The sequence below is a fragment of the Kribbella aluminosa genome, from assembly GCF_017876295.1.
GTDB lineage: Bacteria > Actinomycetota > Actinomycetes > Propionibacteriales > Kribbellaceae > Kribbella > Kribbella aluminosa.
The window spans coordinates 958,446-1,071,303 of record NZ_JAGINT010000002.1; the positions used below are offsets into that span (position 1 = coordinate 958,446).

The 112,858-nt window shown below is 69.1% G+C and carries 115 protein-coding genes, 2 tRNA genes, 1 other RNA gene and 4 pseudogenes (1 of these 122 running past the window's edge); 68 read left to right on the forward strand and 54 right to left on the reverse strand.

All coding sequences use genetic code 11. The features are described 5' to 3' along the window. Positions 1–830: 830 nt before the first annotated feature. Positions 831–1,325 (reverse strand): DUF8814 domain-containing protein, encoded by a 495-nt coding sequence (locus JOF29_RS43560; RefSeq protein WP_245359455.1) that lies wholly within the window; start codon positions 1,323–1,325, stop codon positions 831–833. Further along, a complete protein-coding gene (locus JOF29_RS43565) occupies positions 1,264–2,043 on the reverse strand; it encodes a DUF8814 domain-containing protein (protein ID WP_245359457.1) in 780 nt (259 codons plus the stop codon). The genes JOF29_RS43560 and JOF29_RS43565 overlap by 62 nt, the downstream gene beginning before the upstream one ends. A 169-nt stretch (positions 2,044–2,212) precedes the next feature. Between JOF29_RS43565 and JOF29_RS26005 the strand changes: the two genes are divergently transcribed. Further along, positions 2,213–2,728, forward strand: a complete 516-nt coding sequence (locus JOF29_RS26005; RefSeq protein ID WP_209697072.1) for a SigE family RNA polymerase sigma factor — start codon at positions 2,213–2,215, stop codon at positions 2,726–2,728. Next, positions 2,728–3,795 carry a hypothetical protein gene (locus JOF29_RS26010; RefSeq protein WP_209697073.1) on the forward strand — a complete coding sequence of 356 codons (1,068 nt, stop codon included), beginning with the start codon at positions 2,728–2,730 and terminating at the stop codon, positions 3,793–3,795. Before JOF29_RS26005 ends, JOF29_RS26010 begins: the two co-directional genes overlap by 1 nt. A gap of 38 nt (positions 3,796–3,833) precedes the next feature. Here the strand turns inward: JOF29_RS26010 and JOF29_RS26015 are convergent, their stop codons facing one another. Beyond that, the gene (locus tag JOF29_RS26015) at positions 3,834–4,337 is read right to left on the reverse strand and encodes a DinB family protein (protein WP_209697074.1); all 504 of its coding nucleotides are present in this window, start codon (positions 4,335–4,337) and stop codon (positions 3,834–3,836) included. Beyond that, positions 4,334–5,128 (reverse strand): helix-turn-helix domain-containing protein, encoded by a 795-nt coding sequence (locus JOF29_RS26020; protein ID WP_209697075.1) that lies wholly within the window; start codon positions 5,126–5,128, stop codon positions 4,334–4,336. The genes JOF29_RS26015 and JOF29_RS26020 overlap by 4 nt, the downstream gene beginning before the upstream one ends. A 113-nt stretch (positions 5,129–5,241) precedes the next feature. Between JOF29_RS26020 and JOF29_RS26025 the strand changes: the two genes are divergently transcribed. Together JOF29_RS26025 and JOF29_RS26030 are read left to right on the forward strand one after the other, a co-directional pair. Next, entirely contained in the window at positions 5,242–5,604 is a 363-nt protein-coding gene (locus JOF29_RS26025; protein ID WP_209697076.1) for a nuclear transport factor 2 family protein, read from the forward strand. 240 nt (positions 5,605–5,844) lie between these two features. Beyond that, the gene (locus JOF29_RS26030; RefSeq protein ID WP_209697077.1) at positions 5,845–6,582 is read left to right on the forward strand and encodes a phytanoyl-CoA dioxygenase family protein; all 738 of its coding nucleotides are present in this window, start codon (positions 5,845–5,847) and stop codon (positions 6,580–6,582) included. Here the strand turns inward: JOF29_RS26030 and JOF29_RS44735 are convergent. Both JOF29_RS44735 and JOF29_RS46075 read right to left on the reverse strand, forming a co-directional pair. Next, the gene (locus tag JOF29_RS44735; RefSeq protein ID WP_209697078.1) at positions 6,563–7,066 is read right to left on the reverse strand and encodes an aminoglycoside phosphotransferase family protein; all 504 of its coding nucleotides are present in this window, start codon (positions 7,064–7,066) and stop codon (positions 6,563–6,565) included. The genes JOF29_RS26030 and JOF29_RS44735 overlap by 20 nt on opposite strands. Positions 7,067–7,157: 91 nt before the next feature. Beyond that, positions 7,158–7,421: pseudogene (locus tag JOF29_RS46075) on the reverse strand (aminoglycoside phosphotransferase family protein); the annotation flags it as partial. 88 nt (positions 7,422–7,509) lie between these two features. On the opposite strand from JOF29_RS46075, the gene JOF29_RS26045 reads away from it, so the two are divergent. Both JOF29_RS26045 and JOF29_RS26050 read left to right on the forward strand, forming a co-directional pair. Then, positions 7,510–8,301: a methyltransferase domain-containing protein gene (locus JOF29_RS26045; protein ID WP_245359459.1), complete on the forward strand. Its 792-nt coding sequence runs from the start codon at positions 7,510–7,512 to the stop codon at positions 8,299–8,301. Positions 8,302–8,707: 406 nt separating this feature from the next. Continuing rightward, positions 8,708–9,460: a hypothetical protein gene (locus JOF29_RS26050; RefSeq protein ID WP_209697079.1), complete on the forward strand. Its 753-nt coding sequence runs from the start codon at positions 8,708–8,710 to the stop codon at positions 9,458–9,460. Between the two features lie 316 nt (positions 9,461–9,776). On the opposite strand, the gene JOF29_RS26055 is transcribed toward JOF29_RS26050, so the two are convergent. The 3 genes from JOF29_RS26055 to JOF29_RS26065 all read right to left on the reverse strand — a co-directional run bounded on the left by JOF29_RS26055 (position 9,777) and on the right by JOF29_RS26065 (position 11,760). Then, positions 9,777–10,100: a hypothetical protein gene (locus tag JOF29_RS26055; RefSeq protein ID WP_209697080.1), complete on the reverse strand. Its 324-nt coding sequence runs from the start codon at positions 10,098–10,100 to the stop codon at positions 9,777–9,779. Beyond that, positions 10,097–10,279 (reverse strand): hypothetical protein, encoded by a 183-nt coding sequence (locus JOF29_RS26060; RefSeq protein ID WP_209697081.1) that lies wholly within the window; start codon positions 10,277–10,279, stop codon positions 10,097–10,099. Before JOF29_RS26060 ends, JOF29_RS26055 begins: the two co-directional genes overlap by 4 nt. A gap of 299 nt (positions 10,280–10,578) precedes the next feature. Beyond that, positions 10,579–11,760 carry an MFS transporter gene (locus JOF29_RS26065; protein WP_209697082.1) on the reverse strand — a complete coding sequence of 394 codons (1,182 nt, stop codon included), beginning with the start codon at positions 11,758–11,760 and terminating at the stop codon, positions 10,579–10,581. A gap of 62 nt (positions 11,761–11,822) precedes the next feature. Between JOF29_RS26065 and JOF29_RS26070 the strand changes: the two genes are divergently transcribed. From JOF29_RS26070 to JOF29_RS26085, 4 genes are all read left to right on the forward strand, one after another. After that, a complete protein-coding gene (locus tag JOF29_RS26070; protein WP_209697083.1) occupies positions 11,823–12,242 on the forward strand; it encodes a helix-turn-helix domain-containing protein in 420 nt (139 codons plus the stop codon). Between the two features lie 32 nt (positions 12,243–12,274). Continuing rightward, entirely contained in the window at positions 12,275–13,051 is a 777-nt protein-coding gene (locus JOF29_RS26075) for a GNAT family N-acetyltransferase (protein ID WP_209697084.1), read from the forward strand. A 71-nt stretch (positions 13,052–13,122) separates the two neighbouring features. After that, a complete protein-coding gene (locus JOF29_RS26080; RefSeq protein WP_307863689.1) occupies positions 13,123–13,641 on the forward strand; it encodes a SigE family RNA polymerase sigma factor in 519 nt (172 codons plus the stop codon). 11 nt (positions 13,642–13,652) lie between these two features. Beyond that, positions 13,653–14,666 carry a hypothetical protein gene (locus JOF29_RS26085; protein WP_209697086.1) on the forward strand — a complete coding sequence of 338 codons (1,014 nt, stop codon included), beginning with the start codon at positions 13,653–13,655 and terminating at the stop codon, positions 14,664–14,666. Here the strand turns inward: JOF29_RS26085 and JOF29_RS26090 are convergent. Then, positions 14,663–15,232 carry a TetR/AcrR family transcriptional regulator gene (locus JOF29_RS26090; RefSeq protein WP_209697087.1) on the reverse strand — a complete coding sequence of 190 codons (570 nt, stop codon included), beginning with the start codon at positions 15,230–15,232 and terminating at the stop codon, positions 14,663–14,665. The genes JOF29_RS26085 and JOF29_RS26090 overlap by 4 nt on opposite strands. 19 nt (positions 15,233–15,251) lie before the next feature. On the opposite strand from JOF29_RS26090, the gene JOF29_RS26095 reads away from it, so the two are divergent. Continuing rightward, positions 15,252–15,650, forward strand: a complete 399-nt coding sequence (locus JOF29_RS26095; RefSeq protein WP_245359461.1) for a nuclear transport factor 2 family protein — start codon at positions 15,252–15,254, stop codon at positions 15,648–15,650. Further along, positions 15,647–15,847 (forward strand): heavy-metal-associated domain-containing protein, encoded by a 201-nt coding sequence (locus JOF29_RS26100; protein WP_307863690.1) that lies wholly within the window; start codon positions 15,647–15,649, stop codon positions 15,845–15,847. The genes JOF29_RS26095 and JOF29_RS26100 overlap by 4 nt, the downstream gene beginning before the upstream one ends. A 129-nt stretch (positions 15,848–15,976) precedes the next feature. Here the strand turns inward: JOF29_RS26100 and JOF29_RS26105 are convergent, their stop codons facing one another. Further along, positions 15,977–18,529 carry a Tex family protein gene (locus JOF29_RS26105; RefSeq protein ID WP_307863691.1) on the reverse strand — a complete coding sequence of 851 codons (2,553 nt, stop codon included), beginning with the start codon at positions 18,527–18,529 and terminating at the stop codon, positions 15,977–15,979. Positions 18,530–18,898: 369 nt separating this feature from the next. Between JOF29_RS26105 and JOF29_RS26110 the strand changes: the two genes are divergently transcribed. Then, complete coding sequence (locus JOF29_RS26110) at positions 18,899–19,270, forward strand: hypothetical protein (RefSeq protein ID WP_209697089.1); 372 nt, start codon at positions 18,899–18,901, stop codon at positions 19,268–19,270. Between the two features lie 291 nt (positions 19,271–19,561). Here JOF29_RS26110 and JOF29_RS26115 read toward each other — a convergent pair whose 3' ends face one another. Continuing rightward, positions 19,562–21,043: a DHA2 family efflux MFS transporter permease subunit gene (locus tag JOF29_RS26115; RefSeq protein ID WP_209697090.1), complete on the reverse strand. Its 1,482-nt coding sequence runs from the start codon at positions 21,041–21,043 to the stop codon at positions 19,562–19,564. 60 nt (positions 21,044–21,103) lie between these two features. Continuing rightward, entirely contained in the window at positions 21,104–21,721 is a 618-nt protein-coding gene (locus JOF29_RS26120; RefSeq protein WP_307863692.1) for a DUF624 domain-containing protein, read from the reverse strand. 76 nt (positions 21,722–21,797) lie between these two features. Between JOF29_RS26120 and JOF29_RS26125 the strand changes: the two genes are divergently transcribed. The 5 genes from JOF29_RS26125 (at position 21,798) to JOF29_RS26145 (ending at position 27,523) form a co-directional block, all read left to right on the forward strand. Continuing rightward, complete coding sequence (locus tag JOF29_RS26125; protein WP_209697092.1) at positions 21,798–22,853, forward strand: substrate-binding domain-containing protein; 1,056 nt, start codon at positions 21,798–21,800, stop codon at positions 22,851–22,853. Positions 22,854–23,030: 177 nt separating this feature from the next. After that, positions 23,031–24,305, forward strand: a complete 1,275-nt coding sequence (locus JOF29_RS26130; RefSeq protein ID WP_209697093.1) for an extracellular solute-binding protein — start codon at positions 23,031–23,033, stop codon at positions 24,303–24,305. Continuing rightward, a complete protein-coding gene (locus tag JOF29_RS26135; protein WP_209697094.1) occupies positions 24,302–25,240 on the forward strand; it encodes a carbohydrate ABC transporter permease in 939 nt (312 codons plus the stop codon). Before JOF29_RS26130 ends, JOF29_RS26135 begins: the two co-directional genes overlap by 4 nt. Beyond that, positions 25,233–26,135 (forward strand): carbohydrate ABC transporter permease, encoded by a 903-nt coding sequence (locus JOF29_RS26140; RefSeq protein WP_209697095.1) that lies wholly within the window; start codon positions 25,233–25,235, stop codon positions 26,133–26,135. Before JOF29_RS26135 ends, JOF29_RS26140 begins: the two co-directional genes overlap by 8 nt. A gap of 551 nt (positions 26,136–26,686) precedes the next feature. Further along, a complete protein-coding gene (locus JOF29_RS26145) occupies positions 26,687–27,523 on the forward strand; it encodes a nitroreductase/quinone reductase family protein (protein WP_245359463.1) in 837 nt (278 codons plus the stop codon). Here JOF29_RS26145 and JOF29_RS26150 read toward each other — a convergent pair. Further along, the gene (locus tag JOF29_RS26150) at positions 27,518–28,258 is read right to left on the reverse strand and encodes a class I SAM-dependent methyltransferase (RefSeq protein ID WP_209697096.1); all 741 of its coding nucleotides are present in this window, start codon (positions 28,256–28,258) and stop codon (positions 27,518–27,520) included. The two genes, JOF29_RS26145 and JOF29_RS26150, sit on opposite strands and share 6 nt — an antisense overlap. A gap of 54 nt (positions 28,259–28,312) precedes the next feature. On the opposite strand from JOF29_RS26150, the gene JOF29_RS26155 reads away from it, so the two are divergent. Together JOF29_RS26155 and JOF29_RS26160 are read left to right on the forward strand one after the other, a co-directional pair. Beyond that, a complete protein-coding gene (locus JOF29_RS26155; RefSeq protein WP_307863693.1) occupies positions 28,313–28,651 on the forward strand; it encodes a LuxR C-terminal-related transcriptional regulator in 339 nt (112 codons plus the stop codon). A gap of 54 nt (positions 28,652–28,705) precedes the next feature. After that, entirely contained in the window at positions 28,706–29,374 is a 669-nt protein-coding gene (locus JOF29_RS26160; RefSeq protein ID WP_209697097.1) for an aminoglycoside phosphotransferase family protein, read from the forward strand. Positions 29,375–29,427: 53 nt separating this feature from the next. On the opposite strand, the gene JOF29_RS26165 is transcribed toward JOF29_RS26160, so the two are convergent. Then, positions 29,428–29,515, reverse strand: a tRNA-Ser gene (locus JOF29_RS26165). A gap of 124 nt (positions 29,516–29,639) precedes the next feature. Further along, positions 29,640–30,455 carry a TIGR03620 family F420-dependent LLM class oxidoreductase gene (locus JOF29_RS26170; protein ID WP_209697098.1) on the reverse strand — a complete coding sequence of 272 codons (816 nt, stop codon included), beginning with the start codon at positions 30,453–30,455 and terminating at the stop codon, positions 29,640–29,642. 94 nt (positions 30,456–30,549) lie between these two features. Between JOF29_RS26170 and ffs the strand changes: the two genes are divergently transcribed. Further along, positions 30,550–30,646: signal recognition particle sRNA small type (gene ffs / locus JOF29_RS26175), an RNA gene on the forward strand. A gap of 36 nt (positions 30,647–30,682) precedes the next feature. Beyond that, on the forward strand, positions 30,683–31,501 hold the full coding sequence (gene nadE / locus JOF29_RS26180) for an NAD(+) synthase (RefSeq protein ID WP_209697099.1): 819 nt from the start codon (positions 30,683–30,685) through the stop codon (positions 31,499–31,501). A gap of 57 nt (positions 31,502–31,558) precedes the next feature. Here nadE and JOF29_RS26185 read toward each other — a convergent pair whose 3' ends face one another. Both JOF29_RS26185 and JOF29_RS26190 read right to left on the reverse strand, forming a co-directional pair. Beyond that, positions 31,559–31,963, reverse strand: a complete 405-nt coding sequence (locus tag JOF29_RS26185; protein ID WP_209697100.1) for an SRPBCC family protein — start codon at positions 31,961–31,963, stop codon at positions 31,559–31,561. Between the two features lie 2 nt (positions 31,964–31,965). Beyond that, entirely contained in the window at positions 31,966–32,442 is a 477-nt protein-coding gene (locus JOF29_RS26190) for a MarR family winged helix-turn-helix transcriptional regulator (protein WP_209697101.1), read from the reverse strand. A 153-nt stretch (positions 32,443–32,595) separates the two neighbouring features. Between JOF29_RS26190 and JOF29_RS26195 the strand changes: the two genes are divergently transcribed. Then, positions 32,596–34,224 (forward strand): long-chain fatty acid--CoA ligase, encoded by a 1,629-nt coding sequence (locus tag JOF29_RS26195; protein WP_245359465.1) that lies wholly within the window; start codon positions 32,596–32,598, stop codon positions 34,222–34,224. Positions 34,225–34,291: 67 nt separating this feature from the next. Here JOF29_RS26195 and JOF29_RS26200 read toward each other — a convergent pair whose 3' ends face one another. Further along, positions 34,292–35,107: an aminoglycoside 6-adenylyltransferase gene (locus JOF29_RS26200; RefSeq protein ID WP_209697102.1), complete on the reverse strand. Its 816-nt coding sequence runs from the start codon at positions 35,105–35,107 to the stop codon at positions 34,292–34,294. A gap of 266 nt (positions 35,108–35,373) precedes the next feature. Next, positions 35,374–36,237 (reverse strand): alpha/beta fold hydrolase, encoded by an 864-nt coding sequence (locus JOF29_RS26205; protein ID WP_209697103.1) that lies wholly within the window; start codon positions 36,235–36,237, stop codon positions 35,374–35,376. 66 nt (positions 36,238–36,303) lie between these two features. Between JOF29_RS26205 and JOF29_RS26210 the strand changes: the two genes are divergently transcribed. The 7 genes from JOF29_RS26210 (at position 36,304) to JOF29_RS26240 (ending at position 44,461) form a co-directional block, all read left to right on the forward strand. Beyond that, positions 36,304–36,936 (forward strand): TetR/AcrR family transcriptional regulator, encoded by a 633-nt coding sequence (locus JOF29_RS26210; protein ID WP_209697104.1) that lies wholly within the window; start codon positions 36,304–36,306, stop codon positions 36,934–36,936. Further along, positions 36,933–37,934 (forward strand): NADP-dependent oxidoreductase, encoded by a 1,002-nt coding sequence (locus tag JOF29_RS26215; protein ID WP_209697105.1) that lies wholly within the window; start codon positions 36,933–36,935, stop codon positions 37,932–37,934. The genes JOF29_RS26210 and JOF29_RS26215 overlap by 4 nt, the downstream gene beginning before the upstream one ends. Before the next feature lie 178 nt (positions 37,935–38,112). After that, entirely contained in the window at positions 38,113–41,703 is a 3,591-nt protein-coding gene (locus JOF29_RS46080; RefSeq protein WP_209697106.1) for a DNA polymerase III subunit gamma and tau, read from the forward strand. 248 nt (positions 41,704–41,951) lie between these two features. Beyond that, entirely contained in the window at positions 41,952–42,566 is a 615-nt protein-coding gene (locus tag JOF29_RS45545; protein WP_307863694.1) for a YbaB/EbfC family nucleoid-associated protein, read from the forward strand. 1 nt (position 42,567) lies between these two features. Then, positions 42,568–43,167 (forward strand): recombination mediator RecR, encoded by a 600-nt coding sequence (gene recR, locus JOF29_RS26230; RefSeq protein WP_209697107.1) that lies wholly within the window; start codon positions 42,568–42,570, stop codon positions 43,165–43,167. Then, positions 43,160–43,804 carry a DUF5063 domain-containing protein gene (locus JOF29_RS26235; protein ID WP_209697108.1) on the forward strand — a complete coding sequence of 215 codons (645 nt, stop codon included), beginning with the start codon at positions 43,160–43,162 and terminating at the stop codon, positions 43,802–43,804. Before recR ends, JOF29_RS26235 begins: the two co-directional genes overlap by 8 nt. Before the next feature lie 6 nt (positions 43,805–43,810). After that, entirely contained in the window at positions 43,811–44,461 is a 651-nt protein-coding gene (locus JOF29_RS26240; RefSeq protein ID WP_209697109.1) for a hypothetical protein, read from the forward strand. Here the strand turns inward: JOF29_RS26240 and dinB are convergent. Further along, on the reverse strand, positions 44,458–45,654 hold the full coding sequence (gene dinB / locus JOF29_RS26245; protein WP_307863695.1) for a DNA polymerase IV: 1,197 nt from the start codon (positions 45,652–45,654) through the stop codon (positions 44,458–44,460). The genes JOF29_RS26240 and dinB overlap by 4 nt on opposite strands. 132 nt (positions 45,655–45,786) lie before the next feature. On the opposite strand from dinB, the pseudogene JOF29_RS46280 reads away from it, so the two are divergent. Further along, positions 45,787–46,602 (forward strand): annotated as a pseudogene (locus tag JOF29_RS46280) (MFS transporter); the annotation flags it as partial. Between the two features lie 234 nt (positions 46,603–46,836). Here JOF29_RS46280 and JOF29_RS46095 read toward each other — a convergent pair. Continuing rightward, positions 46,837–47,424 carry a dihydrofolate reductase family protein gene (locus JOF29_RS46095; RefSeq protein ID WP_209697111.1) on the reverse strand — a complete coding sequence of 196 codons (588 nt, stop codon included), beginning with the start codon at positions 47,422–47,424 and terminating at the stop codon, positions 46,837–46,839. A gap of 56 nt (positions 47,425–47,480) precedes the next feature. Beyond that, positions 47,481–47,801 carry an ArsR/SmtB family transcription factor gene (locus JOF29_RS26260; RefSeq protein WP_209697112.1) on the reverse strand — a complete coding sequence of 107 codons (321 nt, stop codon included), beginning with the start codon at positions 47,799–47,801 and terminating at the stop codon, positions 47,481–47,483. Positions 47,802–48,018: 217 nt separating this feature from the next. On the opposite strand from JOF29_RS26260, the gene JOF29_RS26265 reads away from it, so the two are divergent. Both JOF29_RS26265 and JOF29_RS26270 read left to right on the forward strand, forming a co-directional pair. Then, positions 48,019–49,287 carry an aspartate kinase gene (locus tag JOF29_RS26265; RefSeq protein WP_209697113.1) on the forward strand — a complete coding sequence of 423 codons (1,269 nt, stop codon included), beginning with the start codon at positions 48,019–48,021 and terminating at the stop codon, positions 49,285–49,287. A gap of 5 nt (positions 49,288–49,292) precedes the next feature. Further along, positions 49,293–50,390: an aspartate-semialdehyde dehydrogenase gene (locus tag JOF29_RS26270; protein ID WP_307863696.1), complete on the forward strand. Its 1,098-nt coding sequence runs from the start codon at positions 49,293–49,295 to the stop codon at positions 50,388–50,390. A 299-nt stretch (positions 50,391–50,689) separates the two neighbouring features. Here JOF29_RS26270 and JOF29_RS26275 read toward each other — a convergent pair whose 3' ends face one another. Further along, positions 50,690–51,679, reverse strand: coding sequence for a helix-turn-helix domain-containing protein (locus JOF29_RS26275; protein WP_209697115.1), 990 nt, complete (start codon positions 51,677–51,679; stop codon positions 50,690–50,692). A 1,081-nt stretch (positions 51,680–52,760) separates the two neighbouring features. On the opposite strand from JOF29_RS26275, the gene JOF29_RS26280 reads away from it, so the two are divergent. The 14 genes from JOF29_RS26280 to JOF29_RS26345 are packed head-to-tail and all read left to right on the forward strand — an operon-like array spanning position 52,761 to position 68,866. Continuing rightward, positions 52,761–53,627, forward strand: a complete 867-nt coding sequence (locus JOF29_RS26280; RefSeq protein ID WP_209697116.1) for an ABC transporter permease — start codon at positions 52,761–52,763, stop codon at positions 53,625–53,627. Positions 53,628–53,643: 16 nt separating this feature from the next. Next, on the forward strand, positions 53,644–54,432 hold the full coding sequence (locus JOF29_RS26285) for an ABC transporter ATP-binding protein (protein WP_209697117.1): 789 nt from the start codon (positions 53,644–53,646) through the stop codon (positions 54,430–54,432). A gap of 4 nt (positions 54,433–54,436) precedes the next feature. Continuing rightward, a complete protein-coding gene (locus JOF29_RS26290; protein WP_209697118.1) occupies positions 54,437–55,531 on the forward strand; it encodes a glycosyltransferase in 1,095 nt (364 codons plus the stop codon). Beyond that, positions 55,528–56,850: a glycosyltransferase gene (locus JOF29_RS26295; RefSeq protein ID WP_209697119.1), complete on the forward strand. Its 1,323-nt coding sequence runs from the start codon at positions 55,528–55,530 to the stop codon at positions 56,848–56,850. Before JOF29_RS26290 ends, JOF29_RS26295 begins: the two co-directional genes overlap by 4 nt. Beyond that, entirely contained in the window at positions 56,847–57,581 is a 735-nt protein-coding gene (locus JOF29_RS26300) for a hypothetical protein (protein WP_209697120.1), read from the forward strand. The genes JOF29_RS26295 and JOF29_RS26300 overlap by 4 nt, the downstream gene beginning before the upstream one ends. A gap of 4 nt (positions 57,582–57,585) precedes the next feature. Then, on the forward strand, positions 57,586–58,770 hold the full coding sequence (locus JOF29_RS26305; protein ID WP_209697121.1) for a hypothetical protein: 1,185 nt from the start codon (positions 57,586–57,588) through the stop codon (positions 58,768–58,770). Further along, entirely contained in the window at positions 58,767–59,378 is a 612-nt protein-coding gene (locus JOF29_RS26310) for an acyltransferase (protein ID WP_372446360.1), read from the forward strand. The genes JOF29_RS26305 and JOF29_RS26310 overlap by 4 nt, the downstream gene beginning before the upstream one ends. Beyond that, entirely contained in the window at positions 59,375–60,466 is a 1,092-nt protein-coding gene (locus JOF29_RS26315; protein WP_209700005.1) for a DegT/DnrJ/EryC1/StrS family aminotransferase, read from the forward strand. Before JOF29_RS26310 ends, JOF29_RS26315 begins: the two co-directional genes overlap by 4 nt. Before the next feature lie 3 nt (positions 60,467–60,469). Then, positions 60,470–61,477, forward strand: coding sequence for a Gfo/Idh/MocA family protein (locus JOF29_RS26320; RefSeq protein WP_209697123.1), 1,008 nt, complete (start codon positions 60,470–60,472; stop codon positions 61,475–61,477). Positions 61,478–61,482: 5 nt separating this feature from the next. Next, complete coding sequence (gene wecB, locus JOF29_RS26325; protein WP_209697124.1) at positions 61,483–62,535, forward strand: non-hydrolyzing UDP-N-acetylglucosamine 2-epimerase; 1,053 nt, start codon at positions 61,483–61,485, stop codon at positions 62,533–62,535. Positions 62,536–62,539: 4 nt separating this feature from the next. Next, a complete protein-coding gene (locus tag JOF29_RS26330) occupies positions 62,540–63,754 on the forward strand; it encodes an acyltransferase family protein (protein WP_281067435.1) in 1,215 nt (404 codons plus the stop codon). Between the two features lie 25 nt (positions 63,755–63,779). Further along, positions 63,780–65,081, forward strand: coding sequence for a nucleotide sugar dehydrogenase (locus JOF29_RS26335; RefSeq protein WP_209697126.1), 1,302 nt, complete (start codon positions 63,780–63,782; stop codon positions 65,079–65,081). Next, positions 65,078–67,708, forward strand: coding sequence for a glycosyltransferase family 4 protein (locus JOF29_RS26340; RefSeq protein WP_209697127.1), 2,631 nt, complete (start codon positions 65,078–65,080; stop codon positions 67,706–67,708). The genes JOF29_RS26335 and JOF29_RS26340 overlap by 4 nt, the downstream gene beginning before the upstream one ends. 12 nt (positions 67,709–67,720) lie before the next feature. Beyond that, positions 67,721–68,866, forward strand: a complete 1,146-nt coding sequence (locus JOF29_RS26345; RefSeq protein WP_209697128.1) for a glycosyltransferase — start codon at positions 67,721–67,723, stop codon at positions 68,864–68,866. Positions 68,867–68,992: 126 nt separating this feature from the next. Here JOF29_RS26345 and JOF29_RS26350 read toward each other — a convergent pair whose 3' ends face one another. Beyond that, entirely contained in the window at positions 68,993–69,238 is a 246-nt protein-coding gene (locus tag JOF29_RS26350; RefSeq protein ID WP_245359471.1) for a hypothetical protein, read from the reverse strand. Positions 69,239–69,361: 123 nt separating this feature from the next. Here JOF29_RS26350 and JOF29_RS26355 point away from each other — a divergent pair, with 123 nt between their 5' ends. Continuing rightward, on the forward strand, positions 69,362–70,273 hold the full coding sequence (locus JOF29_RS26355; protein ID WP_209697129.1) for a hypothetical protein: 912 nt from the start codon (positions 69,362–69,364) through the stop codon (positions 70,271–70,273). A gap of 346 nt (positions 70,274–70,619) precedes the next feature. Here the strand turns inward: JOF29_RS26355 and JOF29_RS26360 are convergent, their stop codons facing one another. Both JOF29_RS26360 and JOF29_RS26365 read right to left on the reverse strand, forming a co-directional pair. Beyond that, positions 70,620–71,495, reverse strand: a complete 876-nt coding sequence (locus JOF29_RS26360) for an NAD(+)/NADH kinase (RefSeq protein ID WP_209697130.1) — start codon at positions 71,493–71,495, stop codon at positions 70,620–70,622. Positions 71,496–71,526: 31 nt separating this feature from the next. Then, a complete protein-coding gene (locus tag JOF29_RS26365) occupies positions 71,527–72,525 on the reverse strand; it encodes an SPFH domain-containing protein (protein ID WP_209697131.1) in 999 nt (332 codons plus the stop codon). 78 nt (positions 72,526–72,603) lie between these two features. On the opposite strand from JOF29_RS26365, the gene JOF29_RS26370 reads away from it, so the two are divergent. Further along, a complete protein-coding gene (locus JOF29_RS26370) occupies positions 72,604–73,329 on the forward strand; it encodes an NUDIX hydrolase (protein WP_209697132.1) in 726 nt (241 codons plus the stop codon). 16 nt (positions 73,330–73,345) lie between these two features. Here JOF29_RS26370 and JOF29_RS26375 read toward each other — a convergent pair whose 3' ends face one another. The 10 genes from JOF29_RS26375 to JOF29_RS26420 all read right to left on the reverse strand — a co-directional run bounded on the left by JOF29_RS26375 (position 73,346) and on the right by JOF29_RS26420 (position 81,050). Then, positions 73,346–74,239: a carbohydrate kinase family protein gene (locus JOF29_RS26375; protein ID WP_209697133.1), complete on the reverse strand. Its 894-nt coding sequence runs from the start codon at positions 74,237–74,239 to the stop codon at positions 73,346–73,348. Between the two features lie 90 nt (positions 74,240–74,329). Then, positions 74,330–74,959 (reverse strand): CoA transferase subunit B, encoded by a 630-nt coding sequence (locus JOF29_RS26380; RefSeq protein ID WP_209697134.1) that lies wholly within the window; start codon positions 74,957–74,959, stop codon positions 74,330–74,332. Between the two features lies 1 nt (position 74,960). Then, entirely contained in the window at positions 74,961–75,722 is a 762-nt protein-coding gene (locus tag JOF29_RS26385; RefSeq protein WP_209697135.1) for a CoA transferase subunit A, read from the reverse strand. 114 nt (positions 75,723–75,836) lie between these two features. Beyond that, positions 75,837–76,772, reverse strand: a complete 936-nt coding sequence (locus tag JOF29_RS26390) for a tetratricopeptide repeat protein (RefSeq protein ID WP_209697136.1) — start codon at positions 76,770–76,772, stop codon at positions 75,837–75,839. 43 nt (positions 76,773–76,815) lie between these two features. Next, positions 76,816–77,514 carry a carbohydrate-binding family 9-like protein gene (locus tag JOF29_RS26395; protein WP_209697137.1) on the reverse strand — a complete coding sequence of 233 codons (699 nt, stop codon included), beginning with the start codon at positions 77,512–77,514 and terminating at the stop codon, positions 76,816–76,818. Further along, complete coding sequence (locus tag JOF29_RS26400) at positions 77,507–77,983, reverse strand: hypothetical protein (protein ID WP_245359473.1); 477 nt, start codon at positions 77,981–77,983, stop codon at positions 77,507–77,509. The genes JOF29_RS26395 and JOF29_RS26400 overlap by 8 nt, the downstream gene beginning before the upstream one ends. A gap of 9 nt (positions 77,984–77,992) precedes the next feature. Further along, the gene (gene lipB, locus JOF29_RS26405; RefSeq protein ID WP_209697138.1) at positions 77,993–78,622 is read right to left on the reverse strand and encodes a lipoyl(octanoyl) transferase LipB; all 630 of its coding nucleotides are present in this window, start codon (positions 78,620–78,622) and stop codon (positions 77,993–77,995) included. A gap of 4 nt (positions 78,623–78,626) precedes the next feature. Next, the gene (locus tag JOF29_RS26410) at positions 78,627–79,946 is read right to left on the reverse strand and encodes a J domain-containing protein (RefSeq protein ID WP_209697139.1); all 1,320 of its coding nucleotides are present in this window, start codon (positions 79,944–79,946) and stop codon (positions 78,627–78,629) included. A 67-nt stretch (positions 79,947–80,013) separates the two neighbouring features. Then, positions 80,014–80,090 (reverse strand) — tRNA-Pro (locus JOF29_RS26415). 24 nt (positions 80,091–80,114) lie between these two features. Beyond that, entirely contained in the window at positions 80,115–81,050 is a 936-nt protein-coding gene (locus JOF29_RS26420; RefSeq protein ID WP_209697140.1) for a metallophosphoesterase, read from the reverse strand. 26 nt (positions 81,051–81,076) lie between these two features. Here JOF29_RS26420 and JOF29_RS26425 point away from each other — a divergent pair. Beyond that, a pseudogene (locus JOF29_RS26425) lies at positions 81,077–81,538 on the forward strand (GatB/YqeY domain-containing protein); the annotation flags it as partial. A 6-nt stretch (positions 81,539–81,544) separates the two neighbouring features. On the opposite strand, the gene JOF29_RS26430 reads toward JOF29_RS26425, so the two are convergent. The 4 genes from JOF29_RS26430 to bagA form a co-directional block, all read right to left on the reverse strand. Beyond that, positions 81,545–83,968, reverse strand: coding sequence for a penicillin-binding protein (locus JOF29_RS26430; protein ID WP_209697141.1), 2,424 nt, complete (start codon positions 83,966–83,968; stop codon positions 81,545–81,547). 135 nt (positions 83,969–84,103) lie between these two features. Beyond that, positions 84,104–86,455 (reverse strand): endopeptidase La, encoded by a 2,352-nt coding sequence (gene lon / locus JOF29_RS26435; protein WP_209697142.1) that lies wholly within the window; start codon positions 86,453–86,455, stop codon positions 84,104–84,106. Between the two features lie 83 nt (positions 86,456–86,538). Then, complete coding sequence (gene bagB / locus JOF29_RS26440) at positions 86,539–87,660, reverse strand: ArsA family ATPase (protein ID WP_209697143.1); 1,122 nt, start codon at positions 87,658–87,660, stop codon at positions 86,539–86,541. After that, positions 87,657–88,607 (reverse strand): ATPase BagA, encoded by a 951-nt coding sequence (bagA, locus tag JOF29_RS26445; RefSeq protein WP_209697144.1) that lies wholly within the window; start codon positions 88,605–88,607, stop codon positions 87,657–87,659. Before bagA ends, bagB begins: the two co-directional genes overlap by 4 nt. Positions 88,608–88,657: 50 nt before the next feature. Here bagA and sp36 point away from each other — a divergent pair, with 50 nt between their 5' ends. From sp36 to JOF29_RS26470, 5 genes are all read left to right on the forward strand, one after another. After that, entirely contained in the window at positions 88,658–88,819 is a 162-nt protein-coding gene (sp36, locus tag JOF29_RS26450; RefSeq protein ID WP_130386959.1) for a Sp36 family protein, read from the forward strand. Further along, positions 88,816–89,277: a RidA family protein gene (locus JOF29_RS26455; protein ID WP_209697145.1), complete on the forward strand. Its 462-nt coding sequence runs from the start codon at positions 88,816–88,818 to the stop codon at positions 89,275–89,277. The genes sp36 and JOF29_RS26455 overlap by 4 nt, the downstream gene beginning before the upstream one ends. Before the next feature lie 33 nt (positions 89,278–89,310). After that, a complete protein-coding gene (locus JOF29_RS26460; RefSeq protein WP_209697146.1) occupies positions 89,311–90,171 on the forward strand; it encodes an NUDIX hydrolase in 861 nt (286 codons plus the stop codon). Next, positions 90,168–90,935 (forward strand): MBL fold metallo-hydrolase, encoded by a 768-nt coding sequence (locus tag JOF29_RS26465; RefSeq protein ID WP_209697147.1) that lies wholly within the window; start codon positions 90,168–90,170, stop codon positions 90,933–90,935. Before JOF29_RS26460 ends, JOF29_RS26465 begins: the two co-directional genes overlap by 4 nt. Positions 90,936–91,109: 174 nt before the next feature. Beyond that, positions 91,110–92,045, forward strand: coding sequence for a type IV toxin-antitoxin system AbiEi family antitoxin domain-containing protein (locus tag JOF29_RS26470; RefSeq protein ID WP_209697148.1), 936 nt, complete (start codon positions 91,110–91,112; stop codon positions 92,043–92,045). 135 nt (positions 92,046–92,180) lie between these two features. Here JOF29_RS26470 and JOF29_RS26475 read toward each other — a convergent pair whose 3' ends face one another. Beyond that, the gene (locus JOF29_RS26475; RefSeq protein ID WP_209697149.1) at positions 92,181–92,858 is read right to left on the reverse strand and encodes a Crp/Fnr family transcriptional regulator; all 678 of its coding nucleotides are present in this window, start codon (positions 92,856–92,858) and stop codon (positions 92,181–92,183) included. Between the two features lie 134 nt (positions 92,859–92,992). Here JOF29_RS26475 and nth point away from each other — a divergent pair, with 134 nt between their 5' ends. From nth to JOF29_RS26505, 6 genes are all read left to right on the forward strand, one after another. Continuing rightward, entirely contained in the window at positions 92,993–93,757 is a 765-nt protein-coding gene (nth, locus tag JOF29_RS26480; protein WP_209697150.1) for an endonuclease III, read from the forward strand. A gap of 473 nt (positions 93,758–94,230) precedes the next feature. Continuing rightward, a complete protein-coding gene (locus JOF29_RS26485) occupies positions 94,231–94,698 on the forward strand; it encodes a TlpA family protein disulfide reductase (RefSeq protein WP_307863698.1) in 468 nt (155 codons plus the stop codon). 142 nt (positions 94,699–94,840) lie between these two features. Beyond that, positions 94,841–95,602 carry an NUDIX hydrolase gene (locus tag JOF29_RS26490; RefSeq protein WP_209697151.1) on the forward strand — a complete coding sequence of 254 codons (762 nt, stop codon included), beginning with the start codon at positions 94,841–94,843 and terminating at the stop codon, positions 95,600–95,602. Then, entirely contained in the window at positions 95,599–96,771 is a 1,173-nt protein-coding gene (locus JOF29_RS26495) for a MarP family serine protease (protein WP_209697152.1), read from the forward strand. Before JOF29_RS26490 ends, JOF29_RS26495 begins: the two co-directional genes overlap by 4 nt. Before the next feature lie 48 nt (positions 96,772–96,819). Then, the gene (locus tag JOF29_RS26500) at positions 96,820–97,326 is read left to right on the forward strand and encodes a SigE family RNA polymerase sigma factor (RefSeq protein ID WP_209697153.1); all 507 of its coding nucleotides are present in this window, start codon (positions 96,820–96,822) and stop codon (positions 97,324–97,326) included. Position 97,327: 1 nt separating this feature from the next. After that, positions 97,328–98,023, forward strand: coding sequence for a hypothetical protein (locus JOF29_RS26505; RefSeq protein WP_209697154.1), 696 nt, complete (start codon positions 97,328–97,330; stop codon positions 98,021–98,023). Here the strand turns inward: JOF29_RS26505 and JOF29_RS26510 are convergent, their stop codons facing one another. Genes JOF29_RS26510 through nhaA form a run of 3 tightly spaced genes read right to left on the reverse strand, consistent with a single transcriptional unit; the run spans position 98,024 to position 100,631 of the window. Further along, positions 98,024–98,929 carry an alpha/beta fold hydrolase gene (locus JOF29_RS26510; protein ID WP_209700008.1) on the reverse strand — a complete coding sequence of 302 codons (906 nt, stop codon included), beginning with the start codon at positions 98,927–98,929 and terminating at the stop codon, positions 98,024–98,026. It abuts the gene before it with no gap. After that, complete coding sequence (locus tag JOF29_RS26515) at positions 98,926–99,372, reverse strand: phage holin family protein (protein ID WP_209697155.1); 447 nt, start codon at positions 99,370–99,372, stop codon at positions 98,926–98,928. The genes JOF29_RS26510 and JOF29_RS26515 overlap by 4 nt, the downstream gene beginning before the upstream one ends. Positions 99,373–99,419: 47 nt before the next feature. Next, a complete protein-coding gene (gene nhaA / locus JOF29_RS26520) occupies positions 99,420–100,631 on the reverse strand; it encodes a Na+/H+ antiporter NhaA (protein WP_209697156.1) in 1,212 nt (403 codons plus the stop codon). 261 nt (positions 100,632–100,892) lie between these two features. Here nhaA and JOF29_RS26525 point away from each other — a divergent pair, with 261 nt between their 5' ends. Both JOF29_RS26525 and JOF29_RS26530 read left to right on the forward strand, forming a co-directional pair. After that, positions 100,893–101,339: a CBS domain-containing protein gene (locus JOF29_RS26525; protein ID WP_307863699.1), complete on the forward strand. Its 447-nt coding sequence runs from the start codon at positions 100,893–100,895 to the stop codon at positions 101,337–101,339. Positions 101,340–101,355: 16 nt separating this feature from the next. Continuing rightward, positions 101,356–102,645: an ArsB/NhaD family transporter gene (locus tag JOF29_RS26530; RefSeq protein ID WP_209697157.1), complete on the forward strand. Its 1,290-nt coding sequence runs from the start codon at positions 101,356–101,358 to the stop codon at positions 102,643–102,645. Here the strand turns inward: JOF29_RS26530 and JOF29_RS26535 are convergent. Then, entirely contained in the window at positions 102,627–103,298 is a 672-nt protein-coding gene (locus tag JOF29_RS26535; protein ID WP_209697158.1) for a haloacid dehalogenase type II, read from the reverse strand. The genes JOF29_RS26530 and JOF29_RS26535 overlap by 19 nt on opposite strands. 49 nt (positions 103,299–103,347) lie before the next feature. Between JOF29_RS26535 and JOF29_RS26540 the strand changes: the two genes are divergently transcribed. Further along, positions 103,348–103,929, forward strand: coding sequence for a TetR/AcrR family transcriptional regulator (locus JOF29_RS26540; protein WP_209697159.1), 582 nt, complete (start codon positions 103,348–103,350; stop codon positions 103,927–103,929). Here the strand turns inward: JOF29_RS26540 and JOF29_RS26545 are convergent. Continuing rightward, positions 103,926–104,723 (reverse strand): glutathione S-transferase family protein, encoded by a 798-nt coding sequence (locus tag JOF29_RS26545; RefSeq protein ID WP_209700010.1) that lies wholly within the window; start codon positions 104,721–104,723, stop codon positions 103,926–103,928. The two genes, JOF29_RS26540 and JOF29_RS26545, sit on opposite strands and share 4 nt — an antisense overlap. Positions 104,724–105,083: 360 nt before the next feature. Between JOF29_RS26545 and JOF29_RS26550 the strand changes: the two genes are divergently transcribed. Continuing rightward, positions 105,084–105,842 carry a GntR family transcriptional regulator gene (locus tag JOF29_RS26550; RefSeq protein ID WP_209697160.1) on the forward strand — a complete coding sequence of 253 codons (759 nt, stop codon included), beginning with the start codon at positions 105,084–105,086 and terminating at the stop codon, positions 105,840–105,842. A gap of 32 nt (positions 105,843–105,874) precedes the next feature. On the opposite strand, the gene JOF29_RS26555 is transcribed toward JOF29_RS26550, so the two are convergent. Together JOF29_RS26555 and JOF29_RS26560 are read right to left on the reverse strand one after the other, a co-directional pair. After that, complete coding sequence (locus JOF29_RS26555; RefSeq protein WP_209697161.1) at positions 105,875–106,549, reverse strand: sugar isomerase domain-containing protein; 675 nt, start codon at positions 106,547–106,549, stop codon at positions 105,875–105,877. Between the two features lie 45 nt (positions 106,550–106,594). Next, positions 106,595–107,266, reverse strand: coding sequence for an NAD(P)-dependent oxidoreductase (locus tag JOF29_RS26560; RefSeq protein ID WP_209697162.1), 672 nt, complete (start codon positions 107,264–107,266; stop codon positions 106,595–106,597). 72 nt (positions 107,267–107,338) lie between these two features. On the opposite strand from JOF29_RS26560, the gene JOF29_RS26565 reads away from it, so the two are divergent. After that, on the forward strand, positions 107,339–107,683 hold the full coding sequence (locus tag JOF29_RS26565) for a winged helix-turn-helix transcriptional regulator (RefSeq protein ID WP_209697163.1): 345 nt from the start codon (positions 107,339–107,341) through the stop codon (positions 107,681–107,683). Positions 107,684–107,735: 52 nt separating this feature from the next. Next, positions 107,736–108,176, forward strand: coding sequence for a MarR family winged helix-turn-helix transcriptional regulator (locus tag JOF29_RS26570; RefSeq protein WP_209697164.1), 441 nt, complete (start codon positions 107,736–107,738; stop codon positions 108,174–108,176). 98 nt (positions 108,177–108,274) lie between these two features. Here JOF29_RS26570 and JOF29_RS26575 read toward each other — a convergent pair whose 3' ends face one another. Continuing rightward, on the reverse strand, positions 108,275–108,421 hold the full coding sequence (locus JOF29_RS26575; protein ID WP_209697165.1) for a hypothetical protein: 147 nt from the start codon (positions 108,419–108,421) through the stop codon (positions 108,275–108,277). A gap of 252 nt (positions 108,422–108,673) precedes the next feature. Here JOF29_RS26575 and acs point away from each other — a divergent pair, with 252 nt between their 5' ends. Beyond that, a complete protein-coding gene (acs, locus tag JOF29_RS26580) occupies positions 108,674–110,608 on the forward strand; it encodes an acetate--CoA ligase (RefSeq protein WP_209700011.1) in 1,935 nt (644 codons plus the stop codon). A 404-nt stretch (positions 110,609–111,012) separates the two neighbouring features. Here the strand turns inward: acs and JOF29_RS26585 are convergent, their stop codons facing one another. From JOF29_RS26585 to JOF29_RS43595, 4 genes and pseudogenes are all read right to left on the reverse strand, one after another. After that, on the reverse strand, positions 111,013–111,405 hold the full coding sequence (locus JOF29_RS26585) for a DUF402 domain-containing protein (RefSeq protein WP_209697166.1): 393 nt from the start codon (positions 111,403–111,405) through the stop codon (positions 111,013–111,015). A gap of 107 nt (positions 111,406–111,512) precedes the next feature. Then, the gene (locus JOF29_RS26590) at positions 111,513–112,103 is read right to left on the reverse strand and encodes a class I SAM-dependent methyltransferase (RefSeq protein WP_209697167.1); all 591 of its coding nucleotides are present in this window, start codon (positions 112,101–112,103) and stop codon (positions 111,513–111,515) included. Between the two features lie 54 nt (positions 112,104–112,157). Next, positions 112,158–112,784: a hypothetical protein gene (locus JOF29_RS43590; RefSeq protein ID WP_307863701.1), complete on the reverse strand. Its 627-nt coding sequence runs from the start codon at positions 112,782–112,784 to the stop codon at positions 112,158–112,160. Between the two features lie 47 nt (positions 112,785–112,831). Beyond that, a pseudogene (locus JOF29_RS43595) lies at positions 112,832–112,858 on the reverse strand (glutamine synthetase beta-grasp domain-containing protein) (its annotated part continues 144 nt past the right edge of the window); the annotation flags it as partial.

Here is a 112,858-nt window from a genome sequence, read left to right on the forward strand (position 1 = left end):
GACCGCATCACCGACGGCAGCGCCGACCGCGTCACCGACGGCAGCGCCGACCTGCGAATCCTCCGCGACGCCGACCGCCTCGCCGTCGGCCCCGCCGACCCGCACGCCCGGCCCGCGCCCGACCCCGACCCAACCGCCGACGGTATCCCCGACCCGGACCTCCGGCCCGCGTCCGACCCCGACGCAGCCCCCGACCGTCGCCCCGACCCGCGCCCCGCGGCCAACTCCCACCGAGCCCCCGACCCGCACCCCCGAGCCGACCTATCCGCCAACGGTTTCGCCGCGCGGTAAGTAGCCGGACCCCCACCACTCACCAAGCAAACGGCCGTACGCCCGCTGGAGACCAGCGAGCGTGCGGCCGTGCTGTTGTCGGGGATTGGTGAGTGGTGGCAGTTCACCGGGTGCCCGGACCGCCACCACTCACCAAGTAGGCGGCCGTACGTCCGCTGAAGGATCGGTGGGCGGGCGGCCGGCGTGTTGGCTGAGGTTGGTCAGTGGGGGCGGACCGCCAGGCCATCACAATTGGCGGCGAGGTGGGTGGTTACGCGGGGACCGGTCGGTTGGTGGGTGATTGTGATGGGCTGGCGGTCCGCCGCTCGGGCGCCCCGATGCGGCGCTGGCCCCGGCGTCAGGCTGAGGAGCTGGAGCGGCGGCGGGTCGCCAGGGTGCCGAGGGCAGGTTTCGGCAGGTGCCGAAGGTGGTGCGGTTGGGCGGGTGTCGGGAGTGGTGGCGGTTCGGTAGGAGCCGAGGGGCGGTGCGGTTGGGCGGGTGCCGAGGATGGTGGGTCGGCGGGTGCCGTGGGTGAGGCGGGTGGTGGGGGTGGTGGGGGTTTAGCAGGTGGGGGAGGTGGTGGCGTTGATCCAGGCCTTGGCGACGTACATGCCTGGGTTTACGCGGAGCCAGACGTTGCTTGTGCCTTGTGAGCCGGTGACGTTTTCGCCGGTGGTCTGGCATTCGACGGTGACCTGGGCCGACTTGCCGGCCATGCCGACGACCGCGCCCGAGGAATTCGGCGCGTTCCGGACGTTCAGGTAGCCGGACGAGATCGACACCGTGCCGCGGCCGCCGTCGCCGGTCCACAGGTACGTGACGTCGACCCACCCGTTGTCGGCCAGCTGCAGTGCGTCCCAGAAGACGCCGTCGGCAAGGTCGATCCCCGCCGGGTTCGCGACCGTACGGCCGAACTGGTCCTTCCCGCCGTTGTACCCGTTCTGGTACGCCGCCTGCGCCTCCGGCTTGCCCTGCGCGAGGTCTTTCCACATCTCACGAGTCGCGCTCGGGTTCCAGTAGTCGTCCGTGGTGTTCCACGGCCCGACGTCCCACACCGGCTCGAACGCGCAACGCGTCGCGGTGCAGACCTTTGACGCTGTACGTACCGGATCCGTTGCCGGACAGCCCACGCCGCGACGGCAGCGCCACGAAGTGGTCTCGGCTCGCGATCACGTGGCCGTTGGCCGTCGTACCGCCGACGAGACCCTCGCGAGTGGCGAACACGTGCAACTTCAGCGGAGCAGCCTGGATCGTCATCCGCGGCGCCACCGCCTTGTCGGTCGGCTGGACGGTCACGTCGCCGACCCACGGCTTCCCGCCGGTCGGCGGTGCGAGAACGATGATCCGGATCTGCACCTGGTCGCTTGCCCCGGGCAATGCGGTCGGCGTACCGGACTTGACCGCGGTCCACTCGGACCACCGGTCGTTCAACCACGCGCGTACGTCGACCTCGGCCGACGAACCGGCGGGCGCGCCGCTCGTGTACCCGACGACCACGGCGGACGTCGGCGAGCCGAATCGGACCGGGGTCAGCTCGGCCAGGCCGGAGCGCTGCTTGATCTCGGTCGCGCCGATCGCGGCCGGCGCGTCGCCGAGGACGATCCGGTTGCCTTCGAGCTTCACGTTGCTCGAACCTGCGACCGGCTGGGCGGAGACAGCGACCGGGTGGGTCGGGGCCGCGGCGCTGGGCGGCGCCAGCGTAAAGGTCGCGGCAAGGATGGCCGCGGCCGCCGCGAGACAGGCTGCGGACGTGCTTCTACGGGTGATACGCATGGGCGGAACCTCCGGGGCGGTGAAGGTGTGTACTCACCCCAATGTGACTCATCGACGTCTCTCGTGGCTAGCCCGTCAATAAGTTTCTTCGAAGGAGTTGGTGACGAAACAGAACCCGATCGGTCGCCCACCGGGTTTGGACCGGTGTGACAGAGGCTGAGGAGAATCGATGAACCGGACCGCGGACGCCGACTTCGAGCGCTTCGTGCAGGCGCAGTCGACCCCCCTGCTCCGTTTCGCGGAGATGCTGTGCGGCGATCGGCACACTGCCGAGGACCTGGTGCAGCAAGCGTTGATGCGGTCCTACCCGAAATGGCACCGGCTGGAGGGCGACCCGTTGCGGTACGTCCGCCGGGTGCTGGTGAACCGCTTCCTCAGCCAGGCCCGCCGGCGCTGGAACAACGAAGTACCCAGTGATCCGGTGCTCAACGATTGGGATCAGCGAGCGGTGGCGGACTTCGCCGGGGAGGTACAGACCAGGGAGGCCGTGCTCTCGGCCCTGAGTGGTCTGACCGTCCGGGAAAGAGCCGTGGTCGCGCTGCGCTACTCGCAGGATCTCTCCGAGGCCGAGACCGCCGAGCTGCTCGGTATGGCGCCCGGGACCGTGAAGAGCACGGCTTCCCGCGGGCTGGCCAAGTTGCGTCTGGCACCCGACCTGATCGACAGCCGAGTTGGAGGAAACTGATGAGTGACGAGCAGCGAGTACGCGACGCTCTCACGTACGAGATGGAGCACTGGCAGCCGAACGCCGCCGACCTGATGCGGCGCGGCAAGCGGCTGACCTGGCTGCGCCGTGGCCTCGCCGCGGCGGGTGTCACCGCCCTCGCCGGAACCGTTGCGACGGTGTCCGCAGCGGTGGGCGGAGCGGCGCCGGTGAGGAACCTGCTGGCGGGTGGCGGTAAGCCGCCGGTGTCGGCGGTGGCCCCGACCGACACCCCGAAGGTGCCGACGGTCGACCCGACCTGCCTCCCGCAGCAGCCGGCCAAGCCGCAGCTGCCGAAGGTGACGGTGTCGGTGAACAAGACCATCGACCCGAACACCCCGCCGTCGGTGCCGGCCAAGCCCACGCTGCCGACCGGCAAGCCCACGCTGCCGACCGGCAAGCCGACCCTGCCGACGGCGAGGCCGAGCCTTCCGACCGGCAAGCCCACTCTGCCGACGACCAAGCCGTCGCTGCCGTCCAAGCCGGGCAAGCCGACCCTTCCGGGTACGCCGACTCTCCCAGGCAAGCCGACGCTCCCGTCCAAGCCGACGCTCCCGTCGACCAAGCCCACGCTGCCCTCGACGAAGCCGACGCTGCCGAACCTCCCGTCGACCAAGCCAACCCTGCCGGGCACTCCGACCAAGCCAAGCCTGCCGAGCAAGCCGAGCCTGCCCGCGAAGCCGTCGCTGCCGGCCAAGCCCACGCTCCCGACCGCCAAGCCGACCGCGGTTCCGTCGGTCAAGCTCCCGGACTGCGTGCACGGCGTACCGACCGATAAGCCGACCGCTCCGAAGCCGTCGTTGCCGACCGTGCCGGGCAAGCCCACCGACAAGCCGTCGTTGCCGAAGCCGTCCGCATCGGTCTCGGCGGGCGTCGAGGTGACCGTCGACCCGGGCAAGCCGTCGATCCCGACCGCGAAGCCGACGCTTCCCGGGAAGCCGGCGCTCCCCGGTCAGCCGACCATCCCGGCCCCGACCGGAAAGCCCAGCTTCCCGACCCCGGGCGTCCCGACGTCATTCCCTACCGGCCACCCCTCCCCCGGCCGCTAGGGCTTCCCGCCACCGGCGAGTAGATCAACCCTGCAGGTCTACTCGCCGGTGGCACCGTCCACGAGTTCGCGGGCCACGTCCAGGTGGCCCGCGTGCCGGGCGTATTCCTGGAGCACGTGAAACAGGATCCAGTTCAGCGTCGGCCGGTCGTCGGTCCCGAAACGGCCCCCGGCCGGCGCGCTCGCCGCTGGGTCCGCCCCGCTCACCACCTGGCGGGTGAACTCGCCACCCGCGTGCAGTTGCGTCAGCAGACCGTCGAGCGTGTCACCCGGCTCAAGCGTCCAGCGGCCGTCCGGGTCGTCTGCCGAGTCGCCCCACGGATGCTCGACCTGCTCGGCGGTGAATCCCCAGCGCAACCAGCGACGCTCCATGAAGACCAGGTGCTTCAGCAGTTCCAGCGGCGTCCACCCCGACGGCAGCCGGCTGCTGCGCAGGTCGGCGTCGCTCAGCCCGGTCAGCTTGGTCTCGACGATCCCGCGGTACCGATCGAGGTACTGCAGGTGCAGCTCGATCGTGTCCGCGACCTCCCGGGCGGGCTTCACGACAGCCCCCGCAGGTACTCGGCGGTCGCGTCGTCGGCGGGGTAGAACGACTCGATCATCAACTCCGACACTGTCACGTCCACCGGCGTACCGAAGGTTGCGATCGTGGTCAGCAAGGACAGCTCCCGTCCGTCGTGGGTGAGTCTGAACGGTACGACGACATCGGTCGGGCCTGGCGCGGCCGGGTGGTCGTGCACGGCGTACCCGCGGAGCTCGTCGTACAGGTCCTGGAGCTCGGGATCCGCCGTACTGGCGACCTGGCGTTGCAGGCTCGCGAGCACGGCGGCGCGGACGTCGGCGATGTTGCCGATCCGCCGGGCCAGGCCGTCCGGGTGCAGGGTCAGCCGGAGTGCGTTGATCGGTGCCTGCAGCAACTTCTCGCCGACGTCCGCGGTGAAGATCGCGATCCCGGCGTTCGCCTCGACGATGTTCCACCAGCGGTCGACGACGAGCGCGGGGTACGGCTCGTGGGCCTGCAGCAGCCGGCGCAGCGTCGTACGGATCGCGAGCATCGCCGGCGAGTGCAGCGACGCCTCGCTGTAGATCGGCGCGAACCCGCCGGCCAGCAGCAACTGGTTGCGGTCCCGCAGCGGTACGTCGAGGTGCTCGGCCAGTCGCAGGACCATGTCGCGACTCGGCCTCGACCGCCCGGTCTCGACGAAGCTCACATGCCGCGTGGACACGTCGACGCGGTTCGCCAGCTCGAGCTGACTGAGCCGCCGGCGCTCCCGCCAGCCGCGCAGGAGCTCACCCACCGGACGCTGGAAAGTCTCCTCGATCGTCGCTGCCATAGCTCCGACCGTAACTGGTTGCGTAGACAGTTCCATTACCTGTGACGTCATCGACGGTACGCCGGGTGGGGCGGCAAGGTTCTGGTCAGCAGAACCGATCAAGGAGGAACACCATGAACGCCAAGGCTCTCGCCGACCAGTACTTCACGATGTGGAACGCCGCCGACGCGGACCGCCGGGCCGAGCTGATCGCAGCCACCTGGACCGCGGACGCGACCTTCCAGGACCCGAGCTTCGAGACCACCGGCCAGGACGAGCTGAACAAGCTGGTCGGCGCCGCGCAGCAGCTGTTCCCGGGTCTCAGCTTCGTCCGGATCGGCGACATCGACGAGCACCACAACTACCTGCGCTGGACCTGGCACCTGCAGGCCGACGGCCAGGAGCCGGTGGCGGGCGGGACCGACATCGTCGTCCTGGACGCCGACGGGAAGATCCAGAAGCTGATCGGGTTCCACGATTTCGCGCCCGCGCACTGAGGCCAGGGGCTGATCCGGGAATGGCCGATCGGCTGATGTGAGCCGGCCGTTCCGCCGCCTAGGTTGACGGACGTGTGGAAATCGTTGACAGCGGCATCGATAGTGGGGGCCGTGCCGCTGGACTGGTCGAATGGCCGGCCCTCGCGACCGCATCACCGACTACTTGCTGACCGGCAAGGTCCCGACGCGGAGCTGCTAATTCGGTGGCAGGCCTCGCGGTGTGCGCGCACGATGGACCGCATGCTCACCACCGAGGAGCTGGAAATCTTCGAGCGGGACGGGATCGTGAAGATCCCGTCCGCGTTCTCTGCCGACGAGGCCGCCGGGATGCGGGACGTGCTGTGGCGCGAGCTTTCCGAGCGGCACGGGATGGACCGCGACGACCGTACGACGTGGACGGTGTTGCGGCCGACCGGTCTGAAGACCACCAAGTTCGACCGCCGCGCGCACGCGATCCTCGGGCCGCGGGTGCGGTCGGCGCTCGACGGTCTGCTCGGCGACTGGCTGGAGCCGAAGCACCAGGGGCAGGTGCTGGTCACGATGCCGGAGGGCGTGCCGTGGGCGGTGCCGCACCGGCAGTGGCACACCGACGCGGGCTTCGACCAGCCGCTGAACGCGGTGAAGATCTGGGCGTTCTACGACTCGGTCGGTCCGGGAGGCGGTGGGACGCCGCAGGTCGCGGGCTCGCACCGGGTGTTCGAGCAATTCCTGACCACGACGGACGAGCGGGACTTCAAGGCGGTCCGTGATCAGTTGCTGCGGTCCGATCCGTGGTTCCGCAACCTGACGTCGGAGCAGCGGACGGCCGACCCGATGGAGCCGGTCGACCTGGACGGAATCCCGGTGCGGGTCGTCGAGCTCACGGGTCAGGCGGGTGATGTGTACCTGACGCATCCGTGGATCCTGCACTCGATCGCGCCGAACGCCGCCGACGTACCGCGGATGATGCGCAGCCGGTTCATCTGGAAAGCGCAGTAATCAGCCGAGCGCAGCGCACTGGGTCCTCGGTCAGACCGGCGCCCAGTCCGTACAGCCAGTAGTCGACGGTCCGCCAGAGCACCCAGTCGCGCGCCCGATCCCGATCGAGGTCCGCCTCCCGGACCGCGAGGTCGAAGTACCGGACGATGTCGTCCATCTTGTCGAGGTCCCACCACAGGACCCGGCCGAGGTCGTACTCGATGTCGCCGCGGAACAGCACCGGATCGACAGTCAGCCATGCCTCCCGTTGGCCCGCGAGTACCTGTCCGGAGTGGAGGTCGCCGTTCACCGCGAGCGTCGAGGTGGTCTCGGTCGGCGCGACGTCGAGTGCCTCGCGCAGGATCGCGGCGTCGAACGGGCGGCCGAGTTGCTCCCACTGCGGCTCCAGTTCGGCCGATCGCGTCGTCACGATGTCCGCGGTCGAGCGTGCGTCGTCCGGCGCGGGTACGGCGAGCCGGCGCATCAGCTGCCCGAGTACGGCCACGGCCCTCGTCGATCGGGCGGCTTGTCAACGGCGTGGACAACCGCTCGAGCAGCATCGCGCCCGCCTGTACGTCGGCGTCGTGGAGTTGGGCCATGCCCCGACCTGCCCACCAGTTGAGCGCCCAGACCTGTTCCGCGACCTCCGCGCCGGGCGGCGACATCCGCAGTACGAACTCGTCAGCGCCGCGGCTGACCGGCACCACGACGGCGTTCGACCCGTGTGAAACCGCTCCCACGATCGTCAGCTCCCACCGCGCACACTGCTGGTCGACCGCCTCCGGCAGACCCTGGAGCCAGTCGGCGCCCTCCGTCCACCACCGCGGCATCCGCAGAAACGACTCCGGCAAGGTAATCATCGCGTCAACCTAATGGGGCAACCCGGGGCATTTCATCCGATTTCGATCTGGCCTCCCCGACCGGGGGCTCGGGGATCATGATGTGGAGATGGTTGACGTGGACGGGTTGCAGTTCGACGCGCAGGTGTCGCGGCGGATCGAGGCGGTGTACACGACGCCGGACGTGGTCGAGCAGCGGCTGGCGGTGCGGGCGGCGCTGGCGTTGCGGCCGGGTGACCGGGTGCTGGACATCGGCGTGGGGCCGGGGCTGCTGGCCGCGGAGATGGCCGGAGAGGTCGGGCCGGACGGGCGGATCTGCGGGATCGACATCAGCGACAGCATGCTGGCGATCGCGCGCACCCGCGCCGACGTACCGGGCGGGCCCGGAATCGAGCTCGAGCAGGCGTCGGTGGACCGGATCCCGTACCCGGCGGAGAGCTTCGACGTGGTGGTGTCCACGCAGGTCTTCGAGTACGTCGAGGACGTGGCGGGCGCGCTGCGCGAGGTACGGCGGGTGCTGCGGCCGGCGGGTCGCGTCGTACTGCTGGACACCGACTGGGGTTCGATGGTGTGGCGGTCGACCGACGATGTGCGGATGGCGCGGGTACTGACCGCCTTCGAGGACCACCTGGCGGATCCGCATCTGCCGCGGACGCTGGCCGACGTACTGGTGAAGACCGGATTCACGCCGACGCATCAGCAGGTGGTGCCGATCCTGAACACCGGGTACGAGCAGCGCACGTTCAGTGGTGGGCTGATCGACATCGTGTCGGACTTCGTGCCCGGGCACGGCGACGTGACGGCCGCCGAGACCACGGCCTGGGCGGACGACCTGCGCGGCCTCGGCGACAGCTACTTCTTCAGCCTGAACAGGTACCTGTTCGTCGCGTCCGCGCTCTGAGACTTACCGGTCTCGGCGGGTGCATCCTGGGAGTGACACACCCGCCGGGCCGGTCGTTCTCCCGCCCCTCAGTGGGAGAACTCGCGGCTCGGTGAAGACCACCCATGCCCGAATGGCAATGACCGAACCGCGGGACCACCTACAGGTACCCCAGATCCGCCCCGGGCACACACCCTGGCACGCGAACTCGTCGGAAAACTTCACATTCCTCAAACCTTCGAGGGTCCTTGACCCGGCAACGGCCTACGCTGTACGCCGATTTCGCCGCACCGGGGGTCGGTGCGCGGGGGAGGATTCGCCATGCCGGAAGTGTTCGACGACGAGCTGACCGAAGACCAGCTGGACGAACTGGAGGCGCGCGGCGCGGCCGACGACGCCGACGTTCTGCTCGGATCCGGAAAAAAAGATGCCTGAGGCAAGGATCAGCTGGCGCGGGTTCACCATGAACAGGCGCACGGTGGCGATGGTCGAGGCCGCCGAGCGGCTGTACCACTCGAAGTTCGCGATCTTGCAGGGCTCGTACAACGCCGGCGGCGTCGAGGCCTCCGCCGGCACCCACGACGGCGGCGGCGCGGTCGACATCGACGTACGGACGAAGAGCGCCGCGCAGCGGGTGGGCGTGGTGAAGGCGCTCCGCGAGGTCGGGTTCGCCGCCTGGCTGCGGACGCCGTCGCAGGGCAACTGGCCGTACCACGTGCACGGGATCGCGGTCGGTGACAAGGACCTGTCCCGGGGTGCGGCGGTGCAGGTCGCGGAGTACCACCGCAAGCTCGACGGGCTGGCGAACCGCGGCAAGGACGACGGGCCGCCCGGGTACTACGGGATGACCTGGGAGCTGTACCTGAAGGCGCACCCTCCGAAGGAGCCGGTGCCGGACTCGACGATCTCGCTGGCCGCGATGGCGTACGCGCGGACGCACGACGCGATGGCCGGTGTGTGGGGCGCGGACCGGGCCCGGGTGGTCGCCTGGGCGGCGCATCCGCGGGTCGGTGCGATCACCAAGGCGGAGACGGTACCGGCGGCCGGCGTGCCGTGGCACCTGCACTTCCAGCGGGTGATCCGGAAGGTGCAGCTGCACTTCAAGCTGGAGGTCACCGGCATCTTCAACTCCGCGGTAGCCGGCGAGATGAAACGCTACGGCTACAAAATCACCGCCTGACCAACGACAAGACCCCCCGCCCATCCCTCTCTTCTTCTTCCTTCCCTCGACCAGCGACGAGGTCCCACCGGTTGCCCCCGCTCACCCCACCTCCTTCTTTCCCCCTCGACCAGCGACAAGGTCCCACCGGTAGCCCCTCGCTCATCTGTCTTTTTCTTTCCTTCCCTTCAGTAACGACAAGGCCCCACCGGTAGCAGCCGGTGGGGCCTTGGTGGTCCACTACCGCCCGGGCTTCCCCGGTGCAGCTGTGGAGGTGGAGAGCGGAACCGACGCCGATGCAGGGGTCAAGACGTCAGCTCCGCTTGCCTGTGTGGAGTTATCTCGGATCCGCCGCCCAGACATGCGCCTGGTGGAATTCGAGGTGCTGCCGCAGTGCTGCCGGGCTGTCGCCGGGGTTCCCGAGGCCGAGGTGGTTCATCGTCGGTACGACGACCGCGCGGACATCCGAGCGCTTCACCTCGTCGAGCAGCGCGTGGAAGGCTGCGGACTCGGCCGCGTCGCGCTCGGTGTAGACGGTACCGAGGGTGAACCCCTCAGCGCTGGCGAACGCGGCGAGTGAATCCGTCGCCGCGGCCAGCTCCTCCGCGCAGCTCAGCGCGTCGGCCCGTACGTACCCGAGCAGCGTCGGCCGGGTGGTCATCGCTCGGCGTCCACCGCCGCGGGCTCGCTCGTCACCCGGAGGGAGGCGAAGCGGCGCCGCATGGCTTCCTCGTACTGAACTGCCTGCTCCGCGTCGGCGGTGTGGTCCGCGATCGGGTGCGCGCCGAACCAGACCCGCACCCGACGGTGCGTTGCGGGGGCTTCGAGCGTCTCGGTCATCGCGCTTCCTTCGGCAGTCTGGGTCTCACCCCGGACGGCTTTGTCCGGCGTTGAGATAAAGAACACCAAACCTGCGGGCCCTTCGGAACACTTCGGTAGGGACCTTTACAGAGCCTTGACGCAGAGTAGGGAATCCTTCGAACGTGCAGGTCAACGCCGTCTCCGGAGCGTCACGAACCCCTCGAGAAACGCTGTCAAGAATGTTTGCAGCTATTTGCCAATAACGATTGGGAGACGCTCAGGCTATTCGACGAGGGGCGAAATCTATGGCGTCCTGCTAACCCTTTGCGCGCGCCTGCTTACGGACCGGCAGCAAATGGGCGGGATGTCGCGGTACGACGACCAGCGTGACGCCCGCGGCGCAGACCGCCAGCACCGCCAGCAGGTTGAGCGTCAGCCGCAGGCCGATGGCGAGGGTGATCGCCGGGGCGACCAGGGCCGCCGAGGAGTAGCGCCAGTGAGTCCGCAGCGAAAAAGATCGCGCCGACGCTCGCCAGGACCTCTGGCGGGGCCGCGCGCTGGATGGTGGTGCCGGCCGTGATCAGCAGGATGCTGCCAGGGAAGCCGATCAGTACCACCGCCGCGACGGCGATCGGGACGTTCGGGGCGTTGAAGAGCGCGAAGTACGCCGCGGCGCTGGCGAGCTGGGTGATCGTCAGGAGTTCGCGCGTGCCCAGGAGCCGGGTGGCGCGGGTGCTGAGGGCTGCGCCGACGAGGTACCCGGCGCCGAGGCCGGAGATCAGGTAGCCGACGACGTACCCGGGGGCATTCAGGTGGTCGACGGTGAACGGGACCAGGAGGGCGGTGAGGCCGGCGTTCGCGGTGAGGAAGACGGTCTGGCCGATCAGGATGCCGCGCAGAGCGCGGTGTTCGACGGCGGCGCGGAGTCCTTCGAGGGGGCGCGGCGGTTCGGCGGTGGTCGCGTGGCGACGAGTGCGGACCGTGGCGATCACGGCTGCCGAGACGAGGTAGCTCACGATGTCGACGGCCAGTACGAACTCGATGCCGGGGCCGGCGAGGAGCAGGGCGCCGAGCGGTGGTGCGGCCAGGCGGAGCACGCTGCCGGTGACGGCGTTCAGGGTGTTGGCCGCGGCCAGTTCGTCGCCGGTGCCGACGACCGCCGGTAGCAGCGCGCGGGCGGCCGGGCGGAAGACGGTGGTCGCGGTGTTCTCGAGCAGGATCGCCAGGTAGATGAGCCAGATGTGGTCGCGGTCGGCGAACAGGATCAGCGCGACGGTGGCCGCGCTCACGAGATCGGCGATCCACATCGCGCGGGCGAGGTCCCAGCGGTCCAGGAGTACGCCGGCCCAGGGGCCGAGGATCAGCGCGGGCAGCGCCTCCAGAGCAAGGGTCAGGCCGGTGGCGGCCGCGGAGCCGGTGAGCGTGAAGACGTACACCGGGATCGCGACCACCAGCAGCCACGATCCGATGCCGGACACCGCTCCGCTGAGCCAGAGCCGTCGGAAGTCTCGGTTCCTCACGGCTCGAGAATCTATCTTGACGAGATAGACATCGGCAAGACTGTTTTGTGAGAATAGGGCGCATGGAGCTTGGCGACGTACTGCGGGATCGTCGGAAGGCAGCCGGCCGGACCATCGCGTCGGTGGCGGTCGACGCGGGGCTGTCGGTGCCGTACATCGCGAACCTCGAGAACGGCCGCGGCAACCCGACCCTCGCTGCCCTGGACCGCCTCGCCACGGCCCTCGGCGCCCGCCTCGACGTACGCATCGACGACGAGGCGCCGGCGCCACCCCCGTCCGCCGCCGCCGAACTCCTGGCAGCTTCCGTCCGAGCCGACAAGATCCTCGCCGCGCTGTCCAACGGCCGCTCGCGCGCCACGGTCCGCCGCGACCTGATCACCACGCTCGACGCCCTCCAGTCCCTCCTCGGTCACCCACCCACCCCCGCAGACCTGAATCGCCTCCTCGACCTTCTGCAACTCAGCCGGCTGGAACTCGGCTGACTTGGCTGCGGGGGTCGCGTAGGGTCCGCGGAATGGAGATCGGGGCGCGGATCGCGCGGGCGCAGGTGGATGGGCTGGGGCGGTCGCGGCGGCAGATCGTCGCGGGTCCGCTGGCCGGGATGCTGCACGACCGGGACGACTGGTACCTCTCGACGATGGTCGCCGCCGAGCCCGGGCAGCCGTTCGGTGCGGACGACCTCCCGTGGGCGCTGGAGACCATCCGCCAGGCCTTCGCCGCCGAGGACCGCTGGCTGAGCGCGGAGCTGGTCGACGAGGCGAGCCCCGGCCTGGCCGAAGCCCTCGAGGCGAACGGCATGACGATCGTGTCCCGCCTGCCGCTCCTCGTCGTCGAGCCCGCCGACCTCGTCCTGCCCGAGCTACCGAACGGCGTGACTGTGCAGGTCGTCGCCTCCGAGGCCGACCAGAAGATCGCGGACGCGGTCTCCTCCGAGGCGTACGAGATGCCCGACTCCGGGTTCGCCTTCAAGCCCGATCCGGTCGACGGCGGCGCAGTGCTGGTGTACGACGACGACGTACCAGTGGCGACTGCTGCCTGGACCGCGGTCGCGGACGGGGTGTCCGAGGTCGCCGGCGTCGGCACGATCCACGGCCGGCGGCGGCGCGGGTACGGCGGCATCGCCACGACGTACGCGACCGTGAAGGCCTTCGAGCTCGGCGGCGCGACCTTGGCCTGGCTGACTCCGGGGGACGACGGCGCGGACCGCGTGTACCGCCGCCTCGGCTACACGCCCAAGGCAACGGCCGTGCACCTCGGCGACCCGGGCGGACACCTCGCCGACCTCCGCTGACCCGCCCGATGCAACGCCGCGGCCTCCCCGGCTCGTATCGAGGGGGACAAGCGGAGAGCAGGAGGACGAGGGTGGACCGGGACCAGGAGTACGTCGAGTTCGTTGCAGCGGCGGGCGGCGCGTTACGCCGTACCGCGTTCCTGGTGTGCGGGGACTGGCACCGGGCCGACGACGTCGTACAGGAATCGCTGGTCAAGCTCTACCGGTCGTGGACGAAGGTGGACCGGCAGGGCAATCCGCTGGCGTACGCCCGGCGGATCGTCGTCAACACGGCCCTGGACAGCGGCCGGCGCTCCTGGCGCCGGGAAGTGCCGACCGCTGACCTGTCGACCGACCGGGTCCGGCCGGGCGACCACGCCGACCTCGCCGTCGATCAGGCCACGCGTGACGAGCTGCTGACCGCGCTCGGCACGCTCGCGCCCCGGCAGCGCGCCTGCGTCGTGCTCCGGTACTACGAGGATCTGTCGGTCGAGCAGACCGCCGCGATCCTCGGGTGCTCGGAAGGTACGGTGCGCAGCCAGTCGGCCCGCGGCCTCGAGACTCTCCGGAACGCCATCGATCAGGGTCGGCAGATCGGCCGGGCCCGGTGAAGGAGAACGAGATGGACGACATCGGCGCCGAGCTCCGGCGGCTGGCGAACACCGACCCGCTGGGTCCGATCGACGGACACGACCTGCTGGCCCGCGGCCGGCGCAGCCGTCGCCGGCGACGGCTGCTCTCGGCCGGCGGCGGCATCGCGGGCGTCGCGGCGGTCGCCGTCGCGGCCGGCCTGCTGCCGCACCTCGGCACGACCTCCGACCAGCCGGCGGTCAGCGGTCCACGTACGCCGGCCACTACCACCAAGTCGGCCGACTTCACGGCCGTACCCGGCGTCCCGCGCGGCGAGGCGGGTGCCGCCATGGAGGTCTCGTACGCCGACGCGACCCGGCTGTGCGCGCTCCGCTACCCGAAGTACCAGCGACCCATCCAGAAGCAGGCCGTGTACCGAACCGGGATGAGCGTCCGGAAGCAGCTGAAGATCGGTGACCCGGCTGCCGCGGAGTTCTGCACGGTCCCCGGCGGCGACCGGCCGTCCGCGGCGCTCGTCGCCGCCGCGCAGAAGGACCCGATGCCGACGACGGAGGCGGGACAGTTACGCAACTGCTCGGTGCAGTTCTGGAGCGACCTCACCCGATGGAAGGTCGTCGCCAGCGAGACCGCACCGGCCACGGGCACGAATCTCGTCGCCCTGTCGCCATCGGGCCGGCTGGCGGTGGAGTGCGCGCTGGCGCCGACCTGGTCGGACACCGCGACGCCGCTCGGATCCGGGCCAGGGATCTTCAGGATCGCGGCGCTCGGCCGGCAGCCGTTCGACCAGAACTTCAACCTGCCCGGCGGTCAGGACTGCGCGACCATCAAGCCCTGCCCGGGCTGGGCGTACCTGGCCAGTGGCCGGGTGGCGTCGAACATCGCGAGGATCCGGATCGAGCCGAAAGCGGGCGGCAAGCACGACATCACGGTCACCGACGGCTGGTACGCCGTGGCCTGGCTGAACGGTGACAAGCAAGGCCTGCCGGACGCAAAGCTGACCGCGTACGACAGGCACGGGACGGTCCTGAAGGTCGTCAACGGCTAGGGCTGCAGGATGCGGGTGAGGGTGGTGTGGAGCGTCTTGTAGGCGGTCCGGGCGGTGAGGCGGCCGGCGGCGACCGAGTCGCCGGCCGCGTGGCCGAGCGAGATCAGCGTGCTGACCAGCCAGTGCACGGGCAGGTCACGGGTGATCTCGCCGTCTCGCTGACCGCGGCGGATCAGGCGCTCGAGGCGCTCGGTCACCGGGTCGTGGCGCGCGTCCGGCCCGCTGGTCTGCGGGATGTGCAGCAGTAGCGGGTGCCGTTCGAACGTCCGCCACGCGAGGTCGATCAGACCGAGGGCGTTGCCGAACGCCGATCCGTGGTCGAGGTCCAGGTCGTCGATCGCCCGGAGCGTCTCGGCGGTGAGCTCGTCGAGTACGGCGTTCAGCAGGGCGTCGCGGGACGGGAAGTGGGCGTACACGGTCTGCCGGGTGACGTGCGCGGCCTCGGCGATCCGTTCCAGGCTGGCGTCCGGGTGCTCGTCGAGCAGTTCGAGCGCCGCGGCCAGGATCGCGGTACGGCTGCGGTCCGCGTCCGCGCGGCGGCGACGTACCGGCTTGTTCTCTGACACCTTGTCAAGATTAGCCGAGATGCTTATCTTTGACGGTATGTCAGATTTAAGCGCACGGGAGTTCGTCGCGGACTTCTACGAGTCGTTCACCCGGGAGGTGGTCGCGGGCGCGGACGCCGCCGCGGTCGTCGACCGGTACTACACGCCCGACATCGAACAGGTCGCCGACGGCGTCACCCTCGACCGGCAACGCCTGATCGACCACCTCCGCCCGGTCCGCAAGAACGTCGTCTCCTGCACGTACGACGTCCACGAGGCGATCCGCACCGGCAACCGGCTGGCCGCGCGGTTCACGATCCACGCGGAGACGCGACGCGGGCGGACGATCTCCACCGAGGTGTACATGTTCGGAGAGCTTGCCCCGGACGGCCGCATCCGCCATACGACACAGGCGACGCGCGATGTGAGCGCGCCGTGACCGTGTTCCGCGTCCTCGGCATGACCTGCTCGCATTGCGTCGGTTTCGTGAGCGAGGAACTCGAGGCGGTGGCCGGCGTCGAGTCGGTCAAGGTCGACCTCTCGACGGGGTTGATCACCCTGCGCACCGATCGCCCGATCGACCCCGCCGAAATCCGAACCGCAGTAGAAGCCGCCGGCTACGAAGTCGAGCCCTGACTCAGCCGATACCGCGTCTACGTTCGCCGAGTCGTGGCGTTTGGCTCCGGGTCTGTTCGCCGAGTCGTGGATCGCGGCTGCTTCTGTGCGCTTCTCGCCGCCAATGTCCACGACTCGGTGGAACGCAGGTCAGCGGACGGTGAAGCCGGCCTTGCGGAAGGCGTCGGCGAGGGAGGTTTCGTCCATGGGGGTCTCGGGCTGCTTGCCGCGGGCCGGTCCGCCTTGGTTGCCGCCGCCCTGGCCGCCTGGTCCGCGGCCCTGGCCGCCTGGACCGCGACCGCCCGGGCCACGCCCCTGACCACCTTGACCGCCGCGGCCTTGACCTTGGCCACCGCGGCCTCCGCCTTGGTTGCCGCCCTGACCACCGCGACCGCCGCCTTGGTTGCTGCCTTGGCCACTGCCCTGACCACCGCGACCGCTGCCTTGGTTGCCGCCCTGGTTGCCGTCTTGGGCGCCGCGACCCTGGGCGCCTTGGCCCCGGTTCTGGCCGCCGCGACCGCCGGAGCCGCCGGAGCCGACCTCGTCGTCCAGCCGCAGCGTCAGCGAGATCCGCTGCCGCGGGATGTCCACCTCGAGGACCTTCACCATCACGATGTCACCCGGCTTGACCACCTCGCGCGGGTCCTTCACGAAGGTCTTCGACAGCGCCGACACGTGCGCGAGCCCGTCCTGGTGGACACCGATGTCGATGAACGCACCGAAGGCCGCCACGTTGGTGACCTGACCCTCGAGCCGCATCCCAGGCTTCAGGTCCGCGATCTTGTCCACACCCTCCGCGAACACCGCGGTCTTGAACGCCGGCCGCGGGTCCCGCCCAGGCTTCTCCAGCTCGGCCAGGATGTCGGTCACGGTCGGCAGCCCGAACATGTCGTCGACGAAGTCCGCCGCCTTCAGCCGCTTCAGCTCCGCGGACCCGATCAGCGCCTTCACATCGGACCCGGTCGCGTCGAGAATCCGCCGTACGACGGGATACGCCTCCGGGTGCACGCTGGACGCGTCGAGCGGGTCGTCGCCGTCGGGGATCCGGAGGAACCCGGCGGCCTGCTCGAACGCCTTCGGGCCGAGCCGCGGCACCTCGCGCAGCGCCGTACGTGAGGTGAACGGGCCGTTGACGTCGCGGTGCTGGACGATGTTGTCGGCCAGGCCGGGGGTGATGCCGGAGACCCGGATGAGCAGCGGCGCGGACGCCGTGTTCAGGTCGACGCCGACCGCGTTCACACAGTCCTCGACGACCGCGTCCAGCGAGCGGGACAACGCGTTCTCGGCGAGGTCGTGCTGGTACTGGCCGACGCCGATCGACTTCGGGTCGATCTTCACCAGCTCGGCCAGCGGGTCCTGCAGCCGGCGCGCGATCGAGACCGCGCCGCGCAGCGACACGTCCATCCCGGGCAGCTCCTGGGACGCGAACGCGGACGCCGAGTACACCGACGCGCCGGCCTCGGACACGACGGCCTTGGTGAGCTTCAGCTCAGGGTGTTTGGCGATCAGCTCCGCGGCCAGCTTGTCGGTCTCGCGGGACGCCGTACCGTTGCCGATGGCAATCAGCTCGACGTCGTGCGCGGCGGCCAGCGCGGCCAGCGTGGCGATCGACTTGTCCCACTGGTTCTGCGGGACGTGCGGGTAGATGACGCCGGTGTCGACGACCTTGCCGGTCGCGTCCACGACGGCGACCTTCACGCCGGTCCGGAAGCCCGGGTCCAGGCCCATCGTCGCGCGGGTGCCGGCCGGGGCGGCCAGCAGCAGGTCGCGCAGGTTGGCCGCGAACACCCGGATCGCCTCGTCCTCGGCGACCTGCCGTAACCGCATCCGCAGGTCGATGCCGAGGTGCACGAGGATCTTCGTCCGCCAGGCCCAGCGGACCGTCTCCACCAGCCATTTGTCGGCCGGGCGGCCCTGGTTCTCGACGCCGACCTTGCGGGCGATGGTCGTCTCGTACTCCGTCGGCCCGTCGACCTCGACACCCGCGGGCAGCGGCTCGATGGAGACCGTGAGTACGTCCTCCTTCTCGCCGCGGAACAGCGCGAGGATCCGGTGCGACGGCATCTTCGTGAACGGCTCGTCGAACTCGAAGTAGTCCGAGAACTTCGCGCCGTCGGTCTCCTTGCCTTCCCGTACGGCGGACGCCAGCCGGCCCTGCTCCCAGAGCCGCTCGCGCAAGTCACCGATCAGGTCGGCGTCCTCGGCGAACCGCTCGACCAGGATCGCCCGGGCGCCGTCCAGCGCGGCCTGCGGGTCGGGTACGTCGGCGTTCACGAAGACGGCGGCGGCCGCGATCGGCTCGACGTCCGGGTCCGCCATCAGGCCGTCGGCGAGCGGCTCCAGGCCGTTCTCCCGGGCAATCATCGCCTTCGTCCGGCGCTTCGGCTTGAACGGGAGGTAGATGTCCTCCAGCCGGGACTTGGTGTCCGCGGCGAGGATCTGCTCCTTCAGCGCGTCGTCCAGCTTGCCCTGGCTGTCGATGGACTCCAGCACGGTCTGCCGGCGCTCCTCCAGCTCCCGGAGATACCGCAACCGCTCCTCGAGGGTCCGCAGCTGGGCGTCGTCCAGCATCCCGGTGACCTCTTTGCGGTACCGCGCGATGAACGGGACCGTCGAGCCCTCGTCCAGCAGCGCCACCGCTGCCCGCACCTGGAACTCCTGGACCTCCAACTCGCCGGCGATCCGCTGCTCGATCGACTGCACCACCACTGTCCGTTCCCCTCTACGTCCAACAACCACCGAGCATTCTGCCCCGGCCGGACCCCATATCCTTCCCCATCCCACCCCCCACCCCGAAACCCGTCCCATTCCCCCTGTGGACAACCCCATGCGATCATCCCGCTGGGGAGGGACACAGTGGCGAGTTCAACTGCCACGTCGACAGCATCGTGAGGGCCGTCGTACGTGGCCTCGCCGAGAGGTTGCCGGACTTCGACGAGGGCGTCGCCCGTCGCGCCGCACGAAGACCCGGACGCTCACGGCAACTGGTCGCGCTGTCGGTCTGCCTGTCCTTCGCCAGAAGGATGGTTTCCCGAACCAAAACAACGACGAACGTCCCCCTGAAGGAGCCGTATGGGGCAATTCACCAGGTACGTCGAGCGTTACCACCCACCACTCCTCGACCGGGTCCTCGGAGTGGTGGTGCCGGTGACTTTCATCGTGCGTGCCGCAGTTGTCCACACCTTCGAGAACACCCTGTGGGCAATCCTCCTCGCCGTCATCATGCTCCCGCACGGGATCGCCCCGGAGACAGCCAAGAACCGGGCCACGCGGTGGGAACGCGATCACCCCATCCAGTTCGGAGCGTTCGGCGTCCTGACGATGGTCTGCGGCTTCTTCCTCATTCTCAGGTGGTTCCTGAACCGCCCGCACAGCATCCTCATCGCCCTCGCCCTGACACTCGTACTCTTCACCACAGGCAAGCTGTACAGACGCCGCAAATGATCGGCCATGTCGACCTGCCCCGGCCGTGGACCCACGCGGCTCGGGGGCGCCGGGGCTTGTTGCTGTGGTGGTTCGTGTCCAGCCCCCAGCGCCCGGAACCGCCCGGAACCTGCCGGACGCCGCGGATTATCTCCGGGCTCGTGGGCGGCGGCACGGTGGTGGTAGTCCTGAGCGCGCTCGTGCTGCTCACCATCGGGGCGCGGCGGCGGGGGCTTGTGTGGTGGAAGTGGTACTCCGCTGGTACGACGAACTCCCCGTGAGTGGTCACGGGGAGTTCGTCGTACCGAATGGTCAGGCGGCTTCGCAGAGGAGTTCGGGCTCGGGGTCTTCCGTGGTGACTGCCTGCTTGGTCGGGCGCATGACGATTGCCGCGATGGCGACCGCGGCGGCCACGATGGCGGCTGCTACGCCGAAGGAGAAGTGGTAGCCGTCGGTCAGTGCTTCCAGCGGGGACTTGGTGCTCGTGGCGGTGCGGGTGGCCGAGAGCGTCGCCAGGATCGCCAGGCCGAGAGCGGCGCCGACCTCGCCCATGGTGCCGATGAGACCGGAAGCCAGACCGGCGTCCTCGGGCTTGACGTCTGACATCGACAGGCCCATCAGCGCGGGGAAGCAGATGCCACCGCCCAGGCCGAGCAGTGCCAGCACCGGCAGCACGTGGATGAAGTAGTTGCCACCGACCGGCGCCTGGGTGAAGAGGGCCAGCCCGACGACGATCAGCGACAGCCCAACGATCAACGGGCGGCGCGGGCCGAAGCGCATCACCAGCTTCTCGGAGTACTTCACCGACAGCAGCCCCATGACCACCGTGGTCGGCAGGAACGCCAGCCCGATCTCCAGGGCGTCGTACCCGAGGACACGCTGCAGGTAGAGCGAGCCGAGGAAGAAGATGCCGAACATCCCGGAGCTGGAGAGCGCCTGGACCAGGTTCGCACCGGTCAGCGTGCGGGACCGGAAGATCCGCAGTGGGACCAGAGGGTTCGCAGCAGTCGCCTCACGGACGATGAACCCGGCCAGCAGCGCCAGCGTGATCGCAGCCAGCAGCAGGGTCCGCGGAGCGGTCCAGCCCAGCTCGGCCGCAGGCTTCACGATCGTGAACACACCGAGCATCAGTGCACCGGTGATCAGCACAGCACCCGGTACGTCGGTACCGCGCCCCAGCCCGAGGCCCTTGTCCTTCTCGATGAACTTCACGGCCAGCGCGGTCGTCAGTACGCCAATGGGCAGGTTCACGAAGAAGATCCAGTGCCAGCTGATCGCCTGCGTCAGTACACCGCCGGCCAGCAGACCGATCGACCCACCGGCGGACGCTACGAACGCGAACATGCCGATCGCCTTCGCCTGCTCGCGCGGCTCGGGGAACAGGGTCACGATCATGCCCAGGATCACTGCGGACGTCAGAGCGCCGCCGACGCCCTGGATGAACCGTGCGATGACAAGTACCTCCTGCGAGCGTGCGAGGCCGCACAGCACGGAGGCGATGGTGAAAACGACCAGTCCGGCTGTAAAGACGTTCCGCCGGCCCAGGAGGTCACCTAGCCGACCAGCCAGCAGCAGGAGCCCGCCGAACGCGATCAGGTACGCATTGACCACCCAAGCGAGCGAGGAGCTCGTAAAGCCCAGGTCGTCCTGGATGGCTGGTAGGGCTACGTTCACCACGGTCACGTCGAGCACGATCATCAACATGCCCGCACAGAGTGTGTAGAGGGCCAGCCAGCGCGAGCGGCTGCCCTGCGCGGCCGGCGTCGTCGCCAGGGTCTCGGTCGTCGCGTACATTCCGGTTCTCCTTGCCGTTCGTCGTAGTGGCCTTACACCTCTACGTCGAACCGGGAGGGCTCAGATTGACACGTCTTCAGAACTTTTTTGCCGCCGCGGTCGAGAGAGCCAGTACGCCGAGAGCGCCGGGACCAGGCCGCTCCCGACAACGAGCAGTGTCGGCACCTGCGACGCCAGGGCGAACCAGGTGAGCAGGATGACCACACTGCCGGCCACTGGGAGCGGGCGGCGCAGCAGGAACAGGTTGGCGGACCGGAACAGCGTCTTCATCGTCGCCGTGGCAGGTGCTTCCGGGAGGATCGCCAGACCGCTCAGGTAGAGCCCCAGGATCATGCCGGTGAGCGGGATCAGGATGGCGAGCGCGACGATCCGGACCGGCCCCGCGGCGTACGCCCAGAAGGAGATGCCGAACGCGAGCATCAGACTGCCGGTCCACAGGCCGAACCCGGGCAGCCAGTACCGCTTCATCATCTGCCGGAACTCCACGAGAAACCGCCGCAGCAGCTTCGGACGGTCCTGGCTGATCGCGTCCGGCAGCACCCGCTGCATCGCGAACGCGGCCGGGAAGAGGGTCAGGATGCCGAAGCTGATCACCAGGAACGCCAGCTGCAGCATCAGCAGATCGCCGACCACCGCCAGCTTGCTCAGCACGGCACTCGTCCGGTTGGCCTTCTGCACCGATGGTCTCCTCGTTCCGTCCGGGCGGGTCCTGATCGTATGATCACGAACAATCACTGACAGATCAGGGGGCTGCATGCTTGCACAGGAGCGCCACGAGCTGATCCTGCGCAGCCTGCGGCGGCACGGGCGGCTCCGGGTCGCCGACCTGGTCGACGAGCTCGGCGTCTCCGCGATCACAGTACGCCGGGACCTGGCCGAACTGGACTCCGCCGGCCTGCTCCGCCGCGTGCACGGCGGCGCGATCGGGACCTCCGCGGCCGACCAGGCGAACCCCGGAAACCGGCTCACGATCGGCATCGTGGTGCCGAGCGCGACGTCGTACTACTCCGACGTGATCCGCGGCGCGGAGGCGATCGCCGACCGGTACGGCGCGCGGCTGGTGCTCGGCGTCTCCGGGTACGACGTGACCACCGAGCGTGAACGGCTGGACAAGGTGCTCGGCATCGGGGTCGCCGGCCTGCTGATCAGTACCGCGCTCGGCGACGGCGACGCGGACCGGATGGACTCCCGGCTGGACGATATCGACGTACCGGTGGTGCTGATGGAACGGGCGTTCGGGTACCCGCAGATGCGCCGCGAGTACGACCACGTCCGGACCGACCACGCGTACGGCGCGATGCTGGCGCTGCGCCACTTCGTCGCGCTCGGCCACCGCCGGATCGCGATCAACCTGCAGGCCACGGTCACGGCGTACTGGCTCCGCCTCGGCATCGAGGCCGCCGCGAAGGCACTCGGCGTCGAGGTCTTCCTCTCCCCCGTGGACCTCCCCGCCCGCGGCGACGACCCCGGTGCGGTCGCCCAACTGGACGCGTTCCTGGCCGAGTGCGACTCCTTCGGCAGCCACGCCGTCCTGGTCCACTCCGACGAACACGGCGCCAGCCTCGTAGAACGCGCCATGGAACTAGGCCTCCGCGTCCCCGAGGACCTGGCCGTCATCGCCTACAACGACGTCACCGCCTCCCTGGCAGTCGTCCCCCTCACCGCCGTCTGCCCACCCCGCCGAGCCCTCGGCGAAACCGCCTGCGACCTCCTCCTCCGCAAACTCCAGTCCCCCCACACCCCCACCCAGCACCTGAGCCTCCTCCCCACCCTCAACACCCGCACCTCCTGCGGAGCCGCAGACGCCTGAAACGCGGCGTTGAAGGGCCGGCACGCGGAACTTTGATCGGTCGGGTTCCGGTTCTGATCGAATGTGATCATTCGAGCGGTGAGGTATTGACGGGGAAAGCCCTTTCCCATACTTTCGCTGCACTTGGAAGGGGTCAGGCGCCCCGGCTGAAGAACAGTCAGCGAAGGAGTACCCCCTGTGAGACGTGGAGTGGGACTGACTCTGCTGGCCGCTGCGCTCAGCGTTGTGGTCAGTAGTTGTGGCAACGGGGTGATCGACAAGAGCACGGACGGTGTGCCCCCGGCCGAGGCGACCGGGACGTTGCGGGTGCTGATTCCGTCGTTCCCGCCCAGTACCAAGGGGCGGGAGGCGTTCCAGAAGGTTGTCGACGACTTCCACAAGACCTATCCGAAGATGAAGGTCGAGCCGGACTTCGCGACGTACAAGAATCTGAACGAGAAGATGTCGACCTCGATCGCGGCCGGCATCCCGTACGACGTGATGGTCACCGGTGTCGGCTGGATCCAGCCGTTCGCGTCGAAGCGGATCTTCGAGGACCTCGGCAGGTACGGCGTGACGCCCGACTTCATCAGGGAGAAGAGCACCCCGGCCCTGATCCCGGCGGTGACGTACGACGGCAAGCTGTACGGGTACCCGCTGGTCGCCGACGCCCGCGCCGTCGCGCTGCGGAAGAGCGCGTTCCTCGAGGCCGGGCTGGACCCGGACAAGCCGCCGACGTCGCTGGCGGACCTCAAGGCCGACGCGGAGAAGCTGACCAAGCGGGACAAGAACGGCAACATCACCCGCAGCGGCTTCGACCTCGCGTCGGCGACCGGCTTCCGGCAGTCGTTCACCACCTTCCTGGCCTCGACCGGTACGTCGCTGTACGTCAAGGGCCAGCCGAACTTCGACAACAAGCAAGGCCTCGACACGCTGCTCTGGATCAAGTCGATGATCAACAACGTGCAGCCGTACGGGCAGACGAACGCGGCGCAGCAGCCGCTGGTACTGACCGGCGAGGCCGCGATGGGCATCGTGAACGGCGGCGTCGACTGCTCCGCGGACGGCATCGGCCAGAAGAACTGTGACGACCTGAAGTTCTTCCGCTTCGACAGTGGCAAGGAGATCGAGTACGTCGGCGGCGACCTGGCGTCGATCGGGTCCCGCAGCCGGCACAAGGACGCGGCCTGGGCGTTCATCCAGTCGCTGACGACACCGGCGAACCTGGACATGATCGCCAAGCTGAACAAGAAGGTCCCGGCCTACAAGGACGCCAGCAACTCGCCGCAGGCGAAGTCGAACCCGCTGAGCCAGTTCGTCGCCGACGGCCTGGTGTACGCGGTCAACGAGAACGAAGTACCGAGCAACTGGCTCGAGATGCGCGGCAACTTCGACATCCAGCTCACCCAGGCGGTACTCGGCCAGAAGGATCCGGCGAAGGTGCTGCACAACCTGGCAGGACAATCCCGATGAGTACAACTCTTGAACGTCCCGCGCTCACGTCCGCCGGCAAGGTCGCGTCGTCGAAGGGCGACCGGACCCTGGTCCGTGGTCAGGTCCGGACCGGCTGGGCACTGCTGACCCCCGCGCTGCTGCACTCCGGCATCTTCATCGTGGTCCCGGTGATCGCGGTCGTGGTGCTCAGCCTGACCGACTACAGCTTCGGCGACTCGTTCGACTGGGTCGGTTTCACCAACTACACCGACCTGTTCCGGGACCCGAACTTCCTGGCGTCGCTGTGGCACACCGTGCTGTACGCGATCGTGGTGATCCCGATCTCGATGGCGATCTCGCTCGCGGTCGCGATCGGCCTGAACCAGCGGATCCGCGGTCTCGGCTTCTTCCGTACGGCGTTCTACGTCCCGACCGTGACCGCGACCGTCGCGGTGGCCACCATCTGGCTGTGGATCTACAACCCGGGCTCCGGCCTGGCGAACGGGTTCCTCAGCCTGTTCGGATTCGCGCCGAACCAGTGGCTGGCCGACCCGGGGACCGCGCTGCCGTCGCTGATGCTGGTCGGCATCTGGCAAGGCCTCGGTACCAAGATCATCATCTACCTGGCCGCGCTGCAGAGCGTGTCCCGCGACCTGGTCGAGTCCGCCCAGCTGGACGGTGCGGGCCGCTGGCAACGGTTCGCCAACGTCACCTGGCCGGCCATCGGCCCGGTGCAGTTCTTCGTCCTGATCACGTCGATCGTCGGTACCTTCCAGGTGTTCGACCTGGTGTACGTGATGACGCAGGGCGGCCCGGGTTCGTCGACCCGGGTGCTGGTGATGGACATCTACCAGAACGCGTTCCAGAACCTGAAACTCGGCTACGCGTCCGCTGAGACCGTGATCATGATGATCGTGATCGCGATCTTCATCGCGGCCGGACGCCGGCTCCAGAAGGCGGATACCAATGACTAGTGTTTCGTTGCCGGCCGTCGGTTCCGCGAAGCCGCCGGCGTTCCGGGCAGGCCGGATCCTGCTGTACGTCGTACTCACCGTCGGCGCGCTGCTGATGATCGTGCCGTTCGTGTGGATGGCGCTGACCGCGTTCAAGAGCAACGGGGAGATCGCGAAGTTCAGCTGGTTGCCGTCGGAGCTGCGCTGGCGGAACTTCGTCGAGGCGATGCAGACCGCGCCGTTCCTGCGGTACTTCCGGAACAGCCTGTTCATCGCGGTGGGCGAGACGGCGTTCACGCTGGCGGTCTGTACGACGGCCGGGTACGCGCTGGCCAAGCTCCCGATCCGCGGCGGCAAGACGTTGCTGAACTACTTCATCGTGCTGCTGATGGTGCCGTTCCAGATCATCCTGGTGCCGCTGTTCCTGATCGTGAAGTCGATCCCGCTGTTCGGCGGCAACAACATCCTCGGCCAGGGCGGCATCGGCTGGCTGAACTCGTGGTGGGGCCTGATCATCCCGCTCGGCGCGGCGCCGCTGTTCACGTTCCTCGCGCGGCAGTTCTACGTGTCGCTGCCGGACCAGCTGGCGCAGGCGGCGCGGGTGGACGGGCTCGGCGAGTTCGGGATCTTCTGGCGGATCATGACCCCGCTGGTGAAGCCGGCGCTGATCACGATCGCGGTGTTCCAGATCGAGGCCGCCTGGAACGGATTCCTCTGGCCGCTGATGATCACCACCTCGGACGAGATGCGCCCGCTGCAGCTGGGGCTGGCGATCTTCTCCCAGAACCCGGCCGAGATCCAGTGGCCGTACCTGATGGCCGGTACGGCGCTCGCGACACTGCCGATGATCGTGCTGTTCGTGTTCGCCCAGAAACGCTTCGTCGAAGGCATGGCAAACGTGGGAATCAAGGGCTGAGGCCGGAGGTGGGGGAGATGGCTGCGGTGGTTGGGATCGACCAGGCGGCGTACGCGATCCACGACGCGCTGGCGGACACGTACTTCGTGCGGGATCTGTACGACGCTCTGCAGCGCTAGACGGTCCTCGAACAGGTGCTCACCCCGCCCCGGGCGAGCACCTGCGAGGCCCCCTCCATCGCGGTGGTCCCGAAGAAACACCGGAGCTTCCCCTCGGCCCCCCGCTGGGTCGCTCACTCGTCATATCGGGGTGATGTGCGACTCGTTACAGCATTTCTGAGAATTCCCGCCGGCATTTCCTGCGGTACGACGTTTCGCACTCGATTGGCGACGTTCGGTAGGCGATCAGCGCACGTGGCTGTGGACGACGTACCGCACGATCGGCTCGACGTCCGTCGTACCGAGCAGATCGGACAGGGATACCTCGCCGTTGTCTCCGGCCCGGACTCGGGTAGGATCACCCACGTGACTGCCGGGTCGGCTTCGAGCCATTACCGAGTTGGGTCCCCGGCTGCGTCCTGAGCGCCGCGCGGGCCCCGCCCGCACTCTCTGATGTCTGCATTTCCCCCTTCACGACACCAGAGAGAGAAGCGAATCCTGAACGATTTCACCGCACAACTCATCGCGGAGTTCAAGGCGAACTCCGGCCGCGTCGGCGGCCCGTTCGAGAACTCCAGGTTGTTGCTCCTGACAACCACCGGCGCGCGGACCGGCGAACCGCGTACCGCGATCCTCGGCTACTACCCGGACGGCGACCGGGTCCTGGTCGTCGGCTCGGCCGGAGGCAGCCCGAAACACCCTTCCTGGTACCACAACCTGCTGGCGAATCCGCAGGTCAGCGTAGACGTCGGCCTCTTCAGCTATCCGGCAAAGGCAGTCGTACTGCGGGGCGCCGAGCGGGACGAGGTCTTCGACCGCCTGGTCGAGGCGGACGCCGGGTGGGGCGACTACCAGGCCGGCGTGCCCCGTACGATTCCGGTCGTCGCGCTTGTCTCCGGTGGACCGCCCGGCGGGCGCACCGGCTCGCTCGCCGAGGCGCTGAAGAACATCCACGCCGCGTTCCGGCGGGAGCTGGGGCTGATCCGGCACGAGATCGCGACGTCCGGCGCCGCCGGGCTGGGCGCACAGCTCCGCATCAACTGCCTGACCGTCTGCCAGGGCCTGCACCATCACCACACCGGCGAGTCGACGATGTTGTTCCCCGGCCTGGTGGAACAGCACCCGGAGCTCACGGACGTGATCGCCGTACTGCAGCAGGAGCACGAGCAGATCGCAGTACTGCTCGGCCAGCTGGAACAAGCCGTCACGCTGGAACAGGTGGACGAGCTGATCACTCAACTCAACACCCACCTGGACCATGAGGAGGAGGCGCTCCTTCCTTATCTATAACGGTTTCCGGGCCAGTAGTGCGTAGGAGTTGGGGAGGCGGCCGGACCAGGCGGCGGCGTTCGTGCCGTCCTGCGGTCGCCAGAACGGTTCGGCGTACTCCTCGAGGACTTGGATGTGCAGGCCGGCGGTGGTGATCGCGGTGACGATCTGGCCGAGCGTCCACTGCCACTCCTGCGCGCCGTTGCCCGGGAACGTGTCGTTGACGTGGGACTTGGCGAAGTAGCTCCGGTCCGGGCGGATCCGCGCGTCGTCCTCGTCCCACGTCCACAGCGGTACGGCCGGGTGGCCCTCGTACACGAACAGGTGCCCACCCGGCCGTAGCACTCGCTCCACGTCGCGCGCCCACGCGTCGATGTCCCGCATCCAGATCAGCGCGCCCTTACCGGTGTACACGAGGTCCGCAGCCGCGTCCTTGACTGGTACGCCGGGCACTTCCGCCACGACGTACCGGCAATCGACTCCCACGTCCCGCGCCCGCCGCCGCGCCGCCCCGGCTGCTACCGAGCTGTAGTCCACGCCTACGACTCTTCGCGCGCCGGCCTTCACCAGCCCCACATCGTCGAGCCCGTGCCCACTCTGCAGATGCACCACGAACGGCCCGGTCGCCAGTACGGACGCCAGCAGTTCGTGCTCCCGCTCCACCAGCAGCCCGCCACCACGAGCCGCCTCCAGCAACTTGTCGTACTCCCGGACATGCTTGGTAGAAGCCTGCTCCCAGATCGCCCGATTACCCATATCTACAAGTCAGCCCGATCTGACGTGACTCGGGCAACCGCAATTTCACTCGTTGTGGAGAACTTGGGCGATTGTGGCGCCAGCGGCTTCCTCCTGAAGGACGTAGCCCCCGAACACCTGACCGCCGCCGTACGCCTGGTAACCACCGGCGACGCGCTCCTGGCCCCGTCCATCACCCGCCGCCTCGTCGAACGCTTCGCCACACCCCAGCCCGCCCCACACCGCGAGCTCTCCACCCTCACCCCACGCGAACTGGAGGTCCTCACCCTCATGGGCCAAGGCCTCTCCAACGCCGGGATCGCCACCGCGCTGACCCTGAGCGAAGCGACCGTCAAACCCGCGCCGCCCGAATCTTCGCCAAACTCAACCTCCGGGACCGCTCCCAAGCCGTAGTCCTCGCCTACGACACCGGCCTGATCACCCCGGCGAGGGGAGGTAGCCTCTGGCATGAGGGAAGACCTGCTCGCCTGGGCCACCGCTACGGTCGGCCCCATCCTCGAAACCCACCCCCTCCACGACGACCAAGGTCCCTGGCGCCTCACCACCCGCGCCCGACCCGTCGTACTACGCGCCCCAACCCCACGCATCGACCCCGCGATGATCGCCACCGCCGCCCTGACCCGCATGCACGCCATCGCGATGCAGCCCGCCGACCATCTCCCGTTCCGCCCCCGCCCGATCGCGGTCGACGACTTCGCGACCGACCGGCGTACCGGCCGCCTGCCAACCACACCTCTACTGGAAGAGGCCCACAACCTCGTCCTCGCCCACGGCCGACCACCCGAGCCCCCGGTCTTCCTCCACGGCGACGTCTGGCCCGGCAACCTCATCTGGTCCGCCAACACCGTCGCGGCCCTGATCGACTGGAAAACCGCCGGCGTAGGACCGCCTGGCGTAGACCTCTCCGAACTCCGCAAACAAACAGCCATTACCTTCGGCCCCGAAGCCCCCACCCACGCCCTAACCGGCTGGGAACAATCAGCCGGTCACCGAGCCCCTCACGTCCCCTACTGGGACGCAGTAGCCGCCCTGAACACCCCCACCACCCTCTACAGCCCCACGGCAACCACCCGCCGCGACACCTTCCTCAGCCAAGCCCTAGCCCAACTCCGCTGACCCCACAAACAACCAAAAGACCCGGACCGCCGTAGCAGTCCGGGCCATCAACCTGGCGGAGGATACGAGATTCGAACTCGTGAGGGGTTGCCCCCAACACGCTTTCCAAGCGTGCGCCCTAGGCCACTAGGCGAATCCTCCAAGCGGAGAGGATACCGGGCGGTGGTGGGGAATCCGAAATCGGGGCGCCGCAGCGGCGGTACGTACAACCGGTGCAGAGGTACGTCGAGAGCCCGATTCGACTGCATGGCTCTACGAGAAGCAGCTAGCCCAGTAGTACTGGCGTCAGTGCTCGCCACTGCTCTATCGGCTGCGGCCCGGTCACGCCGGTGATGACGTTGACTGCGACGTGGTCGGCGCCTGCGTCCAGGTGTTCGGTGAGCTTGGCCTTGATGTCGGCAGGGCTGCCCCATGCGGCTAGGGCATCGACCATGTGGTCAGGGAGCTCGGACAGGTCGCTCTGACTGAACCCCTGGCGCTGCAGCGAAGCGACGTACCCAGGGATCGTCGTGAAGAAGCTGATGGTGTTCCTGGCGATCGCCCTGGCTCTGTCCGCGTCGGTTTCGACTACTACGAGGTGGCTGACGGCCAGGAGCTTGTCCGGCCCCAGGACCTTCCGCGCGTCGGCGGAGTACGCCGCACGGGTCAGGAACGGGTATGCGCCGGCAGAACGCTCTCCGGCCAGCTCGAGCATCCGCGGGCCGAGTGCCGCGAGCACCCGGCGCTCTACGGGTACGTCCAGCTCGTCCAGGTAAGCGTTGAGCGTGGCAATCGGCTTAGCGCCGTGCGCGCCACCCAGACCGGCTGTGAACCGACCAGGCGCAGCCTCCTCCAAGGCGGCGTACGTCGCGCTCACGTCGGCCGCGCTGTACTTCACCACCGCCAAGATGCCGCTCACGAACTTGATCGCCGTCGTGGCGTCCACCAGGTCGCTGATCGCCTGCAGCCCAGGCAACGCCCCGCCGGACAACCAGATCACCGGCCACCCAAGCTCCTCGGCCGCCCGCGCCGCAGCGATCGAATCCGCGCCGCCGTCCAGCCCCGTGGTAATCCCGAACCGCCCAAAATGATGATCCGTCACCTAACAAGCTTGATCCCTAGGACGGCTCGCTGTCCAGGACCACGACGGCCGGAGTCCGATTCCCGGTTGGTGAGGCTCATCCCGTACACTCGTTGCTGGTTCCCCGCGTGGCGGTATCTCGCCCAATTCCCCCAGGGCCGGAAGGCAGCAAGGGTAAGTGAGCTCTTCCGGGTGCGCGGGGAATCCTCATGTCTAGGCTGGTGCTCCCCAGATCGAAGAGGAGCCAGATGAATCCCGAGAGCCGTTACCTGCAGGATCTGATCGTTGCCGAGCTCGGTGTACCCGCGGCATTCGACGTGGACAGCGAGATCGAGCGGCGGGTGGAGTTCCTCGCCGAGCGGCTCCGGCGGACCGGCGCCGCGGCGTACGTGCTCGGGATCAGCGGCGGCGTCGACTCCGCGGTGGCGGGCCGGTTGTGTCAGCTCGCGGTCGAGCGGGTGCGGTCGGAGGGCGGGCAGGCGACGTTCGTCGCGATGCGGCTGCCGTACGGCGTGCAGGCCGACGAGGCGGACGCGCAGCGATCGCTCGAGTTCATCAAGCCGGACGACTCCCTGGTCGTGGACGTGCAGCCGGCCACCGACGCCATGGTCGAGTCGGTGCGGCACGCCGGGCTCGGCGACCGCGAGGACTTCCACGTCGGCAACATCAAGGCCCGCCAGCGGATGGTCGCGCAGTACGTGGTGGCCGGCGCCCGCGGCGGTCTTGTGGTCGGTACGGACCACGCGGCGGAGGCGGTAATGGGGTTCTTCACCAAGTACGGCGACGGGGCGTGCGACCTCACGCCGCTGTCCGGTCTGACCAAGCGGCGCGTCCGCGCGGTCGGCGAGCGGCTCGACGCGGCGCCGGAGATCACCGGGAAGATCCCGACCGCGGACCTGGAGACGAACAACCCGGGCGTCCCGGACGAGGCCGTGCTGGGCGTGACGTACGACGAGATCGACGACTTCCTCGAAGGGCACGAGGTCGACGAGAAGGCCGCGGGCACGATCATCGCGACGCACCGCCGGACGGCGCACAAGCGGGCCGTCCCGCTCGCCTTCAGCTGAGGAACTCGGTCAGCAGCCGGGCGTAGGGTCGCGGACCTTCGTGAGCGTTGGCCGAGCCTAGGCGGTGTGCGCCAGCTGCACCTGGCGGATGCGATTCGCGAGGCGAGCCAGGCGGATGGTCGCGATGTTCCGGTACGCCGGGCGCAGGACGGTCGCGAGCGGCCCCGACTGCTCGAACGTGTGGGTGACCCGCCCGTCCTGCCCGATCGTCCAGGCGCCGACCTCGCGGAAGCCGGGGACCTGCCAGACGATCTCGACCCGGTCCGCCTCGACCACCGTGTACTGCAGCTCGCCGGTGAACCCGGGGCGCACGCGGAGCGCGTACCGGGTGCCGGGGTTGGTCTCGCGGGGGCCGTCGATGGCGAGGAACGCCTCGTTCCACTCCGGCAGGCCGAGGGCGTCCAGTAGCACCTGCCGGATCGCCGCCTGGCCGGCGTGGATGGTCTCGGTGGCCTGTTCCATGACTAGATCTCCTGATGGGCGAGTTCGGGACCCCGGCGGCGGGCCAGGGCGGCCCCGGTCGGGAAAGCGTCGGCGAGCGAGCGGAGCGTGCTGATGGTCTCGTCGAGCGCCTGGCCGGCGAGACGGTCGTGCATGGTGCGATGCAACCGGTTCTCCGCGGTGACGATGCGGCGGTGCAGTGCCCGGCCTTGCGGTGTCAGGCTGAGCGTGAGGTAGCGCCGGTCGACCTGGTCGATGCCGCGTTTCACCAGTCCTTGGGTGACCAAACGATCGACGAGCCGGCTCGGGCTGTTTCCGGTCTCGCAGACCAGCAGCCCGCCGAGCGCGTTCAGCGTCATCGGACCGTGGTCGCGGAGGACCCGCAGAACCTCTGCCTGGGAAGGCGTGATGCCCAGCGGGCGCAACTCGGCGGCGAGCAGCCGATTGCCCTCGCGCTGGATCGCCAGCACGAGATAGCGAAACTCCTCGACAACCTTCATGACCGACATATTACACGACATGTATGTCGTGTCATCTGTTTGCCGTGAATGTCTTCGGTTTGTTGTTGCCTGCGGCTCCAGTTCCGGAGGAGTTCCGGAGAAAGTCCGGTCGAGGTCATGGTCAAGGTGCAGCGCGGCTGGCACAGTGGCTTCATGAAGGGTCTGATGCAGAACTACCAGCTGTCGCTGGACACGATCTTCCGCCGGGCCGAGCAGTTCTACCCGGACAAGACCGTCTATACGGGCGGTCCGGCGCCGACCAAGCTGACGTACGGCGAATGGGCCGACCGGACCAGACGCCTGGGCGGGGTGCTGGACACGCTCGGGATCACCTCCGACGGCCGCGTCGGGACGTTCGCGTGGAACTCGGGTCGCCATCTCGAGCTGTACTTCGCCGCGCCCTGCACCGGCCGGGTCCTACACACGCTGAACATCAGACTCTTCCCGGACCAGGTCGTGTACATCGCGAATCATGCCGAGGACGAGGTCGTCTTCGTCGATCGCTCGTTGCTGGGGCTGTTCCTGCCGCTGCTCGAGCGGCTCCCGCAGCTGAGACATGTGGTCGTGATGGACGACCTGCCCCCGGGTGCTCCAGCGGCGGCGGAGATCCCGGACGATCCGCGGTTCCACGACTACGAGGAGCTGCTGGCGGCTGCGTCACCGGTGGAGTTCCACGTCGAGGACGAGAACCAGGCCGCCGCGATGTGTTACACGAGCGGTACGACGGGCAACCCGAAGGGCGTCGTCTACTCCCATCGGTCGACCTGGCTGCACTCGATCGGTGTGCTGACCAACGTCGGGATCGGGCTGGCCGAGACGGACACGGTGATGCCGGTGGTGCCGATGTTCCACGCCAATGCATGGGGGCTGGCACACGCGGCGCCGATGGCCGGTGCGTCGCTGGTGTTCCCGGGGCCGGACATGAGCCCGCAGGGGATCCTCAAGCTGCTGGTGGAGCAGGAGGTGACGCTGTCGGCCGGCGTACCGACGATCTGGCAGGGGTTGCTGCCGCTGCTCGACGGGGTCGAGTTGCCGAAGCTGCGGCGGATCCCGTGCGGCGGTTCCGCCGTACCGGAGGCGCTCTCGGAAGCGTTCCGGAAGAAGCTCGGCCGGCCGATCCTGCAGGCGTGGGGGATGACCGAGACGAGCCCGGTCGCGACCGCGTCCCACGTACCGGCGCGGAACAAGGACCTTCCCGAGGAAGAGCAGGCGCATCTCCGCGCCCGGGCTGGGCTGCCGCTGCCAGGCGTAGAGGTGCGGATCGTCGAGCCGGGGTCGATCACGCCGCTGCCGTGGGACGACGAGGCCACCGGCGAGCTGCAGGTGCGCGGTCCGTGGATCGCCGCGGAGTACTACCGGCCCGACGACGGTGCACAGCTGAACACCGAGGACGGCTGGATGAAGACCGGCGACGTCGCGGCGATCGACGGGTTCGGCTCGGTGCGGATCGTTGACCGGACCAAGGACCTGGTGAAGTCCGGTGGCGAGTGGATCAGCTCGGTCGAGCTGGAGAACCTGTTGATGGCGCATCCTGCGGTCAAGGAGGCGGCGGTCATCGGTGTGCCGCATCCGAGGTGGGACGAGCGGCCGCTGGCGTGCGTCGTGCTTCAGGAGGGGTCGACCGTGACGGGCGAGGAGATCCTCGACTACCTCCGCCCACAGGTTGCGAAGTGGTGGCTTCCGGACGCGGTCGAGTTCATCGACGAGGTTCCGAAGACCTCGGTCGGCAAGTTCTCGAAGAAGGACCTCCGGACCCGATTCGCCAACTACCACCTGCAGTGAAACTCGCGGGCCGAGGTTGGTTGCTGTCGGCATCAGTGCCTGCGGCCACCAGACCCCGTGACGCGGGTCAGGCGAAGTCGATCCCGAAGTGATTGCGGAGGTGCTGAAGGGTCGCGTCGACGAACTCGGCCGGCCAGGGGTTGCCCGTGAGTGCGGCCAGCGCGGTGCCGCGGGTGATGAAGTCGCGGCAGATGTACTGGTTGGCCGCGATGATGTCCGCCGGGTCGGTGCCGGCGGCCGGGATCGCCTCCAGCGCCGCGCGTTGCTCGTCGGACAGGAGTGCGTTGAGGCGCTTGGCTCCGCTGGTACGTCGGACCCCGCGTTCGGCGAGCATCAGCGCCACGAGTTGGTCGCGGACGGCGCCGATGCCCTGGTTGGCGACGACTCGCTCGTCCCGGCCGAGCACCGTCACGAGATTGCCGAGGAAGTAGAAGAAGAGGTTCACGGCACCGGCCGGCCAGTACGGCTCGGTGGGACGGCCGCCCTGGGGCTCGATGTCCCCCTCCGGGAACAACGTCCCGTCCCGGTCGAACAGCACCTTCACACCGTCGTACTGGAACCGGTCGAACCCGGCCAGCGGATGCACGATCAGGTCCACGTGCAACCAGTCCGGGGTGATCCCGAGCCCGCCGATCATCCCCGGCAGCCGGTCCGCCAGGACGGTCGGCCCGGTGAGTTCCCGCAGTACGTCGTCCCAGTGCTCCGTGTACCAGTCGGTGCTGTCGTCCGTGACCACCAGATGTACGTCGACATCGCTGAACCGGTCGGCGGCCCCGGTGGCGTAGCTGCCGATCAGGTACACCCCCAGCACCCGCTCGTCCGCGAGCAGAACCTCCGCCGCCCGCTTGATCACCGCCTGCTGCCGCTCGTCCCCAGTCGCCATCCGCGCAGCGTAATTCACCACGAGGACCAAGCCCGCCGACACACTCCTCGTCCCCCGCCGGCGCCCCCACCGCTGAAACTACCTGCGCTGGATCCGCCCGCACTGAAACTGCCCGCCGCTGGAACCCTCGGGGGTGGAAGCGCCTCCGCAAGCAAAGCCTTCGCGCTGGGCATCCCGGCCGGTGACTTCGTTCGCCCGGCTCCCGACCTGCCGTCTTCGCAGGGGACGGAGCGCGCCCGGCGGCCTCTGCGAGTGCGCGCCTGCTGTCAGAGGAATGCCAGGGCCTGCTCGACAAAGTCCTGGTGGTACTGGAATACGCCGCCGTGCCCGGCGTCGGGGTAGATGACGAGCTGACTGTTCGGGAGCCGCCGGTCGAGCTCGACGGTATTCTCGGTGGGCACCATCCGGTCCTTGTCGCCGTTCGCGACGAGCACGGGCTGGTGGATGTTCGCGAGCGCTGCCGGGCTCTGCAGGCCCCATCGATGGATGGCCTTCAGTTGCGCGCGGAACGCCCGTACGCTGATCGGCTTGTCACGATCGCGGGTGCGCTCCTGGAGCCGGCCGAGGAACTCCTCGCCGGCGCGGATCCCGTTCGGAGTCCTGGTGAAGAACAGATACTGCTTCGGATCGGTTCGGGACAGCAGTCCGCGCGTGACATCGAGGTAGGTGATACGGGTGACCTTGTCGATGCCTTCACCGCCTGCCGGACCGGTGCCGGCGATGATCAGCTTGCGAACGAGCTGTGGTTCCAGCTCCGCGATCACCTGCGCGATCATGCCGCCGAGCGAGAACCCGAACAGGTCGACCTGATCCAGTCCGAGGCCGCGGATGAAGCTGACGGCGTCGTGAGCCATCGCTTCGACGGTGGTCGGTGTGGAGCCGCTGGAGGCGCCGACGCCCCGGTTGTCGAACGTGATGACCCGGTGCTTCGCGGCGATGCCGTCCACCACGCGTGGATCCCAGTTGTCGAGTACGGCGGCCAGATGGGTCAGGAACACCACAGGTACGCCGGCGTCCGGACCGAGCTCGCGGTACGCGAACTGCACTCCGTCCGTCGAGAGGGTCCGCGTCGTCGCGTCCTTCCATGACGTTGTCGCGCTGTTGCCGGGCACTGCCGCTGTCTCGCTCATGTCGGGTCCTTTGTGTCATTGGCCGGGTGCAGTTGCCCGATCCTTTAGATTATGATCATAATACTATTGACGAAACAAGCCCGGAGCTGGGAGCGGCAGATGGCGCGGTACGGCAAGGAACACAAGCAGGCGACGCGGCAGCGGATCACCGAGGTGGCCGGCCGTCGGTTCAAACGGGACGGGATCGACGGTTCCGGTATCGCGACGCTGATGAAGGACGCGGGACTCACCAACGGCGCCTTCTATGCACACTTCGATTCGAAGGACGACCTGGTCGCTTCGATGGTCACCGAGCAACTCCGCGGACAGCGCGAGTGGATCAGCTCGACGGCAACCGATCGGGCGGGTGTTGAGCGGATCGTGCGGGAGTACCTCTCGACCGTTCACCGCGACAACCCCGAAGAAGGCTGCCCCTCGGCGGCGCTTCTCGACGAGATCAGCCGCTGCCCGGGCGCGACGAAGCAGGCCTTCACCGACGGAGCGCTGGCACTCATCGACGACATTGCCGCCGTACTGGCCCCACACGATCCCAGGTCTGCGCGAGTGCGGACGCTCAGCGCGTACGCCCTGATGGTCGGAACGATGCAACTCTCACGCGCCCTGGCCGACCGTGCCCTCGCCGACGAGGTCCTCGAGCAGGGCATCCAGAACGTCCTTGCCATCCTCGACGTCACACCCGAAAGCCGGCCAACCTCATGAAGGCATTCGTCATCGACCGCTACAAGAGCAAGGACGGGCTCCGCCTCGCCGACGTCGCGGTGCCGGAGTTGGCCGAGCACGACGTACTCGTCAAGATCATGGCGGCCGGGGTGAATCCGATCGACGCCAAGATCAGGGACGGCGAGTTCAAGCTCATCCTGCCGTACCGCATGCCGTTCGTACTCGGAAACGATCTGGCCGGCGTGGTGACCGACGTCGGTTCTGCGGTACGGCGGTTCACGCCGGGCGACGAGGTCTACGCGAGACCGGACAAGGACCGCATCGGCACCTTTGCGGAGTTCATCGCCGTTCACGAACGCGACCTGGCGCACAAACCGCGAACGCTGTCGATGGCCGAGGCGGCCTCGCTACCGATGGTCGCGCTGACCGCGTGGCAGGCCCTGGTCGAGCGGGCGAACGTGACCCCGGGGCAGAAGGTTCTCGTCCACGCGGGTTCCGGTGGCGTCGGAACAGCTGCGATCCAGTTGGCCAAGCATCTCGGTGCCACCGTCGCGACGACGACGAGCACCGCCAACCTCGACTTGGTGAAGGGCCTCGGCGCCGACGTGGTCGTCGACTACAAGAACGAAGACTTCGCAACGGTCTTGAGCGACTACGACGTCGTACTCGACCCCTTGGGCGGTGCGAACCTCGAGAAGTCCCTTCGCGTACTCCGCCCTGGTGGCACAGCGATCGGCATCGCCGGCCCACCCGATCCGGAGTTCGCCGACGAGATCGGGGCGTCATGGTTCCTGAAACTCGCGATGACGGTGCTGAGCCGCCGGGTCAAGAGGAAGGCGCGCCGTGGCGGCGTGAGCTATTCGTTCCTCTTCATGCGAGCCGGCGGGGACCAACTGGGTCAGATCGCAGCGCTCGTCGACGACGGAGTCATCCGGCCGGTTGTGGACCGCGTCTTCCCGTTCGAGTCGACCAGAGAGGCGCTGGCGTACGTCGAGACCGGCCGCGCCAAGGGCAAGGTCGTCGTACAGATGAGCTGAATCGTCCAAGGTCGGGCCGAGTCGTGGCGTTCGGCTCGACCCCTGGAGGGCGAGTCGTGGATCCAGGTCGGTCGGTCCGGCGTGTCGGCGACCAGAATTCACGACTCCGCGAACGCGCGGTGAGGACGGGCGGCGGCGGGGCGGGCGATTGTCCGAGGGCGGCGCTAGGGTTGCGACCGTGGAAGCGCCTCTTGCCTTGTATCGCCGGTACCGGCCGGAAACGTTCGCGGAGGTGATCGGGCAGGACCATGTCACCGCGCCGCTGCGGAACGCGTTGAGCAACAACCGGGTGAATCACGCCTACCTGTTCTCCGGACCTCGTGGCTGTGGGAAAACCACCAGCGCGCGGATCCTGGCCCGCGCGATCAACTGCGAGAAGGGTCCCATCGCCGAGCCGTGCGGGGTTTGCAAGTCCTGCACCGACCTCGCGCGCGGTGGGCCCGGCAGCATCGACGTGATCGAGATCGACGCGGCGTCGCACGGCGGCGTGGACGACGCGCGCGACCTGCGTGAGCGGGCGTTCTTCGCGCCGGTCGAGAGCCGCTACAAGATCTACATCATCGACGAGGCGCACATGGTGACCACGCAGGGCTTCAACGCCCTGCTGAAGCTGGTCGAGGAGCCGCCGCCGCACCTCAAGTTCATCTTCGCGACCACCGAGCCCGACAAGGTGATCGGGACGATCCGGTCGCGTACGCACCACTACCCGTTCCGGCTGGTGCCGCCGAAGGCCCTTGCGGACTATATGGCGACGCTGTGCGAGGCGGAGGGCGTGGCGATCGAGCCGGCCGCGCTGCCGCTCGTCGTACGGGCCGGTGCCGGATCGGTTCGGGACTCGCTGAGCGTTCTCGACCAGTTGATCGGTGGGGCCGGGCCGGGGGGTGTGACGTACGAGCTGGCAGTCGCGCTACTCGGGTTCACGCCTGACTCGCTGCTCGACGCGTGCGTGGACGGGTTCGCCGCGCATGACAGCGCGGCGGTGTTCGAGACAGTCGAGAAGGTGATCGAGACCGGGCAGGACCCGAAGCGGTTCGCCGAGGACCTGCTGCGCCGGCTGCGGGATCTGGTTGTGTTGTCCGCGGTGCCGACGGCTGTGACGTCGGGTTTGATCGAAGCTGCTGAGGACCAAGGAGAGCGGCTGCAGACGCAGGCCGCCGGGATCGGCCCGGCGGAGCTGACCCGCGCGGCGGACATCGTCGCCGCCGGTTTGCTGGAGATGCGCGGGGCGACTGCGCCGCGCCTCCAGTTGGAGCTGATCTGCGCCAAGGTGCTGCTGCCCGGTGCGGACGACTCGACCAACGGCATCCAGGCACGGCTGGACCGCATGGAACGCCGCCTGGCCATCGGAGTCCCCGGCGGTACTGCGGACATCGCAGGAGCCGCTGGTACGACGGGGTACGCCCAGCCGGACGCACCCGGCGCGGGACCCGCCGCAGACGCTGCGTCGAGCCGAGCCGCCGCAAGAGCAGCCGCAACCACCGGTCCCGGTGGCGCTCAGGGAGTTGCAGCTGGCGCCGTTCCTGGCACTGATTCCGGAACGGCTCAGGGGGCTGAGGTCGGTGGCTCGCCTGGGGGTGGCGCGGGGAATGGTGGCGGGGCTGGGACAGGTCGCGCGGCCGGAGCTGACGGACGTGTGGCTGACGGACGTGTGGCTGGCGGGCCGGTTGGCGATGCGGCCGGTGGTGTGTCTGGTGCTGGGGCCGGCGGCACAGCTGGTGGCGCGGCTGGTGTCGCAGCTGGTGGTGCATCGGCGGGTGGGTCTGGTGCGGCAGGTGCCGACACCGCCGGCGGGGCTACCAGTCCCGAGTCAGCTGCTGGCGGGCCGGTCGGCGGGGAGTCGGGCGGCGTGTCCGGTGCCGCGTCTGGTGGCGCGTCCAGGGCCGCGTCCGGTGCCTCGGCTGGTGCGCGCGGTCCTGGTGCGGGGGCTGTTGGTGCGGGAGCTGCTGGTGTGGGAGCTGCTGGTGTGGGAGCTTCTGCGGTGGGTGGTTCGGTTGGTGGTGCGCGTACTGGTGCCTGGGGTGATGAGGCGGAGGTGGCGTCGGGCGCGCAAGGTGGAGTGGCTGGTGGGCGGGCCGCTGGTGGTGGGAGTTCGGCTGGGCCGATGGCCGGGAGTGGGCCTGCGGCGGGCAGTGGTTCGGCGACCGGGGACGCGCCTGCAGCCAGCAGCGTGCCTGCACCCGGCAGCGGTCCGGCGTCCGGTGGTGCACCTGTATCCGGCGGTGCAACTGCGTCCGTCAGTGCTGCTGCGTCCGGTGGTGTTCCTGCAGCGGGTGGTACGGCGTCGGCGGGGGTTGGAAGTGTTGGGCTGGGGGACATTCGGCGGTTGTGGCCTGAGGTGTTGGAGGCTGTTAAGGCCAAGCGGCGGTTCGCCTGGATCATGTTGAGTCAGAACGCTCAGGTGATTGCGATCGACGAGCAGACGTTGACTCTTGGGCTGGTGAATGCAGGGGCGCGGGAGAGTTTCGCGCGGTCCGGGAGTGACGAGATTCTGCGGCAGGCGATGATCGACACGATCGGGGTGAACCGTCGGGTCGAGGCGGTCGTGGATCCGTCGACCGATCCGGGCGCCGGGGGCGGCGGGGGCGGCGGCTCGACCGGTCGTCCTGGACCGCAGGCGGGTGGGTCTGGCGGTGCGGCCTTGGGTGGTCCGGCCGGCGGCGGTTCAGGAGATGCTTCAGGCGCAGGCGCAGGCAGAGCGGCCGAGGGTGGTGCGGGCGCAGGTGGTCCAGGTGCGGGCGGGCCGGGAGCAGGCGGACCAGGGGTTGGCGGCTCGGGTGTAGGTGGGCCTGGCGCAGGTGGGTCAGGTGTTGGCGAGCCGGGTGCTGGTGGGTTCGGCGCGGGCGGGCCGGGTGCTGGTAAGGCGGGCGCGGGTGGTTCGGGTGCTGGTGGGGCGAATGCGGGGCCGGGTGCTGGTGGGGCGGCCGCGGGTGGTCCGGGGGCGAGCGGGGTAGGCGCGAGCGGGCGAGGGGCGGGTGGGCCAGGAGCCGGCGCGTCGGGTGTTGGCGGGGCCGCCATTGGTGGGGCAGGTGTTGATGCGCCGGCTGGTGGGGCTGGCGCGGGAGAAGTGGGCGCAGGTGGGGCGGGTGTTGGTGGGCCGGGCGCGGGCTCGTTTGGTTCGGGTGGGCCCGATGTTGGTGGGCTGGCTGGTGGCGCTGGTGCGGGAGGAGCGGGCGCAGGTGGGCAGGCTGGAGTGGGTGGGGTAGGTGCGGGTGGGCAGGCTGGTGGGTTTGGGGTTGGTGGTGCGGAGGGGCACTTAGGTGGGCGTGGTGACGGCTCTGGGGTTGGGGGGTCGGCTGGTGTCGGGGGTTCCAGCGGGGCTGGTGGCTCGGGGGCAAGTGTGGATGGTGGGGGGCTGTCGGGGGAGTGGGACGGTGGGGCGGTTGCTTTGCGGGAGCCGCCGGATTCTGAGTACGACGTACCGCCGGAGGAGCCTTGGGAGAGCGGTCCGGTGGGGCGGGCCGGGCAGCGGGAGCAGGCGGGGCGGCAGGGTGGTCAGCCGGCGGGACGGCAGGGTGGTCAGCCGGCCGTAGTGGATCGGCGGGAGCAGGCTGCGAGTAAGCGGCGGGCTGCGGAGGCGGCGGTGGCTGCTGAGCAGGCGCGGGAGGCGGCGGCTGCGGCTGCGGCGGTTCCGGATGTGCGGTTGACGCCGGAGGAAGAGGCGGACGCGATCGGGGAGGACGACGTGGTGCTCGAGGAGGACTCGCGGTCGCACACCGATCTGTTGCGGGACGCGCTTGGCGCCCAGATCATCACCGAAGAGCCGAACTGAGTTCACCTCGGCGCTACTCGGTGGCAAACAGGTTCGTCCACAGGACTCGCACGATTAGCGCGGTGTGTGTCCACACAATCCACAGGACTGTGGATAAAGATGTCCACAAGGTTGTGGATAACTTTGGGGAGAACGGGCGGTTTCCGGCCGCGAGTGGGGTTGTCAGGGCGACCGGCTAGTGTTGAGGCTCCGGCTTCGGCGTCTCGAGTGCCGGGGCCCAAGGAAGCGGTTCGGACGAGGAGATCGCAGTGTTCGACGGTGGCGGTGCTGGCGGCTTCGACATGTCCAACCTGCTCGCGCAGGCGCAGGCGATGCAGAACCAGTTGATGGAGGCACAGGCCGACCTTGAGGGCCAGGAGATCGAGGGCTCGGCCGGTGGCGGTCTGGTGACTGCCCTGGTGTCCGGTACGGGTGAGCTGCTCAGCCTGGACATCAAGAAGGAGGCCGTCGACCCGGACGACATCGAGACGCTGGCCGACCTGATCGTCGCCGCGGTCCGGGACGCCTCGGAGAACGCGAAGCAGGCCGCGGCCGCCGCGATGGGACCGCTGGCCGGTGGGCTGGGCGGGGCGTTCGGTGGTGACGCGGGTGGCTTCCCGGGGTTCGGTGACGGTACGCCGTCGGCGCCTGCCGGTTTCGGGCTGCCCAGCGCGACTCCGCCCGCGGTCGGGGCGGGCGACGACGAGCCCGGCGATGCGGCCCACGGCAGCCGAACGGGCGCGGACAACCTCGGCCAAACGGGCGCGGACAACCTCGGTCAGGCAGGTGCGGACGAGCCCGGCCAGGTGGGCTCGGACGGGCATGGGGTCGGGTTTGTGAACCCGGGGAGCGCGGCCGGCGAGTCCGGTCAGAACCCGGGCTGACGTGTACGAGGGTGCCGTTCAGGATCTCATCGACGAGCTGGGGCGGTTGCCCGGTGTGGGTCCGAAGTCCGCGCAGCGGATCGCGTTCCACCTGCTCGCCGCCGACGAGACCGACGTACGGCGGCTCGCGCACGTGCTCGTGCAGGTGAAGGAGAAGGTCAAGTTCTGCGAGATCTGCGGCAACGTCGCGGAGGAGGTGCAGTGCCGGATCTGCCGGGACCCGCGCCGCGACCTGAGCCTGATCTGCGTGGTCGAGGAGGCCAAGGACGTGGTGGCGATCGAGCGCACCCGCGAGTTCCGTGGCCGGTACCACGTGCTCGGCGGCGCGATCTCGCCGATCGAGGGCATCGGGCCGGACGAGCTGCGGATCAAAGAACTGCTCCAGCGACTGGCCGGCGGTGAGGTGATCGAGGTCATCCTGGCCACCGACCCGAACCTCGAGGGTGAGGCGACGGCGACGTACCTGAGCCGTCTGCTGCGGCCCATGGGCTTGCGCGTCACCCGATTGGCTAGTGGACTTCCAGTAGGCGGTGACCTCGAGTACGCGGACGAGGTCACACTTGGACGGGCGTTTGAAGGGCGACGATCGATCGATGACTGAACCAACCGATATTGCAGAGCGCGCATTGGCCACGGACTCCGAGGACCTGGAGGAGTTCGCCGAGCAGATCGCCGACCAGGTTCGGAGCTTCCTGATCTCGGTCCGCGACATCGCCGCGCAGCCGGACGAGGACGGGGTCGACGAGGGCCTCGCCTCGCTGCCGTATCTGCTGCTCGAGGTGAGCCAGCTGCTGCTGGCCGGCGGGCGGCTCGGGGCGTTCGAGGACTTCGTGCCGGAGGAGCGCTTCGAGAGCGACGCCGGCCCGGACCCGGACCTGGACGCGATGCGGGACCGGCTGGCGGTGCTGTTCGAGGGCCTGGACGAGTACGCCGAGGTCTTCGACCCGTACGCCGCGCCGCCGGAGATCACCGTCAACCGGCTCTCCGACGACCTGACGGCGATCGCGACCGACCTCGTGCACGGCCTCGCGCACTACGAGGACGGCCGGGTCGTCGAGGCGCTGTGGTGGTGGCAGTTCTCCTACGTCTCCACCTGGGGCGCGGCCGCGAGCGCCGTACTGCGGGCAATCCAGTCGCTGATCGCGCACGACCGGCTGGAGCCGGCGCACGACGCGGAGACCGAGGCCACCGACCGCGAGCTCGTCGAGGTCGCCGAGGAAGCCGTCCAGCGCCGGTAGTCGTCCATGTCTGTTGTCGAGCTGGTACGCCGGTTGCCGGAGCCGGCCGTCGTACGGCGGGTGAGCCGGGCGCTGGCCGTCCTCGATCTGGTGCTGAACGAGGACGAGCGGACCAGGTGCTACGAGTTCGACGCGCGCTGGTCCGCGACCGAGGAAGCCGCGCTGATGCGGGACGGGGCCGGCAACGAGTACTCGTTGGTGTTCGCGCCGGACGGCGTGTTCGGGTACGGGTTCGACCACGAGTCGCCGCTGTCGCCGTACGCGAACGGGATGCGCCCCTGGCCCGGGCTGCTCGACGGCGTACCCGAGGTGTTTCACGAGCAGCGGGACGACAAGGCGTTCAACGACGACGGCGTGCCACGAGCGACGGTGTGCTTCTGGCGTACGGCGGACGACTCGGCCTGGCGTTGCGGGCCTGTGCAGAACGTCGAGGCCGACGGCGCGGACGAGTTGTTCGAGCTGATCGCGGACGGCCGGCCCGAGGCGTACCTGACGTTCGCCGAGGAGTACTACGAGGTCGCCCTGGACGTCGAAGCGATCCGCCATGTGTACGCACTGATGCCGTTGACGGAGTACGTCGTCACGTCGCTCAACCGGCAGCGCCGCCTCGGCGACCTCACCGACGCGATCGCCGAGATCGGCTACCCGCGTAGCTAATCCGGCAGCATCGGCATCTCGAGGCCGGGGGACCTGCCGAGCAGGATGCCGCGGGTGATGGCGGCGGTGCCGAACTTGTCCTTGACCTGGTCGAGGGCGCTGTCGAGCTCGTTGTTCGCGGCCTTGTCGAACGGGAGTGCCAGCTGCAGGGCGGCGTCGTTCTCCAGGTTGCCCACCGAGACGCCGATCATGGTCAGCCCCTGCGCGGCGATCAGCGGTTGCGCGCCGCGGAGCAGGGCCCGCGCCGTCACCAGCAGGGCGCGCGTCTGATCGGTTGCCTGAGGCAACGTGTGGGAGCGGGTCGCGCGCGTGAAGTCGTCGAACCGCAGGCGCAGCGTGACCGTCCGGCCGGAGCGGCCCGCGGAGCGCATCCGCCGGGTGATGCGGTCGACCAGGCCGGCGAGCACCGCGTCCAGCGTGGCCGGCGACTTCGGCGACCGGCCCAGCGCGCGCTGGGATCCGATCGACCGGCGTCGCCGCCCGACCTCGATCGGCCGCGGGTCGCGGTTGTGCGCGAGCGCGTGCAACTGCCGCCCGGAGGCGCGTCCGAGCATCGCGACCAGCGCCGCCTCGGGCAGCATCGCGACGTCACCGACCTTGGTCAGCCCGCGGCTCCGGAGCTTCTCCGCGGTCACCTCGCCGACGCCCCACAACCGCGAGACGTCCAGCGGATGCAGGAAGTCCAGCTCGCCGTCGGGCGCCACCTCGAGCAGACCGTTCGGCTTCGCGACCCCGCTCGCGACCTTGGCCAGGAACTTCGTCCGCGCAACCCCGACGGTGATCGGCAGGCCGACCCGGGACATCACCTCGGCGCGCAACCTGGCCGCGATCTGCACCGGCGTACCGCGGATCTTCCGCAGCCCGGCGACATCCAGGAACGCCTCGTCGATCGACAGCCCCTCGACCAGCGGTGTGGTGTCGTCGAAGACCTTGAAGACCGCCCGGCTGGCCTCGGTGTACGCCGACATCCGCGGCTCGACCACGATCGCGCCGGGGCAGCGGCGGAGCGCCTGGCCGCCGTTCATCGCGGTCCGCACGCCGTACGCCTTCGCCTCGTAGCTGCAGGCGAGCACCACGCCGGCGCCGACGATCACCGGACGCCCACGCAGGCGTGGGTCGTCGCGCTGCTCGACCGACGCGTAGAACGCGTCCAGATCGGCATGCAGGATCGTCGCCGCACCTACCGAGGGCACGAACACATGTTCGCATAAACCGCCGACAAACGAGATAGGGAGAATTCCCGAGGCGCCGGACATCGATGTCAGGAAACAATGCACGTCATGGACCTGTCGGCGTACCGCGATCTCTGGAAGACCCGTGGCGTGATGGCGTTGCTCGCGGCGGCGCTGATCGCCCGGCTGCCGGTGATGGCGACGATGGTCCCGCTGGCCTTCCTCGCCAAGGACGCGGCCGGCAACTTCGGCTGGGCGGGCGTGGTGGCCGGCGCCTATTCCGTCGGTACGGCGATCGCCAGCGTGGTCTGGTCCCGGATGGCCGACCGGAAGGGCGCCCGCAAGGTCGTCATCGGCACGGGCATGGCCTGGGGTGCGTCGATGGCCGTCGTCGCGCTCCTGCCGTACAGCTGGTACCGGCTGCTCCCCGTGGCCGCCGCGATCGCCGGCGTCTGCGTGGCCCCGGTCACCTCGGCGCTGCGGGCGAACTGGCCACGGATCGTGCACGGGTCGCGGTTGCGGGCCGTCTACTCGCTGGACGCCACCGCGCAGGAGTTGCTGTTCGTCATCGGCCCGATGTCCGGCGCGGTCATCGTCAGCTTCGCCAGCCCGCGTGCCGGCCTGCTGGCCTGCGCCGTGACCGCCGCCGCGAGCATCTGGTGGTTCGGTCTGAGTCAGCAGTCGGGATCGCACCACGACGAGAGCTCCGGCCCGCGACCGACCGCCCGCGAGTTGCTGTTCCATCCGCATCGTGCGCCGCTGCTGATCGCCTGGGCCTGCCTGGTGATGGGATTCGCGGCGATGTCCCTGGGCATGGTCGCCGTCGCCGACCAGCACGGGAACCGGCTGATCGCGGGCGTGCTCGAGATGGTCGCCGCGGTCGGCAGCGTGAGCGGCGGCGTGATCAACGGCGCACTCCCCGGCCGGCGGCACTCGTACGTCTGGCGGCGGATGCTGGCGCTCGCGGTCCTGGTCGCGGGCTGTGTCTTCGTGACCTCGTCGGTGGTCGCGCTCGCGGTGATGATGTTCGCGGGCCGGCTGCCTGATCGCGCCCACGATCGCCGCGGTGTACGAGCGGATCGGCGAGCTGACGCCGCAGTCCGCGCACACCGAGATCTTCGGCTGGGCGCAGAGCGGCGGCATGGTCGGCTCGGCGGTCGGGTCCGCCGTGGCCGGCGCGGTGGTCGAGGCGTTCGGCGTCCGCTACGCGTGGGTCCTGGCGGCGGGTCTCGCCGTACTGGCGACCCTGTCCCTGCTCCGCGTCCCGCCCCACCGGCCGTTGGACATCAGCGTCGTCGACGGTACTGCGGTCGCGGCGTAGCGGACGCGGTAGTTCGCCTCGAGTACGCCGCCGTCGCGCGCACACATCGAGATCAGCCGGAGCTGCCGGCGGTCCAGCAACGTACCGCGGCTGGCGGCGACCGGATGGATCAGCAGCGACACCTCGTCGACCAGGCGCCACCTGAGCAGCGAGCGGATCAGCGTGAGGCTGCCGATCACGTGCAGGTCCTCGCCCGGTACGGACTTCAGCGCGGTCAGGACCCGGCGGGTCTCGCCCTGCAGCATCTCGGTCCCCGGGCGGGCGACCACGGGTCGGGTGCCGACCACGAGGTTCCGGGTGTGCTCCAGTACGCCGAGCGAACCGGCGTACCGCTCGAACGTCCGGCGGCCGAACAGCACGGTCCCGGTCGCGGGCATCAGCTGTCCGAGCGCGGCGCGCGGCAACCACTGCTCGGGCCGCTCCACGATGCCGTCCTCGGACATGCACAGCCTGGCCACGATGTTCCGCATCCGCCACTCCTCTGGGTCACGCTCTACCAACCCAGATGCAGGTGATACCGCAAAGGTTATGAGCGGCGGCCGCGGTGCAGCTCGGTCTCCAGGGCGTCCAGCCGGTTGGTCCAGAACTTCCGGTACCGGTCCAGCCAGGTATCGATCTCGCGCAGCGGCTCGGGGACGACGGCGTACAGCCGCCGGGTGCCGTCGACGGTCACGGTCGCGAACCCGTTGTCCCGCAGCACCTTCAGGTGCTGGGAGACGGCCGGCTGACTGATCCCGAACTCCGTGCCGATGGTGCCGGCGATACTGCCGGCCGGCAGCTCGCCCTCGGCGAGCAGCTCCAGGATCCGGCGCCGGACCGGGTCGCCGAGGATGTCGAACGCATGCACCCGGCAATTATTTCAGCGATGGCTTATATAAACAAGGACCATTTCCCGCGTGAACCACGCGCGGTCGGGGAACCTCCGGTCCGGACGGTGATCTGCCGGACCGGGTGCTGGTCAGCCGGTAGGCAACGGACAGGTCACGGCTAGAATGAGCCCGGAGACTACGCCTGGTGCAACGCCGCACGGCGTACCGCAACCAGTGGTTTGAGGAGACAACACTGTGGGACGCGTCGTGCACAAGTACGGCGGTTCTTCGGTCGCCGACGCCGATGGCATCAAGCGCGTGGCCCAACGGATCGTCGCGACGAAGAAGGCCGGGAACGACGTGGTGGTCGTCATCTCCGCGATGGGAGACACCACCGACGAGCTGATGGACCTGGCCCAGCAGGTCTCTCCGCTGCCACCACCGCGCGAGCTCGACATGCTGCTCACCTCGGGTGAGCGGATCTCGGCCGCGCTACTGGCGATGGCGATCGCCAACCTGGGGTACGAAGCACGCAGCTTCACCGGCTCTCAGGCCGGCGTGATCACCACGTCCGCGCACGGCAACGCCCGGATCATCGACATCACGCCGGGCCGGATCGAGGAAGCGCTCGGCGAGGGGCACATCGCGATCGTTGCCGGGTTCCAGGGCGTCGCCCAGGACACCAAGGACATCACCACGATGGGCCGCGGCGCCTCCGACACCACCGCGGTCGCGCTCGCCGCCGCGCTGAACGCGGACTACTGCGAGATCTACACCGACGTGGACGGCATCTTCACCGCGGACCCGCGGATCGTGCCGGCCGCGCGGCATGTCCCGAAGATCTCCTACGAGGAGATGCTCGAGATGGCCGCCTGCGGCGCGAAGGTGCTGCACCTGCGCTGCGTCGAGTACGCGCGGCGTTACAACGTCCCTGTCCACGTGCGTTCCTCCTTCTCGCAGAAGGAAGGCACCTGGGTCGTCGATGCGAAGGAACTGGATCAAATGGAACAGGCGATCATCTCCGGAGTGGCCCACGATCGCGGTGAGGCCAAGATCACCGTGGTCGGCGTACCGGACAAGCCCGGTGAGGCCGCCCGGATCTTCGAGACGGTCGCCGGCGCCGAGACCAACATCGACATGATCGTGCAGAACGTGTCCGCGGTGTCCACGAACCGCACCGACATCTCGTTCACGCTGCCGCGGTCCGACGGCGCCCGGGCGATGTCCGCGCTGGCGCGGATGAAGGACGAGGTCGGCTACGAGCAGTTGCTGTACGACGACCAGATCGGAAAGGTCTCGGTCGTCGGAGTCGGAATGCGCTCGCACCCGGGCGTGTCCGCGAAGTTCTTCTCCGCGCTCGCCGACGCCGGCGTGAACATCGAGATGATCTCCACCTCGGAGATCCGGATCTCGGTGGTCGTGGACGAGAACCTGGTGAATGCCGCCGTGACCGCGGCGCACACCGCATTCGATCTGGACGACGAGCACACCCAAGCTGTCGTCTACGGAGGAACGGGACGGTGACCCCTGTGAGCGCTGTGGAGAACACGATCGAGGACCGGACGGGTCTGCCCTCGCTGGCGGTGGTCGGTGCGACCGGCGCCGTCGGGTCGGTGATGCTCACCCTGCTCTCCACGAGGCAGAACGTCTGGGGCGAGATCCGGCTGATCGCCTCCGAGCGCTCCGCGGGCAAGCAACTCGTGGTTCGCGGCGAGACCGTCGAGGTGATCGCGCTCAGCGAGGACGCCTTCGACGGCATCGACGTCGCGATGTTCGACGTACCGGACGAGGTGTCCGCGCACTGGGCGCCGATCGCGGCCGCCAAGGGCGCCGTCGTGGTGGACAACTCGGGCGCGTTCCGGATGGACCCGGACGTGCCGCTGGTGGTCCCCGAGGTGAACGCCGAGGCCGCCCGGAATCGTCCGAGGGGCATCATCTCGAACCCGAACTGCACGACGCTGTCGATGATCGTCGCGATGGGCGCGCTGCACCACCGGTACGAGCTCGAGCAGCTGGTGGTCGCGTCGTACCAGGCAGCGTCGGGAGCCGGGCAGTCCGGGATCGACGCGTTGTACGACCAGCTGGCGAAGGTGGCCGGCAACCGCGAGCTGGGGAGCTCGCCGGGTGATGTACGGCGGGTGGTCGGCAACGACCTCGGTCCGTTCGCGGCTCCGCTGGCGCTGAACGTCGTACCGTGGGCCGGCTCGTTGAAGGACGACGGGTGGTCGTCGGAGGAGCTGAAGGTACGCAACGAGTCCCGGAAGATCCTCGGGCTGCCGGATCTGAAGGTGTCCGCGACGTGTGTGCGGGTCCCGGTCGTCACCACGCATTCGTTGTCGGTGCACGCGCGGTTCGTGCAGGAGGTCGACGCGGACGGGGCTCGTGAGGTACTGCGGGACGCCCCGGGGGTGCTGCTGTTCGACAACCCGGCCGAAGGGGAGTTCCCGACGCCGGCGGACGTGGTCGGTACGGACCCGACCTGGGTCGGGCGGATCCGGAAGTCGCTCGACGACCCGAATGCGCTGGAGCTGTTCGTCTGCGGCGACAACCTGCGCAAGGGTGCGGCGCTGAACACCGCGCAGATCGCCGAGGTCGTCGCCAAGGAGTTCATCCCCGCCGAAGCCTAAGAACAAAAGCTAAAAGACCCCGCCCCTCGCTCCGCTCGGGGGCGGGGTTGTTTTTCGAGCCCTCGACCGTTGCTGACCTGTTGAGCCCTCGACCGGTGCTGACCTGTCGAGCCCTCGACCGGTGCTGACCTGTCGAGCCCTCGGCAGGTGCTGAGCTTTCGAGCTCTGGAGCGGTGGTGGGGTTGCTTTCGAGCCCCGAGTTGCCCGTCGGTCCCGAGGGCGCTCTCGCGTTCCCAACGGCGCGGGGTGGTCGGGCTGGTCGTGGCTGTGGTTGCCACAGCCACTCGACGCAGGGCCTTCTAGAGCCAGTTCTCCCGGGCGGCGTGGAGGGCCAGCTGGAAGCGTGTGCTGGCGCCTGTGCGGTTCATCAGCCGCTCCAGGTAGCGGAAGAACGTCCGGCGGCTGATGCCGAGCGTACGGGCGATGGTGTCGTCCGCGGCACCGGTCGCGAGCAGGGCCAGCAGGCGGCGCTCGATCGGCTCGAGCCGGTCGTCCTCCGCGCCGACCGACGCGTGCAGCGGCAGCGCGTTGCGCCAGCACAGCTCGAACATCCCGATCAGCGCGGTCAGCAGGCTGCTCGGCCGGATGATCAGCAGCGAGCGGTTCACGTCGGTGTCGCGCACCGACATCGACACGTACCCGATCGAGCCGTCGATGATCGTCAGCTTCGCCGGTACGTCGGGCAGCACGCGCGCCTGCTCACCCGCCTCCACGCACGGGAGGATGTTCTCTGTCAGGTAGCCGGGGACCTCGACGGACTCCGGGGAGTACACGACCCGGTAGCCGACGCCGCGCTTCAGGTGGTCGATCTCCTCCTGGTTCGGGCCGCCGATGTAGTACGGCGGGGAGTCGATGGCCAGGATCTCGCGCTGGGCACTGCCCTTGATCTGATGGATCCGCTCGACGATCGCGCTACCGGTGACGACCTCGATCAGGTGCGTGGTGGACTCGTTGTGCACGGTCCGGCGGAACTCGTCGTACGCGTTCAGCACCTCGATGCGGGCCTGCTTCAGCTCGGACTCGCGGCGCAGCGTCATCGCCTCCAGGCCGGCGTCCGGCGGCACCGGCAGGTACCGGGAGTGGTCCGAGCCGGACCGCCGCGCCAGACCGGCCTGCACCAGTCCGCTGAGCGTGCTGTCGATCGAACCCGCCCGGTCCGGTACGGCGTCGTCCAGTTCGACGGTCGACGACGGCCCGGTCCGCAGCAGATGCTGGTAGACCCTGATCTCGTCGTCGTTGAGTCCGAGCACCTTCAAGTGGTCGGCACGCTCCGTGTCCGTTGTGCTCACGACCCCTCCTCCCTGCCGATCGCTGTCACCGCCCGCTACCGTCCCTCCAGGTTAGAGGGGCTGGTCCAGCACGGAACGCACGGTCCGTGTCGGTGCGGCTGCGTGCAGCGATATTTGTTGTCCTGTCAGCATTCTTGTGCCGTGTCACCATCTGGCCACCATTTCCGCGCAGTCGTGAGCGAGAATTGAGGTCCAGCAGCCCGGCGACGGACCACCTGAGCGCCGCCGGGCTGCTGTTCCAATTCTGGCGTGTGTTGGCTGTCCCGTCAGCGGAGCCGGTTTCGGTTGGATCTCGATCCGGCGCATCGGTGCCCTCGCACTTCCGTGCCATCACCGGCTGTGCCTGAGGGTGTACAAACTGTGGCATCTCCAATCGTGAGGCCGATTGAGGAGGAGTGCCCGATGCGACCGGTTCCGCCGTGTGCCGCCCGTCGTGTCCGGTCTGCCGGCGCGAAGGCATCTTCGCAGGGATCCCGCGTAGCGCTGACCTCCACCACCGGCCTCGGGAGGCCGATGACCGCCGCCCTGGTCATCGCGCCGATGGATCCGGTGCCGCCGTCCGCGACCGCCCACCGCGGACGCGTGCCCGGATCGCTGGTGGAACCCCGGGAGTCGCCGGCGGGTGCTCCGTGGATGGTGAGGCTGTCCACGGGGAGTCCGGACGTGCTGTTGCGTGACACGTCCGGCCCGCGTGCGCGGCTCTCGGGGGTCCTGCCGCTGAACTGGTGTGCCGCGTCACGCCAACTTCGCGCCGGAGCGTAGCGTCGTACCTGATGATTTGACCGCGATTTGACTTGCCTGGAAGGCGTTTTGGCCGCCACTGGCTGTCAAATGTATATTCCGGGTAACGATCGGCGAAGGACGACGCAGGTGTTGTGGATGCAGCGGGGAACGACGCTCGGTAGCCGTCCGTACGTTGTTGCTCACTAAGGAGGACCGCTGTGTCGTCGGCGTCCGAGCGGATCCGATACTCTGCTTTCCGGTCCGCGTGGCCCGCCGCCATACCCCGGACGGTACCCGCCGAAACCCAGGTGATCGGCCATCGTGGATCCAATTTCCGGCAGAGAGAGGCATCGCCTGCATGAACGCGACTAGCGTCGACGAGGAGTTCAACCCGTCGGTGCATGTGTACGAACCGCACAAGGTCGGACTGCCGGCCATGCGCCCCTACTTCAAGGCGCTCTGGCAGCGACGGGAGTTCGCGGCGGAGATGTCCCGGACGAACATCCGGGGTGCGCACACGAACACCTTCTTCGGGCAGGTGTGGCTGGTCCTGAACCCGCTGCTGCTCGCCTTGGTGTATTACCTGCTCACCGACATCATCGGCGGTGGCGGTGCCAAGATCGATGCGGGACTGCGGTTCGCTCACATGTGCGGCGGCTTGTTCGCCTTCTACTACTTCTCGGGTGCGATGACGGCCGGTGCGGCCAGCGTCGTCGGCGGCGGCAAGCTGCTGATGAACCAGTCGTTCCCGCGGATGCTGCTGCCGTTGTCGGCGGTGCGGACCGCGTTCTTCCGGTTCGTGCCGACCCTGGTGGTGTATCTCGTCATCCACGTGTTGATGGGGCAGAAGCTGCGCTGGCAGATGCTGCTGGCGCCGGCGTTCCTGGTAATGCTGACGGTCTTCGCCGCCGGCATGGGGATGATCTTCGCCGCGCTGCAGGTGTACTTCCGGGACACGGCGAGCTTCCTGCCGTACTTCGTGCGCATCTGGCTGTACATGTCCCCGGTGCTGTGGTTCATCGAGCAGGCACCGCCGAAGTTCAAGGGCTTCATCCAGTACAACCCGCTGTACCCGCTGCTCGGCGGCTGGACCGACCTGCTGGTCAAGGGGCACATTCCGCCGATGCAGCTCTGGCTCGCCGGTGCGTTCTGGGCCGTCTTGGCCTTCGTCGTGGGCTCGTTGTTCTTCATGTCGAGGGAGCGTGATTTCGTTGTCCGTCTCTGAGACTGAGAAGAAACCGATGCAGAAGACCACGTCCACCCTGCCCGCCGTCAAGGTGCAGGACGTGTCGATCACCTACCGGACCACGTTCGAGCGGGTGCCGACCTTCAAGAGCGCGATCGTCCGGCTCGGCCGCGGCGAGCGCGCGGTCCGCGAGGTCGAGGCCGTCCAGCACGTGTCGTTCGACGTCAACCACGGCACCACGATCGGCATCATCGGCGCGAACGGCGCCGGCAAGTCGACGCTGATGCGCTCGATCGCCGGCATTCTGCCGCCGACCTCGGGCCGGATCGAGGTGCACGGCCGGGTCTCCACGCTGCTGTCGCTGGGCGTCGGCTTCAACGCCGCCCTGTCCGGCAAGGAGAACGTCGTCCTCGGTGGCCTGGCGGCGGGTCTGAGCCGCAAGGAGATCCAGGCGCGGTACGAGGAGATCGCCGAGTTCGCCGAGCTCGGCGACTTCATGGAGATGCCGATGCGGACGTACTCGTCCGGCATGTTCAGCCGGCTGGCGTTCTCGGTCGCGGTGCACATGGACCCGGACATCCTGCTGATCGACGAGGCGCTGTCCGCCGGTGACGCGTCGTTCAAGACCAAGGCCGCGGCGAAGATGTCCGAGCTGGTCACGAACAGCCGCACGATGTTCCTGGTCAGCCACGCGATGAGCAGTGTCCGCGAGATGTGCAACGACTGCATCTGGCTGCACAAGGGCAAGCTGATGATGCGCGGCGAGCCCAACGAGGTGATCCAGGCCTACACCAAGTTCCTGCAGGTCGGGGAAGAAGAAGCTGTCTCACTCGAGGACCTCTGAGGCGATGTCACGCAGCACGGCGCCGGACGTGGGGATCATCACGACCGGCCACGACGTGGCCGATGCGCGCCTGCACAAGATCACCGCGGCCCTGCAGCACCGCGACCTGAGGGTCGAGCTGTGGGGCCTCGGTGATGCGGAGGGTGGCCCGGCCGGTGCGACGGTGCACGCCGGGCCGCGCGGCAGCCTGGTGCAGCGGCTGGCCCGGACCGCCGTACTGCCGTGGCGGACCAACGCCAAGGTGGTGATGACGGTCGACCCGGACATGATCCCGGTCACCCGGCTGGTCACCATGCTCCGGCGGCGCAAGCTCGTCGTCGACGTGCACGAGGACTACGAGCGGTTGCTGGCCGACCGTGCCTGGGCGAAAGGACCGGCGGGTCTGCCGGCCCGGCTGATCGTCCGGGCGGGCTCGAAACTGGCTGCGGGTGCCGACCTGACCGTGGTCGCCGACTCGCACCTCGCGCCGCACCATGCTAAGCACCGCCTGGTGGTGCAGAACCTTCCCGACCACGGCTTCCTGGCCCCGTCCCCGCCGACCGGCACGCCGCGTGCGGTGTACGTCGGGGATCTGCGGACCAGCCGTGGTCTGTTCGACATGGTCGAGACCGTCGCCGGGGCGCCGGAGTGGTCTCTCGACCTGGTCGGCCCGGTTGCACCGTCGGACCGGGACCGGATCGAGGCCCGGATCGCGCAGCCCGACCTGGGCGGCCGCGTCCGGTTGCACGGGCGCCAGCCACCCGCTGACGCCTGGCGGATCGCGCACGGCGCCTGGGCGAGCCTCGCCATGCTGCAGCCGACCCCGGCGTTCATCGAAGCGATGCCGTCGAAGATCTACGAGTACCTCGCCAGCGGCCTTCCCGTGCTGTCCACCCGGCTGCCCCGGCAGTCGAAGGTGATCGAGGAGTCCGGTGGCGGAGTCCTGGTGGACTCGGTGGCGGAGGCGTCCGAGACCCTGCGGCGCTGGTCCGCGGACCCGGGTGAGCTGGAGAAGCTGCGCGACCACGCGCTGCAGTGGGCGGCCGACCATCTGCCCACGACCACGCCGTACGACGATTTGGCCGACGCGATTCTCAACCTGCTAAGAGGACCTGCATGACCAACCGCCCACACCTTCTGTACGTCGCCTGGGGCTTCCCGCCCTGCCGGGGCGGCGGTGTCTACCGGGCACTGGCCACAGCCAACCGGTTCGCCGCGCTCGGCTGGAAGGTGACTGTGCTGACGGCCGACCGCGACACGTTCTTCCGGTTCACCGGCGCGGACCTGACCCTCGAGGAGCGGGTCGACCCCTCCGTCGAGGTCGTTCGGGTGCCGTTCGAGTGGCCGATCCTGGAGGCCGACCTGCGCCGCTGGTCGAAGCGCCGCGCCTCGAACCCGAAGCTCTGGGCCAAGTGGCGCACCAAGCAGGACCAGATCCCGTTCCCGGAGAGCGGGTACGGGCCCTGGCGCTCGGTGATCGAGAAGGCCGCGGAGCGGATCCACAAGGCGCACAAGGTCGACCTCACGGTCGCCACGGCCAACCCGCACGTCGCGTTCACGGCGGCGTACCACCTGCACAAGAAGTTCCAGGTGCCGTACGTGATGGACTACCGCGATGCGTGGCTGCTGGACGTGTTCACCGGTGACCGGCTGCACGAGCCGAACAGCCGCGCCGCGCGCTGGGAGAAGAAGCTGGTCGAGTCCGCTCGCGAGGTCTGGTTCGTGAACGACCCGATCAAGGAGTGGCACGAGAAGCTCTACCCGGCGCAGGCGTCGAGGATGCACACGGTCGCGAACGGGTTCGACCCGGACCTGGTGCCGGACACGCAGGACCGTGGCGCGGTCACGGACCGGCCGCTGGTATTCGGGTACGTCGGGACCGTGTCGCCGAAGGTGCCGCTGAAGGAGTTCGTCGAGGGCTGGCAGCTGGCGAAGGAGCAGTCCGGGGAGCTGGCCGGCGCGCGCGCGAAGATCTACGGCTACCTCGGGTACTACGCCCAGCCGCGGGCGGACATGCTCGCGACGATCAACGCCGCCGCGGATGCCGGGGTCAGCTACGAGGGTCCGGTCGGCAAGGCCGAGATCGCGAAGGCGTACGACGAGTTCGACGCGCAGCTGCTGATGCTGGGCAAGGGGCGGTACGTGACCAGCGGGAAGGTGTTCGAGTACCTCGCGACCGGGCTGCCGGTGGTGTCGGTGCACGACCCGGAGAACGCGGCGTCCGACGTACTGCGGGGGCATCCGTTGTGGTTCCCGGTCGCGGACGTGACGCCGGAGGCGATCGCGGCGGCGCTGGTCGAGGCGGCGCACGCGGCGCGGACCGCGGACGAGGGGATCCGGGCGAAGGCGCGCGAGTTCGGGGCGTCGTACCGGCGGGACCTGCAGCTGGATCCGCGGATCGAAGCGCTGGCGGCGAGTGTGCAGGGGGTGGCAGCGTGAGCAACGTCGTGCTGTTGTCGACCCGGCGGTTGCCGCCGACGTACTTCGACCAGGTCCGCGAGGACCTCGGCGACCAGAACCTCACCATCGACGTGGTCGGCTGGGTGGCGCCGTCGGCGTGGGTCGCCGACAAGGTCAACACCTTCACGCTGATCGGCCCGGGCCGGATGCCGGCTGCCCCAGCCCTCGAGCCGGAGCCCGGCGCGGAGCCGACCGACGAAGCTCCCGACGCGGTCATCGCGCCGGAAGCGGTAGCCGATCCGGCAACCGTCGTCGAGGACGAGGCCAAGGTGGCCCCGGCGGCAGCCCAGGTTGCGGCTGCAGGCGCCGAGCCGGCTGCTGGTGCCGGAGCGGCGGGTAAGCCTGCGGCGAAGCCGCGGCCGACCGGGGCGAAGCGGGTTGTCAAGGCTGTGGAGTGGCGGGCGCGGAAGGCGCGGAAGGTTGCGGGGCGGATGTTGCCGCCGGCAATCAAGGGGTCGGCGCCGGTGAAGTTCCTGCGTGGGCAGCGCGCCACCAGCGACCTCGGGAAGAACTACTGGGAGCGCGTCCTCAGCCGTCGTGACGTGCTGACGGCCATCGACCACGCCGATGTCGTGATCGCGCTGGACGCCGGCGCCATCTGGGCCGGCTGGAACCTCGGCCAGCGCAAGGCCAGCACCCCCGTGGTGCTCGGCCTGCCCGCGGCCCGCCGCGAGCTCGACATGATGAAGGCCCCAGTAGGTAATGGATGACACAGTGACGGTGACGCGCGCGATCCGCGAGCACCTGCCGGCGCCACTGGCCCGGACCGCGGGAGCGGTCCGGCGGCGCCTGCGGGGCGTGCGGTACTCGTTCGCTCAGCTACCGGCCTTCCCGTCGGTACCGACGACGCCCGTGCGGATGCTGGTCGGACCGACCAACTCCGCCGGGCAGGGGCACGCCTGGGCACAGGCCGCGAACACCCTGCCGGACGTCGCCGCCGTCTCGTTCGCCTTTCACCGCAAGGGCCGCTTCCAGTTCGCCGACGACTACGGCGTACCGCTGGCCTGGTTCGGTCAGCCGCGCTGGCAGCGCGCCCAGCAGCACTACGTCGCGCAGTACACGCACGTGATGGTCGAGTCGTTGCGCCCACTGTTCGGCGCCCGCGGGTTCGCCGACGCGCAGCCCGACGTCGAGGAGCTCGTCGGCAAAGGCGTCAACGTCGCACTGCTCTTCCACGGCTCCGACATCCGTCTGCCCAGCCGGCACGCGAAGCGCGAGCGCTGGTCGCCGTTCGCCCCGGGCGACGACCTGACCGAGCGGCTCGAGCCGCAGGCCCGCCGGCACGCCGAGCTGGTGGAATCGTTGGGACTCCCCGTCTTCGTCTCCACGGTCGACCTGCTGGACGACGTACCGAACGCTCAGTGGCTGCCGGTCGCGATCGACCCGGCGCCCTGGCAGCGGGCCGCCCGACCGCTGTTCAGTACGGCGAAGCCGGTCGTCGCGCACGTCCCGTCGAACGCGAAACTCAAAGGCACACAGGAGATCGACGAGGTCCTCACGACCCTCCAGGACCGCGGTCTGGTCGAGTACCGGCGGATCAGCGGCGTCCAGCACCAGGACATGCCGGCGGTGATCGGCGACGCCGACATTGTTGTCGACCAGCTGCACATCGGCCTGTACGGCGTGGCGGCCGCGGAGGCCCTGGCCGCCGGGCGGATCGTGGTTTCGTACGTCGGTGACGAGGTGCGCCGGAAGGTGCGTAGTCTGACTGGGCGAGAGGTGCCGATCGTCGAGGCGGATCCCGACACCCTGGGTGATGTCCTCGGCGGGCTGATCGCCGATCGTGACACCGCTGCCGAGCGGGCCGCCGCCGGCCCCGGTTTCGTGACCGAGCTGCACGACGGACGCCGCTCGGCCGAAGTACTGAGAAGTTGGCTCATCCCGAAGGAGATCCTGTGACGTCCCGCATCGCGCCATCCGCCGACGTCGACGACAGCGCCCGGATCGGCGACGGTTCGGCGGTCTGGCACTTGGCCCAGATCCGTGAGAACGCGGTCCTCGGCAAGAACTGCATCGTCGGCCGCGGCGCCTACGTCGGGACCGGGGTCCGGATGGGCGACAACTGCAAGATCCAGAACTACGCGCTGGTGTACGAGCCCGCGTCCCTCGAGGACGGCGTGTTCATCGGGCCGGCCGTCGTACTCACCAACGACTACTTCCCGCGCGCGGTGAACCCGGACGGTTCGCCGAAGAGCGGGCACGACTGGGAACCGGTCGGGGTGACGATGAAGGAAGGCTGCTCGCTCGGTGCGCGCAGCGTGTGCGTGGCTCCGGTCACCATCGGCCGCTGGGCGACCGTCGCCGCCGGTGCGGTGGTGACCAAGGACGTGCCAGACTTCGCGCTGGTCGCCGGGGTTCCGGCTCGTCGGCTCAAATGGGTCGGCAAGGCCGGGGTCCCGCTGCTCGACGTCGGGAACGGCGAGTGGAAGTGCCCGAACACGGGCGAGATGTACATCGAAACCGACGGACGGCTGCGGCCGGCCGGTGAAGCAACGGAGGAGAACTGATGGTGCAGCCGATTCCGGCCGCGAAGCCGATCATCGGGAAGGAGGAGCGCGAGGCTGTCGACCGTGTCATGCAGTCCGGCATGCTCGCCCAGGGTCCTGAGGTGGCGGCGTTCGAGCAGGAGTTCGGCGCAGCGCTGGTCTCCGGCCGTGCGTGCGTCGCGACGAACTCGGGCACGTCGGGTCTCCACCTCGGCCTGCTGGCCGCGGGCGTCGGACCGGGTGACGAGGTCATCGTCCCGTCCTTCACCTTCGCCGCGACCGCGAACAGTGTCGCGCTGACCGGCGCCACGCCGGTGTTCGTCGACATCGAGCCGACGTACTTCTGCCTGGACCCGGCCGCGGTCGAGGCCGCGATCACCGAGAAGACCAAGGCCGTCATGCCGGTGCACCTGTTCGGCCACCCGGCCAACATGACCGCGCTGCAGGCCATCGCCGACAAGCACGGCATCCAGATCTTCGAGGACGCCGCGCAGGCCCACGGCGCGACCTGGAACGGCGCACCTGTCGGTACCTTCGGCGACTTCGCGATGTTCAGCCTGTACCCGACCAAGAACATGACGTCCGGTGAGGGCGGCATGAACTCGGTCGCGAACGCGGACCTCGAGCGCCGGATGCGGCTGTTCCGCAACCAGGGCATGCTCAAGCAGTACGAGAACGAGGTCGTCGGCCTGAACAACCGGATGACCGACCTGCACGCCGCCATCGGCCGGGTGCAGCTGACCAAGGTCGGCGGCTGGACCAAGCAGCGGCAGGAGAACGCGGCCTTCCTGGACGCGAACCTCGCCGGTGTCGGCGTCCCGGCCGTGGCCGCCGAGGCCAGCCACGTGTACCACCAGTACACGATCCGGGTGACCGAGGACCGCGACGGCTTCGCGAACGCGCTGCGGACCGAGTACGGCGTCGGCTGCGGCGTGTACTACCCGATCCCGAACCACCGGCTCCCGTCGTTCCAGCGTGAGCTGGACCTGCCGGAGACCGAGAAGGCCGCGGCCGAGGTGCTCTCGCTGCCGGTCCACCCGTCGCTGTCCGAGGACGACCTGAACCGGATCGTCTCCGCGGTGAACACCGTGGCGAAGGCGGGTGCGTGATCCATGTCGAACACAGCGAACCTGCGTGCGGGCCTGATCGGCCTGGGCATGATGGGCCGGCACCACGCCCGCGTCCTGGCGTCCCTCGAGGGCGTCGACCTGGTCGCGGTGGCCGACCCGGGCGGTGACAAGTTCGGTGTCGCCGGCGGCCGTCCGGTGCACGAGACGATCGACCAGCTGATCGCCGAGAAGCTCGACTACTGCATGGTCGCCGTACCGACGCAGTACCACGCCGAGATCGCGAAGGCACTGGCCGAGGCCGGCGTGCACGCGATGATCGAGAAGCCGCTGGCCGGCTCCTCGGCCGAGGCGACCGAGATCGCGAAGGCGTTCGAGGCGGCCGGCCTGGTCGGCGCGGTCGGCCACATCGAGCGGTACAACCCGGCGCTGCAGGCGCTCCGGGCGCGGCTGGAGGCCGGCGAGCTGGGCGACATCTACCAGATCACCACCCGCCGCCAGGGTCCGTTCCCGGCCCGGATCGCCGACGTCGGCGTGGTGCTGGACCTGGCCACCCACGACATCGACCTGACCGCGTGGGTGACGCAGTCGCCGTTCGTCACGGTGGCCGCGCAGAGCGCCCACAAGTCCGGGCGGCAGTACGAGGACCTGATCGCCGTCACGGGCAAGCTGGCCGACGGCACCGTCACCAGCCACCTGGTCAACTGGCTGTCCCCGATGAAGGAGCGGCTCACCGTCGTCACCGGTGAGAAGGGCGCCTTCATCGCCGACACCCTGACCGCCGACCTGACCTTCCACGCGAACGGCACGGTCGTCACCGCGTGGGACGACGTCGCGCACTTCCGCGGCGTCAGCGAGGGCGACATGGTCCGGTACGCGATCAGCAAGCCGGAGCCGCTGCGCACCGAGCACGAGTCGTTCCGCGACGCGGTGCTCGGCAAGGAGGCCGACATCGTCACGCTGCAGCAGGGCCTGACCACCGTGAAGGTGGCCGAGGCCGTTCTGCAGTCCGCGGCCGAGGCCCGTACCGTCCCGATCGCCGGGGAGCAGTAGTAGTCATGAAGGTCCTGAGCGTTGTCGGTGCGCGCCCGCAGTTCGTGAAGCTGGCGCCGGTGGCGGAGGCGTTCGCGGCTACCGAGCACCAGCACGTGATCGTGCACACCGGGCAGCACTATGACAAGAACATGTCCGACGTGTTCTTCGCCGACCTGCGGATTCCGGACCCGGACGTCCACCTGGGCGTCGGGTCCGGCAGCCACGGCGTCCAGACCGGCGCGATGCTGGCCGCGATGGATGCCGTCCTGGACGAGCACAAGCCGGACTGGGTGCTGGTCTACGGCGACACCAACTCGACGCTCGCCGGTGCGCTGTCCGCGGTCAAGATGCACCTGCCGGTCGCGCACCTGGAGGCCGGGCTGCGCTCCTTCAACCGGCTGATGCCGGAGGAGCACAACCGGGTTCTCACCGACCACGCGGCGGATCTCCTGCTGGCCCCCACCCAGGTGGCGATGGACCACCTGGCCAACGAGGGCCTGACGGACAAGTCTCGACTGGTCGGCGACGTGATGACCGACGTGTGCTTCCGGGTCCGGGACGCGGTCCAGGACAAGCCGCTGGACGGTCCGTTCAAGCAGGGCGAGTACGTCGTCTCGACGATCCACCGGGCCGAGAACACCGACGATCCGGAGCGGCTGGCCGCGATCGTCGACGGTCTCGCCGCGGTGGGTACGCCGGTCCTGCTGCTCGCCCACCCGCGACTGGTCGCGAAGTGCGCGGAGCACGGCATCAAGCTGGAGCGCCCGGACGGGTCGCTGCACGTCCGGGAGCCGCTGGCGTACCCGGAGATGGTCCGGGCCGTGCTCGGCTCGGCCGGTGTGGTGACCGACTCCGGCGGTCTCCAGAAGGAGGCCTTCCTGCTCGGCCGGGTGTGCACCACGCTGCGCACCGAGACCGAATGGGTCGAGACGCTGGCGGACGGATGGAACGTGTTGACATCCGACGTGAGTAAGCTGCCCCAGTTGGCTGCACGGCCGGCTCCCACGGGGGGACGCCCAATGCCGTACGGCGACGGTCACGCTGCAGAGCGTGTCGTCGCCACTCTCGCGGAGTAACCACATGACGAAGGCCGCCGAAGAGAACCAGACGAAGCCGACCCAGGACGCCCCCGGGTCGGCTGCTGTCACGACCCCAGGTACCGGCGCGCCTGACAGTACAGAATCTCGGACCTTCTCGGCGGATGCGAGTCCGCCAGATGTCAACGCGAGATTGCCACGAGTCGAGTCGCTCACCGGTTTGCGCTGGTGGGCGGCCTTCTTCGTGTTCTGCCATCACATGACCCAGCTGGCGCCGCTGCCGATCTACAAGTTCCTGCAGTACGGCACCTCCGGCGTCACGTTCTTCTTCGTCCTGTCCGGATTCGTGCTGACCTGGTCGTCGCGGCCCGGGACGAAGATCCGGACCTTCTACCGGCGCCGGTTCGCCCGGATCTTCCCGCTGTACGTCCTCACGCTGGTGGCGGCGTTCTTCGTCTTCTACCGGGTCGACCCGCCGGCCGGGATGTCCTGGATCAAGCCGGTCTCGATCACCGTGCTGGTGCTGTCGGCGCTGCTGCTGCACGGCTGGTCGAACAACCCGACCATCCTGTACGGCGGTAACCCGGCGGGCTGGACGCTGTCGGTCGAGGCGTTCTTCTACGCGTACTTCCCGTTCGTCTGGCGGGCGACGCGGAAGCTGAAGACGGCCGGCGGCCTGATCATCTGCGTCGCGGTGATCGTCCTCGGCGGCGCCTATCGGCTGGCGCTGTTCCACTACAAGACCGAAGTACCGGTCCTGCCGCAACCGGTGGTGCACTCGGTGGCGTTCCTGTTCGGTATCGGCCTGGCGATCGCGCTCCGGTCCGGGTGGAAGCCGCGGATCCCGGTGTGGTTCGCGTTCCTGGTCACCGGCGGTGGCCTGTACGTGCTCTGGTACTCGGGTTCGCACGCGACCCAGTTCCCGGGCGCTGTCACCATGGGTCTGTGCCAGAAGGAGATCCTCACGCTGCTGTACGGGTTCCTGATCCTCGCGGTCGCGGCCCGCGACGTCCGCGGCGGCCGGTCACTGCTGCGCAGCAAGCCGCTGGTCGCACTCGGCCAGTGGTCGTACGCGTTCTACCTGGTCCACGCGACCATCCTGTACGCGATCAAGGAGTACTACGGCATCGCCGGCCCGATCGGCTGGTCGAACCTGACCTGGTACGCCGGCGTACTCGCCCTTTCGATCTTCGCCTCGGCGGTGCTCTACAAGTTCGTCGAGCACCCGATGGAGCGGCTGCTCCGAGGCCCCCGATGAAGAATCACTACCTAGTGGAGTTGCTGTGCGTGTCAGTGTTGTTGCCTTAGGCAAGATCGGACTGCCGTTGGCGGTCCAGTTCGCGGCCAAGGGTCATCAGGTCGTCGGCGTCGACATCAACCAGAAGTTCGTCGACCTGGTGAACGCCGGTCAGGAGCCGTTCCCGGGTGAGGCCCACCTGCAGGAGCTGCTCGCCGAGACCGTGGCCGACGGCCGCCTGCGGGCGACCACGGACTACGCGGACGCCATTCCGAACAGCGACGCCGTCGTCGTGGTGGTGCCGCTGTTCGTGGACGAGAAGACCGGTCAGCCCGAGTTCGGCTGGATGGAGAACGCGACCCGTTCGCTGGCCGAGCATCTCGCCCCGGGCACGCTGGTCAGCTACGAGACCACCCTCCCGGTCGGTACCACCCGGAGCCGCTGGAAGCCGATGATCGAGGAGATCTCCGGTCTCACCGAAGGCACCGACTTCCACCTGGTGTTCTCGCCGGAGCGGGTGCTCACCGGCCGGGTCTTCGCGGACCTGCGCAAGTACCCGAAGCTGGTCGGCGGCCTCTCCGAGGAAGGCGCGAAGCGGGCCACGGCGTTCTACGAGGCCGTGCTGGACTTCGACGAGCGTCCGGACCTGGACCGCGCGAACGGCGTCTGGGACCTGGGTTCGGCCGAGGCGGCCGAGCTGGCGAAGCTCGCCGAGACCACCTACCGGGACGTGAACATCGGCCTGGCGAACCAGTTCGCCAGGTTCGCCGGCCAGAACGGCATCGACGTGCACGCCGTCATCGAGGCGTCGAACTCGCAGCCGTACAGCCACATCCACCGGCCGGGGATCGCGGTCGGCGGGCACTGCATCCCGGTGTACCCGCGGCTGTACCTGTACACCGACCCCGACGCAACCGTCGTCCGGGCCGCCCGCGAGGCGAACGCCGGTATGCCGGACTACACGATCGGGCTGCTCGAGGGCGCGTTCGGCGACCTCAAGGGCGCCAAGGTCGTCGTACTCGGTGCGTCGTACCGTGGTGGTGTGAAGGAGACCGCCTTCTCCGGCGTGTTCCCGGCCGTCGAGGCGCTCAAGACGCGCGGTGCCGAGGTGTCCGTGCACGACCCGATGTACACCGACGAGGAGCTCCAGGGGCTCGGCTTCACGCCGTACACGCTGGGCTCGCCGGTGGACGCTGCGGTGCTGCAGGCGGACCACGCGGAGTACGCGCAGCTGGGCCCGGCGGACCTGCCGGGTGTGAAGGTACTCGTCGACGGTCGTGACCGTACCGACCCGGCCAAGTGGGCGGGCGTGCGGCGGATTGTGATCGGAAGGTCGGTCAGCCAGTGACAGATGCCGGCCTGCGGGTCGTGATGATGGTCGCCAACGACGTCACGAACGACAGCCGGGTCCGCAAGGAGGCCGCAGCACTGGCCGAGACCGGAGCAGAGGTGACTGTGCTCGGGGTCTCGGCCGGCGGCCTTCCGTCGAGGGAGATCCTCGACGGTGCGCTGATCGTCCGGGTGGCGGTGCCCTACGCATTGCGTGAGGAACGGAAACGAAGCCGTACGGCGCACCGCAGCTGGCGGCCGCCGTTGGTGGGATATCGGTACCGCGCGACCTATGTGGCGCGTAGCCAGCGGATCGCGGCCGAGCTCAAGGAGCTCAAGGCCGACTCCGGGCACGCGATCGCACGGGCCAAAGCGGGCCAGGGAAACCCGATCAAGTACAAAGCCGGCGTGGCTACCCGGCTGCTCCGCCGGGCCCGCTGGAAGGCGGCCGAGCGGGCCGCCTGGGTGCGGAAGGGCGTCGGCAACAAGGCGGACGCCCCGTTCAAGTTCAGCTGGCGGGCGTACGACGGCGTACTGCACCGGCTGCCGTGGCCGGCGCCGTGGCGCAAGTTGCACCCCGAGGCGCTGGACCTGGAGATCGCGTTCGGCGACCTGATCGACCGGATCGAGCCGGACGTTGTGCACGCGCACGACATGCACGTCATCGGTGTCGCCGCCCGCGCCGCCGGCCGGGCGAGCCTGCGCGGCCGGAACCTGAAGGTCGTGTACGACGCGCACGAGTACGTCGCCGGGCTGTCGCAGTACGGCGCCCGGACCCGGCGCTCGATCGCGGCCTGGGCGAACCACGAGCGCGAGTACATCGGCGGCGCCGACCGGGTGATCACGGTCAGCCCGGCGATCGCGACCCGGCTGCAGACCGAGCACAAGCTCGACCATCTGCCGGACGTGGTGATGAACACGCCGAACCCCGCTGACGTGTCGGTCGAGGTGTCCGACATTCGCAGCGTGATCGGGCTCGCGTCCGACGTACCGCTGCTCGTCTACAGCGGCGGCGTCACCCGCGCGCGCGGCATCCACACCGCCGTACAGGCGCTGGTGGACCTGCCGGACGTGCAGCTGGCCGTCGTGTGCGTGCCTGCGGTCGCGAACGACGCGGTCCGGGCGCTGCAGACGGAGGCCGCCGAGCTCGGGGTGGAGGACCGCCTGCACTGTGTGGACCCGGTGAAGCCGGACGAGGTGGTGGCGTTCCTGCGCACCGCCGACGTCGGGCTGATCCCGATCCTGCGCTACCCGAGCCACGAGATGGCCTTGCCGAACAAACTGTTCGAGTACGCCTTCGCCGGGCTGCCGGTGGTGGTCAGCGACATGCCGAGCATGAAGGACTTCGTCGGCCGTACCCGGATCGGTGAGGTGTTCGTCGCGGAGGACGCGCACGACCTCGCGTCGAAGGTCCGTACCGTGCTCACCGACCTGGACAGCTACCGCGAGCGGGTCGCCGATCCGGCGTACCAGCAGGAGGTGTCCTGGGCCGGGCAGGCGGCCAAGCTGCGGGAGCTGTACGGCGAACTGACCGGGCGGCAACTGGAAGTCCGGCTGCCGGGCGGCAAGATCGAGAAGACCGGGACGCACCTGCTGCTGGGGCCGGTCAACAGCGCGGGTCAGGCCTGGCTGTGGGCGACCGCGCTGGAGCGTGCACACCCGGAGATCAAGGCCGAGTCGCTCACCACGGGCAGTGGTGCGTTCGACTTCCGGGTGCACCGGACCGGTACGTACAAGCAGTACCGGTCGGACCTGCGGTGGCAGCTGGAGCTGACGTCGTACGCGTTGCGCGAGGTCACCCACCTCCTGTTCGAGGCCGGCCGGCCGATGTTCGGGCAGCTGCCCGGGGACATGTGGACGGCCGACGTACCGGTGCTCGACCAGGCCGGGATCAAGCACGGCCTGGTGTTCCACGGGTCGGAGATCCGGGACCCGGCGCAGCACCGCGACCAGTACCGGTTCTCGCCGTTCCGGGACCCGGAGGACGAGCTGACCCAGCGGTTGCAGTCGGCGAACAACAACGTCCGCCGGCACCTCGGCAGGTACAACGGGGCCGGTCCGATCTTCGTGACGACGCCGGACCTGCTGGAGTTCGTCGACAACGGCATCTGGTTGCCGCTGAGCGTCGACATCGACACGTTCGCCTCGACCCAGCCGGTGCTGGAGCGCGAGGTGCCGGTGGTGCTGCACGCACCGTCGGCGAGTGCGTTGAAGGGTTCGGTGTACGTCGACCCGGTGCTGAAGGATCTGGACGCGCGAGGGCTGATCAAGTACCAGCGGGTGCAGGACGTTCCGCACAAGGAACTGGCCGAGCTGGTCAAGAGCGCCGACATCGTGGTCGACCAGATGCTGCTCGGCTCGTACGGCGTGTTCGCGTGCGAGGCGATGGCGGCCGGACGGGTCACCGTCGGGCACATCGCGGACCCGGTCCGGAACCTGCTGCCGACCGACCTGCCGATCGCCGAGGCGACGCCGGACGACCTGGCGGAGGTGATCGAGCGGCTCGTCGCGGAGCGCGACACCGCGCGGAAGCTCGCCGACGCGGGGCCGTCGTTCGTCCGGGATGTGCACGACGGGCGGAAATCGGTCGAGGTGCTGCTGCCGTTCCTCAGGAACGAATGGGTGCGCGAGGACGAGAGCGAGTAAGTGCGGATTCTGATGATCGCGCAGTCCCCGATCGCCGGGGACTCGCGGATCCTGCGGGAGGCGACGGCGCTCGCCGCGGCCGGTCACACGCTGCATGTGATCGGCCGGGACGTTCCGGAGGGCTTCGAGGTCGGGCCGGGCGTCACGGTGGAGTCCGTCTCCCGCTCCTCCGGTCTGCGGGCCGGGAGCGGCGGGCTGACCGTCGGGCACGGGCATTCCGGGCCGAAGGTGCTGGCCAAGCGGTTCGGCCGGTGGCTGTTGCTGCCGGAGCACCGGGCCCGCACCGAGAAGCAGTGGCGGGTCGCCGCGGCACCGCGGGTGGCGGCGGCCGGGCCTGTCGATGTCGTGCATGCGCATGACTTCAACACGTTGGAGCTTGCCGCGGAGTACGCGTCGCGGTGGTCGGCCGCGCTGGTGTACGACAGCCACGAGCTGTGGTTCGACCGGGCGCTGCCGGGCCGGCCGACGCCGTTGTGGCGGGCGCGTGGGCGGCGGTACGAGCGCTCGCTGGCGGCTCGCGCGCGGGTCGTGTTCACGGTGTCGGACGGGATCGCGGCGCGGCTGCGGTCCCGGGGGTTGCCGGACGTGCGCGTCGTACGGAACACATTCCCGCGGGCTGACGACGTACCGCCGGCGGCTGCACAGCCGGAGGGCTTGCTGTACGCCGGGCGGGTGGGCGCGGGGCGGGACCTGTCGACGGTGGTCGCGGCTGCTCGCGAGCTGGCGCCGTTCCGGACGGTGCTGATGGGGTCGGTGGATCCCAACTATCGCCTGGATCTGGGGCCGGTGGAGACCGTCCCGGAACGGTCCATCGACGAGGTCGACGCCACGCTACGGGAGTACGGCATCTCGCTCGTCACCCTCACCAACACCTGCGAGAACCACCGCCTCGCCCTCCCCAACAAACTCTTCCACGCCGTCCGCGCCGGGGTCCCCGTCGTGGCCGCGGATCTGCCTGAGCTGCGCGCCGTAGTAACGGAACACAACCTCGGCACCCTCTACGAACCAGGCAACCCCCAGTCCCTGACGGCAGCCGTCCGGACCCTCATCGAGCACTACCCCACCTACACCGAGGGCACCCGCACCGCCGCCAAAACCCTCAACTGGGAACAAGACGCCGCCACCCTGGTAGCGGCCTACGCCGAGCTGGCGAACTAGCCGCACGCCCGGCCGCCCGTGCAACACCTTCCAGGCCGCGACCGCCCCGGGCCGTTTCAGGGGTGAACCTGCGAACGTGCCCGTTAACCGCTCGCATGCAGCCGGTGAACGGGCCGCTTGGCAGGTTCACCCCTGAAACGGAACGGTCGCGAACACCACGTCGTCCGCGTTCAGCTCGAACGACAGGTTGTACCAAGGATCCGATCGCAGCGATTCCTTGGTGTACAAGGACTTGTAGTGGCCAACATCGGCGAGTGTCCGGGCGACGACTGACGTGTCGGAGACGGCGGTGTTGATCTGTGTCTGCGCATAACACCCGGTGTCCAGCGCATTCCCGCCGCCCCAGCACACCCACGTGTTCGGCACGTTCACGCGGTCGGGCCTGCGGTGGCGGTGAGAGAGGCTCACTTACTGTGTCTTTGCACGGGTATTAACTTCACCCGCAACTTCTGTCGTCCGCCCGGCATCAGGTGATCTGAAAGGGGGATGATTCCCATGCTGAGAACAGCAATCGGACTGGGCGCGCTGGCGCTCTCGTTGGGTACGGCGGTCCCACCGGCCGTCGCCACCCCGGACGCCCAGACGGCCGCGACCGCGGCGTGCGCGCTCGGGCTCGGGTCGCTGGACATCAACACCCGCGGCGTGAACAGCCGGGTACTGACGTCGGCGGGCGCGGGCGCGGTCGTGAGTACGCCGAACGTGTACAACACGCCGTACGCCGTCCAGCAGCCGACGGCCTTCACCGCCGTACCGGCCGGAAACGGGCGGACGACGCGCAGCGGGAAGGTGGTGTGGGGCAGCGGGTACCTGATGCAGAGCACGTACACCGTCGGGCGCGACGGGAAGCTCGTCGGCACGCCGGTGTTCCAGCGGATCGGGAACGGGTGGGGCGGGCGGTTCCTGATCCAGTCGCAGTACAAGGCTTCCGCTGGTAGCAAGCCGAGTCGGACGATGCTGTACCAGCAGGACGAGTACGGTCTGTTCGGGCGCTGGACGGAGGTGGGGAAGGGGCTGCGGAACACCGGGTACGTGAGTGGGATGAGCTCGATGAAGTCCTTCACGCTGATCGCCGCGACGCCGACGTACGACATGTTCCTGGCCAACAACCGGGCCGGCGGGCTCTACACGGTCAAGATCCCGACCAGCGTCCCGCTCAAGCCGATCATCACCCCCGTCCGCACCTCCAGCTGGCAGACCTTCGAGCAGCTGGTCTCAGCCCCCTGCGGCCGCGACGGCACCCTCCTCCTGGGCATCGACAAAGACACCAACACCGGCCACCTGTACACCGTCGGCCACGCAGCAGGCACCAAAACCGTGATCAAGTCCCTAGGCAAAGTCCCCACCACCTTCCCCGACTGGAACTACTTCCGATTCACCCCCGCCTACAACCCCCTGAACGGCGGCTGACGTCTTGTGGCTGTGAACACAAGCTGTGGTCTGGAGACAGGCAATTGCCTGTCTCCAGACCCTTGGGGATGTTCAGGGCCCCGCTAGCGCCTGCTGGTGCAGGTGGCGAACGGTGCCGAGGCCTGGCCCGCAGACGTCGCGGCGGCGTCGCCGGCCGAGTCGGACGTGTTTGCGAAGTACCTCGGGTGGAAGCGCCGCGTCCGGGTGGTTGGCTCGGCGCAGACCGACGACTTGCCGACCTACGCCCCACAGCGGGACCGAGTGCTGGTGCTCACCAGCGTCACGCACCCCGACCAGACCGGCAACGCCGCGCCCGGCGGCTGTACTCCGCGTGGCGCGCGACGATTCAGAGCACCAGGTGCAACTTCATCGCGGCGACGCCGACCTCGATCCGCTGACCCCAGCCGACGCTCAACGTGTCGGACTCCATCCCGTCGCCGAACACCACCAGGTCCGACTCGGCGGTGATCGTCAACGAGTCCGGCGCGTTGATCAAACCTTCGGTGTTGTCCGTACCGGTCGCAGGTGACGGCCACGCCTCGCGGACGAACCAGCACAGCACCGGGTCCGTCGGCGTCGGCAGGGTCAGCGGGCTGCGCCGTTCCTGCCAGGCCGAGCGGCACCAGCCGGTCGCCCCGGTGCCGGTGCCGATCAGGATCCCGGACGAGGACTGACGTTCGGGCAGCCCGTCGGGTGCCGCGAGCCGGTAGCGGGCGGACTGGTGCGTACGGTGGCCGACGTACACCTCGTTCAACGCCAGGAGTTGCTGGCCGTCATCGGTGCTCGCGGCAACCATCGTGCGTTCGGCAACCTGCGAATTCCTCAGCAAATCGGCGATCGCCGCGGGTTCGTGCGGGACGAGTACGCCGGGATTGCGTGTCGGCTCGGGGTTGATCCCGATCACCGGCTGGCCGTCCAGGTACTTCGCCACGTTCGCGACCAGGCCGTCCTGGCCGACCGCGATCACCACGTCCTCCGGCCCGAACCCGAACCGGTCGAGATCGTTGCGCTCGGCAACCGCGCGCCGCCAGTCCAGCGGGATCGCCGCCGAGACGGTCGCCAGCGCGTCCTGCTGCGCCTGGTGCCGCGCGTCCAGCTCGGCCAGGTCCCGCCCACGCCCGGCGAGAAAGAACCCGGCCTGCTGCCGCGTCCCGTGCCGGGCGATCATCTCACTCAACTCAGTAGCCCGATGCACGATCACCGCGCGGGGCGGGAGGCTCATCCGAACCCACCGCCCAGCACGCGGTGGCCGCTCACGCTTCCGCTCCTTGGGCCAGCTTGGTCAGCAGTGGGGTGATGAGGTCCGGCGTGAGGTTCAGTGTGCCGATCTCCGGTAGGGCACCCTGCTTGATGGCCAGTGCGAGGATCGTGCCCTGGTCGAGTTCGGCGTACGCGTCCAGCAGGGCCTTCTCGGCGGACGCCTCCGCGGCGCCGATCACGCGCTTCGCGTCCGCCTCGGACTCGGCCAGTGCGCGTTGCCGGCCGGCTGCGGCCTGGGTCTCGATCTGATCGGCGGCCGCGGCCTCGGTGGCGCGGGCGCGTTCGTTCTGGCCGCGCTGGTTGACCAACTGCTCCTCGCGGCGGGCGAGCTCGATCTGGTTCTGCAGCTCGTTCTCCGCGATCGACCGCTCGCGTTCGACGGCGAGTGCGCGCCGTTCGTACGTCGCCTTGTCCGCGGCCTGCTGCACCATCTCGCGGGTAGGGGTCTGCAGCGCCTTCTCGACGTCCCGCTCCGCGCGGACGGCGACCACGCGAACGTCCTCGACGCCGATGCCCAGACCGGAGAGGCGCGCGTCCTCGCGCAGCCCGGTGCCGACCGCCGTACGCAGCGCGGTCATTCCCTCGGACAGCGCCTCGGTCAGTGTCATCCGGGCGAGCAGGTCGAGCGCGGTCTGCTGGGCCAGCTCGGTCAGCAGTCCGCCGAGCTGCTCGAGCGGCGTGGACCGCCAGAGCCCGCTGCCCGGGTCGATCCCGAAGTCCAGCCGGGTCGCGGCCAGCGCCGGGTCGGTCACCCGGTACGTGACGGTCGCCTGTACTGCGACGTCCTGGAAGTCCTGCGTGCGCCCGTGGAACAGCAGCGGCTGCTCGCGGTCGTCGATCGGGATCTCGCTCAGCGACGAGTTCAGCGCCCGGAACCAGAACGCCTGGCCGGCGCCGTCGTGCGCGACCTTGCCGCTGCGCAGGTGCCGCACGTGGGTGGTCGGGTTGGCCCGCAGGTGGCTGATGAAGCCGAACCGGGTGATGTCTGCCATCTTCTGCTCTCCTTGTCGTCACTTTGACGATAAGGGTGGAGATGACTTCTCGTCAAGGTGACGATTAAAGTAGGGCGTATGGATTTCGTGCCGCTCGGCCTGGCCACCGACCTGGTCATCCTGACCGTTCGCGGCGGCCGCCTGCAGGTGTTGCTGATCCGCCGCGGCATCCCGCCGTACCAGGGGCACTGGGCGCTGCCCGGCGGGTTCGTACGGCCGGACGAGGACCTGGAGGCGACCGCACGCCGCGAGCTGGCGGAGGAGACCGGCCTGTCCGCGGAAGGACTGCACCTCGAACAGGTCGCCACGTACGGCGCCCCGCACCGGGACCCGCGTGGCCGGGTGGTCAGCGTCGCGTACCTGGCCCTCGTCCCCGATCTCCCCGCCCCGGTAGCCGGCTCGGACGCCGCGTCGGCGAGCTGGATCGACGTCAACGCCGTACTCGAAGAGCACGCGGCGGATGCTGTGCAGGACGGGCGGACCGGCGTACGGGAGGTGCGACTTGCGTTCGACCATCGACGGATCCTTGCCGACGCGGTGGAGCGGGCCCGCGCGAAGCTGGAGTACTCGCCGTTGGCGACCGCGTTCTGCCCGCCGGAGTTCACGATCTCCGAGCTTCGCGGCGTCTACGAGGCGGTCTGGGGGATCCCGCTCGACCCCCGCAACTTCCACCGCAAGGTCACCAGGACCCCCGAATTCGTCACCCCCACGAGCGCCACGACGACCCGCGACGGCGGCCGCCCCGCCCAACTCTTCCACCGCGGCACCGCCACCACCCTCCACCCGCCGATGACCCGCGCCTGAGCTCCGCGGGACTGATTCATCCGAGCGTTCTCGTGCGCACGGCCAGCTCTTCCGCGGTGATCAGGTTGGTGTGGGTGCCGGGGGTCGTGCAGGCCCAGGAGGCGGCTACGGTCGCGGCCTGGGCGGCTTCGGGCCAGGGTGCGCCGTCCAGGAAGCGGGCCAGGAAGGCGGCCACGTAGGCGTCGCCGGCGCCGTTCGTGTCGACGATCGGGCGGTCCGGGAGGTCGATCGCGGGGAAGTGCCGGACCTTCTCGCCGCGGATGTGCAGGTAGCTGCCGTCGGCGCCGGCCATCGCGACCACCACGTCCGCGCGGCCGTTGGCGAGGATCCAGTCGACGCCTTCGTCGGGGAGCGCGGTCTTCGACACGAACACGATGTCGGACGCGGTCGCGAAGTCCTTGTGGTGGTCGTTGCGGCCGTCCCAGTCGTGCAGGTCGGTGGAGATCGAGCGGTCCGCGGCGATCGCGTCGCCGAGCGCGTCGCGGGCGAAGTCCATGATCGAGACGTGCACGTGCTCGGCGCGGCGGATCAGCGGGCGCCAGAGGTTCGGGTCGACGCGCAGGCCGGCTGGGTGCCGCGCGTCGTACATCGACAGCCGGCGGCCGTCCGGGGCGACCAGGTTGACCGACCGACGGGTACCGCTCGGATGCAGGACGACGCGCAGCGGGATGCCGAGTTCGTCGTACGTACGCCGAATCCGCGCGCCCTCCGGGTCGTCGCCGATCACGTCCACCAGCCCGGCGTTCAGCCCGAGCAGGTGGCAGCCCAGCGCGACACCGTGCCCGGTGTGCGCGAGGTACGTCTCGATCGGCCCCACCGGAACCGTGTCCACCTCCGCCAACGGCAGGCTCGGCACCCGCACGATCGTGTCGATACCTACTCCGCCGATGACCAGCACATCCAACTCCACGGGTCCCGTCATACCCGACTTTCGCCAAGGATCACAGGTGTCTTCCGCCAGCTGAACGCACAGTCCACAACCGTGTACAGCCAGTCGTCTTCAATGCTTGATCGGTGCCCCGGTCTTCTCCTGGAGCTCGTCGAACGTGACACCCTCGGCGAGCTCCACCAGTTGGAGCCCGTCGTCGGTGACGTCGAGTACTGCGAGGTCGGTGATGATCCGGTTGACGACGCCGCGACCGGTGTAGGGCAGGTCGCATTCGGCGAGGATCTTGTGCGAGCCGTCCTTGGCGACGTGTTCCATCAGCACGATGACGAGCTTGGCGCCGTGGACGAGGTCCATGGCACCGCCCATGCCCTTGACCATCTTGCCGGGGATCATCCAGTTCGACAGGTCGCCGGTGGCCGAGACCTGCATCGCTCCCAGGATCGCCGCGTCGATGGCGCCGCCGCGGATCATCCCGAAGGACAGTGCGGAGTCGAAGAACGAGGCGCCGGGCAGCGTGGTGACGGTCTCCTTGCCGGCGTTGATCAGGTCGGGATCTTCCTCGCCCTCGACCGGGTACGGTCCGACGCCGAGGATCCCGTTCTCGGACTGCAGGACGACGGTGACGCCGTCGGGGATGTAGTTCGGCACCATGGTCGGCAGCCCGATGCCGAGGTTCACGTACGAGCCGTCCTCGAGTTCGGCGGCGGCCCGGGCGGCCATCTGCTCACGGGTGAGTGGCATCTCAGGCCTCCTGCCTGGGTCGGACGGTGCGCTTCTCGATCGGCTTCTCGATGTCCTTGCCGACTGCAACGACTCGCTGGACGTAGACGCCCGGCAGGTGGATCGAGTCCGGGTCCAGCTCACCAGGCTGGACCAGTTCCTCGACCTGGGCGATCGTGACCCGGCCGGCCATCGCGGCCAGCGGGTTGAAGTTGCGTGCGCTGCGGTCGAACACCAGGTTCCCGTGGGTGTCGCCCTTGAGCGCGTGCACCAGCCCGAAGTCGGTGGTGATCGACTCCTCGAGGACGTACGTCGTCCCGTTGATCTCCCGGGTCTCCTTCGGCGCCGACGCCTTCGCGACCGACCCGTCGGTGTTGTACTTCTGCGGCAGCCCGCCGTCGGCGACCTGCGTGCCGACACCGGCCAGGGTGTAGAACGCCGCGATCCCGCAGCCGCCCGCGCGGAGCTTCTCGGCCAGCGTGCCCTGCGGGGTCAGCTCGACCTCCAGCTCCCCCGACAGGAACTGCCGGGCGAACTCCCTGTTCTCCCCGACGTACGACGAGGTCATCTTCGCGATCCGCTTGTCGCCGAGCAGGATGCCGAGCCCCCAGCCGTCGACGCCGCAGTTGTTCGACACGACACTGAGCCCGGAGACCCCCTTGTCGTGCAGCGCCCTGATCAGCTCCATCGGGTTACCCGACAACCCGAAGCCCCCGACCGCCAGGCTCGCGCCGTCCTCGATGTCCGCCACCGCTTCCCGCGGCGACCCGTACGTCTTGTCCATCAGCTGCTCCGTTGCAGTGTCGGTCCCGATTCGCTCCCGACTCTAACCAGCCCCGCAGCCTGCCGCGATGTGGCTGACCCCACAGTCGTGCCGGAGGAATGTCCCCCGGCACCACTACGCCGAGGCTTCGGACGCGTTCAGCGCCGCCAGTTCGTGCAGCGCCTCGAAGTGCGCGTCGGGCAGCTCGGGGATCGTCAGTACGGCGGACAGGTGCGCCCGCGCCGCCGGGAGGTTCCCCGAACCGCGAGCAGCACGCCCCAGCCCGATCCGGGCTGCAGCGACCGTCTCCAGCAGGTCTGCGCTCTCACCGATGGACAAGGCGCGGCTGTAGTCCGCGTGGGCGTCCTCCAGCTTGCCCAGCCTCCGGTAGAGGTCAGCGCGCTCGCACAGCAACAGTGCGGTCTCCTCGGTGAGGCACAGGTGCTCTGCCAGCTCCAGGGCCTCGGTAGTGACGTCCAGAGGCTCGTCAACGACCTGCCGGAGCGCGCTGAGCGCCAGGAACATGCCCCAGCGGTCCTCCAGCATCCGGAACCGGCCCAGCGCCGTACGCAACGCCTGCGCCGCCTCGCCGGGAGGCCCTGGCGTGGTGAGACCCGGGTACCCACGGCACAGCTCGACGGCTGCCCGTGTCCACGCGTCGCCGCTCTCGTTCCGCTCCAGGACCTCGTCGACCACCGCGGCCGGCTCGAACGGCCCGAACACCAGCGACCACAGCAGCACGGTCACGGAGTACTGGAACGGGCCCGTGGTCGTCAGAACGATCTGCTGCGCCAGCTCGACCTGCTCCTGCTCCGCGGACGCAGCGCCGTGGATGACGGCCAGCAGGTACTCCTCGTCCAGGCCGACCGGGACGGTCCGGCCGAGCATGCTGAGCACCCGCTCGGCCGCCGCCGCAGCCTCGTCCTGGAGCCCGTGCGACCACCAGTACGCCGAATAGCGCGCGACCAGCCGAAGGGCGGTCCGCAGGTCGCTCTCGCATGCGCGTTCGATCGCGCTGACGACCTGGTCCGCCTCCAGCCCGTGTGGTTCGCCGGAGCCCCCCAAGTTCACGTACCTCATTCTCTCCCGGTCGTGTTAACGCCATGTCACGGGGTCAGAAACGGAGTACTCCCCAGTGCTGCGGCAGGTGCATGTCCTCGACGCCCTGCGGCGACCAGACCCAGAACTCGATCTCCGCACCCTTCACGTACGCGCCGTCCACCACCTCGTGCGGCCACTCGCAGCGCATCAGGTTCATCCGCCACTCGTCACCAGGGTTCGGCGGTGTTGCGCGCCCCTTGTTGTACGGCGCCAGGTCCGCCCACGGTACGGCGAGCTCCACCGTCCAGCCCGTGTCGGCGTCGGAGGGATCGTTGAGGGTGCCGTCGACGTGGAGCGCGGTCCGCAGGCCGGGCAGGTTCGTCGGGTCGATCGGCACGCCGCCGTCGACGTACGGCTTGGGCAGCGTGAGTTCCCAGATCGTGCCGAGCGGGTTGATCTCGAACTCGTAGTAGTTCTGCCCGTCGCCGTCCGGGTCGAGGAACAGCTCGAAGTTGTTCTCGAAGTACAGCCTGCTGTTGTGCTCGGTCATCGTCGACCAGACGTGCGGCTCCTCGAGCTCGCCGCCGACGTACAGGTACTGGTCGTCGTACATCAGCTTCGACCGGGTCCGGAACCGCGGAGCGGGGCCGGCCGCGATCGGCACGAAGTCGGTGGTCCAGGCGGCGGACTCCCACGCCGGGTCGGTCAGGGTGCCGTCCAGGTTCGGTGCGGTGGCGGTCCGGCGGCACTCGTAGACGGGCAGGTCAGGCATCGGCACGCTCCAGCAGTCGGGCGACGAGATTGGCGAGCAGGAAGGTGATCGCGGTCAGCACCGGTACGACGGCGAGGATCCACGGTGAGTCCAGGTGGCCGGTGAGGAACGCGACGACCAGCGCGACCATGAAGGCCACGCCGAGGAACGGGATCAGCCGCGGGTGCGGCATCGCCAGCCGGCTCAGCGCGAGCCCGCCGAGCGCCATCGTGACGACCACGATCAGTACCAGCAGCGGCAGTCCGAGCGCACCGCAGTTCGTGGTGTCGCGGAACCGCTCGCAGCCGCGTTCGCTCAGCCACACCCCGGCGATGGTCGCGAACCCGCACAGCAGCCCGACCACCGCCAGAATCAGTGCCGCCGGCAACGGCGGGGCGTCGTACCGCCCCTCGTTGGCGTCTTCGTCCGGGGCCTCCAGTACGGCTTCCAGATCCTCCGGCATCCGGTCGCCGTCGTCCTCCTGGCTCATGGCCGCAGGCTATCGGGCTCCCAGGGTGTTCGCGATGGCATCGCGCACGTCGGTTTCACTCGGTACGGCGGTACCGCGCTCGGTGGCGAGCTCCGCGAGCGAGACCATCGTCACGTCGTGCAGCCCGCAGCTCGTGAATGTGTGAAAGACGGTCATGTCCGGGGCGACGTTCACCGAGAACCCGTGGCTGGTCACGCCGCGCCGGATCTGCATGCCGATCGAGCACAGCTTCCGCCCGTCCGCGGTCCACACCCCGACCAGGCTGCTGGCGCCCTTCGGCGTGTCCCGGCGTACCAGCGGGAACCCGAGCGAGCCGAGCGCCTCGATCAGGCCGTTCTCCAGCCAGCGGACGATGTCGACGGGGCCGCGCTCGTGCAGGTCGATCACCAGGTACCCGACCAGCTGGCCGGGGCCGTGGTACGTCGCGAAGCCGCCGCGGTCGACCAGCACCGTGGGAATCCCGGCCGCCTCCACCGGCAGGTCGTCGAGCACCGTCCGCGGGCCGTACGTGATCACCGGGGGATGACTCAGCAGGAACAGCCGGTCCTCGGCTCTCCCCTCGACGCGCTCCTCGACCCAGCCGCGCATGTCCTTCGCCGCGACGTCGTACTCCACCTCACCGAGATCAACCCGCTGCATACGTTCAGGTTAGGCCGTACGGCGCGCGGTGCAGGATGTCGTACAGCACCCTGCGGTAGACCTTGCTGCCTTCCGGCTGCAGCCACGCGTGCAGCTCGCGTGCGGTGGACTGTGCCGTCAGACAGGTGACCTTGGCGTCAGCGCGGTCCTGGGTCCGGACCGTGCCGCCCGCATCCGGGTGGATGACCAGGAAGCCGCGTACGTCGACCTGTCGCAGTCGGCCGCGCCAGGACTCGACAGCCGCCTCAAGAGCGGGCGCCGGGCTCTGCCAGGGCTCCCCGTTGAGCTGGAGACCCCCGTACGCGTCCAGCGAGTACGTTCCGCCAGGGCCGACAATCGAGACGATCAGCGCGGCACGGTGGCCGTTGATCAGCAGGTGGTCGACAACCATCGCTCCGAGCTGCGCGCCGTTCACCAGCTTCGCTCCGGGCAACGCGGTGAGCACCGGGTCCAGGAGGTTCGCCGTACGTCGCTGGAGCAAAGCGTCGTACGGCGAGATCGGCGCCGCCAGCGTGTCGTTGACGAGCGGCTCGCCAGGCGTGCCCCAGAGGTTGAACTCGAACGCCGCCTGCCGGTCGATCGCGACATCCAGGTCGTGGTACTTCGACCAGCGTCCGGTGACGAACCGCACCACGAACAGGCCGGCGACCAGGGCGATGACCAAGGCTCGGTCGGATCCGGACAAGCCAATGTGGACGAACGGCAGCACCGTCACCAGGTAGCCGACGGCCATCAGGCCCCCTAGCGCCCTGAACAGACCGCGGAGCGGCACCCGCCGGCTCCAATGCGGCGGCAGCACCACCACGATCATCGACGCCGTAGCGACGCCGAAGACGTACGCCATGAAGCCGTCGTAGTGCGTGGTCACGAGGACGATGCCGACCAGCGCCGCGTAGACGGCCAACCCCACCAGAGCGGGGATCCGCCAGCGGCCGAACGTCGGGTAGATCAGCACCGGGCCGGCGCCCGGCGACTGCACGGGGTCCGGGCCGGACGGGTCGCTGGACCACGGCTGATCGGTCGACCAGGTCCACTGGTGCTCGGGCTCCGGCCGGGGCGGCGGCTCAGGCTGCCGTGGCGGCTCGGGCGCGGGCTGCCGTGGCGGCGGCTGGGTCGCGTGGCCGGCGAGCGAGCGGTCGTACGCGGCCCGCTTCGACGGGTCCGAGAGTGTGGTCCACGCCTCCTGCACGAGCCGGAACAGCGCCGCGTTGCCGCCCTGGTCCGGGTGCACCTGCAGGGCCATCTTGCGGTACGCCGACTTGATCTCCGCCGCGCTGGCCGAGCGCTCGACGTTCAGCACCTCGTAGTGATCGGCCCCGCTCAACCTCGCACCTCCGAGACACGTCCGAACGCACCGAGGGTCAGTCACCGCAGTGACTGACCCTCAATGGTGGTCGGGCTGACAGGATTTGAACCTGCGACCTCTTCGTCCCGAACGAAGCGCGCTACCAAGCTGCGCCACAGCCCGAGGTCGCGAGTAGCTTACATGGGCCTAGCGTCCGGACGAAATCGGGTTTATCCGGGGCACCAGAGTGAGCAATGTCGCCTCCGGACGGCAGGCGAATCGGACCGGCGCGTACGGCGACGTACCGAGGCCCGCCGAGACGTGCAGAGCGGCTTGGCGGCCGTCGTGTCCCCAGGTCGAGAGACCCTTCACGCGGGACGTGTCGAGGTCGCAGTTCGTCACCAGCGCGCCGTAGAACGGAACCGCCAGCTGGCCGCCGTGCGTGTGGCCGGCGAGGACCAGCGGGTACCCGTCGCCGACGAAGCCGTTCAGCACCCGCTGGTACGGCGCGTGCGTGACGCCGATCGACAGGTCCGCCGTCGGGTCGATCTCGCCCGCGACCTCGTCGTACCGGTCGCGCTTGATGTGCGGGTCGTCGGTACCGGCGAAGTCCAGGCGCAGGCCGTTCACCTTGAGCGTGGCCTTCGCGTTGTTCAGGTCGGTCCAGCCGGCGCCGGTGAACGCGCGGCGCATCTCCTCGTACGGCAGGTCCGGGCCGTGCGCCTTGTGCCGCTGCTTGTTCGCGGGCAGCAGGTACTTGCCCGGGTTCTTGAAGTGCGGCTTCCAGTAGTCGTTGGAGCCGAACACGAACACGCCGGGCAGGTCGAGCAGATCGCCGTACGCCCGGAGCAGCGGGCGGACCGAGTCCTCGTGCGAGATGTTGTCGCCGGTGCTGACGACCAGGTCGGGCTCGAGTGCGGCGAGGTCGTTGACCCAGCCGATCTTCCGCTCCTGCGTCGGCATCAGGTGCAGGTCGGACAGATGCAGCACCTTGAGCGGCGCGGTCCCCTCCGGCAGCACCGGCACGGTGAACCGGCGCAGTGTGAACCAGCGCACCTCGATCCCGGCCGCGTACGCGACACAGGCGGCGCCTACTGCCGTGACCACCGCAGTGGTCTTCAGGGCGGTCCTCGCGATACTCATTCTTCCAGCCTGCCACAATCTCAGGTATGTCCAACTCCGGAATGAAGCAGCGCCTGCACGACGACATGACCGCCGCCCTGAAGGCGCGCGACGAGATCCGCAAGTCGACGCTGCGGATGGCGCTCACCGCGATCACCAAGGCGGAGGTGTCCGGCAAGGAGGCCCGCGAACTCAGCGACGCCGAGATCCTCGACGTACTCGGCTCCGAGGCGAAGAAGCGCCGCGAATCCGTCGTGGCCTACCGCGATGCCGGCCGCGCCGAACTCGCCGACAAGGAGCAGGCCGAGGCGGACATCCTCGCCGAGTACCTCCCCGAACAACTCACCGAGGACGAGATCAAAACCCTCGTCACCGAAGCCATCGCCGGCACCGGCGCCGCCGAACTCGGCCCCCGCGGCATCGGCAAGGTCATGGGCGCCCTCCAGCCCAAGGTCAAAGGCAAGGCCGACGGCTCGGTCGTCTCCGCCGAGGTCAAACGCCAACTCGGCTGTCCACTAGCCGTGACCGCGGCCTCCGCCGCCGCCCCCGCCGCCCCCACCACCGCCGCCGCAGTTCGGGTACTTCGGGTTCCACGGCGGGCAGTTCGGGTTGATGGTGGTGGTGCTGGGCGGGGGCTTCGGGGTGTTGGGCGAGTTCGGCTGGTTCTTGTTGCTGCCGTTGGAGATGTAGATCGTGACGAGGGAGCCGGCGGGTGCGCCGTCGCTCTGCCTCGGGTCGGTGTACGCCACGGTCCCGGCGGTCTCCTGCGAGTTCACGCTGCCGGAGGCGACGGTGACCTGGAACCCTGCCTGCTTGAGCTTGTTCGACGCGTCCTGAGGATTCATCCCGTTCACGAACGGAAGATCCTTCACGTCACCCCGCTGCGTCTTGTCCGACGGCGCCACGAAGTGCGTGGTCGGGTACCCCTGCAGCGCGGCCTGCATTGCCGTCATCCACAGGGGTCCGGCGGTGCCGGAGCCGGAGGCGTCGGACATCTTCTGGCCGTCGAGCGTCTGGCCGATCAGGTTGCGGTACGGCAGCGTCGCGTCGGCGACCACGGCCGCGGAGGCCAGCTTGGTGGAGTAGCCGGCGTACCAGACTGCCTTGTTCTCGGTGATCGTTCCGGTCTTGCCGGCCAGATCGCTGCTGCCGAAGTTCAGCTTGAAGCCGGTGCCGCCCTGCTGCATGACCTGATGCAGAACCGCGTTGACGCCGTCCGCAACCTCCTGCGGGAGAGCCTGCTTGCAGTCGGCGCCCCGGGTCGGCATCGTCTTGCCGCCCGCGTCCTTGATCGAGGTGACGATCCACGGGCTGCAGTACATACCGCGCGCCGCGAACGCCGCATAGGCACTCGAGAGCTGCACCGGCGTCACGTAACCGACGCCTAGGGTCATCGAGACGACCTGGTCGAGGGGCTTGCCGTCCTGCGCGTTGTACATCCCCAACGCTGAAGCGATCTTGGCGATCGGACAGAGACCGGTCTGCTTGGACAACAGCAGGAAGTAGGTGTTCGTCGACTTCTGAGCGGCCTCGATCATCGTCGGCTCAGGAACGTTGTGCGTGGAGTTGCTCGGTGTGTACTTCCCGGCCTGAGTGGTCCCGCTGCAGGTCTGGAACTTCACGTTGCTCAGGTCGATGGTGTCGGGTGCCTTGATCTTGTAGTTCAGCGGGATGCCCTTCTCGATCGCCGCAGCGATCGTGAAGGCCTTCATCGTCGATCCGTTCTGGAACCCGCCGTAGCCACCTGGGTACGACTTCTCGACGTTGTAGTTGTACGCGGTCTGGTTCTTCTTCGAGCCGTACGGCCGGCTCTGGACCATCGCCTTCACCAGGCCGGTCCCCGGTTCGACGATGGTGATCGCGGCGATGGCGTCGTCGTCGGGCTTCGAGTGGACGTCGATCGAGTGCTGCGCGGCGTTCTGGATCTTCGGGTCGAGTGAGGTCGTGATCGTCAGGCCGGCGGTCTTGAGGTAGTTCGAGCGGTCGGTCTTGGTCTCGCCGAAGGCTGCGTTGTTCTCCAGTTGCGCGACGACGTACTCGCAGTAGAACGGGTATGGGCCGTTGGCGCAGCCGAGTTTGTTGGGGCGGACCTTGTTGGGGTCGATGACCGGGGTCTTGAGGGCCGAGTTGGCCTGGGAGACCGAGATGACGTTCAGCTGCAGCATCCGGCGGATGACCACGTCGCGGCGCTCCTTGGCGCGCTTGGCGTAGTTGGTCGGGTCGTAGCCGGTGGGGTTCTTCACCAGGCCGGCCAGCATCGCCGCCTGCGGGAGCGTCAGGTCCTTGGCGTTCACCGAGAAGTAGTGCTGGGCGGCGGCCTGGATGCCCCAGGCGCCGTCGCCGAAGTTCGCCAGGTTCAGGTACTTCTCGAGGATCTCGTTCTTCGAGTACTGCTTCTCGACCGCGATCGCGTACCGCAGCTCGGCGACCTTGCGCTGGTACGTGTCGGCGGTCGCCGCGGCAACCTCTTCCGGGGTGTTCGCCTTCTCGACCAGGCTGACCTTCACGTACTGCTGGGTGATGCTCGAACCACCCTGCTGGATGCCGCCCGACGACTGGTTCTGCAGCAGCGCCCGCAGCGTGCCCTTCAGATCCAGCGCACCGTGCTCGTAGAACCGGCTGTCCTCGATCGCGACGATCGCCTTCTGCATGATCGGCGCGACGTCCTTGAGCTTCACCGGCACCCGGTTCTGCTCGGCCAGCGTGGCGATCAGCGAACCGTCCGCGGCCAGGATCGTGCTCTTCTGTTTCAGCGGTACTTCGTCGAACTGCTGCGGGAGATCCTGCAGCGTCGCGGAGGTCTTCTCCGTGGTGAATCCGGCGAGGCCGGCGAACGGGACGGCGAGACCGGCAGCCAACGCCCCCGACAGCACGCTCACCCCGAGGAACAGAACCACAGATTGGACGACTCCCCGGTCGCCCTTTTCCCTGACGCGCATGGTTGTAGAGACTACGGGATCGCCCATTTGGGTTGCGGCCACGCTTATGAGTTCAGTCACAGCCGCTGGACAAAGTTCATCCAAAAGGAGGAAAAGGGCCCGGGCGACACGCCCGGGCCCTCGTGTCCTGCGGTGTTACGCGGCGAACTGGTGCGCGCCGACCTCGGCCGGCTCCAGCGCCAGATCCAGTACTTCGCGAACGTCGCTCACCGGGTGCACGGTCAGCTCCGCGAGCACGGACGCGGGTACATCTTCCAGGTCAGGCTCGTTTCGCTTCGGGATCAGGATCGTGGTCAGCGCGGCCCGGTGGGCGGCGAGCAGCTTCTGCTTGACGCCACCGATCGGGAGCACGCGCCCGGTCAAGGACACCTCACCGGTCATCGCGACCTCCGAACGAACCGGCCGTCCGGAAAGCAGTGACGCCAGCGCCGTTGTCATCGTCACACCCGCCGATGGTCCGTCCTTCGGGACGGCACCGGCCGGTACGTGGATGTGGGCGTTCCGCTCGGCCAGGTCGCCGACCGGCAACCCCAACTCCGCTCCGTGCGAGCGCAGGTACGACAGGGCGATCTGCGCCGACTCCTTCATCACGTCACCCAACTGCCCGGTCAGCGTGACTCCGGTCGGGCCGGTCTCCTTGTCGGCCAGCGACGCCTCCACGAAGAGCACGTCACCACCCGCACCGGTCACCGCCAGTCCGGTCGCCACACCCGGAAGCGCCGTACGCTCCGCCGACTCCGGTGTGAACTTCGGCGAACCCAGGTACTCCTTCAGCTCGGTCCCACCGATCGTCAGGTTGCCCACGTCCTCGCCCAGGGCGAGCTTCGCCGTCACCTTCCGCAGTACGCGGGAGATCGACCGCTCCAGCTGCCGTACGCCGGCCTCCCGGGTGTACTCACCCGCGAGCACCCGCAGCGCCGAGTCCTGGACGGCCACCTCGTCCGCCGTCAGGCCCGCCCGCTCCAGCTGACGCGGGAGCAGGTGGTCACGGGCGATGACGACCTTCTCGTCCTCGGTGTACCCGTCCAGCTGCACCAGTTCCATCCGGTCCAGCAGGGGCGCCGGGATGGAGTCCAGCACGTTCGCCGTGGCCAGGAAGACCACGTCGGACAGGTCCAGCTCGACCTCCAGGTAGTGGTCCCGGAAGGTGTGGTTCTGCGCCGGGTCGAGGACCTCCAGCAGGGCGGAGGTCGGGTCGCCCCGGTAGTCCGCGCCCACCTTGTCGATCTCGTCCAGCAGTACGACGGGGTTCATCGAACCCGCCTCCGTGATGGCCCGGACGATCCGGCCCGGCAGCGCACCGACGTACGTACGCCGGTGACCGCGGATCTCGGCCTCGTCCCGAACACCACCCAGCGCGACCCGGACGAACTTCCGGCCCATCGCCCGCGCCACGGACTCACCCAGCGAGGTCTTACCCACACCCGGCGGCCCGACCAGCGCCAGTACAGCGCCACTGCGACGACCGCCGACCACACCGAGTCCACGGTCCGCACGACGACGCCGTACGGCCAGGTACTCCGTGATGCGCTGCTTCACGTCATCCAGACCCGCGTGGTCCGCGTCCAGCACGGCCCGCGCCTCGCGGATGTCGTAGCTGTCCTCGGTCCGTTCGTTCCACGGCAGCTCGAGGACGGTGTCCAGCCAGGTCCGGATCCAGCCGACCTCGGGGGACTGGTCGGAGGTGCGCTCCAGCTTGTCGACCTCGGTGAGCGCGGCCTTGCGGACGTGCTCCGGCAGGTCGGCCGCCTCGACACGGGCCCGGTAGTCCTCTTCCTCGGACTCGGCCTTGCCGTCGAGCTCGGCCAGCTCCTTGCGGATCGCGGCCATCTGCTGGCGCAGCAGGAACTCCCGCTGCTGCTTCTCCATACCCTCCTGGACGTCCTTCTGGATCGTCTCGGAGACCTCGAGCTCGGCCAGGTGGTCCTTCACCCAACCGATCAGCTTCTCCAGCCGCTCGGAGACGTCCGCGTTCTCCACCAGCCAGGACTTCTGCTCGTTGCTCAGGTACGACGCGTAGCCGGCCAGATCGGACAGCTCCGACGGGTCGTCCACCTGCTTGATCGAATCGATGACCTGGTACGCGCCGCGACGCTGCAGCACGGAGGTCGTCAGGGTCTTGTACTCGCGGGCCAGCTCCACGGAGCGGTCGTCGGTGATCTCGTGCATCACCGTCGCGCCCACCCAGAGCGCGGCACCCGGACCGGTGGTCCCGGCGCCGATCCGGACCCGTTGGGTACCCCGGATCACGGCCGCCTGGGCGCCGCCCGGCAGCCGGCCGATCTGCTCGATCTCGCCGAGCGTTCCGGCCTTCGCATATTTCCCGTCCAGCCGCGGCACCAGGAGGACCTGGTCGTGACCCGCGGCCTGCGCGGCATCGATCGCCGCCCGGGCCTCGCTGTCAGCGAGTCGGACCGGCACGACCATCCCCGGCAGGACCACGACGTCGTCCAGCGGCAGAACAGGAAGATTCAACGTATCGGTCACGCTGTCACACCCTTTTCGAAGTTGAGTCTGACAGGCTCAACCATGGGTGTGGCCTCGGCATTCCCCGTTCGCTGACGGTGAAATCAGGAGGTCAGCAATTCGCCGATCTGGCGTAGGCCGGTCAGGTCGTGGACGTCGTCGGCGAGCGCGGGAACCTCGACCGTCCGGATCGCCCGGTGGCCGCGGCGGAAGCGTTCGGCCCGCTTGTGGTCCCCGACGACCTGCCGCATCTTGTCCGCGTGCAACCGCAGTACGGCGGCCGTCAGCGGCGACTTGTCCGCTTCCTCGAGCTTCTCGGCTGCAGCGAGTGACCGCTCCGCCGAGAGCTCCGGTGCCTGCGTCGTCGTCACGCGATTCAGCACGACACCGGCCAGCGGCATTCCCTCGGCCCGCAGCCGCTCCGCGAAGTACGACGCCTCCCGCAGCGCGTCGTTCTGCGGCGCGGCCACCACGAGGAATGCGGTGTGCGGCTCACGCAGCAGCGCCACGGTCTGCTCGGCCCGCTGCCGGAACCCGCCGAACAGCGTGTCGAATGCCGCCACGAACGTCTGTACGTCGGTCAGCACCTGGGCGCCGAGCACCTTGTTCAGCACCGACATCGCCATGTTCACGCCGGCCGACATCAGCTTGAACGGCCCGCGCGCCGGCGCCAGCAGCAACCGGAGGAACCGCCCTTCGAGCAGCGACGCGAGCCGCTCCGGCGCGTCCAGGAAATCCAGCGCGGAGCGGGACGGCGGGGTGTCGACGATGATCAGGTCCCAGTCGCCGGTCCGCTCGGCCTGGTGGTGCAACTGCCCGAGCTTCTCCATCGCCATGTACTCCTGCGTCCCCGCGAACGACGACGACAGCGCCTGGTAGAACGGGTTCGCGAGGATCTGCTCGGCCTTCTCCGGCGTCGCGTGCTGCAGTACGACGTCGTCGAACGTCCGCTTCATGTCCAGCATCATCGCGTCCAGCCGGCCGCCGTTCCTCGGGTTCGCACCGGCGACCGCGCGCGGGAGGTTGTCCAGCTCGGTCAGCCCGAGCGACTGCGCCAGCCGCCGGGCCGGGTCGATCGTCAGTACGACGACCTTCCGCCCGCGCTCGGCCGCCCGCAGCCCGAGTGCTGCCGCCGTGGTCGTCTTGCCGACCCCGCCCGCGCCGCAGGTGACCACGATCCGGGTCGCCGGGTCGTCGATCAGCGCGTCCAGATCCAGGGGCGTCATCCGCGGAACTCCTCGGCCAGGTCCAGGAGGGTGCCCTGGTCGACGCCGTCCGGGTGCAGTGACAGCTGGGTCACCTGCTTGCCAAGGGCGTCTATCCGGTCGCGGTTCTCGCGTTCCAGGCCGACCCGGATCGCGTGGTCGTGCGCCTCGGTCGCCAGCGTACCCACCAGGTCGTCGCCGGCCGGGATCCCGGCCGCCTTCAGCCCGCGGGTCAGCTCCGCGACCGGCAGTTTCTCCTTCACCGCAAGGGCCAGCGCGTCGTCGTCGAGCGGGCTGTTCCGGACCATGTTCACCACGATCGAGCCGATCCGCAGGTCCAGCTTCTCGAGCTGCTCGACAGCGTCCAGCGTCTCCTGGACCGGCATCTCCTCGAGCAGCGTGACCAGATGGATCCGGGTGACGTCCGAGCGCAGCATGCCCATGATCGCGTCCGCCTGGTTCCGGATCGGGCCGACCTTGGCGAGGCCGGCGACCTCGTGGTTCACGTTCAGGAACCGCCCGATCCGGCCGGTCGGCGGCGCGTCCAGCACGACCGCGTCGTACGCGAGTTTCCCGTGCGCCTTCCGGCGGGTCGCCTCGTACACCTTGCCGGTCAGCAGTACGTCGCGGAGCCCGGGCGCGATCGTGGTGACGAAGTCGATCGCGCCGACCTTCTCCAGCGCCTTTCCGGCGCGGCCGAGGTGGTAGTACATGTCGAGGTACTCGAGCAGTGCGGCCTCGGCGTCCACGGCCAGCGCGAACACCTCGCCGCCGCCGGGGCCTTGCGCGATGCGGCGTTCGACGTACGGCAGGGGAGGGACGTCGAAAAGCTGGGCGAGGCCCTGACGGCCCTCCACCTCGCAGAGCAGCACCCGCTTGCCCTGCTCGGCCAGGGCCAGGGCCATGGCGGCCGCAACGGTTGTCTTCCCGGTGCCCCCCTTACCGGTGACCACGTGCAGTCGCGCCATAGGTCCCAGGGTAGGACGTGGCGCACGACACACGGTTAGAGTCCCCTGTTATGAAGAAGTTCGAGTACTTCACCGCGCCGCTGCTGGTCCACTCGACCAAGGAGATCCTGGACAACTTCGGCCAGGACGGCTGGGAGCTGGTTCAGGTCGTCCCGGGCATGAACCCGGAGAACCTGGTCGCGTACTTCAAGCGGGAGATCGAGGACAAGTGAGCCACCCCGAAGAGAAGCTGGCCGAGCTCGGCCTGAAGCTGCCCGAGGTCGCCAAGCCGGTCGCCGCGTACGTCCCGGCCGTCCGGACCGGAAACCTCGTCTACACCTCCGGCCAGCTGCCGCTGCGCGAGGGCACCCTGATCGCCACCGGCAAGGTCGGCGACGCCGTCACGCCCGAGGTGGCCAGCGAGTGCGCCCAGCAGTGCGCGCTGAACGCGCTGGCCGCGGTCAAGGCGGAGATCGGCGACCTGGCGAACGTCAAGCGGATCGTCAAGGCGGTCGCGTTCATCGCCTCCACCCCCGACTTCACCGGCCAGCCCCAGGTCGCCAACGGCGCCTCCGAACTCTTCGGCCAGGTCTTCGCCGAAGCCGGCGCCCACGCCCGCAGCGCCGTCGGCGTCCCGGTCCTCCCCCTCGACGCCCCCGTCGAGGTAGAACTGATCGTCGAGGTCGCCTGATCCGCCGCTCCGGTGGGGACGGACGGTGGCCCGATGCGTGACCTGCAGTCACAACTGCTGACCGGCCGCATGGCCGAGGTCGCCCTTGAGTACGCCCGCGGCACGAGGACGCCCTCCGAACCCCGGCCGGCGTCCACCGTCGTGCTCCTCCGCACCCCACCAACCACCCCCGCGGCCGCGGCACTGGCCGCGCACCCTGCGCCTGAGGTGTATCTGCTGCGGCGGCAGCGGACGATGGCGTTCGCGGCGGGGATGACGGTGTTTCCCGGTGGGCGGGTCGATCCGACGGACTCGACGGTGGCGGACTCCTGGTTCGGGCCGGCGCCGGGGTGGTTCGGGGAGCGGCTGAGGTGTTCCGCGGAGGCGGCTGCGGCGTACGTCGCGGCGGCGGTGCGGGAGACGTTCGAGGAGTCCGGCGTACTGCTGGCCGGCCCGACCCCCGACGCGGTCGTCGAAGACACCACCGGCGCCGGCTGGGAGGCCGACCGGGTCGCGCTGGAGACACGTGAGCTCGGGTTCGCCGACTTCCTGCACCGCCGCGAGCTGCTGCTCCGCGCGGACCTGCTCGGACCGTGGGCGCACTGGATCACCCCGGAGTTCGAGCCCAAGCGGTACGACACCGCGTTCTTCGTCGCCGCGCTCCCCGCCGGGCAGGTCACCCGGGACGTGACGAGCGAGTCCGACCAGGTCACCTGGATCCGCCCGGCGGACGCGGTGACGGCGGTCGACGCGGGCGACATGCTGATGCTGCCCCCGACGTACGTCTGCTGCCACGACCTCTCGCGGTACCGCGACGTACCGGCGATCCTGGCCGCGGCCGGCGAACGTGAGATCCGGGCGATCATGCCCACGGTGCGCGTCGACGGCGACCAGGCCTATCTGGAGACCTCATGAAAGTCACCGACCACGCCACCCTGATCCGCGCCGGAAACCCCGGCCCGATGACGCTGGACGGCACCAACACCTGGATCCTGCGCGCTCCCGGCGCCGAGCAGTCCGTGGTCGTCGACCCCGGCCCGATGCTCGAGGACCACCTCCGCGCGGTCCTCGACGCGGCCGGCCCGGTCGCCGTCGTACTGCTCACCCACAAGCACCTCGACCATTCCGAGGGCGCCGCGTGGTTCGCGAACCACGCGGGTTGCGGCGTACGCGCGATGGACCCGGAGTTCCGGATCCCCACCGACCATGCGCACGGCCTCGCCGAGGGCGACGTGATCACCGCGGGCGACCTCCGCGTCGAGGTCCTCCCGACGCCCGGTCACACCCTCGACTCGGTCTGCTTCTGGCTCCCGCAGGACGGCTCGCTGCTCACCGGCGACACGGTCCTCGGCCGCGGTACGTCGGTCGTCGCGTACCCGGACGGCGCCCTCGGCCCGTACCTGGACTCCCTCGACCGCCTCCGCGCCTTCGCCAACTCCCCGGCCGACGTACTGCGCCTGCTCCCCGGCCACGGCCCCGTCATCGACGACCCCGGCGCGGTCCTCACGTACTACATCAACCACCGCCAAGAACGCCTGAACCAGGTCCGAGCCGCCGTAGCAGCCGGCCACACCACGCCCGAGGCCGTAGTGGAGCACGTCTACGCCGACGTACCCCAATCCCTCTGGCCCGCCGCCAAGCGCTCAGTCCAAGCCCAACTCGACTACCTCGCCAACTAACGCGAGCCAACGAGCCAGGGTGCTTACCCCCTCATCTGGAGGCTTGCCCCCTCATATTTTCAGTAGGCAACCCTCCAGTTGAGGGGATGCCCACCGAACTGGAGGGTTCGCGGTTATCCACAGGCGAGGGGCGGACGGCAGCGGGCGGCGGGCTGTTCGGCTGATGCTTGGGGGGTGAACCCGAAGTTGAAGGTGCTCGCAGACGCGCAGGGCGGGGTGTACTCCCGCGCTCAGGCGGCGGACTGCGACTACACGCCAGGCCAGATCCACGATCGGATCCAGGACGGGCGCTGGGAGCGGATCCGCCACGGACAGTACGCCGAAGCCGTCGAGCTGAGCCATCTCCCGCCCTGGGAGCAGCAGGCCCTGCGGCATCGTCGCCTCATCCACGCGGTGATGAACTCCCTACGGCCGGGCACCGTCGCCGTCAGCCATCAGTCGGCCCTCGTCCTGCACGGCATACCGCAGTGGGGACCGGACCTCGGGGAGGTCCATCTCAGTCGACTCGACCGGCACCGCGGGGGCCGGATCGCCGGCGTACGGCACCACCGCGGCACGCTCGCCGCGGCGGACCTTGCCGTGATCGATGGTCTGCCTGCGACGACGGTGCCGCGAGCCTTGGTCGAGATGGCGTGTATCTCGCCTTTCGAAGCGGCAGTGGTCAGCGCGGACGCCGTACGCCGGGAACGCCCGAGAAGCACACCCGACCTGGAGCGGTTGCGGGCGGCCACCGAGTTCTGGCCGGGGAGTGCGATGGCGCGGGCAGCTCTCGATTTCAGCAGTCCGCTGTCGGAGTCCGTCGGGGAGTCGCGGCTTCGCGTGCTCATGCACAACCACGGTCTTCCGGCGCCGATGCTTCAGGTGGTGTTCACGGACGCGGAGGGGTTCGTCGCGCGCGTCGACTTCTACTTTCCCGAGCAGCGGACCGTGGTCGAGTTCGACGGTCTGGTCAAGTACGCGGGCGGGACGCCTGAAACGCTGATCCAGGAGAAGCTGCGCGAAGACCGCCTCCGCGCCCTCGGGCTGCAGGTCGTCCGCGTCACCTGGGCGGACCTCGAACACCCCGCCCGCCTGGTCGCACGCATCCGCGGGGCCTTCGCCCGCGCCTGACCACCGGCCTTGCCCCCTGACCTGGAGGGTTGCCCCCTCATATTTTCAGTAGGCAACCCTCCAGTTGAGGGGATGCCCACCGAACTGGAGGGTTCGCTCGGCGCCGGAGGGTCAGCCGGCGCGGCGACGGAAGGGCTAGCGGGCTCGGCGTTGGAGGCGGTCTACGTCCAGGAGTACGACGGAGCGGGGCTCGAGGCGGACCCAGCCGCGGGAGGCGAAGTCGGCCAGCGCCTTGTTGACGGTTTCGCGGGAGGCGCCGACCAGCTGGGCGAGCTCCTCCTGGGTGAGGTCGTGGTGGACGTGTACGCCGTCGTCGGCGGTCCGGCCGAATCGGCTGGCGAGGTCCAGGAGGGCCTTCGCGACCCGGCCCGGTACGTCGGAGAAGACCAGGTCGGCGACCACGTCGGAGACCTTGCGGAGCCGGGACGCCAGCTGCAGGAGCAGGCCGCGGGCGACCGCCGGGCGGCCGTCGAGCCAGCGAAGCAGCTCGTCGTGGGTCAGCGACATCAGCTGGGCGTCGGTGACCGCGGTGACGGTCGCAGACCGCGGTCCCGGGTCGAACAGCGACAGCTCGCCGAACATCTGGCCGGGCCCGAGGACCGCGATCAGGTTCTCCCGGCCGTCGGCGGAGGTACGGCCGAGTTTGACCTTTCCCTCGACCACAATGAACAGCCGGTCACCGGAATCGCCCTCGTGGAACAGCACCTGACCGCGGCGCAGCCGGCTCTCGGACATCGAGGCAGCCAGGGCGTCGGCGGCCTCGTCGTCGAGCTGACTGAACAGCGGTGCCTGTCGGAGCACTGCGGCATCCACTTTTGGCCTCCTAGGACCTTCGACCACGACTCCGGACGTGGGATCCGCCACGTCCGTCGACCGGTATGTGTACACCCGGTCGCCACAAAACCGTAGCCCCTCGGGTGTCGGCACCGCCACGTAGGCTTGCCTCCATGCCATCCCCGCGTGTCGCGGAGCCGCTTCCGGCGGTCCCGCTGAAGCTCCCCCGCAAGGCTCCTGTGTACGTCGACGAGACCCACACCCAGCTGGTCCGCCGGGCCCGCAAGATGCACAAGGTGCTGACCGAGACGTACCCCGACGCCCACTGCGAGCTGGACTTCACCACCCCGCTCGAGTTGCTGGTGGCCACCATCCTGTCGGCGCAGACCACCGACGTCACGGTCAACAAGGTGACTCCGACGCTGTTCGCCAAGTACCCGACCGCGCAGGCGTACGCCGAGGCCGACCGGGACGAGATGGAGGCGATCCTCAAGCCGACCGGGTTCTTCCGGGCGAAGACGAACAGCGTGATCAAGCTCGGCCAGGCGCTGGTCGACGACTACGACGGCGTCGTACCGGGCAAGCTCGAGGAGCTCGTGAAGCTGCCCGGCACCGGGCGGAAGACCGCGAACGTGGTCCTCGGGAACGCGTTCGGCGTCCCCGGGATCACCGTCGACACGCACTTCGGCCGGCTGGTCCGGCGGTTCGGGTGGACGACCGAGGAGGACCCGGTCAAGGTCGAGCACATCATCGGCGAGCTGTTCCCGAAGAAGGACTGGACGATGCTGTCGCACCGGCTGATCTTCCACGGCCGTCGCCGCTGCCACGCGAAGAAGCCGGCCTGCGGCGCCTGCCCGATCGCCCAGTGGTGCCCGTCGTACGGCACCGGCCCCACCGACCCCGAGGCCGCGTCGAAGCTGGTAAAGACCCCAGCATGAACCCCCAACCCGACCCCCCGAGCACGCCGCCCCGCAACCCGGCACCGCTCCGCGACGCGGGCCTGCTCGGCGATGCCGGTTCGGGTACGTCGGGCCGGGTCGGCGGTGCAGGTTCGGGTACGCCGGACCGGCCCCGCGATGCCGGTTCGGGTACGCCGGACCCGGTCCGCGGTGGAGGTTCCCGCATGCCGTACCACCACCCGTGCCGCGGTGCTGGTTCGCGGATGGCGTGCCGTGGCTCGGGAGGCGGCGGCGGTGGGGATTCGCGTACACCGCTGCGGGCGGTAGGCCCGCTTCGCGCAGCGCGTGGCGGTGGGCGAGCGGTGGGCGCCTCGTTCCGGGGTGGCTCGGTTGAGCGCCTTCTCCGGGCGCTCCGGGTTGGGGTGCCACTGGTGTTGCTGATGGTGATGGTGGCGGGGTGTGGGTCCCAGCAGGCCGATGGGGCGGCGACGCCGTCAGGTGGGAGAAGTGTGGTGGCCGGTCAGTTGGTGGCTTGTCCGGCGACGGCGTCGAAGCCGGCGGTCAGCAACGGGCTGCCGGATGTCAGCCTGCCCTGTTTGGGCGGCGGGCCGGACATCCGGCTGGCGGATCTGCGCGGCCCGCTGGTCCTCAACGTGTGGGCGCAGTGGTGCGGCCCCTGTCGCGCCGAAGCGCCGTACCTGGCGAAGCTCGCGAAGTCCGGCAAGGTCAGCATGCTCGGCATCGACTACGACGACCCGCGCCCGGAGCTGGCGGTGAAGTTCGCCACAACGGAAGGCCTCGCCTACCCGCACCTCAAGGACCTGGACAAGTCGATCCAGCGCGCGCTGAAGGTCGGCGGCCCACCCCTGACCGTCTTCGTCGCCAAGGACGGCTCGATCGCCTACGTGCACCACGGCGTACTGACCTCCCAGCATCAGCTCGACCAACTGGTCAAGGACAAACTCGGGGTGACGCCATGACGGTGCACATGCCACGCCTCCGGCGCGGCGAGTCATGGGGCTGGTGCTCCCGGTCTTCCCTCGTCGCTCCGGTCGCTCCGGTCGCTCCGGTCGCTCCGGTCGCTCCGGTCCCTGCGCTCCTCAGTCCAGACCGGGAGGCCCCATGACCGCGATCCCCGACTGGCTGCACCCACTGGCGAAGGCGTCCGAGAACGTCGACCCCAACCTGCTCTCCCGCTTCCTCCCACCCGACGACCCCTCGGTCCGGAAGTCCGCCGTCCTGATCTTGCTTGCTGACGGCAACGACGACGGCCCGGAGGTGCTGCTCACCGAACGGGCCTGGACGCTCCGCAAGCACGCCGGCCAGATGGCGTTCCCGGGCGGCGGCGCGGACCCGGAGGACGGTACCGGCGATACCGGTCTGGTCCGGACGGCGCTGCGCGAGGCCGAGGAGGAGACCGGCCTGGACCCGGCCGGCGTGGTCCCGTTCGAGATCTGGCCGGCGCTCTGGGTGCCGGTGAGCAACTTCGGCGTGTCGCCGGTGCTGGCCTGGTGGCGTACGCCGTCACCGGTCGCGGTCGTCGACCCGGCCGAGGTGGCGTCCGTGCACCAGGTGCCGCTGAGCGCGCTCGCCGACCCGGCGAACCGGATCAGCTGCCTGCACCCGAGCGGCTTCACCGGCCCGGCGTTCACGATCGACGACCTCTACATCTGGGGGTTCACAGCCGGTCTGCTCGACAAATTGCTGCTGCTCGGCGGTTGGTACCGCGACTGGGACCCCTCGAACGTCGTACCGTTGCCCGACCGGCTGGTCGAGGCGGCCTGGCGCAGTGAAGGGCGCCGGTCGGAGGACGTCCGCCGGATGACGGCGATCGAGCACGACCTCGGCCACGCGCAGGGGCCTGATCCGAAAGGTGTGGAGTGAGCCACCTCGACTGGGCGTTGCTGATCGTCACCGCGCTGGTGGCGATCTCGGGGTATGTCGAGGGCTTCGTGCTGGGCGCCTGCGCCACCATCGGGCTGCTGGTCGGTGCCGGGCTCGGGGTCTGGGGCGTGCCGAAGATCCTGGACAACTTCTCACCGAGCGTGACGGTGTCGTTCGTCGCGCTGGTGCTCGTCGTACTGCTGGGTGCGGCCGGGCGGACGATCGGAGCGATGATCGGTACCCGGGTCCGGAACCGGCTGTCCTGGAAGCCGATCCGGTTCCTGGATGCGCTCGGCGGCGCCGCGCTGGCGGCCGCGTCGGTGCTGGTCGTCGCCTGGGTGCTCGGCGTCGCGGTCAGCGGGGCGCGGATCCCGAGCGTGACGTCGGCGGTCCGCGGCTCGCACGTGCTGGCGAAGGTCGACGAGGTGCTGCCGGCCAGCGCGGACCGGGCGCTGGCGTCGTTCAACAACGTGGTGAACACGGACCTGTTCCCGCGGTTCCTGGACCCGTTCGTCCCGGAGCGGATCCGCGAGACGCAGCCGCCGGACGGCGCGATCTCGCGGCAGCAGCCGGTCAAGGACGCGTACAGCCGGATCGCGAAGGTCACCGGGGTGGCGAACTGCTCGCGCGGTCTCGAGGGCAGCGGATTCGTGTACGCCCCGCAGCGCGTGATGACGAACGCGCACGTCGTCGCCGGCGTCAGCTCCCCGCAGGTCGAGGTGAACGGGAAGAAGTACGACGCGAAGGTCGTGGTCTTCGACCCGGAGACCGACATCGCCGTGCTGTACGTGAAGAACCTGAACGTCACGCCGCTGTCCTTCGACCTGACCGGTAAGGCGGACGCGTCGGCGGTCGTCCTCGGCTACCCGGAGAACGGCCCGTTCGACGCCGAGCCGGCCAGGATCCGCTCCGAGGAACGGCTGCGCGGCCCGGACATCTACGGCGACAAGACCGTCACCCGGGACGCGTTCTCGATCTGGGCCTCGGTCCGCCCCGGCAACTCCGGCGGCCCGCTGCTGTCCGCCACGGGCACCGTGTACGGCGTCGTCTTCGCCGCCTCCGTCGAGGACAACCGCACCGGCTACGTCCTCACCGCCCAGCAGGTAGCCGCCGACGCCCGCACCGGCACGACCGCCACCCAGGATGTGTCGACCCAGTCCTGCACCTGATGCAGCAGACCGCCACGGTCGCCGCGTCGACCTGGTGTGACGTTGCTGATGACGAGTGATCGAGAGTTGGCGCCCTCGTACGTCGATGTCGTGCGTGCGAGCGAGCGCCGGTTGGTGCGGCTGGGCGTGATGCTCACCGGGAACGAGCACACCGCGGAGGACCTGGTCCAGACAGTGCTGGCCCGCGCCCATCGCAAGTGGGACCGGATCAGCGCCGCCGACCGTCCGGAGGCCTATCTGCGGACGATGGTGCTCAACGAGTTCCTCAGCTGGCGCCGGCTGCTGAAGAACAACGAAGTACTGCTTGCCGAGCCGATCGAACTGCCGGCGTACGACGACGTCGGCCTGCGGCAGGCGCAGCGGGACGCGACGTGGCAGCTGCTTGCCAAGCTGCCACGCAAACAACGTGCCGTTCTGGTTTTGCGGTACTACGAGGACCTCCCGGACGGGGAGATCGCCGAGGTGCTCGGCGTCGTCGCCGCGACCGTCCGATCGAACGCCGCCCGTGCGCTGGCGACCCTGCGCGAACATCTGACTGCCGAGGAGACGAACTGACATGCCCAAGCTGACCGACGAGGAGCTCGGTACCCTGCTCCGGGAGACCTTCGCGGACCGCGAGGCGCGGATCGGGCGGGGAGTGCTCGATGACCACCACGCGCCGACGGCAACGAAGCACCGCACCGCGATGCCGGTGATGCTTGCGGCGGCCATGGTTCTGGTGGTGCTTGCCGGAGTCCTGTACGGCGTCCAGCGCCTCCAGCAGACCGGCACCACCGCACCGGCCGCCGCGGTCACCGCAACGGCATCACCTGCCGTCTACAGCACCAGGGACGCCGACATCTGGGGCCTGGCGGTCGGACAGCTGATTCGGACCTCCGGGAACCCGCGGCCGACTCCGAGCGCGCCCGAGACCGCGGTCCTCGTGGACAGCCCCAGCACCGCGCCGGGGCGCGTACGGCCTGGGGCGCAGTTCTCTTCGAACCAGCGCGTGATCATCAAGTCGCACCTGATCCGGATCGCACAGCTGACGGTTCTCGACCGGACGCTGCCGCAGAGCACGGCCTGTACGACGTACCCCAAGGCGGCCGTCCTCCAGGTCAGTGATGTGCTCGACAAGGGTGACCATCTGGAGGTCGACGTCGCGATGACCCGGCCGGGCCGGTGTACCGAAGGCGTCTCGGCGAGATATCGGGTCGAGCCCAGAGACGCGCATTGGGTCATCACGCGGAACCTTGGCCCGTGGAACCGCTGATCACCGGGTAGCCGGCAACCAGTCGAGGAGGACGCGGTTGAAGAGGTCCGGGGTTTCCTCGTGTGGGAAGTGGCCGGCGGTGGTGATGAGTTCGTGGCGGAGTGGGGCTGCGACCAGGTCCGGGGGTGTGGTCGCGGTGGGCGAAACGGCCGAGTCCTGGGCGCCCTGGAGTTGCAGGACGGGTACGGCGACCGGCGTACGCATCAGGTTCGAGTACTTCCGCCCGTCCGGGCGCAGGCGCGAGCGGGCGAACCAGCGGTGGTACTCCAGCGCACAGTGCGGCGCCGGCCAGACCTGGAGTGCGGCGCGGTACCGGCGGGAGGCCTCGGCGTCGGGGAACGGGCCGCCCGGCGCGGCCCAGGCGCGGAGCAGGCGCTCGATGTGGATGCCGTCGTGGGCGAGCAGCCGGCGCTCGGGCAGGATCGGCAGCTGGAACCACGCGGTCCGGGTCATCGCCTTCGTCTGCCCGGAGCGGGTGAGCAGTAGCGGGTGCGGCGCGGACACCGCGGCCAGCGCACGGACCTGACGCGACGCGAGTACGGCGGCCGACCACCCGATGAACCCGCCCCACCCGTGTCCGACCACCACCGCATCGGCGGCCCCGAGGGAGCGGATCACGCCGGACACGTCCGCGGCCGCGGTGTACGGGTCATAACCACGCGGCGTCTTGTCGCTGGCGCCGTACCCGCGCAGGTCCATCGCGACCGCGCGGTACCCGGCGGCCGCAACCACCGGCAGCTGATGCCGCCATGCCCACCAAAACTCCGGGAAGCCGTGCAGGAACAGGACGAGTGGATCGTCCGCCGCGCCACACTCCGCGACGTGGAACCGGGCCCCGTTGGCCGCGACCAGTGAGTGCGACCAGGGGCCGTCGACCAGCAGGTCGACGACTCCTGCCGGGCTCAGCGCCGTACGCCCGGCTCAGGCAGCGCGTACGTCGCGTCCTCGTCGTGGCCCTTGCCGATCGCCTTCAGCGCCTCGACCGACTCCTTCGAGGTCTCGATCGTCCGCGTCGGGCCCTTCGCGCTCTTCAGCGCCCGGAGCCCGATGAACACCAGGACCGCGCCGATCAGCAGGAACGCGCCGGCCACGATCAGGAACGCGATGGCCGGGTGCAGGCCGGCCGCCACCAGTCCGTACGCCGCGGAGATGCACAGCAGGATGACCGCGAGGAGCGCCAGGAAGGCGGCCGCCGCGAACATTCCCGCCCCGGTACCGGCCGCGACCGCGGTCTTCTTCAGCTCGGTCTTCGCGAGCTCGACCTCGCTGCGGATCAGGCTGGACAGTTCCTTGCTGACATTCGCGACCAGTTGGCCGACCGTGGGCTCGTCGTCCCCGTTCATCGACATCGCAACTCCTTCCCGGACACCTCAGACACTACCGTCAGTGCCCGCGGTCAATCGGCGTACGCGCGGTTGCGGCGAGCCAGCAACAAACCGGCGATCAGCGCGGCGACCACCGACGCGATCAGTACGGCGGCCTTCGCGCGCTCGATCTGGGCGGCGTCCGACCCGAACGCGAGCTGGGCGATCAGCAGCGCGACCGTGAACCCGATCCCGGCCAGCACCGACACCGCGGCGACGTCCCGCCAGGCCAGGTCCGAGTTCAGCTCGGCGCGGGTGAACCGCGCGGTCAGCCACGACCCGCCGAACACCCCGATCGCCTTCCCGAACAACAGCCCGGCGGCCACCCCGATCGCGACCGGGTCGGTGAGCATCTCCCGGACGGTGCCGCCGCTCAACGTCACGCCCGCCGCGAACAGCGCGAACAGGGGTACGCCGACGCCCGCGGACCACGGCCGCAGCCGGTGCTCGATCCGCTCGGCCGGCGCCTCCTTCTCGCCCGGGTCCGCGACCACCCGGGTGACCAGGCCGAGCGCGACCCCGGCGATCGTGGCGTGGATCCCGGACTCGTGCATGAACCACCAGGCGCCGAGGGCGATCGGTACGTAGAGGAACGGCGTACGGACGCGGCGGCGCTGCAGGACGTACCAGAGCGCGATCAGGACGACAGCGGCGAGCAGCGACCACAGGTGGAACCCGTGCGAGAAGAACACCGCGATGATCAGGATCGCGCCGAAGTCGTCGACCACCGCGAGCGTCAGCAGGAACGCCCGCAACGCGCTCGGCAGCGACGAGCCGACGATCGCGAGCACGGCCAGCGCGAACGCGATGTCGGTCGCGGTCGGCACCGCCCAGCCGTGCGGGTTGCCGCCGGCACCGAGGTTCACCGCCACGTAGATGATTGCCGGAAGCACCATTCCGGCAAGCGCCGCGACCACCGGAACAACCGCCTCGCTGAGCTTCGACAGCGAACCGACCACCAGCTCGCGCTTCAGCTCGACGCCGGCCAGGTAGAAGAACAGCGTCAGCGCCCCGTCCGACGCCCAGCCCTCGACGGTCAGTGGTCCGAGCTGGGCATCCCGCACATGGTGGTACGCGTCCTGCCACGGGGAGTTCGCCCAGATCAGCGCGACCGCCGCGGCCGCGAGCAGCAGCAGACCGCCGGTCGTCTCGGCGCGCAGTACGTCGGCCAGGAACGCGCGCTCACGCCCGAGGACGCGGGGGAAAGCACGCTTACGCTGGCGGATCCGAGGGTGCTGGCTCATAGGTCGGCCCTTCGTTTCGGGGTCGGGCGGGCGAATGCCGACCAGACTTCCCGGCGCACCGTTGTCCATTCTAGCGGCTGGTGTTTGCCCGGGTCGCCGGTTTGCGGCAGGGTTGGGCGCGGTGCGCCGGGAAGTCTGGTCGGCAGAACTCGTGCCCATACGGGTTGCGGGTTGGTCCGCCGTTCCCGGGAGGTGCCGTGCTTCGTCAGAGCCCTGTGAGAGACATCACCGAACCGCTTCGTTCCGACGTACGCTGCAGACGTGCACGGAGAGCAGATGGCCGAGGAGTTCCCGGTGGTCGGGCTGGACGACGACGCCCGGGAGGCGGTGCACCTGCTCGCGTCCCGCCGGTTGCCCGGCCTGATCGTCACCCAGGCCGACGGCAGCCCCTGCTGCGTGCTGCCGGCCTCACAGGTGGTGCGCTTCCTGGTGCCGAGTTACGTCCAGGACGATCCGTCGCTGGCCCGGGTGATCGACGAGTCGCTCGCCGACCGGGTGGCGGACAAGCTGGCCGGCCTCACCGTTCGCAAACTGCTGCCGGACGAGCCCCGGGAGATCCCGGTGGTCAACTACGACGACACGATCCTGGAGATCGCCGCCGTCATGGCGCGGCTGCGCAGCCCGCTGGTGGTCGTCGTCCGGGACCGGAAGATCCTCGGTGCCGTGACCGCGTCCCGGCTGCTCGAGCTGGCCGTCACGCCGCACTGACCCCGGCGGCGGCCCGATGACGGTCGTCGCGGTCGCGGTCTTCGTGGTCGCGTATGTGCTGATCGCGACCGAGTGGACCCACAAGCTGCTGGCCGCGCTCGGCGGCGCCGGGGTCCTGCTCGCCCTCGGTGTCACGGACGCCGAGCACGCGTTCTACTCGCCGGACACCGGGATCGACTGGGACGTGGTGTTCCTGCTGTTCGGGATGATGGTGATCGTCGGCGTGCTCCGGCGTACCGGCGTCTTCGAGTACGTCGCGATCTGGGCCGCGAAACGGGCCAAGGGATCGCCGCTGCGGGTGATGATCCTGCTGACGCTGATCACCGCCATCGCCTCGGCCTTCCTCGACAACGTGACCACCGTGCTGCTGATCGCCCCGGTGACGCTGCTGGTCTGCGACCGGCTCGGCATCGACCCGGTGCCGTTCCTGATCGCCGAGGTGATGGCGTCGAACATCGGCGGCGCCGCGACCCTGATCGGTGACCCGCCGAACATCATCATCGCCAGCCGGTCCGGCCTCACCTTCAACGACTTCCTGATCCACCTGACGCCGCTGGTCGCGCTCGAGTTGCTGGTCTTCACGCTGGTCCTGCCGCGGCTTTTCAAGGGCTCGTTCACGGCGGATCCCGAGCGCGTGGACGACGTACTGCGACTGAACGAGAAGGAGGCGATCCAGGACCGCGGGCTGCTGCTCAAGAGCGGCGTCGTCCTGCTGCTGGTGTTCACCGGCTTCGTCGGGCATGCCGCCTTCCACATCGCGCCGTCGGTGGTCGCGCTGCTCGGGGCCGGCGTACTGGTGCTGATCTCGAAGGTTCCGACCCGCGACTACATGGCCGGGGTGGAGTGGCAGACGCTGCTGTTCTTCGCCGGCCTGTTCGTGATGGTCGGGGCGTTGGTGAAGACCGGCGTGATCGAGCACCTGGCCGGTTGGGTCGGCTCGCTGACCGGCGGGCACACGCTGTTCGCCACCCTGCTGGTGCTGGTCGTGTCCGCGCTGCTGTCCGGTGTCATCGACAACATTCCGTACGTCGCCACGATGAGTCCCGTCGTTTTCGACCTCACGCACGGCATCGCGGACCCGACGCAGGCGCACGCGCTGTGGTGGGCGCTGGCGATCGGCGCCGACTTCGGTGGCAACGCGACCGCCATCGGCGCCAGCGCGAACGTGGTGGTGATCGGGCTGGCGCTCCGGGCCGGGCATCCGATCAGCTTCTGGGCGTTCACCCGCAAGGGCGTGGTGATGACCGCGATCACGATCCTGGTCGCGGCGCCGTACCTGTGGCTGCGCTACTTCGCCTTCTCCTGAACGGATTCCGCCAGCGCCTCGAAGTCCGGAACGGTGAGATCCGGCGTGCGGAAAACGTGTGGGTACGGCGTTTTCCGGCGGTCGACGTAGACGGTTCGGAGGCCGGCGCGGGCCGCGCCGTCGATGTCCCAGGGGTGCACCGCCGCGAGCGCCATCCGCTCCACGGGTACCCCACAGACCTCGGCCGCGTACCGGTAGGCGTCCGGGTGCGGCTTCCAGCGTTGCGGCACCGACACGTCCAGCCGGTGCTCGAGCAGCGGCAGGATTCCGCCGTTTCGGAACACGTTTTCGGACATCGCCGCCGCGCCGTTCGTCAGCGTGACGATGCGGACGCCCGCCTCGTGGACCTTGTGCAGCCCGGGCGCGACGTCCGGGTGCAGCGGCAGCCGGGTAAATCCGGAAAGTACGTTTCCGACCGTTTCCGGGCTCGGGTCGAGCCCGGCCGCGACGAGTTGCGCGGCCAGGAGTTCGGCGGCCAGGTCGCGGAAGGTCGGATACGCCCCGACCGCGGTCAGCGCGAACCCGTCCCGCAGGATCGCCGTGAACCACTCCTCGAGCCCGTGCCGGGGCAGGCCGGCGGCCTCGAACGCGTCCCGCAGCGGCTCCATGTCGGTCAGGGTCTCGTTGACGTCGAGCACCAGTACGTCGATCATCAGGACTCCTCATATCTTGGATCGGTCGTTCCAAGATATGATGCGGGGTATGCCGGATGTCAAACATTTCGACGAAGCGGAAGCGCTGGCCGCGGCCGAGCAGCTGTTCTGGCGGCGCGGGAGCGCGGCGACCGGGATCCAGGACGTGGTCGCGGCGACCGGGCTGAGCCGGTCCAGCCTCTACAACGCGTTCGGCGGCAAGGACGACCTGTACGCCGCGGCCGCCCGCCGGTACCTGGAGCACCGGTCCCGCCCGATGTTCGACCAGCTGGCCGCCGACGGTCGCGGGCTGGTCGCGGTCCGCGCGTTCTTCGACAAGCTGCTGCGGTTGCGGCTGTCGGGGGAGTACGCCGGCTGGGGATGCATGATGGCGAACGCGAACACCGAGAGCCCGCCGGACGCCGTGCGGGCGGTGCTGTCCGAGCACCACGCCGTACTGCGGGACTCGCTGGCCGCCGCGCTGACCGTTGCGCAGGGCAACGGAGAGCTGCGGGCCGGGATCGAGGTGCAGGGTGCGGCGGAGCTGTTGACGCTGCTCGCCTACGCGATCAACCTGCGGTCGCGGTCCGGGGCGACCCGGGCGCAGCTCAAGGCCGCGGTGACCGCCGCCCTGACCGCGCTCGCCACCTAGGCGGTCCAGACCCGCGGGTCCGGGCCTTTCGGGACGATCCCGGTCGGGTTGATGTCGCCGTGGGTGACGTAGTAGTGCCGCTTGATCTGGTCGAAGTCGACCGTCTCGCCGAAGCCCGGGTGCTGGTAGAGGCGGCGCGCGTACGCCCACAGGTTCGGGAACTCGGTCAGCTTCTGGCGGTTGCACTTGAAGTGCCCGTGGTACACCGCGTCGAAGCGGACCAGGGTCGTGAAGAGCCGGACGTCCACCTCGCGGAGCGTGTCGCCGAGCAGGTACGCACGGGCCCGCAAGCGCTCCTCGAGTACGTCGAGCCGCGCGAACAGAACGTCGTACGCCGCGTCGTACGCCTCCTGGCTGGTCGCGAAACCGCAGCGGTAGACGCCGTTGTTGACGTCCCGGTAGATCTCCTCGATCAACTGGTCCATCTCCGCCTTTTCGGCGTGGTCGTCCGGGATCAGCTGCGGGGCACCGGGCCGCTGGAAGTCGACCCACTCCGTGGAGAGGTCGAGGGTGATCTGCGGGTAGTCGTTCGTGACCACCTCGCCGGTCAGCGTGTCGACGATCGCGGGCACGGTCACGCGGCCGTCGTACGCCGGATCGGTCCGCAGGTACGCCTCGGAGAGGAACGCGATGCCGAGCACCGGGTCGCGGTCGTCCGGGTCGAGGGTGAACCGCCAGCCGCGCTCGTCGCGCACCGGGTCGACGATCGCCAGGCCGATCGCGTCCTCCAGGCCGAGCAGCCGGCGGACGATGACGGAGCGATGTGCCCACGGACAGGCGAGGCTGACGACCAGCCGGTACCGCCCCGGCTCGACCGGCCAGCGGCCCTGGTCGTCGGGGGCCCGCGCCGGGTGCGGACGTCGATTCCCGGCTGATCCGGCCGGTGAACCTGTTGCCCTGCCGCTTCCACTCGCCGGTCGACGACGTCTCCTGTGCGAACTGTGCCGGGGTCATACCGCTAAAACTACCCTCGCTGGGAATTGACTGAGGCCGTGGAACGTCACTGGCCGTCAAGTGGCAGCGGACGTTACAGTCGGACTGACATGGTCGGCCGGGACAGCGGTGTCGCGGGCGGCTTGCGCGGTACGACACACCGCGGCCCGCGTTCCCCGGCAACCGGTTTGCCGGGCAGAGTCTCAGGGATACTTGACCTCATGGCCCGCCCACGGAACAACCCCGGTGATCTCGCCGAGCTCCCCACCGAGCTCCGCACCGATCGCCCGAAGGGTGACCAGATCCGCGAGATTCTGGAGAACCTCACCCGCTCGCTGGCCGTCGGCACCGTGCTGCCGTCCGAGCGCGTCCTCGCCGAGCGGTTCGGCGTCGCCCGGATGACCGTCCGGCAGGAGGTCGACCGCGTCGTGGCCGAAGGGCTGGCCAACCGCCGCCCCGGCGGCGGCACCTTCGTCGCCGAGCCGCGCCCGTCCCGGATGCTCGCGTCCTCGTTCAGCCAGGACATGATCAACCGCGGCATCCGCCCCGGTGCCAAGATCCTCGAACACCGCGTCGGTGCCGCCGACGACCACCTGGCCCGCGAGCTCGAGGAACCGGTCGGTACGCCGGTCCTGCACCTGGTCCGGCTGCGCACCGCCGACGGCGATCCGATGGCGATCGAGCGCACCACCCTGTCCCTGCACCGCTACCCCGGCCTGGACGAGATCGACTTCGCCGAGAAGTCCCTCTACACCGAACTCTCCACCCGGTACGGCGTCACCCTCGGCATGGTCTCCGCCTCCATCGTCGCCGCCCCGCCCGAGCCCTCCGACGCCGAGCTCCTCGAGATCGACAACACCACCCCCTGCCTGATCATCACCTCGGCCCCCCGCACCGCCACCGACCAGGTCATCGAGTTCGGCATCTCCACCTACCGCTCGGACCGCTACGACATAACCGTCGCCTACCGCGCCACCTGAGCCCGTCGCGCCCTACGCACGGCGAAAGGGACTCACACGTTCAGGCTGCGGAGGACGTTCGGGGGGTTGCCTTGGTCTGTCAGGCGGGTGACTACCTCGACGGTGAGGGCCTGGAGGAGTAGGGCTCCTGCGAGGGTAGAGGTGGCGCCGGTGGGTTCCGGCGTACCGGGGACCTGGATGAGGGCGTCGCCTGGTACGCCGCAGTTGTCGAGGACGACGTCGGCGGTTTGGAAGAGGCGTTGGCCGTTGGGGGCTCGGGAGGTCGTCGCGTTCGAGTGGGCGAGGGAGGTCAGGGCGATCACCTTCACGCCGCGGGCGCGGGCGCCGAGGGCGAACTCCACGGGTACGGCGTTGCGCCCGGAGTTGGACGCGATCAGTAGGACGTCGCCCGGTTCGAGCGGGTTGATCTCCAGGAGTACGTCGGCGAGGCCGGGGAGGCGTTCCAGGAGGGAGCTTTTCTGGAGGCCTTCGTGGAGCATCAGGCCTGGTTCGAGGATCGCGCGTACGTCGGCCAGACCGCCCGCGCGACCGTACAGTTCCTCGGCCAGGGTGTGGCTGTGGCCGGTGCCGAACACCCAGAACGTCCGACCGTCGGCGAGCGCGTCGGTGACCAGCCCGGCCGCGACCCGGATCGCCCCCAGTTGCGTCTCGGCCGCCCGGTGCGCGATCGCCAACGCCTTGTCCAAGTACTCCTCGGCCCCAGCCATGCCCTGAACCTATCGTCCGTACGCCGGACCCCGCGAGACCCCCGTCTAGACCAGTACGCCGAAGGCCGCCCGGTGCCGGGTCGGGTGGTCTGCCTCGTCGGCGAGCGCGACCGCGAAGTCGGCGTACGAGATCAGCGCCTGCGCATCCGCCGGTGCCACCCGGTACCCGCCTTTCGCGGACGGGTCCGCGTGGTCGAAGTCGCCGGCCGGGGCGAGCGACACCCAGTCGAGGTCCGACGTGGCGAACACCTCCAGCGCTGCCTGGTGGGCGAGGAAGAACGATCGGTAGTCGCGCGGATACCCGTCGGTGCCCATCAGTAGCGTCCCGTCCGCGGTCGGCAGGATCGACGCCAACCCCACCCACACCAGCCGCCGTACGCCGGCCTTCTCCAACCCCTCCACCAACGCCCGCGCCGCCCGCGGAAAGAACTCAGCCCCGCCGTCGTAAACCCCCGCAATCACCGCATCCCGCCCCGCGGCCAACTCCGCGATCCGTCCCGCATCCGTCACATCCCCAACCACAGTCGCCGCAGCACGTACATCCACTCCACGACCGCCGACCGGATCCGCCGTCGCTCCGCCCGCCTCGCCGTCGTCCGCGCGGGTGCCGCCCGCCGTACGAACAACACCTAGTACGTCATGACCGCGACGCCGTGCCTCCGCGACCGCCGCCGAGCCGGCCCGCCCGCGCGCGCCAATGACCAGAATCTTGCTCACCGCAACCTCCTCAACAAGTGGTACGGCGACCATAGGAGCGGGTGTGGTTACCGATTGGATACCGTGGCAGGCATGCAGGCGCTGCGAGCGGACATGTTCGAGGAGATCTGCCCGTCGTCGGTGCTGCCGTTCCGGATCGGGGCGGACAAGTGGGCGGGGATGGTGCTGCGCTGCCTGGAGGACGGCCCGCGGAGGTACTCCGAGCTCCGGGTCCCGCTCGCGCGGATCAGCCCGAAGATGCTCACTCAGTCGCTGCGCGCGCTCGAGCGGGACGGGTTCGTCGCCAGGACGGCGTACGAACGACGCGTCAGCTACGAGCTGACCGCCCTCGGCAGGAGTCTGCTGGAGCCGATCCGAGGCCTGTGCGAGTGGGCCGAGGAGCACTGGGACGAGCTCCTCGACGCGCGCGAATCGTAGGTATGGCCAATAGATCGCCGATCGCGAACCGTTGACGACCTAGACTGCGCGGGTGGATGAGCAGACGCCGAGCGCCCTGACCCAATTGCCGAGCTGGTTGCTGACGCAGAGTGCGGCCCAGGCACACCGGATCGTCACCGAGTCGTTCGCCGCCGGAGGTGCGCGGGCGTACCACTTCCGCCTGCTCGCGACGCTGGTGGAGTTCGGTCCCGCCAGTCAGGCGGAGCTCGGGCGACGCAGTTCGATCGACCGCAGCGATGTGGTTGCCGCGCTCAACGAGCTGGAGGCCGAGGGGTACGTCGAGCGCAGCCCGGACCCGGCCGACGGCCGCCGGAACATCATCACGATCACCACCGCCGGCAAGCGGCACCAGCGCCGGCTGACGAACCTGGTCGGCAAGGCGCAGGAGGAGATCTTCGCCCCGCTCTCGGCCACCGACCGGAACCGGCTGAGCACGATCCTCGGCAAGCTGCTCGCCTACCACCAGGAGTAATCCTCAGGTACGGCCGGAAGTAAGGGGAAGGTACCGCCAGGAGTGATCCTCAGGTACCGCCGCCAGGAGTGATCCTCAGGTACCGCCAGGGGTCAGGGTCAGGCTGCCGGCAGCTGGGCCCGGAGGGCTGCCTGGGTCCGGCGAACGCGCAGCTCACGGGCGTGCACCCGGCGCCGGGCCGCGCGGGAGATCTTCCGGCGTTCCTCGGTGGCGGCCATCGGCGCGCCCGGCTGCATCGGCTTCACACCAACTCCGATGCACGACCCGCCCGTTTGGTTCCGCCGTACGCCGAAATCCGCCGAGTCGTGGCCGCGAGGCTGCCTGTTCGGCGCAGATTTGGGGCGGCTGGGCGAGACCGCGGTTCCTTGCAAGGGGTTGCATTGGTAGAAAGGAGGCGGGCGCGCCGGGCGCGCCGAAGCCAGCGAGGAGGAGTCGTCGACGTGACGAATGCAGAATCAGCTCAGTCCGGAGCCCCGTCTGAGGCGCTGTCGAACCTGATGCACGAGGAACGCCGGTTCGAGCCGCCCGCCGATCTGGCTGCGAACGCGAACCTGAAGGCCGACGCGTACGAGCAGGCGGCAGCGGACTTCGAGGGGTTCTGGGCGGAGCAGGCCAAGCGGTTGACCTGGGCCACCGAGCCGACCGAGGTGCTGGACTGGAGCAACCCGCCGTTCGCCAAGTGGTACGCCGACGGCAAGCTGAACGCGGCGTACAACTGTGTCGACCGGCACGTCGAGAACGGTCTCGGCGACAAGATCGCGTACTACTTCGAGGGTGAGCCCGGTGACACCCGCGAGATCACCTACGCGCAGCTCAAGGACGAGGTCTGCAAGGCCGCGAACGCGCTGCTCGAGCTGGACGTGAAGGCCGGCGACGTGGTCGCCATCTACATGCCGATGATCCTCGAGACCGTGGTGGCGATGCTCGCCTGTGCCCGGATCGGCGCCCCGCACACGGTCGTCTTCGGCGGCTTCTCGTCCGACGCCTTGAAGGGCCGGATCGAGGACTGCGACGCGCGTGTGGTGATCACCTCGGACGGTGGGTACCGGCGGGGTGCCGCGGCGGCGTTGAAGCCCGCGGTGGACGCCGCGCTGGTGGACTACCCCAAGGTGCGCAACGTGCTCGTCGTGAAGCGCACCGGCCAGGAGACCGCCATGGTCGAGGGGCGCGACCTGTGGTGGGACGACTTCGTCGGCAAGCAGTCGACCGAGCACACGCCGGAGGCGTTCGACGCCGAGCACCCGCTGTACGTCATGTACACGTCCGGCAGCACGGGCAAGCCGAAGGGCATCCTGCACACCACGGGCGGCTACCTGGTCGGTACGGCGTACACGCAGTGGGGTGTGTTCGACCTGAAGCCGGACACCGACGTCTACTGGACCGCGGCCGACATCGGCTGGGTCACCGGGCACAGCTACATCGTGTACGGCGCGCTCGCGAACGCGACGACGTCGGTGATGTACGAAGGTACGCCGGACACCCCGCACCAGGGCCGCTGGTGGGAGATCGTCCAGAAGTACAAGGTGTCGATCCTGTACTGCGCTCCGACGGCGATCCGGACCTTCATGAAGTGGGGCGCCGATATCCCGGCGAAGTTCGACCTGTCCTCGCTGCGGGTGATCGGGTCGGTCGGCGAGCCGATCAACCCGGAGGCGTACGTCTGGTACCGCGAGCACATCGGCGGGGACAAGGCTCCGGTCGTCGACACCTGGTGGCAGACGGAGACCGGGATGCACATGATCTCGCCGCTGCCGGGCGTGACCGCGGGTAAGCCGGGCGCCGCGATGAAGGCGATCCCAGGTGTGTCGGTCGACGTCGTGGACGACGCGGGCACCTCGGTGCCTGACGGGTCCGGCGGGTACCTCGTGATCACGAAGCCTTGGCCGGCGATGCTGCGGACGCTGTGGGGCGACGACCAGCGGTTCGTCGAGACGTACTGGTCGCGCTGGCCGGGCGTGTACTTCGCGGGCGACGGCGCGAAGAAGGACGAAGACGGCGACCTGTGGCTGCTCGGCCGGGTCGACGACGTGATGAACGTCTCGGGTCACCGGCTCTCGACGACCGAGATCGAGTCCGCGCTGGTCTCGCACCCGAAGGTCGCCGAGGCGGCGGTCGTCGGCGCGTCCGACCCGACCACCGGTCAGGCGATCGCGGCGTTCGTGATCCTCCGCTCGGAGGCCGGCGACGGCGGTCCGGACGTGGTGCAGGAGCTGCGCAACCACGTCGCGAAGGAGATCGGCCCGATCGCGAAGCCGCGGCAGATCATGGTCGTCTCGGAGCTGCCGAAGACCCGCTCCGGCAAGATCATGCGCCGGCTGCTGCGCGACGTCGCCGAGAACCGCGAGGTCGGTGACGTCACCACCCTCGCCGACTCCACGGTGATGGACCTGATCAAGACCAACCTCGAGTCCGGCAAGTCCGACGAGGACTGACAGTCTCCACGGCACCAGGCCCCCGGGGTACGTCCCCGGGAGCCTGCTGCTTTCAGAGAAACGAAGGTTCGGTGCGCGCGGATCCGGCCGTTCACGCAGGAGTCGTCGTACAGCATCCGGTTCGGGTCGGCGCAGAAGTTGCACGGGGACAACGACCACACATCGGTCACGGACGCCTCGCACGGGCGCGACCTGATCGACGGCAGGCGGCAACGTGGACCTGCACGCATACACAACTGCCGTTTGAGGCCCTGAACAGGGCGAAAAGCGTGGTTGTGCATGCGCCCAGGTACGGATCACGCGCCTTTGGTCCGACGGGGCCGCCGGCCGGATCCTCGCCAACACGCCCGTCGACGGCCTCGCGGCTCAGGTCGGCGTGACCGCGTGCCGCCCGTACTCCCCGATCAGGACGCAGACCAGAAGAACGAAGGTTGTTGCTCCAGAGCGCCAACCTCAGCCGGCGGAAAATCGGCGGCCGGCCCGTTCGGTCCTTCCTCGGCGCCCCGCAGGTACCGGTGCACGAACCGCTGGGTCGCGGTGAGCGTCTCGGCGCACTGAGCAGCCGTGATTGCACCGGCGGTGAGGGCGTCGGCGAGCTCCTCCAGATCCAGGATCTGGTACCGGTTCGCCGCAGGCGGAAACAGCAGATCGACGTACATGTCGTGTACGACCAGCCCGTCGTCCGAGCGCTCGATCTCCACCAGGTCGACGTACCACCAACCCTCGACCGGACCCTCGAACACAGCCGGCTTCGTCAGCTGCACCCCTTCGTCGAGCAGCAGATAACTCCGATCCACAGTCGGCCGACCGGCCACCTGATACTCAGGCAGGATCCGCACGTCGTACGCGACAACGTCACCCAGGCGCCTCGCCGGGCACCATTGGCCGCTTCGGTGGAGAACTCTCACGCGGGCCTCGCCCGGAAGATGATGATGCCGACGTACTGGGAGAGCCACGCCTGCTTGTGCGGATTCCACCGCGACGGATACGAGTAGGGGCCGACCGCGTGATACGCGTCACCGATCCCGGTCCCGTCGCGTTCGGACCGCTCCACGGCGTACCGGATCGGATGCGCCATCGAGACTACGAGTACGCCGCCATCCGTCATCAACGACCGCACGGCGCGGAGAGTGCGCACGCGATCGCGTGCGTAGGCGAGGGACTGCAGGAACAGGACCACGTCGAACCGGCGGCCCTGCAGCGTGTGGAGTTCGTCCAGCGCCGACAGGTCCGCAGAGTGGAACGCAACGTCCACTCCGGCGGGCGGTGTAAGGAACTGGGCGCCGATGTCGACGCCGACCACCGACGCTGCCCCGTGGTCCTGAACGAGTTCGATGGCCTTTCCGCCATTGCCGCAGCCGACGTCCAGGATGGTCCTGCCCTCCACGGGCCCGATCAGCGAGCGCTGGGCGTCCCACTCCATCAACTGGTCGAGGGAGTCTTCCCGGGCCCGGCGCTGCTCGTAATCGGTGGTCAACGTCTGCCACGGGTCCATGCCGCGAGGCTACAAGAGCCCCCGGGGTTACCGGGGGCTGTCCGGGCGCGGGGGTCAGACCTGGTCGGCCTTCTCCAGTGCGGCACAGCAGGTGTTCACCAGCAGGCGCGTCACGTCGTACGGGTCGATGTTGGCGTTCGGGCGGCGGTCCTCGATGTACCCCAACTTGTCGACCTCGACCTGCCACGGGATCCGGACCGAGGCGCGCGGTCGGACACGCCGTAGCTGTAGACGTCGTGCGGCGCAGTCTCGTGCGCGCCGGTCAGACGCTCCTCGATGCCGTGTCCGTACCCCGCGATGTGCTCGTCGACCTTTGCCCGGAGCACCGAGCGACTCGCAGGCGGTGATGATCGCGTCGTACCCCTCACGCATCGCCTTGGTCGAGAAGTTCGTGTGTGCGCCTGCGCCGTTCCAGTCGCCCTTGGCTGGCTTGGCGTCCAGCGTCGCGGCCACGTCGTACTCCTCGGCGATGCGGTACAGCAGCCAGCGGGCCATCCACAGGTGGTCGGCCACCTCGACCGGACCTGCCGGGCCGATCTGGAACTCCCACTGGCCGGGCATGGCCTCGGCGTTGATGCCGGAGATCGCCAGGCCGGCCTCGATACACGCGTCCAGGTGTTTCTCGACGATCTCGCGGCCGAAGACCTCGTCGGGGTGCCGTCCACGAGGTAGACCTCGCACAACACGAGCTTGTGGTCTCCGCCGCGGATCGGGTCCGGGCAGCTGAAGACCGGCTTGAGCACGCAGTCGGAGTT

Coding starts and splice junctions, on each gene's coding strand:
- bagA (WP_209697144.1), bottom strand. CDS start 88,607: ATGGCGCGACTGCACGTGGTCACCGGTAAGGGGGGCACCGGGAAGACA.
- JOF29_RS26025 (WP_209697076.1), top strand. CDS start 5,242: ATGAACGCCAAGGCTCTCGCCGACCAGTACTTCACGATGTGGAACGCC.
- JOF29_RS26530 (WP_209697157.1), top strand. CDS start 101,356: ATGACGGTCGTCGCGGTCGCGGTCTTCGTGGTCGCGTATGTGCTGATC.
- JOF29_RS26490 (WP_209697151.1), top strand. CDS start 94,841: ATGACCGCGATCCCCGACTGGCTGCACCCACTGGCGAAGGCGTCCGAG.
- JOF29_RS26240 (WP_209697109.1), top strand. CDS start 43,811: ATGTCTGTTGTCGAGCTGGTACGCCGGTTGCCGGAGCCGGCCGTCGTA.
- JOF29_RS26070 (WP_209697083.1), top strand. CDS start 11,823: ATGGAGCTTGGCGACGTACTGCGGGATCGTCGGAAGGCAGCCGGCCGG.
- JOF29_RS26185 (WP_209697100.1), bottom strand. CDS start 31,963: ATGGAACAGGCCACCGAGACCATCCACGCCGGCCAGGCGGCGATCCGG.
- bagB (WP_209697143.1), bottom strand. CDS start 87,660: ATGACGCCCCTGGATCTGGACGCGCTGATCGACGACCCGGCGACCCGG.
- JOF29_RS26145 (WP_245359463.1), top strand. CDS start 26,687: ATGTCTGCATTTCCCCCTTCACGACACCAGAGAGAGAAGCGAATCCTG.
- JOF29_RS26565 (WP_209697163.1), top strand. CDS start 107,339: ATGCAGGCGCTGCGAGCGGACATGTTCGAGGAGATCTGCCCGTCGTCG.
- JOF29_RS26330 (WP_281067435.1), top strand. CDS start 62,540: ATGACGAAGGCCGCCGAAGAGAACCAGACGAAGCCGACCCAGGACGCC.
- JOF29_RS26200 (WP_209697102.1), bottom strand. CDS start 35,107: ATGGCGACTGGGGACGAGCGGCAGCAGGCGGTGATCAAGCGGGCGGCG.
- JOF29_RS26205 (WP_209697103.1), bottom strand. CDS start 36,237: ATGAGCGAGACAGCGGCAGTGCCCGGCAACAGCGCGACAACGTCATGG.
- JOF29_RS26385 (WP_209697135.1), bottom strand. CDS start 75,722: ATGGACAAGACGTACGGGTCGCCGCGGGAAGCGGTGGCGGACATCGAG.
- JOF29_RS26135 (WP_209697094.1), top strand. CDS start 24,302: ATGAGTACAACTCTTGAACGTCCCGCGCTCACGTCCGCCGGCAAGGTC.
- nth (WP_209697150.1), top strand. CDS start 92,993: ATGCCATCCCCGCGTGTCGCGGAGCCGCTTCCGGCGGTCCCGCTGAAG.
- JOF29_RS26280 (WP_209697116.1), top strand. CDS start 52,761: ATGAACGCGACTAGCGTCGACGAGGAGTTCAACCCGTCGGTGCATGTG.
- JOF29_RS26235 (WP_209697108.1), top strand. CDS start 43,160: ATGACTGAACCAACCGATATTGCAGAGCGCGCATTGGCCACGGACTCC.
- JOF29_RS26535 (WP_209697158.1), bottom strand. CDS start 103,298: ATGATCGACGTACTGGTGCTCGACGTCAACGAGACCCTGACCGACATG.
- JOF29_RS26290 (WP_209697118.1), top strand. CDS start 54,437: ATGTCACGCAGCACGGCGCCGGACGTGGGGATCATCACGACCGGCCAC.
- JOF29_RS26365 (WP_209697131.1), bottom strand. CDS start 72,525: ATGGCAGACATCACCCGGTTCGGCTTCATCAGCCACCTGCGGGCCAAC.
- JOF29_RS26320 (WP_209697123.1), top strand. CDS start 60,470: ATGTCGAACACAGCGAACCTGCGTGCGGGCCTGATCGGCCTGGGCATG.
- nadE (WP_209697099.1), top strand. CDS start 30,683: ATGAATCCCGAGAGCCGTTACCTGCAGGATCTGATCGTTGCCGAGCTC.
- JOF29_RS26095 (WP_245359461.1), top strand. CDS start 15,252: ATGCTTATCTTTGACGGTATGTCAGATTTAAGCGCACGGGAGTTCGTC.
- JOF29_RS26360 (WP_209697130.1), bottom strand. CDS start 71,495: ATGAGCCTCCCGCCCCGCGCGGTGATCGTGCATCGGGCTACTGAGTTG.
- JOF29_RS26075 (WP_209697084.1), top strand. CDS start 12,275: ATGGAGATCGGGGCGCGGATCGCGCGGGCGCAGGTGGATGGGCTGGGG.
- JOF29_RS26400 (WP_245359473.1), bottom strand. CDS start 77,983: ATGAGCCAGGAGGACGACGGCGACCGGATGCCGGAGGATCTGGAAGCC.
- JOF29_RS26030 (WP_209697077.1), top strand. CDS start 5,845: ATGCTCACCACCGAGGAGCTGGAAATCTTCGAGCGGGACGGGATCGTG.
- JOF29_RS26345 (WP_209697128.1), top strand. CDS start 67,721: ATGATCGCGCAGTCCCCGATCGCCGGGGACTCGCGGATCCTGCGGGAG.
- JOF29_RS26085 (WP_209697086.1), top strand. CDS start 13,653: ATGGACGACATCGGCGCCGAGCTCCGGCGGCTGGCGAACACCGACCCG.
- JOF29_RS26195 (WP_245359465.1), top strand. CDS start 32,596: ATGAAGGGTCTGATGCAGAACTACCAGCTGTCGCTGGACACGATCTTC.
- JOF29_RS26430 (WP_209697141.1), bottom strand. CDS start 83,968: ATGCGCGTCAGGGAAAAGGGCGACCGGGGAGTCGTCCAATCTGTGGTT.
- JOF29_RS26045 (WP_245359459.1), top strand. CDS start 7,510: ATGGTTGACGTGGACGGGTTGCAGTTCGACGCGCAGGTGTCGCGGCGG.
- JOF29_RS26010 (WP_209697073.1), top strand. CDS start 2,728: ATGAGTGACGAGCAGCGAGTACGCGACGCTCTCACGTACGAGATGGAG.
- JOF29_RS26395 (WP_209697137.1), bottom strand. CDS start 77,514: ATGCCTGACCTGCCCGTCTACGAGTGCCGCCGGACCGCCACCGCACCG.
- JOF29_RS26355 (WP_209697129.1), top strand. CDS start 69,362: ATGCTGAGAACAGCAATCGGACTGGGCGCGCTGGCGCTCTCGTTGGGT.
- acs (WP_209700011.1), top strand. CDS start 108,674: ATGCACGAGGAACGCCGGTTCGAGCCGCCCGCCGATCTGGCTGCGAAC.
- sp36 (WP_130386959.1), top strand. CDS start 88,658: ATGAAGAAGTTCGAGTACTTCACCGCGCCGCTGCTGGTCCACTCGACC.
- JOF29_RS26190 (WP_209697101.1), bottom strand. CDS start 32,442: ATGAAGGTTGTCGAGGAGTTTCGCTATCTCGTGCTGGCGATCCAGCGC.
- JOF29_RS26295 (WP_209697119.1), top strand. CDS start 55,528: ATGACCAACCGCCCACACCTTCTGTACGTCGCCTGGGGCTTCCCGCCC.
- JOF29_RS26150 (WP_209697096.1), bottom strand. CDS start 28,258: ATGGGTAATCGGGCGATCTGGGAGCAGGCTTCTACCAAGCATGTCCGG.
- JOF29_RS43565 (WP_245359457.1), bottom strand. CDS start 2,043: ATGCGTATCACCCGTAGAAGCACGTCCGCAGCCTGTCTCGCGGCGGCC.
- JOF29_RS26055 (WP_209697080.1), bottom strand. CDS start 10,100: ATGACCACCCGGCCGACGCTGCTCGGGTACGTACGGGCCGACGCGCTG.
- JOF29_RS26140 (WP_209697095.1), top strand. CDS start 25,233: ATGACTAGTGTTTCGTTGCCGGCCGTCGGTTCCGCGAAGCCGCCGGCG.
- wecB (WP_209697124.1), top strand. CDS start 61,483: ATGAAGGTCCTGAGCGTTGTCGGTGCGCGCCCGCAGTTCGTGAAGCTG.
- JOF29_RS26110 (WP_209697089.1), top strand. CDS start 18,899: ATGGGGCAATTCACCAGGTACGTCGAGCGTTACCACCCACCACTCCTC.
- JOF29_RS26115 (WP_209697090.1), bottom strand. CDS start 21,043: ATGTACGCGACGACCGAGACCCTGGCGACGACGCCGGCCGCGCAGGGC.
- JOF29_RS26380 (WP_209697134.1), bottom strand. CDS start 74,959: ATGCCACTCACCCGTGAGCAGATGGCCGCCCGGGCCGCCGCCGAACTC.
- JOF29_RS26590 (WP_209697167.1), bottom strand. CDS start 112,103: ATGGACCCGTGGCAGACGTTGACCACCGATTACGAGCAGCGCCGGGCC.
- JOF29_RS26020 (WP_209697075.1), bottom strand. CDS start 5,128: ATGGCAGCGACGATCGAGGAGACTTTCCAGCGTCCGGTGGGTGAGCTC.
- JOF29_RS26505 (WP_209697154.1), top strand. CDS start 97,328: ATGCCCAAGCTGACCGACGAGGAGCTCGGTACCCTGCTCCGGGAGACC.
- JOF29_RS26125 (WP_209697092.1), top strand. CDS start 21,798: ATGCTTGCACAGGAGCGCCACGAGCTGATCCTGCGCAGCCTGCGGCGG.
- JOF29_RS26060 (WP_209697081.1), bottom strand. CDS start 10,279: ATGACCGAGACGCTCGAAGCCCCCGCAACGCACCGTCGGGTGCGGGTC.
- JOF29_RS26515 (WP_209697155.1), bottom strand. CDS start 99,372: ATGTCGATGAACGGGGACGACGAGCCCACGGTCGGCCAACTGGTCGCG.
- JOF29_RS26555 (WP_209697161.1), bottom strand. CDS start 106,549: ATGGCTGGGGCCGAGGAGTACTTGGACAAGGCGTTGGCGATCGCGCAC.
- JOF29_RS26460 (WP_209697146.1), top strand. CDS start 89,311: ATGCGTGACCTGCAGTCACAACTGCTGACCGGCCGCATGGCCGAGGTC.
- JOF29_RS26465 (WP_209697147.1), top strand. CDS start 90,168: ATGAAAGTCACCGACCACGCCACCCTGATCCGCGCCGGAAACCCCGGC.
- JOF29_RS26050 (WP_209697079.1), top strand. CDS start 8,708: ATGCCTGAGGCAAGGATCAGCTGGCGCGGGTTCACCATGAACAGGCGC.
- JOF29_RS26420 (WP_209697140.1), bottom strand. CDS start 81,050: ATGAGTATCGCGAGGACCGCCCTGAAGACCACTGCGGTGGTCACGGCA.
- JOF29_RS26540 (WP_209697159.1), top strand. CDS start 103,348: ATGCCGGATGTCAAACATTTCGACGAAGCGGAAGCGCTGGCCGCGGCC.
- JOF29_RS46095 (WP_209697111.1), bottom strand. CDS start 47,424: ATGCGGAACATCGTGGCCAGGCTGTGCATGTCCGAGGACGGCATCGTG.
- JOF29_RS26500 (WP_209697153.1), top strand. CDS start 96,820: ATGACGAGTGATCGAGAGTTGGCGCCCTCGTACGTCGATGTCGTGCGT.
- JOF29_RS26370 (WP_209697132.1), top strand. CDS start 72,604: ATGGATTTCGTGCCGCTCGGCCTGGCCACCGACCTGGTCATCCTGACC.
- lipB (WP_209697138.1), bottom strand. CDS start 78,622: ATGCAGCGGGTTGATCTCGGTGAGGTGGAGTACGACGTCGCGGCGAAG.
- JOF29_RS26215 (WP_209697105.1), top strand. CDS start 36,933: ATGAAGGCATTCGTCATCGACCGCTACAAGAGCAAGGACGGGCTCCGC.
- JOF29_RS26550 (WP_209697160.1), top strand. CDS start 105,084: ATGGCCCGCCCACGGAACAACCCCGGTGATCTCGCCGAGCTCCCCACC.
- nhaA (WP_209697156.1), bottom strand. CDS start 100,631: ATGAGCCAGCACCCTCGGATCCGCCAGCGTAAGCGTGCTTTCCCCCGC.
- JOF29_RS26160 (WP_209697097.1), top strand. CDS start 28,706: ATGAGGGAAGACCTGCTCGCCTGGGCCACCGCTACGGTCGGCCCCATC.
- JOF29_RS26285 (WP_209697117.1), top strand. CDS start 53,644: ATGCAGAAGACCACGTCCACCCTGCCCGCCGTCAAGGTGCAGGACGTG.
- JOF29_RS26005 (WP_209697072.1), top strand. CDS start 2,213: ATGAACCGGACCGCGGACGCCGACTTCGAGCGCTTCGTGCAGGCGCAG.